At 55.3% G+C, this 83,824-nt stretch carries 66 protein-coding genes and 1 tRNA gene (1 of these 67 only partly in view); 34 read left to right on the top strand and 33 right to left on the bottom strand.

Going from position 1 to position 83,824, the window contains the following annotated elements:
* Window positions 1-615: 615 nt before the first annotated feature.
* The 6 genes from GGR27_RS14195 to GGR27_RS14170 all read right to left on the bottom strand — a co-directional run bounded on the left by GGR27_RS14195 (window position 616) and on the right by GGR27_RS14170 (window position 6,501).
* The gene (locus tag GGR27_RS14195; RefSeq protein ID WP_168038420.1) at window positions 616-1,752 is read right to left on the bottom strand and encodes a lycopene cyclase family protein; all 1,137 of its coding nucleotides are present in this window, start codon (window positions 1,750-1,752) and stop codon (window positions 616-618) included.
* On the bottom strand, window positions 1,749-2,348 hold the full coding sequence (locus tag GGR27_RS14190) for a carotenoid biosynthesis protein (protein ID WP_245184666.1): 600 nt from the start codon (window positions 2,346-2,348) through the stop codon (window positions 1,749-1,751). The genes GGR27_RS14195 and GGR27_RS14190 overlap by 4 nt, the downstream gene beginning before the upstream one ends.
* A 118-nt stretch (window positions 2,349-2,466) precedes the next feature.
* Window positions 2,467-3,303 (bottom strand): phytoene/squalene synthase family protein, encoded by an 837-nt coding sequence (locus GGR27_RS14185; protein WP_168038416.1) that lies wholly within the window; start codon window positions 3,301-3,303, stop codon window positions 2,467-2,469.
* Window positions 3,296-4,819 carry a phytoene desaturase family protein gene (locus tag GGR27_RS14180; RefSeq protein WP_168038414.1) on the bottom strand — a complete coding sequence of 508 codons (1,524 nt, stop codon included), beginning with the start codon at window positions 4,817-4,819 and terminating at the stop codon, window positions 3,296-3,298. The genes GGR27_RS14185 and GGR27_RS14180 overlap by 8 nt, the downstream gene beginning before the upstream one ends.
* Window positions 4,820-4,953: 134 nt before the next feature.
* Window positions 4,954-5,571: an aminoacyl-tRNA hydrolase gene (gene pth, locus GGR27_RS14175; RefSeq protein WP_168038455.1), complete on the bottom strand. Its 618-nt coding sequence runs from the start codon at window positions 5,569-5,571 to the stop codon at window positions 4,954-4,956.
* A 198-nt stretch (window positions 5,572-5,769) separates the two neighbouring features.
* Window positions 5,770-6,501 carry a phenylalanine 4-monooxygenase gene (locus GGR27_RS14170; RefSeq protein ID WP_168038412.1) on the bottom strand — a complete coding sequence of 244 codons (732 nt, stop codon included), beginning with the start codon at window positions 6,499-6,501 and terminating at the stop codon, window positions 5,770-5,772.
* A 166-nt stretch (window positions 6,502-6,667) separates the two neighbouring features.
* Here GGR27_RS14170 and GGR27_RS14165 point away from each other — a divergent pair, with 166 nt between their 5' ends.
* Window positions 6,668-7,447: a hypothetical protein gene (locus GGR27_RS14165; RefSeq protein WP_168038410.1), complete on the top strand. Its 780-nt coding sequence runs from the start codon at window positions 6,668-6,670 to the stop codon at window positions 7,445-7,447.
* 23 nt (window positions 7,448-7,470) lie between these two features.
* Here GGR27_RS14165 and pyrH read toward each other — a convergent pair whose 3' ends face one another.
* Window positions 7,471-8,184 carry a UMP kinase gene (gene pyrH / locus GGR27_RS14160; RefSeq protein ID WP_209037948.1) on the bottom strand — a complete coding sequence of 238 codons (714 nt, stop codon included), beginning with the start codon at window positions 8,182-8,184 and terminating at the stop codon, window positions 7,471-7,473.
* Between the two features lie 206 nt (window positions 8,185-8,390).
* On the opposite strand from pyrH, the gene GGR27_RS14155 reads away from it, so the two are divergent.
* Entirely contained in the window at window positions 8,391-8,936 is a 546-nt protein-coding gene (locus tag GGR27_RS14155) for a hypothetical protein (RefSeq protein WP_168038408.1), read from the top strand.
* Window positions 8,937-8,980: 44 nt separating this feature from the next.
* The gene (locus GGR27_RS14150) at window positions 8,981-10,063 is read left to right on the top strand and encodes an alpha/beta hydrolase (RefSeq protein WP_168038406.1); all 1,083 of its coding nucleotides are present in this window, start codon (window positions 8,981-8,983) and stop codon (window positions 10,061-10,063) included.
* A gap of 243 nt (window positions 10,064-10,306) precedes the next feature.
* Here GGR27_RS14150 and GGR27_RS14145 read toward each other — a convergent pair whose 3' ends face one another.
* The 3 genes from GGR27_RS14145 to GGR27_RS14135 form a co-directional block, all read right to left on the bottom strand.
* Window positions 10,307-10,618, bottom strand: a complete 312-nt coding sequence (locus tag GGR27_RS14145) for a DUF721 domain-containing protein (protein WP_168038404.1) — start codon at window positions 10,616-10,618, stop codon at window positions 10,307-10,309.
* On the bottom strand, window positions 10,615-11,736 hold the full coding sequence (recF, locus tag GGR27_RS14140) for a DNA replication/repair protein RecF (RefSeq protein ID WP_168038451.1): 1,122 nt from the start codon (window positions 11,734-11,736) through the stop codon (window positions 10,615-10,617). Before recF ends, GGR27_RS14145 begins: the two co-directional genes overlap by 4 nt.
* A 217-nt stretch (window positions 11,737-11,953) precedes the next feature.
* The gene (locus GGR27_RS14135) at window positions 11,954-12,772 is read right to left on the bottom strand and encodes a 2,3,4,5-tetrahydropyridine-2,6-dicarboxylate N-succinyltransferase (protein WP_168038402.1); all 819 of its coding nucleotides are present in this window, start codon (window positions 12,770-12,772) and stop codon (window positions 11,954-11,956) included.
* 152 nt (window positions 12,773-12,924) lie between these two features.
* Between GGR27_RS14135 and GGR27_RS14130 the strand changes: the two genes are divergently transcribed.
* The 10 genes from GGR27_RS14130 (at window position 12,925) to GGR27_RS14090 (ending at window position 22,613) form a co-directional block, all read left to right on the top strand.
* Window positions 12,925-13,374, top strand: coding sequence for a cupin domain-containing protein (locus GGR27_RS14130; protein ID WP_168038400.1), 450 nt, complete (start codon window positions 12,925-12,927; stop codon window positions 13,372-13,374).
* A gap of 182 nt (window positions 13,375-13,556) precedes the next feature.
* Complete coding sequence (locus GGR27_RS14125; protein WP_168038398.1) at window positions 13,557-14,012, top strand: hypothetical protein; 456 nt, start codon at window positions 13,557-13,559, stop codon at window positions 14,010-14,012.
* A 48-nt stretch (window positions 14,013-14,060) separates the two neighbouring features.
* Window positions 14,061-15,068, top strand: coding sequence for a M28 family peptidase (locus GGR27_RS14120; RefSeq protein WP_245184662.1), 1,008 nt, complete (start codon window positions 14,061-14,063; stop codon window positions 15,066-15,068).
* Between the two features lie 258 nt (window positions 15,069-15,326).
* Window positions 15,327-17,171: a stage II sporulation protein M gene (locus GGR27_RS14115; RefSeq protein ID WP_168038396.1), complete on the top strand. Its 1,845-nt coding sequence runs from the start codon at window positions 15,327-15,329 to the stop codon at window positions 17,169-17,171.
* A 150-nt stretch (window positions 17,172-17,321) separates the two neighbouring features.
* Window positions 17,322-17,447: a hypothetical protein gene (locus tag GGR27_RS20305; RefSeq protein WP_262887738.1), complete on the top strand. Its 126-nt coding sequence runs from the start codon at window positions 17,322-17,324 to the stop codon at window positions 17,445-17,447.
* Window positions 17,447-18,748 carry a citrate (Si)-synthase gene (locus tag GGR27_RS14110; RefSeq protein ID WP_168038394.1) on the top strand — a complete coding sequence of 434 codons (1,302 nt, stop codon included), beginning with the start codon at window positions 17,447-17,449 and terminating at the stop codon, window positions 18,746-18,748. Before GGR27_RS20305 ends, GGR27_RS14110 begins: the two co-directional genes overlap by 1 nt.
* Before the next feature lie 97 nt (window positions 18,749-18,845).
* Window positions 18,846-19,235, top strand: coding sequence for a glycine cleavage system protein GcvH (gcvH, locus tag GGR27_RS14105; protein WP_168038392.1), 390 nt, complete (start codon window positions 18,846-18,848; stop codon window positions 19,233-19,235).
* Between the two features lie 3 nt (window positions 19,236-19,238).
* Window positions 19,239-19,679: a VanZ family protein gene (locus GGR27_RS14100; protein ID WP_168038390.1), complete on the top strand. Its 441-nt coding sequence runs from the start codon at window positions 19,239-19,241 to the stop codon at window positions 19,677-19,679.
* Window positions 19,680-19,706: 27 nt separating this feature from the next.
* Window positions 19,707-20,639: an energy transducer TonB gene (locus GGR27_RS14095; protein ID WP_168038388.1), complete on the top strand. Its 933-nt coding sequence runs from the start codon at window positions 19,707-19,709 to the stop codon at window positions 20,637-20,639.
* Between the two features lie 174 nt (window positions 20,640-20,813).
* A complete protein-coding gene (locus GGR27_RS14090) occupies window positions 20,814-22,613 on the top strand; it encodes a tetratricopeptide repeat protein (RefSeq protein ID WP_168038386.1) in 1,800 nt (599 codons plus the stop codon).
* 160 nt (window positions 22,614-22,773) lie between these two features.
* Here the strand turns inward: GGR27_RS14090 and fumC are convergent, their stop codons facing one another.
* A complete protein-coding gene (gene fumC / locus GGR27_RS14085; protein ID WP_168038384.1) occupies window positions 22,774-24,159 on the bottom strand; it encodes a class II fumarate hydratase in 1,386 nt (461 codons plus the stop codon).
* A gap of 260 nt (window positions 24,160-24,419) precedes the next feature.
* Between fumC and GGR27_RS14080 the strand changes: the two genes are divergently transcribed.
* Both GGR27_RS14080 and GGR27_RS14075 read left to right on the top strand, forming a co-directional pair.
* Window positions 24,420-25,007: an RNA polymerase sigma factor gene (locus tag GGR27_RS14080; RefSeq protein ID WP_168038382.1), complete on the top strand. Its 588-nt coding sequence runs from the start codon at window positions 24,420-24,422 to the stop codon at window positions 25,005-25,007.
* A 9-nt stretch (window positions 25,008-25,016) separates the two neighbouring features.
* Complete coding sequence (locus GGR27_RS14075; protein ID WP_168038380.1) at window positions 25,017-25,790, top strand: tetratricopeptide repeat protein; 774 nt, start codon at window positions 25,017-25,019, stop codon at window positions 25,788-25,790.
* Between the two features lies 1 nt (window position 25,791).
* Here the strand turns inward: GGR27_RS14075 and GGR27_RS14070 are convergent, their stop codons facing one another.
* Both GGR27_RS14070 and GGR27_RS14065 read right to left on the bottom strand, forming a co-directional pair.
* On the bottom strand, window positions 25,792-26,292 hold the full coding sequence (locus GGR27_RS14070) for a hypothetical protein (protein WP_168038378.1): 501 nt from the start codon (window positions 26,290-26,292) through the stop codon (window positions 25,792-25,794).
* A 14-nt stretch (window positions 26,293-26,306) separates the two neighbouring features.
* A complete protein-coding gene (locus GGR27_RS14065) occupies window positions 26,307-27,104 on the bottom strand; it encodes a ParA family protein (protein WP_168038376.1) in 798 nt (265 codons plus the stop codon).
* A gap of 439 nt (window positions 27,105-27,543) precedes the next feature.
* Between GGR27_RS14065 and GGR27_RS14060 the strand changes: the two genes are divergently transcribed.
* Window positions 27,544-30,132 carry a TonB-dependent receptor gene (locus GGR27_RS14060; RefSeq protein WP_168038374.1) on the top strand — a complete coding sequence of 863 codons (2,589 nt, stop codon included), beginning with the start codon at window positions 27,544-27,546 and terminating at the stop codon, window positions 30,130-30,132.
* A gap of 125 nt (window positions 30,133-30,257) precedes the next feature.
* Window positions 30,258-31,703: a hypothetical protein gene (locus GGR27_RS14055; protein WP_168038372.1), complete on the top strand. Its 1,446-nt coding sequence runs from the start codon at window positions 30,258-30,260 to the stop codon at window positions 31,701-31,703.
* 318 nt (window positions 31,704-32,021) lie between these two features.
* On the opposite strand, the gene GGR27_RS14050 is transcribed toward GGR27_RS14055, so the two are convergent.
* The 5 genes from GGR27_RS14050 to GGR27_RS14030 all read right to left on the bottom strand — a co-directional run bounded on the left by GGR27_RS14050 (window position 32,022) and on the right by GGR27_RS14030 (window position 43,259).
* Window positions 32,022-35,768: a T9SS type A sorting domain-containing protein gene (locus tag GGR27_RS14050; protein WP_168038370.1), complete on the bottom strand. Its 3,747-nt coding sequence runs from the start codon at window positions 35,766-35,768 to the stop codon at window positions 32,022-32,024.
* A 567-nt stretch (window positions 35,769-36,335) separates the two neighbouring features.
* Complete coding sequence (locus GGR27_RS14045) at window positions 36,336-39,938, bottom strand: T9SS type A sorting domain-containing protein (protein WP_168038368.1); 3,603 nt, start codon at window positions 39,936-39,938, stop codon at window positions 36,336-36,338.
* A gap of 928 nt (window positions 39,939-40,866) precedes the next feature.
* On the bottom strand, window positions 40,867-41,502 hold the full coding sequence (locus GGR27_RS14040; protein WP_168038366.1) for a peroxiredoxin: 636 nt from the start codon (window positions 41,500-41,502) through the stop codon (window positions 40,867-40,869).
* A 166-nt stretch (window positions 41,503-41,668) separates the two neighbouring features.
* Entirely contained in the window at window positions 41,669-42,625 is a 957-nt protein-coding gene (locus tag GGR27_RS14035) for an alpha/beta fold hydrolase (protein ID WP_168038364.1), read from the bottom strand.
* Window positions 42,626-42,647: 22 nt separating this feature from the next.
* Complete coding sequence (locus GGR27_RS14030; RefSeq protein ID WP_168038362.1) at window positions 42,648-43,259, bottom strand: TetR/AcrR family transcriptional regulator; 612 nt, start codon at window positions 43,257-43,259, stop codon at window positions 42,648-42,650.
* Window positions 43,260-43,448: 189 nt separating this feature from the next.
* Between GGR27_RS14030 and tgt the strand changes: the two genes are divergently transcribed.
* Window positions 43,449-44,582: a tRNA guanosine(34) transglycosylase Tgt gene (gene tgt, locus GGR27_RS14025; RefSeq protein ID WP_168038360.1), complete on the top strand. Its 1,134-nt coding sequence runs from the start codon at window positions 43,449-43,451 to the stop codon at window positions 44,580-44,582.
* A gap of 210 nt (window positions 44,583-44,792) precedes the next feature.
* On the opposite strand, the gene asd is transcribed toward tgt, so the two are convergent.
* The 6 genes from asd to GGR27_RS13995 form a co-directional block, all read right to left on the bottom strand.
* Entirely contained in the window at window positions 44,793-45,677 is an 885-nt protein-coding gene (gene asd, locus GGR27_RS14020; protein WP_168038358.1) for an archaetidylserine decarboxylase, read from the bottom strand.
* Window positions 45,678-45,848: 171 nt separating this feature from the next.
* A complete protein-coding gene (locus GGR27_RS14015) occupies window positions 45,849-46,235 on the bottom strand; it encodes a DUF6122 family protein (protein ID WP_168038356.1) in 387 nt (128 codons plus the stop codon).
* 42 nt (window positions 46,236-46,277) lie between these two features.
* Window positions 46,278-48,761: a T9SS type B sorting domain-containing protein gene (locus GGR27_RS14010; RefSeq protein WP_168038354.1), complete on the bottom strand. Its 2,484-nt coding sequence runs from the start codon at window positions 48,759-48,761 to the stop codon at window positions 46,278-46,280.
* 259 nt (window positions 48,762-49,020) lie between these two features.
* Complete coding sequence (locus tag GGR27_RS14005) at window positions 49,021-50,901, bottom strand: ABC-F family ATP-binding cassette domain-containing protein (protein WP_168038352.1); 1,881 nt, start codon at window positions 50,899-50,901, stop codon at window positions 49,021-49,023.
* Window positions 50,902-51,306: 405 nt separating this feature from the next.
* The gene (locus tag GGR27_RS14000; protein ID WP_168038350.1) at window positions 51,307-52,113 is read right to left on the bottom strand and encodes a geranylgeranylglyceryl/heptaprenylglyceryl phosphate synthase; all 807 of its coding nucleotides are present in this window, start codon (window positions 52,111-52,113) and stop codon (window positions 51,307-51,309) included.
* 224 nt (window positions 52,114-52,337) lie between these two features.
* Window positions 52,338-52,422: transfer RNA gene (locus GGR27_RS13995), tRNA-Leu, on the bottom strand.
* Window positions 52,423-52,726: 304 nt separating this feature from the next.
* On the opposite strand from GGR27_RS13995, the gene GGR27_RS13990 reads away from it, so the two are divergent.
* On the top strand, window positions 52,727-54,109 hold the full coding sequence (locus GGR27_RS13990) for an alkaline phosphatase D family protein (protein WP_168038348.1): 1,383 nt from the start codon (window positions 52,727-52,729) through the stop codon (window positions 54,107-54,109).
* Between the two features lie 116 nt (window positions 54,110-54,225).
* On the opposite strand, the gene GGR27_RS13985 is transcribed toward GGR27_RS13990, so the two are convergent.
* Window positions 54,226-54,663: an LNS2 domain-containing protein gene (locus GGR27_RS13985; RefSeq protein ID WP_168038346.1), complete on the bottom strand. Its 438-nt coding sequence runs from the start codon at window positions 54,661-54,663 to the stop codon at window positions 54,226-54,228.
* A 266-nt stretch (window positions 54,664-54,929) separates the two neighbouring features.
* Here GGR27_RS13985 and GGR27_RS13980 point away from each other — a divergent pair, with 266 nt between their 5' ends.
* A complete protein-coding gene (locus GGR27_RS13980) occupies window positions 54,930-55,727 on the top strand; it encodes an SDR family oxidoreductase (RefSeq protein WP_168038344.1) in 798 nt (265 codons plus the stop codon).
* A gap of 185 nt (window positions 55,728-55,912) precedes the next feature.
* Here the strand turns inward: GGR27_RS13980 and GGR27_RS13975 are convergent, their stop codons facing one another.
* Both GGR27_RS13975 and GGR27_RS13970 read right to left on the bottom strand, forming a co-directional pair.
* The gene (locus tag GGR27_RS13975) at window positions 55,913-57,637 is read right to left on the bottom strand and encodes a hypothetical protein (RefSeq protein WP_168038342.1); all 1,725 of its coding nucleotides are present in this window, start codon (window positions 57,635-57,637) and stop codon (window positions 55,913-55,915) included.
* Window positions 57,638-58,025: 388 nt separating this feature from the next.
* On the bottom strand, window positions 58,026-60,494 hold the full coding sequence (locus tag GGR27_RS13970) for a zinc-dependent metalloprotease (protein WP_168038340.1): 2,469 nt from the start codon (window positions 60,492-60,494) through the stop codon (window positions 58,026-58,028).
* Between the two features lie 361 nt (window positions 60,495-60,855).
* Between GGR27_RS13970 and GGR27_RS13965 the strand changes: the two genes are divergently transcribed.
* A complete protein-coding gene (locus tag GGR27_RS13965; RefSeq protein ID WP_168038338.1) occupies window positions 60,856-62,244 on the top strand; it encodes a dipeptidase in 1,389 nt (462 codons plus the stop codon).
* Window positions 62,245-62,387: 143 nt separating this feature from the next.
* On the opposite strand, the gene GGR27_RS13960 is transcribed toward GGR27_RS13965, so the two are convergent.
* Together GGR27_RS13960 and GGR27_RS13955 are read right to left on the bottom strand one after the other, a co-directional pair.
* Window positions 62,388-62,912 carry an FKBP-type peptidyl-prolyl cis-trans isomerase gene (locus GGR27_RS13960; RefSeq protein ID WP_168038336.1) on the bottom strand — a complete coding sequence of 175 codons (525 nt, stop codon included), beginning with the start codon at window positions 62,910-62,912 and terminating at the stop codon, window positions 62,388-62,390.
* A 238-nt stretch (window positions 62,913-63,150) separates the two neighbouring features.
* Complete coding sequence (locus GGR27_RS13955) at window positions 63,151-63,417, bottom strand: anti-sigma factor (RefSeq protein ID WP_168038334.1); 267 nt, start codon at window positions 63,415-63,417, stop codon at window positions 63,151-63,153.
* Window positions 63,418-63,682: 265 nt separating this feature from the next.
* On the opposite strand from GGR27_RS13955, the gene folB reads away from it, so the two are divergent.
* The 3 genes from folB to ypfJ all read left to right on the top strand — a co-directional run bounded on the left by folB (window position 63,683) and on the right by ypfJ (window position 66,402).
* Window positions 63,683-64,441, top strand: a complete 759-nt coding sequence (gene folB, locus GGR27_RS13950) for a dihydroneopterin aldolase (protein WP_168038332.1) — start codon at window positions 63,683-63,685, stop codon at window positions 64,439-64,441.
* A gap of 222 nt (window positions 64,442-64,663) precedes the next feature.
* Entirely contained in the window at window positions 64,664-65,389 is a 726-nt protein-coding gene (locus GGR27_RS13945) for a DUF4197 domain-containing protein (RefSeq protein WP_168038330.1), read from the top strand.
* Between the two features lie 113 nt (window positions 65,390-65,502).
* Window positions 65,503-66,402, top strand: coding sequence for a KPN_02809 family neutral zinc metallopeptidase (gene ypfJ, locus GGR27_RS13940; protein WP_168038328.1), 900 nt, complete (start codon window positions 65,503-65,505; stop codon window positions 66,400-66,402).
* Window positions 66,403-66,484: 82 nt separating this feature from the next.
* On the opposite strand, the gene GGR27_RS13935 is transcribed toward ypfJ, so the two are convergent.
* The gene (locus GGR27_RS13935; protein ID WP_168038326.1) at window positions 66,485-67,240 is read right to left on the bottom strand and encodes an acyl-[acyl-carrier-protein] thioesterase; all 756 of its coding nucleotides are present in this window, start codon (window positions 67,238-67,240) and stop codon (window positions 66,485-66,487) included.
* A 40-nt stretch (window positions 67,241-67,280) separates the two neighbouring features.
* Between GGR27_RS13935 and GGR27_RS13930 the strand changes: the two genes are divergently transcribed.
* The 9 genes from GGR27_RS13930 to GGR27_RS13890 all read left to right on the top strand — a co-directional run bounded on the left by GGR27_RS13930 (window position 67,281) and on the right by GGR27_RS13890 (window position 78,823).
* Window positions 67,281-67,820, top strand: a complete 540-nt coding sequence (locus GGR27_RS13930) for a hypothetical protein (protein ID WP_168038324.1) — start codon at window positions 67,281-67,283, stop codon at window positions 67,818-67,820.
* A 209-nt stretch (window positions 67,821-68,029) separates the two neighbouring features.
* Entirely contained in the window at window positions 68,030-69,664 is a 1,635-nt protein-coding gene (locus tag GGR27_RS13925; RefSeq protein WP_168038322.1) for a DUF6089 family protein, read from the top strand.
* A 534-nt stretch (window positions 69,665-70,198) separates the two neighbouring features.
* Window positions 70,199-71,227, top strand: a complete 1,029-nt coding sequence (locus tag GGR27_RS13920) for a tetratricopeptide repeat protein (protein ID WP_168038320.1) — start codon at window positions 70,199-70,201, stop codon at window positions 71,225-71,227.
* Between the two features lie 161 nt (window positions 71,228-71,388).
* The gene (locus GGR27_RS13915) at window positions 71,389-73,335 is read left to right on the top strand and encodes an OmpA family protein (protein WP_168038318.1); all 1,947 of its coding nucleotides are present in this window, start codon (window positions 71,389-71,391) and stop codon (window positions 73,333-73,335) included.
* Window positions 73,336-73,420: 85 nt separating this feature from the next.
* A complete protein-coding gene (locus GGR27_RS13910) occupies window positions 73,421-74,107 on the top strand; it encodes a hypothetical protein (RefSeq protein WP_168038316.1) in 687 nt (228 codons plus the stop codon).
* A gap of 27 nt (window positions 74,108-74,134) precedes the next feature.
* Complete coding sequence (locus GGR27_RS13905; RefSeq protein WP_168038314.1) at window positions 74,135-75,085, top strand: M14 family metallopeptidase; 951 nt, start codon at window positions 74,135-74,137, stop codon at window positions 75,083-75,085.
* Window positions 75,086-75,087: 2 nt separating this feature from the next.
* Window positions 75,088-75,669, top strand: a complete 582-nt coding sequence (nadD, locus tag GGR27_RS13900; protein WP_168038312.1) for a nicotinate (nicotinamide) nucleotide adenylyltransferase — start codon at window positions 75,088-75,090, stop codon at window positions 75,667-75,669.
* 107 nt (window positions 75,670-75,776) lie between these two features.
* On the top strand, window positions 75,777-78,299 hold the full coding sequence (locus tag GGR27_RS13895; RefSeq protein WP_168038310.1) for a M14 family metallopeptidase: 2,523 nt from the start codon (window positions 75,777-75,779) through the stop codon (window positions 78,297-78,299).
* Window positions 78,300-78,307: 8 nt separating this feature from the next.
* Window positions 78,308-78,823, top strand: coding sequence for a GNAT family N-acetyltransferase (locus GGR27_RS13890; protein WP_168038308.1), 516 nt, complete (start codon window positions 78,308-78,310; stop codon window positions 78,821-78,823).
* A gap of 3 nt (window positions 78,824-78,826) precedes the next feature.
* Here the strand turns inward: GGR27_RS13890 and GGR27_RS13885 are convergent, their stop codons facing one another.
* The 3 genes from GGR27_RS13885 to GGR27_RS13875 form a co-directional block, all read right to left on the bottom strand.
* The gene (locus GGR27_RS13885) at window positions 78,827-79,237 is read right to left on the bottom strand and encodes a secondary thiamine-phosphate synthase enzyme YjbQ (protein ID WP_168038306.1); all 411 of its coding nucleotides are present in this window, start codon (window positions 79,235-79,237) and stop codon (window positions 78,827-78,829) included.
* Between the two features lie 59 nt (window positions 79,238-79,296).
* Window positions 79,297-80,154 carry a type IX secretion system protein PorG gene (gene porG, locus GGR27_RS13880; protein WP_168038304.1) on the bottom strand — a complete coding sequence of 286 codons (858 nt, stop codon included), beginning with the start codon at window positions 80,152-80,154 and terminating at the stop codon, window positions 79,297-79,299.
* A 207-nt stretch (window positions 80,155-80,361) separates the two neighbouring features.
* Window positions 80,362-82,989, bottom strand: a complete 2,628-nt coding sequence (locus GGR27_RS13875) for a M1 family metallopeptidase (protein ID WP_168038302.1) — start codon at window positions 82,987-82,989, stop codon at window positions 80,362-80,364.
* 270 nt (window positions 82,990-83,259) lie between these two features.
* Between GGR27_RS13875 and GGR27_RS13870 the strand changes: the two genes are divergently transcribed.
* Window positions 83,260-83,824, top strand: the 5' portion of a protein-coding gene (locus GGR27_RS13870; RefSeq protein WP_168038300.1) for an HAD family hydrolase. 116 nt of this gene lie beyond the right edge of the window; the window shows 565 of its 681 coding nt (coding positions 1-565); it begins with the start codon at window positions 83,260-83,262; the stop codon falls past the right edge of the window.

The raw sequence follows: 83,824 nt of genomic DNA, 5'->3' as shown, positions 1-83,824 counted from the left end.
TGTAACCGTCAAGGTTATTTAAGCAGCTTGTTTCGTTCGCCTTGCTTTCAAAGCGGGTGCAAAATTACAACCCGTTCTCTTCTTGTGCAACACTTGAGGGAAAGTATTTCAAAACTTATTGCCGAAGCAGTTTGAAGTAGCTTTCTTTCTCCTCCCCTTCGTTAAGGAGCCGCAAAGATACGTTGAAGAAGAGAAGCCGTGCAAGTGATTTGAAAGTTAATTTCGAAATCTTTTCGCGTAAAGTGAAGATGATAAATCAACCTCGCTTCGTCTCTTTCTTCCGCGTTTCTACCGAGGCATTCCTCGTTGCGGGCCGCAAAGGTACGATGAAGAACTTCAGTTAAACAAGCGATTTAGAAAGTTATTTCTAAATCTTTTTGCTTGTCTGAGAAGCAGCTCAAAAGATGCTTTTCGACCTTGTTTTCACCGTTCTACCACGAGACGTTTCTCACGGAGCGGACGACAAAGATAAGGTACTCCGCATGACGTGCGCAAGCGTTTCGATACTTGTTTTCCCTAATCAGCATTATCAGTTTAAATGCTTAACCCCCGACACCCCGCATCTGGCTTATCTTCTCTGCACTCCCGATAGCTATCGGGATCGCGCAAAAAATTTTAATTAAAAATCTCACTAACGAAGGAGCGCCCGAATTGAGCGATGTTCGTTGTGGACATTAGCGCCAATTCCTGACCTACGGTACTCTCCCCATTGAGAAAACTGAGCAGCCTGGGCGTAGGATTCCGCTGAAAAAGATCAGTAAAGACCTGATCGCCGGGTAAGCGATTGTCCTGGAGGATTCTGAGAATGGTCGCATCGTACATTATATCACGATTGCGCCACGGTTTCGGAGGGGTGGCGGGGAATGAATCGGCCAGCTCAACAAGTTGCCGTTGCAGACCATAAAAGGTATAGCCCGTACTCGGCCGCGCCGCACCCCCGCGCAGACCTATGTATATAAGGTTACCATCCCACCGCGGAAAAGGGTAGGTCGTCATGGGGATGTTCCCATTTTCGTAGTGCTCGATCGTGTAAGGTTGCACCGTCCAGTGCTCCTTGATGTAATTACCAATCAGCCGATCGTACTCTTCCATCTTTAGGTGGACATTACTGAAGATCGCGATCTCTACTACTGCTTCCGTCTTACTGAAAGGCAAGACGTACAGGAAACGGGTTTCATTCTCCTGGGGTGTGCGGAAATCCATCAGGGCGGCAACACCTGGGTCAAAGATCTCTTCTTCCGTCTTCACGTACCAGCCCCGGAAGTGCTGGTCGAGATAAGGTTCCTTGATTTGGCGCGGACGCAGGTGCAAGGGAATGGAGGAAAAAGCATGGTTTACTTGGTAGGCTTCCTCCCCTACCCTGAACGTTACTTTGTCGGAGTGACCCTCTACGTCACTGGCTACCTGCTCAATTCTGGTTACCGCACCAGAATCGTCAATGACCATGTTTACGTGTGCGTAAAATTCGCTGCTGCGTATGAGCTTATATACGTAAGGATGCAACTTACAATTCAGATCACGGTCCCGATCGTGCACCGTCACCTCGTGCCAGCGGTGGAAAACCTGCGCCTCGAAGGGACCGGGCTCCGTTTCCCAGAAAGACCAGGTACGGTCGTGAGCAGACTTGCGTCCTTCGGGGTCAACCAGCAACGCCTTCTTCCCTTCTAGCTTTCCCGCTTTGATGAGGTGATACAATACACTCAGTCCGGCAAGTCCTCCACCCAGGACGGCGATATCGTATTCCTTATTCATAACAGGATATTGAGGACGACAAAGAAGAAAAGCTGTGCGAAGAAGTAGATTAATAGTAGCGGACTACGGAAGCGGATCTTAAGTAAATGTAAGGGTAGGGAGATCATGAAGGCGACCAGCGCCCAGGCAAAGTAATTCTGAAGTGGGATGTCAACCGCGGCCCAATTCCAATAGTCAAGCTTAATGGCGACCGGTTCGATAACTACATCGTACAAGGCAGTCAGCGTTCCAGCAACTAAGGATACGATAACGGAGCGTAGAAGGAAACTCTTATTATTCTTGGCGGGGTCTCCGAATATTCTCACCGCTAATTCATTACAGGCGAGGGTGAGTGCGCACCAGTTCAGCGCGATGACGAAGGGAACGTCGAGCCACTGTGCCCACATGGTTGGTCCGTAGGCATACTCCCCAAAGATGGCACCGGTTGCTACCCCAATGGCTTCCGTAGCGAAGGTGAATACGTAAGCAACGACTAACCACCAGAGCAATGCGTCATCTCGATTACGCACGTAGATGGTATACAGCAGTACACCGTTCAGCACTAGCAGTAAGCCGTCCGTAGTGTAGCGAGTGATGGGCAATACGGCGGGGAGCAAATGTGCTAGCGTGCCCGAGGCAAAAGCAAATAACAGAAAAGCGCCGAAATAGCGCTCAAATGTCGACAGTACAGTCGGGGAAACAAGTTTGGAGTCAGTACTCAAGCCGGACGAAGATTTACAGTAAGTTGAAGCGATGCTTTACGGCACTGCTGGCCAGCAGGTAGACCTTACGGCTATCCGGGACGCGAATACGCTCGTCGGCGATTTGCGTAGCGGGAGAGTTTTTAATCTTCTGAAAAAGCTTGGTGTAGTACACGTAGGCTAGGTAGACACCGAGGCGGGCGGAATGCGGCAGTTGCTTTATCCCCGTATAGGCAAAATCGAAATCAGCTTTGATGTCCGCTTCGATCTCTTTCTTAACCTCATTCGTGAATTTATTGTAGTCCACGCCTGGGAAGTAGACCCGGCCGCGCTCTTCGTAGTCGCTCTTGATGTCCCGGAGGAAGTTAATCTTCTGGAAGGCTGAGCCCAGCGCGCAGGCCGGTGCTTTCAGTCTTTCGTACTCCGCCACGTCGCCATCGAGGAAAACCTTGAGGCACATCAAGCCAACGACTTCGGCGCTACCGTAAATGTATTCCTTATAGAGCCCATCGTGATAACGGCTTACTTCGAGATCCATCGCCATGCTATCCAGAAACGGATCGATCAGATCGCGGCCGATGCTGTAACGGTTGGCTACTTCCTGGAAAGCCTGAAGTACGGGATTCAGACTGATGCCTTCTTCGATGGCTTGATAAGTATCGCGCCGGAAGCGAGCTAGTAACTGTTCCTTGTTATGTCCGTGAAAAGTATCCACGATCTCATCGGCAAAACGCACGAAGCCGTAGATGCCATAGATCGGGGCACGCAAAGGCTGGTCGAACACACGGATACCCATGCTAAAGCTGGTGCTGTAGCGGCGGGTAATCAGGGATGCGCACTCCCTACAGGTTTTTTTATAAAGATCAAGCATGCTGAACGACTGGCTGGGGGTAAGGGGTAAGATCTTTCTTGCCGGTGATGTCTGTATGAACGTCGCGAGCGGCTACTTCGCCCGAGATGATGCTGGGGGGCATTCCGGGGCCGGGGGTAGTGAGTTGGCCGGTGTACCATAGATTTTTCAGCTTTTTACTGCGAAGTTTCGGTTTGAGGAAGGCAGTTTGGGTCAGGGTATTAGCCAAACCATAGGCATTACCCCGGTAGGCGTTGTAGTCTTCCTTAAATTCTTTGTGGGCGAACCCTCGTTTGTAAACAACGTGAGGACGAATGTCTACACCAGTTCTTCCCTCAAAACGATCACACATCAAGTTCCAGTACTTCTCGCGCTGCTCTGGCGTGTCTTCAATCTCGGAGGCAAGGGGTAAGAGGAAAAATAAATTCTCTTTGCCTTCCGGGCCGACGCTAGGGTCGGTGATGGAAGGGGCGCAGACGTAGAAGAGGGGATCTTCCGGCCAGGCCGGTTCGGTATAAATTTCGTGGGCGTGCCGATCGAAATCCGCATCAAAGAACAGCGTGTGGTGGTGGAGGTCGGGAATTTTCCGATCTATCCCTACGTAGAAGAGCAGACTCGAAGGTGCCATCACGCGCTTTTTCCAGTAAGCTTCGTTGTAGACTCTGTCTACTGGATCAAGGACCTGCTGCTCGAAATGGTGGTAATCAGCTCCGCAAATGAGTACGTCCGTTTGGTAGACAGAGCCGTTGGCAACCGTAACGGTTTCGACCTTGCCTTTCTTAGTTTGTACACTCGCGACGGGGGAACCAGCAATAATCTCGACTCCCAAGCCTTCCGCCACGGAAACCATACCTTCGATGATCTTGTGCATGCCGCCCATCGGGTACCAGGTGCCTAACTCCAGGTCAGCGTAGTTCATCAGACTGTAGAGCGCAGGCGTATCGGCGGGCGTTGCCCCGAGAAACAGGACGGGGAATTCCAGCAGCTCGCGCAATTGCGGATGCTTAAAGAGTTTGCGGACATAGGTAGACATATCGGTCAACATCTGCAGCTTCATCGCGGCTTTAACGACGCGGAAATCCGCAAAGTCCAGGATGCTGTGCCCAGGTTTCTGGACAAACTCACCTAGACCCACACGGTATTTGTACTCCGCTTCGGAAAGAAATTTTTTGAGGTTGGTGGAGCTACCTGGCTCGAGTCTTTCGAAAAGCGCGTACAGTTCTTCCGTAGAGGCGGGGACGTCCATGCGGTCACCTTTGCCGAAGTAGATCTCGTAGCTCGGGTCGAGCCGGATAAGGTCGTAGTGCTCCGCGGCGGAAGAACCAAAATCGTTGAAGAAGTCTTCGAAGACCTGCGGCATCCAGTACCAACTGGGCCCCATATCGAACTGAAACCCTTCGGCGGAGAAGGTCCGGGCACGACCACCCAGTCCTTCGTTTTTCTCGAGGATGCGCACCTGATAACCTTCGCGAGCGAGGTAGCAGGCGGCGGAAAGGCCGGAGAAACCGGCGCCGATAACGGTGATTTGTGTCTTCAAAAGAGGTTAGTTAATCCCCGGTGTAACCGCAAAGTACCAGACTAGTTTTGGGGGGAGGCTCCTTTGGAAGTAATCTAGCGATTGAGAAGTAAGAGCTCTAAGCGACAGTAACAGTCACAATTAACCACAAAGCATTATTCCGCTTTTGGCGTGCCTACTTCTTTATTGCCATCCGAAGGTTTCGCCTCCTTCTCCTTTTTCGGCTTGTTGTTGAACTTGCTCATTGTGTTTTGCAGTCCGTGGCCGCAGAAACTCAGTACCATCTCGCCGGCGGTTTTGACCAAGTCGGGTAAGCCTTTACGTTCTGTCTCCGTCCATTCACTCAGGACGTAGTTAGCTTGCTCACCGGGGTGGAAATCGCGCCCGATGCCGCAGCGGAGGCGGGCATACTTATTGCCATCGTTTAGTTGGTCGATGGATTTCAACCCGTTATGACCGGCATCAGCGCCTTTACCTCGTAGACGGATGTTGGCAAAATCCAGGTGGAGGTCGTCGACAACGACGAGTAGGTTTTCTTTGGGGATACCTTCCTTTTGGAGCCAGTAACGAACGGCCTTACCACTCAGGTTCATAAAGGTGTCCGGCTTAAGTAGTAGCACTTGTTTACCCCGGTGCTTGATCCGCGCCAGTTGACCGTGGCTGACATTTTGCCAGTCGCCGGCTAAAGATTCGATGACTTTGAAGCCAATGTTGTGGCGGGTTTCGGCGTATTTATCTCCGGGGTTGCCGAGGCCGACGACTAGGAACTTCATGGGGTTGGGGGTTGCTTCCGCAGTTGGCTCTGACAACAGGTTGAATAGCCGGCGGAGAAAGGTGCGCATGGGACAAAGGTAGCTGTTCTGCGCGTTGCGGAAACGGCACCGTCGCTACTCAGCTCACCCCACCGGGGTAAGATAGGTGGTACGTTGAATCGTTGCCTACCCACAAACCTAGCACCTGCGTCCGCGCCCTTAGCTCCAGCGTGCCCCCAACTCGTCAACGACGGCCCAGAGCTCGGAAAAGTCGTTGATGGCAAAATACTTGTTTTGAACTTCGGAAATAATGAAATCCTGTTGGAGCACCGCATCGAGATCGAAGGGAACCACTTCTACTTTCGAATCGTTAAACACGTGTAATACCTCACCGTAGCTGCTACAAATGCCCGCGCCGTACACCTTCAACTCGCCGTGCTGGCGGATGACGCCGAACTCGATCGTGAACCAGTAAAGGCGTTGCAGCTGGGTAATTTTCTCCTCGTCGTCGTGGTATTTGACGCCGAGCGCTCCGAGTTTCTGGGCGAAACTGGCGTAGTCGGCATTCAGGTAGAGCGGGATGTGGCCGAAGATGTCGTGGAACATGTCGGGCTCTTCGATGTAGTCGAGCTGCTTTTCGGTGCGCAGCCAGGTGCTGGAGCAGAAGCGCTTATTCGCCAGTAAACCGAAGAACTCATCGACGGGTAAAAATCCGGGGACCACCTTGATCGACCAGCCGTAAGCGGCTTTGAGTTGCTCGTTCAGTTCGTCGAAGCGGGGCGGTTGCTCCGGAGAAATGACCGGGTGAAGGGCTTTGACACAGTCATTGTACTCTTCACAGGCGTAATCGCTCAGCGTAGTTAGTTGCCGGGCGGTTAATTTTTGCCAGACGGCATAATCGGCTGGCGTGTAGGCGGAGTAGTCTTGAAAAGGGCTGAAGGTGGCGGTCATGGTGGTGGCTTTATTATAGAATAAAGATAGCGTGGCAAATGTTGTTCGAGCAACTTAATTTTGACATCGATGAAGTTTCACTTTTTCCGCACCCCCGGGATGTTTTAACACGTCCAGTACCAACGATTCATAATCACACCGACGTCTACTAGCAAAATAGCTAAGAATGAAATATTGTCTCTTGTTTCTGCTGGTACTCAGTTCAGTAGCCAGCACGCTCTCCGCTCAGTACACGGGCTTTAGTCTCGGTCTAGAGGCAGGTAAAAATGCCGCCGAGGTTAGTCATGAATTCGCGTACGGTATCCGCCTAGATTACCGGGTTCCCATTAACCCCGCTTATACGTGGGTAATCAGTGCCGGCGTAGAAAGAACAAATATGGACTGGGAAATCGCGGCACCCCGTCCGGAGATGCCTTCACGAATTTATGTTTCGGACTATTCAACCCTGCCCGTTCTGGTGACTGGCCAGGATGATCGGTTGACTTTCGCAACTGGCGTAGAACGGAAAATAGGCGACTTACGACTAGGCTTACAATTGAGGGGTGCGCGGCGCTTAGGTAACGGGTCGGCAATCGTGGTGAGTATCCCCACCCAGCCATACGAACGGCTTCCCGGCCCTTACAAAACTTTCGACGCTAAGTTTGATGAAGCGATCGTCTACGATGCCCGAGTTGCCGACGATGCGGATTACGCGGTGACGTCCGGAAAATTCAGGCTACAAACGGTAATTACTACCTATTTCGATATCACCTCAAAACTATCGATTGGACTCCGGTATGGTTTTGACGCTTTTATTAAATCCGAGGCTAAAGTCCTCTATTTCGACTGCTTTTGTAGTTTCCCCGACTCACCCAATATCACCTTTCAAGGGCAGCCAGCCGGCGTTGCCTACAGAAGTAGTACCCGCGAACACCAACTAATGGGCTCCATCAACTATGCGTTCTAGTACAGGCCTAAGCAAGAACTTCCTCAATTCGTCACCAGCGTCCCCACCTGCTCCCCAAACATAATCTTGCGGAGGTTAGACGGCTCGTTGATGTCGAATACTATGATGGGCAGGTCATTTTCGCCGCAGAGCGCAAAGGCGGCCTGGTCCATGACCTGCAAGCCTTTTTGCATCACTTCCTTATACGTAATGTGGTCGTACTTCACCGCGTCCGGGTCTTTTTCTGGGTCGGCGGAGTAGATACCGTCGACGCGGGTACCCTTGAGGATGACGTCGGCTTTAATCTCGTTGGCGCGCAGGGCGGCGGCGCTGTCGGTGGTGAAGTAGGGATTACCCGTGCCGCCGGAAAAGATCACGACGCGGCCTTTTTCGAGGTGGCGCATGGCGCGGCGGCGAATGTAGGGCTCGGCGATCTGCTCCATCTTGATGGCGGAAATGAGGCGGGTGTACACGCCGTGGGTTTCCATCATACTCTGGAGGGCCATACCGTTGATGACCGTGGCGAGCATCCCCATGTAGTCGCCCTGGGTCCGTTCGACGCCGGATTCCGCGGCGCTCAGGCCCCGGAAGATATTCCCGCCACCAATGACCACGGCGACCTCCACGCCGATGTCGATGAGGTCCTTAATCTGCTTGGTGTAATAAACCAGCATTTTGGAGTCGATTCCGTATTGTTGGTCACCCATCAGGGTTTCGCCACTCAGTTTCAACATTACTCGACGGTACTTCAGGGCCATGGCGGGGGTTGGTTTGTTCGATGGACAAAGGTAGATATTCGGGCGCGGTTACACGATTAAATCGGGATTAACTGTCGCGTCGCGCAGGTGCAAAGGGCGAGTTTTTCTGAGCAATGTTTGAGGGGCAAATTCAGTATACCTTTACGGGAATTACGGGCGTTATCTACTCTCCACCGCTCTTCCCCCACCAACCTTGCACTCGCCGTATGGCCAAATTCTTCTACTTCTCCGCCGCGTTTTCGCTGTTAACTATTCTGGGCTGCTTGGGTAATGCTGAAGGTGAGCGCTTGTTTGAAGTACAATACCCGGTTCATGACTTCGTCATCCCGGCCGGCCAGCAGAGCAACAGCACGATAGTGGCTCCACAAGCATCGCTGCCGACTAGGTTTGCCGAGGAAATCGCCCGAGCGAACGTTACGGCTGATGACATTGATCTAATCGGTGGTTTTCGCGCCCGTGTAGTGTCCCTGACCGGCGACAATTTTAATGAGATCAGGCGCATCGAACTACGCGCCTGCCCCCTGGGCCAGCGGACTGGCTGCGACCCAGCCCAACTCATTTTTACCGTGGACGACCTCGTCAATCGCAACTTGAGAACCGTCAACCTTAACCCCAGCCTCGTCAACGCCCGGGAGACCTTTCTCGGCGAACAGATGCGGGTAGAAGTCGTGCTTTTCCCCGTAAACGTCACCACAATATCATTTGACGCCCGCCTCGAATGGTCCGTACAGGCCGTCGGCGACCTAGATTAGCGTAGCCTCAATTACCTACCTTCGCGCCAGAATTACCTGGCCTTATGCCCCGCAAGACTTTACACCTAGTTACCGATACCGACGACGACCGCCCCATTTTTGTGGCCGGTACGTTCAATAGCTGGTCCGTGGCCAAAGAGGCTTACCGCCTCCTTCCCTCCGGCCAGCCCAACGAATACTCCGTCGACGTTGACCTGCCGGAAGGTACGGACCGCGTCGAGTACAAGTACACCCGGGGCGGTTGGGAAGCCGTCGAGCTGGGCCCCTACGGCGCAAGCACCTTCAACCACACGCGGTTCGTGGCCGAAGACTGGTCCGTCCCCGACCTGGTCGTCACTTGGGCCAACAAAGGCCTGAACTACCGCGACGAGTTGCTACCGAAGATCGAGGTCCTCAGCGAAAAGTTTGAGATTCCCACCCTGATCCGCACCCGCCGGATCGCCGCCCTCCTCCCCCACGACTACTACGAAACCGACAAACATTACCCCGTACTTTACCTACAGGACGGACAAAACCTACTGGAGGAGCACGCCCCCTACGGCTCCTGGGGCGTCGATAAGCGCTTGGCTAGCATGGCCGCTAAAGGGCAGGGTGACCTGATCGTCATCGCCATCGACCACGCCGCCGATAAGCGGGTGAGTGAATTCACGCCCTCATTTAATACGCGCCTGGGCAAAGGAGATGGCCGTGGATTTGTAGACTTCCTCGTCAAGCACCTCAAACCCTACGTCGACCAGCAGTTCCGGACGCTCACCGGACCGGAACACACCGGCGTCGGAGGTAGTTCCATGGGTGGCCTGCTGAGTATTTACGCCGGCATTCTTTACCCCCGGGTGTACGAACGCCTGATGATCTTTAGCCCTTCCCTGTGGGTGACGCCAAAAATTCCTTTTCACCTGATGAAAATGTCGGACAAATTTCGCGGCAAAATATACCTCTACGGCGGAGAAGCGGAAAGTAAGACGATGGTCAGCAACATGCGACGCTTTCGTCGGGAGTTGGAGAAGCAAACGGAAAGCGACCAGGTGGACTTCCGGGTGGAGGTTGACGAGCACGGGCAGCATAATGAGGCTCGGTGGGGGGTGGAGTTTCCTAAGGCGGTGGAGTGGCTCTTTTTTAACAGCTAGTAATGATAGTAGCGCTATGCGCAGTATGATATAGTATTAATTCTTACTTGACTGATCTTTCGCACGGAAATTTTTAGCGCAAAGGCTAGCTTAGAAAGACGAACACAAAAGTCACAAAAGAAGAAAGCGAAGCACACAAAAATGGTCCGCTCTGCTTGAATTCTGTTTTGTGTTTTTTTCCTTTTGTGTTTGTGTGGTAAAAATCATTTTGGGCCTCATGCAGTGCTCAATACGTAAGGTCAGTTACTTGATGATTACTTCTTCCAGATAATCCTCCCCGAATTCCTTATTCAGCCGGTCACGAATCCCCTGACGCACGGTCATCATTTGGGCGCGGAGCGGCGCATTTTTGACGTACACGTAAAGCCGGCGGTTACGAACCATAATGTTATTAGTATTCTCGGCAACGTGCTTCCCAAAAAAGGGTTCCCAAACCAGCCTGATGCGGGCCTTGAAGTAGCCGGCCTCGTTCTCTTTGTTAGCGCGGAGCATGCGTAGAAAAGCATCCTTAACGGTGAGGGTCTCTTCGGAGCGTTGGTTTCTCTTACTTTTCATGCTTCTTCGGCTGCTGCGGTTACTTGCCCGTCCCGGACCAGAAATCGTTTCCAAGCCGTTTCTTCGCCACCTTCGATGAGCGCGGTGACGCGTTCCGGATCGGTGTCGGAGAGGAAGACCTGTCCGAAGCCGGCGCTGAGGACGAGGCCGAGGAGTTGGCGGACGCGGTCGCGGTCGAGCTTATCGAAAATATCGTCGAGCAGTAAGATAGGGGTTCTGCCGGTGTTGGTTTCTAGGAGGCGGTACTGGGCGAGTTTTAGGGAGAGAACGAAAGATTTTAGCTGGCCCTGGCTGGCGACGCGGCGTAAGGGGTGGCCGCCCTGGGTGAAGACCAGGTCGTCACGGTGCACGCCGCCGGTGGTGCGTTGGAGGAGGCGGTCTTTTTCCCGGCGCTGCTGCGTCACTTCCGCCCAGGTAGTATCGTTGAGGTGACTTCGGTACGTGATGCCTACTTCTTCCTGCTGGCCGGAGATGACGGCGTAGGTGTCGGTTAAGATGTCCGTAAAGGGCGTGATGAACTCCCGACGTTTCTCGTGGAGGTAGGCGGCGGGCTCGGCCATTTGTTGGTCGTAGACGTCGAGCAAGCCGGTGGGGTCTTTGCGGCCTTCGAGTTCCTTGAGCAGGGCGTTCCGGTTAGTTAGCAGCTTGTTGTAGGTGATGAGTTGGTTGAGGTAGGTCGGGTTGGACTGGCTCAGACTATTGTCCAGCAACCGGCGGCGGAGTTCGCTGCCTTCCAGGACGAGGTTCGTATCGTCCGGCGTAATTACGACGACGGGGTAGCGGCCCACGTGCTCGGCGAGGCGCTCGTAGGCCGTGCCGTTGCGCTCGATGATCTTCCGTTTTCGCTTCTGGACTTTGACGACAATTTTGTCGCTGGCCCCCGTTTCGCCACTCGTGAACTGCCCCTCAAGGCGGGTACCCTGGTCGCCGTGGCGGATGGCGTAGGCGTCGGGGCTGGTGCTGAATGATTTGCCCATGCAGAGGAAGTAGATGGCTTCGAGGAGGTTTGTTTTACCGGCACCGTTTGGGCCTACGAAGCAGTTCAGCCCCGTGCTCAAGTCCAGTTTTTGGGACTCGTAGTTTTTGAATTGGGTTAGTTTTAGGGATTTTAGTTGGATGGGGTGGTTTTTTAGCTTCGCTGCTGCCTGCGGCGGTGGCGCGGTCGCTGGTGCAAGGTTTTTTTTGGAGGAACGGGGTTTTGCCTCTGGCAGCGCTCCGCGGGTTTCCAGAGGAAGTGGAGGAAGAAAAAGAGGAAGAGGGAGGAAGAAGTGTTGCAGCTGTCCTATCTTGATGCTGGTACTATTGTTCTGTGCGCACAGTAAAGTTGTCAGTAGTTTACACCGCCACATCATGCTCCCGCAGCGCCTGGTTCAAGCTCGTTTTCTTATCCGTACTCTCTTTTCGCTCGCCGATGATTAGCGCGCAAGAAACCTGGTAGTCACCGGCGGGGAAGGACTTCGTGTAGCTACCGGGGATGACGACCGAGCGGGGGGGTACGTAACCCCGGTGGGTCACCGGCTCGCTACCCGTCACGTCGATGATGCGGGTGGATTTGGTGAGGACTACGTTGGCACCGAGGACGGCTTCTTTACCGACGCGGACGCCTTCGACGACGATGGAACGGGAACCGATAAAAGCATCGTCTTCGATAATCGTGGGCGTAGCTTGGAGGGGTTCGAGGACACCGCCGATGCCGACGCCGCCGGAAAGGTGAACGTTGCGGCCGATCTGAGCGCAGCTTCCTACCGTGGCCCAGGTGTCGACCATGGTGCCGGAACCAACCCGGGCACCGATGTTGACGTAACTAGGCATCAGGATGACGCCCTTTTCCAGGTAGGCGCCGTAGCGGGCTACGGCGTGGGGTACGACGCGGACGCCCTGACTGGCGTAATCTTTTTTGAGCGCCATTTTATCGTGGAACTCGAAGGGGCCGACTTCGATTGTTTCCATCTCCCGGATGGGAAAGTACAGCACGACGGCTTTTTTGATCCACTCGTTCGCTTTCCATTCTCCTCCATCGGCGGGCTCGGCGACGCGTAGGCGGCCTTTATCGAGCTCTTCGATTACGTAGTTGATCGCCTCCTGGGTAGTGGTTTCTTTGAGGAGTTCGCGCTCGTTCCAAGCGGATTCGATGATGTTCCGTACGTCCTGCATCTTGTTGTTTTGGGGATATTTTAATGGGAGGCCAAAGATGAGAAACTTTGGGGAATACGTGCGGATAGACGGTGACCCACTTATGCTTAACGGACATACCTCGGAAACACTCTTTGGCCGGCACTGTTCCCCAAACTAAAAGCTCCTAAATCATGGCCAACAAAACCAACCCCAGCATTCCCTACTGGCACGTTTACACCGACGAAAAAGGCATAAGCCGCCAAAAACTACGCCACCTCACCAACTTCGAACTCGAAAGCATGGGCGGCGGCTCCGGCGAACAGTGGAACAACAAACTGATGAAGGGCGCTACTCAGATCATCTTTAGTGAACTCCCCGCCGATTTCGACGGCGATTGGCACGAGAATCCGCAACCTCAGTGGATCATCCCGCTCACCGGCGGCTGGTGGGTTGAAACGATGGATGGCCAACGGGTGGAGATGCGCGTCGGCGAACTCTCCTTCGGCGCGGACCAGGGCACTACGGACGAGCAAGGACACAAGTCGGGCGTACTCGATAATAAGCCCTGCACAATGATGATCGTCCAGTTTACGGATCGGGAAGAATTGAAGGGTGGTAAGGTTGCACCGGATGAAATTTGAAGTCTGAAGTCTGTGGTCTGTGGTCTAGAGTCTGTGGTCTGTAGTCTGCGGTCTGTACTAGAGACTACAGACCTTAGACCACAGACCCTGGACCACAGACCCTAGACCTTTTTTACCATTCCCTTCACATCCGCCACCCCGGTAAATACGTTCCTTATCTTTGACCGCCCAAACCATCGACCATGAAACAAGTCCTACTTTTTGCACTCGCCGTTTTATTCCTGACGCCGAATGCCCGGGCGCAGGAGGTTAATCTTTGGAAGACGCTTTCCAAGATCACCTACGAAAAGAAGTACGACGACCTGCTCGGGTTTAAGGTCGACGTGCCGGTGTTCAGCAAGGACATTGAGAAAATGGAGGGTCAAGTAGTCGAGGTAAGTGGGTACATCGTGCCGGTTGAGGGGTACAAGAGTCACTCGGAATTCGTCTTCAGTGCCTATCCTTATAATATGTGTTTTTTCTGTGGCGGCGCTGGCCCGGAGACGGTCATGGAAGTTACCAGCACGGAACCGGTGAAGTACACTACGGATAAAGTCCGGCTGAGAGGTAAATTAGTCCTCAACAACGATGACATTAATCGCCTGATGTACGTACTCGAAGAAGCTGAACTGATAAAGGAAGGCGCGGGCAGCCGGTAATACTTTTACGACCTTTGCGTTTTCGTTTATCTAAAACGCCCGTTCGCTTTGCTCCTACCCCATCTTCCCAGGTTTGTCGTATTGTTATTCGTGGCTACGCTACTTTATGGTTGCGGTCCCGACACCACCGATCCCATCCTCCCTGCACCCGCGACCGCGCAACCGCACAACCTGCCGGATGTTCCCGTGCCTAGCTTTTCCGCCGATAGCGCCTACGCCTATGTTGCCCGCCAAGTCGGTTTCGGCCCACGCGTAATGAATACCCCCGCGCACGACCGGACCCGAGAATGGCTCGTGGCCAAACTAAAAGCCTTCGGCGCCGAAATTACCGAGCAGAAATTTACCGCCACCGCCTACGACGGCACTACGCTGAACAGCACCAACATCATCGCCCGCTACAATCCGGAAATGACCGACCGGGTCCTCCTGGCCGCGCACTGGGATACGCGCCACGTGGCCGATAGCCCGCTCGAAGACGACCCCAAAGCGATCGTTAATGGCGCGGACGATGGTGCGAGTGGCGTCGGCGTCCTCCTGGAAATCGCCCGCCAGTTAAACATTGCGCCACCCAACATTGGCGTTGACATCGTTCTCTTCGACGCCGAAGACTACGGCGATTCCGGCGCCGTGGAAAGCTGGGGACTAGGCGCGCAGCACTACAGTAAAAACCTGACTGGCACTCGCCCCCGCTACGGCATCCTCCTGGACATGGTCGGCGCGAAGGACGCTCGTTTCGCCATCGAAGGCGTCAGCCAACGCTTCGCCCCGGCGGTCGTCGACAAAGTCTGGAACCTGGCCGGAACCATCAAAAAATTCGCGCCCTATTTCCCGAAAGAAGAAGGCAAAGCCGTCACCGACGACCACTACTTCGTCAACACCATCGCCCGCATCCCGATGATTGACATCATCAACTTTCGCAAAGACACCGAGACTGGCTTCGTTAGCCACTGGCACACCGACGATGACGATATGGACAAGATCGACCGGGAGACGCTTAAGGCGGTTGGCCAGGTGGTTACGGCCGTGGTTTATCGGGAGGGGAATGGGAGTTTGTAGGCTTGTAGGCTTGTAGGCGGTAGGCGGTAGGCGGTAGGCGGTAGGCGGTAGGCGGTAGGCGGTAGGCGGTAGGCGGTAGGCGGTAGGCGGTAGGCGGTAGGCGGTAGATAATGAAGTCCGCCAAATACTCTACGGCTTCTAAAGCATAATTCGAGAATTATCTACCTTGCTGAACACCAAGCCTAACGCGGGCAACACCTACCGCCTAATTCTTCCTACCACCTACCGCCTACCGCCTAATCTTCCTACCGCCTAAAAATGCGCGAGACCGACTTCATCAACAAAAACCAAGAAAAGTGGAAGCGCTACGAACGCGCCCTCGAAGGAACCGACCAGGACCCGGACCTCCTCACCGAGCTCTACATCCACACGACGGATGACCTTTCCTACTCCCGCACCTTCTACCCCAACCGGTCCGTCCGTGTCTACCTCAATAACTTGGCGCAGCGGACTTTCTTGCAAGTCTACAAAGGCCGTAAGGGCGAGACGAGCCGCTTTTTTTCCTTCTGGTCGGACGAACTCCCCCGCACGGTTCACGCCAGCCGCAAGCCGTTGCTGATCTCCCTGATCATCTTCCTGCTCGCCATGCTGATCGGCGTGGTTAGCTACCGGATCGACAGCTCTTTCGCCGAAACGATCATGGGCCAGCAGTATATGGACATGACGCAGGCCAACATTGCCGGTGGTGACCCGATGGCGGTGTACAAGGAAACTTCGCCCTACAAAATGGCACTGTCCATTACCGTCAATAATATTTACGTAGCGCTGATGACCTTTGTGTCCGGTGCTTTCTTTGCCGTTGGGTCCGTAGTCCAATTGTTGCGCAACGGAATCATGGTCGGCGTTTTTCAGTATTTCTTTTACGACCAGGGCGTTTTTCAGGAGAGCTTCCTGACGATCTGGATCCACGGCGCACTGGAGATCAGTAGTATCGTGATTGCCGGAGGGGCTGGCCTGACGATGGGCATGGGCCTGCTTTTTCCAGGGACGCTCTCGCGCTTCGAATCCTTCAAACGCTCGGCTCGCGATGGTTTGAAAATCATGCTGGGGCTAATCCCGATTTTTATTGCCGCCGGCTTCCTGGAAAGTTATTTGACGCGACACACGGAGCTACCGGATGCGATTCGGGCGCTTTTCATTCTGCTCTGCTTCGCTTTCATTTTCTGGTACTATTACTGGTACCCCAAAAAAGTGGCGGCCTACCCCGCCGAGCGGGAGTACGCATTACCCCGTAAAGCGACGGAGAAAGACAAGGTGGTCAGCCGGCGGCGCATCCGCGGGGCGGGAGAGAACATGGAGGCGAGTCTTTCCATTGCCCGGCAGTCGGCGGGGCTGCTGTTTGGCGGGTCGGCGGCGATCGCGCTTGTTTTTACCGCGCTGTCGCTCTACTTTTTTGGTGACGAAGCTTATGCGCGGTACGCTTTCAGTAGCGAGTTCTTGCTCGGTGACTTGCGTAATTACCACGAACTTTTCACGACTTGGTCGCGCGACCGCAACGTCACCTACCTACTGTTGGTCGCCGCCTATTTTTACGGTGTATTCCGCCTATCGTCCCAAATCTTTTGGCGCGCGACGGACATCAAAATCCTGCCGGCCAGTTGGCGGTCGGAAGCCTACCTGTTTTTAGTTGGATTATGCGCCGCGTGCGTGCTTTCTTTTGGGTACATAACGACGGCCCTTGCCACGCTTTTCCTACTACCGTTTGTCTTCATCCTGGCCTACGCGGGCTATTCTGGTCTGTCGGGCGTGAAGGAGACGTTGGGAAATACCCTGCGTAATTTTGGTGCCGTCATTCCGAATTTTTACCTCATTCTGGTCATGGTGGTGCCGCTGATGTGGCTGATCGATACGGCTCTTGGTGGTCTGCTATTCTCCTTCCTCGACTGGGTCATCTACGCTGACGCGGCGGAACTCGACAACCTGAACGCAGTCCTCCAGACGGCTCTCTACGCGTACATTTTTACGCTCATGTTCGCCCTCCTCGCCGTCTCTTTTGCGCTTATTGCTTACAAATTGCGGGAGATCAACCACGCCGACGCGCTGCTACGGGAGATCGAATCGGTGGGGACGCGACGCAAGTTGCGGGGTTTGGAGATGGAATAATGAGCTACTTATTCTGGGTATTAGGGCGCGGTCGCGGGTGCAAAGGTGACGAGTAGAGGAGCAGAGAGATTTGGGTACGCCGATAAATATTTCGCCCCGGGCTACATTGTTACCCGAAAATTACGTGAAGACGATTGGAAATCACGTAATTTGCCCGCCACGTCGGCCGACTCGAATTACCCCGCCGAACTGATCGCCAAGCGCTACGTTGTCAACGTACACCGCGCGGCTTTCCGCCCGAATTTGACCAAACAACCAAAAACTTTAAACGCCTAATGGATACCCTCAAACAGAAATTTGCCGACAAGGCCCTCTCCCTTTATACAGAAATGCGCGCGATCAGCAAGGAAAGCGGCGACAAAGTAGTTGCGGAGGTGACCTTGGGGCAAATCATGAGCGGCGCCCGGGGCATCAAAATGATGCAGTGGGAAACGAGCGAACTGGACGCCAACGTTGGTATCCGCTTTCGTGGCCGTTCCATTCCCGAGATTAAGCAACTCCTCCCCTCCGGCCCCCAGGGCGAGCCAAAACCTGAAGGTCTTTTCTGGCTGATGCTCACGGGCGAAGTCCCCACCAAAGAAGAAGTAGACCAGCTCACCGCCGATTGGCACGGCCGGTCTGAAGTCCCGCAGCAGTGCTACACCGTCCTCGATAGTCTCCCCGCCGATACCCACCCGATGACGCAGTTCACGATCGGTATCATGGCCATGCAAGGCGATAGCATCTTCGATAAGCGCTACGCTGAAGGTCTTTCCAAGTCTGATTACTGGGATGCCGTCTATGAAGACAGCATGAACCTCATTGCCCGCCTCCCGCGCGTAGCCGCTTATATCTACCGCCGTGCCTTCAAAGATGGTAAGCACATCGAGCCGGACACGAGCCTGGATTACAGTGCCAACTTCGCGCATATGCTGGGTTCGGATGACAAGGACTTCCGTAGCCTAATGCGCCTTTACCTCACCATCCACGCCGACCATGAGGGTGGTAACGCTTCGGCGCACACGGTTCACCTCGTCGCCTCTACCCTCGCCGACCCCTACCGCTCCCTCGCCGCCGGCATGAACGCGCTGGCCGGACCGTTACACGGGCTCGCCAACCAGGAAGTAATTAAGTGGATCTTCGAAATGATCGACTCGCTAGGAACAAAGACACCCTCCAAAGAACAGATCGCCACGTACGTGCAGCAAACGCTGGACGAAGGGAAGGTAATCCCGGGCTACGGCCACGCCGTTCTCCGCGAGCCCGACCCCCGCTTTACTTCCCAACGCCGTTTTGCCGAGCAGTACATCAAGGATAGTGACCTGATCGATACGGTTTGGAAAATCTTTGACGTAGTTCCCCCCGCACTGCAGGCGCTCGGAAAGGTAAAGAACCCCTGGCCGAACGTCGACGCACACTCCGGTGCGCTACTCGTTCATTACGGTTTTCCGGAATTCAGTTTCTACACCGTGCTCTTCGGCGTCAGCCGTGGCCTCGGCGTACTGGCCGCCGGTATCTGGAGCCGTGCTTTGGGCATGCCGCTCGAACGGCCGAAATCCGTCACGTCCGACTGGATCAAGGCACAGGCCAAGAAATAAGTATCTACCTGCGTCGCAATTATGCGCGTAGACCTGCGTCAGTTCGAAAAGAAATCGGACTGATCCCACCAAACTAAGACAATTAAAACGCTCCCCCATGAACGTACCCGCTAACCTTTTCTACACCGAAGAGCACGAATGGGTGTTGATCGAAGGCAACATCGCCACCGTCGGTATTACTGATTTTGCCCAGGAAGCCCTGGACGAACTCGTGTACGTAGAGGTTGAAACCGTAGGTGAAGATTTAGATCGCCACGAAGTATTCGGTACCGTTGAGGCGGTAAAGACGACTAGCGATCTTTTCCTGCCCATGGCCGGTAAGATTATCGAGTTCAACAAGGAGCTCGACGAAAACGATGGTGACAATCCGACGATGGTCAATGAAGATCCCTACGGAAAGGGCTGGATCATTAAAATTGAGCTCACCGACCCCACAAACAGGGAAGGATTACTCAGCCCGGAGGCGTACACGGAACTAATTTCGTAAAATTTGGTCCCTCACCCACCAAAAGATGACCGGTCGTCATCTTACCCCCAACTGAGGCGCTGGCAACGGCTGGCGCTTATCCTTTATACTATTCTTTTGGCGGCGGTCAGTTTGCTCCCGAGCAGCGGCCTCCCCAAAATTCCGGACTGGACAGAGCTGTTTTCGCCGGATAAAGTCGCGCATTTTGGGGCTTACGCCATTTTTGCGCTATTATTGTCTTTGGAATTATACCAAATCTACTCACGTAGAGGTATTGCTTACTCCATTTTTGTCGCCGCTGCTTTTGGTGCGCTGATGGAAGTGCTACAGGGGCTAACCGGTTTAGGCCGGGAAGCAGACTACGTTGATATGGTCGCCAACCTGATTGGTGCCGTCGTCGGTGGCCTGGTTTTTTGGCTCGCCCTCTTACTTTACACTAAGGCCTACTCCGCGGAGCGGGCTTAACGAATAACTTTTTTTAACCCAACAGTCATGAATGTCGAACTCCCCGGAGGTACACTGGCGATTACTTTGGTGTTAATTTTCGCCGCGCTGGTTGGTCTGATCATCTTTATGAAGTCAGTCTACACCAAGCGTACCGAAAAAGCACTCCAAGGTGATTATAAAGACCCTGATAACGCTAACAAATCGTACATCGCTAACCGCGCTAAGTACGAGGCCTTAGATGTATTCGGTCTCAGCCCTACCTTCTTTAATTTTGGCCTGGCGCTTGCCGTCGGTGTCTCACTTCTGGCCTTTGGTTGGACGCAGTACACCGATGCCATCATCATCCCCGCCGGAGCGCTTGAGCTCGACGAGGAAATCGAGATGGAGCCACCGCGGACCGCCGAGCCACCACCACCGCCCCCACCACCACCGCCGCCCGTCATCGAGGAAGTACCGGAGGAAGATATGATCGAAGAAGAGCCACCGCCCTTCGAGGACATGTCCGTCGACGAAGAAACCGTCATGGAAGAGGTCGTGAAGGAAGTCGTGAAGGACGAAGGTCCCCCACCCCCGCCACCACCACCGCCGCCACCACCCGCACCAAAAGAAGAAGAGATCTTCAAAGTAGTGGAGCAGATGCCACTCTTCCCCGGCTGTGACGTTTCGGCCGCTTACGCCGAGCAGAAGGCCTGCGCGGATAAGAAGATGTTGGAATTTATCTACGGTAACATCAAGTATCCCGCCATCGCCCGTGAGAACGGTGTTGAAGGAATGGCCGTTGTTGCTTTCGTAGTCGAGAAGGACGGTACGGTAACCGACGCCAAAGTCGTCCGTAACCCCGGTGCCAAGACCGGTGAAGAAGCTCTTCGCGTTGTCGAATTGATGAATTCAGAAGGTAAAAAATGGGTACCGGGTAAGCAGGGTGGACGTAACGTTCGCGTGCAGTTTAACCTTCCCGTTAAGTTTAAGCTCGAGTAAGCGTTCCGCGTTACTTTAAGCTTCATTTTCGGCAAAGCCGGCAGTCCCTTCGGGTGCTGTCGGCTTTGTCCGTTTGAGGCTCTTTCTAAGGGCACTTACTTTACACCTAAAGCCGTCTTTACGACGTTAGCTTTACCTTAGCCGTAACGGTTTTCGCGCTCACAACCCTGCCCCATGCGTACTTGGATTTTCGTCTTCGCTTCCCTGTTCTTCACTACCCTTTCCGCTCAGAACAACCAACTGGCACAACAGTACTACAATGATGGAGAATACGAGAAGTCTGCGCAGCTCTTCTTGGAACTCGCAAAAGCTAAACCCGGCAATAGCTACTACTTCGATCGCTACGTTACCAGCCTCATCAAACTCGAACGCTACAAAGAAGCCGAGGGAGCGCTCAAGAAGCAGTTGAGAAAACAGCCACAGGCCGTTGCCCTCTACGTCAAGTATGGGCAGATGCTGGAGCAACAATTCGATGAAAACGGTGCCAAGAAACAGTACGAACGTGCCATCGAGTACCTCCCGGCCGATCAGTACCAAATTACCCAACTTGGCAATGCGTTCATCGGGCTAACGAAGTATGACTACGCGATTCGGGCGTACGAACGGGGCGGGGAGCTCCTCAAAAAGGTCTCTTTCAGTAGCAACTTAGGAGACCTCTACCGGCGGAAGGGCGACATGCCCAGGATGATCGGTAGTTACCTCGATTTAGCACAACAGCAGCCCAACCGGACCCGACAGATTCAAACCTACTTTCAGCGCTTCCTGGACGAAGAACACTTACTGGAAGCTCAGAAACAGATCTACGCCCGCATTCAGGAAGCGGACGAAAACGACACCACCTTCCCCGAAATGCTCGCCTGGGTCTTTATTCAGCGTAAAGACTTCAAATCGGCCCTCCGCCAGGCGCGCGCACTCGATAAGCGACTTAGTGAGAACGGCGAGCGCGTACTTCGGATCGGACAAATGGCCGCAAACGCTAAAGATTACGCATCCGCCATTACCGCTTACGATTATATCACGGATAATAAGGGCAGCGCCTCCGGTATTTACCTCGAAGCTAAGCGGGAAGGACTCATCACCCGCCGCCGGGCCATTACCGATGGTTACGATTATACGGTGGAAGACCTCAAGATTCTAGAAACCGCGTACGTAGAGTTTCTCGATGAGTTCGGCATCAACCCCGCTTCCGCCCGCATTGCCATTCAGTTGGCTGAATTGGAAGCCCTTTACCTCGTTGACTTACCCAAAGCAATCGACGTTCTCGACCAGGTCATTAATGCCCCCGGTGTCAGCGGCCCCGTCCAGGCCAACGCAAAGCTCGCGCTCGCGGATTATTACTTAATGTCGGGAGAGGTGTGGGAGTCAACTTTGCTTTACTCGCAAGTGGATAAAGCCTTTAAAGAAGACCTGTTGGGGCACGAAGCCCGCTTCCGCAACGCTCGCCTGAGTTATTTCCGGGGAGACTTCGAGTGGGCCCAATCGCAATTCGACGTACTCAAAGCCTCTACCTCCCGCCTGATCGCCAACGATGCGCTCGACCTCTCCGTATTCATCATGGACAACCTCGGGCTGGACACCAGTGCTCTCGCGCTACAAACCTACGCGGACGCAGAGTTACTCGTTTTTCAGAATCGCTTCGATGATGCCTTCGCGACGCTCGACGGTTTGAAGAAAGAGTTTCCTAATCACGATCTGGAGGACGACATCGTCTATCTGGAAGGAAAAATATACCTGAAACTCCGCAAGTACGACGAAGCGGCGGCGGCCTACCAGAACATCATCGACAACTACCGGGAAAGCATTCGTCTGGACAACAGCCTGTGGGCCCTCGGCAACCTCTACGAGAACCAGCTCGCAGATAAAGCCAGGGCGCAAAAATTATACGAAACGCTGTTCATCGATTACAGCAACAGTATCCTGGCGGTGGAGGCGCGGAAACGGTACCGGGCGCTACGCGGCGATTCCGTACAGTAAGGTTTGGACGGCTGCGCCTTTTAGTACGGTTCGCGGTTAGACGCTGCCGCTTTTAGGCTACCGCACTTTGGAGACGTTACATCACGTATGGGGAGCTAAAGGCGCAGCATCTAAAAGGCGAAGCCGTCTACAGGCGCAAGGTCCGAAGAGCCGCAGCTCCCTAAATCATCGACTCCGGGCGAACCCAAGCGTCAAAATCATCCGCCGAGACGTAGCCAAGCTCCAGGGCCGCGGATTTCAGCGTGGTGTCTTCTTTGTAGGCCTTCTTAGCAATTTCGCTTGCCTTATCGTAACCGATCTTAGTGTTCAGCGCCGTTACCAGCATCAGGCTGTTGTTGAGGTGCTCCTTGATCTTCTTTTTGTTGGGTTCGATTCCTGCCGCGCAGTTGATCTCAAAACTCCGGGCCGCGTCACCGATCAGGCGCGCTGACATCAGGAAGTTGAAGATCATCAAGGGTTTAAAGACGTTCAGCTGGAAGTGGCCGGTGCAGCCACCGATGTTGATGGCTACGTCGTTACCCATTACTTGCGCCATGGCCATCGTGAGGGCTTCTGACTGGGTTGGATTTACCTTCCCGGGCATGATCGAGCTACCCGGCTCGTTGGCGGGGATGGTGATTTCGCCGATGCCGGACCGCGGACCGCTGGAAAGCATCCGTACGTCGTTACCGATTTTCATCAGACTTACGGCGAGCGTCTTTAACGCGCCGTGGGCTTCCACGATCGCGTCGTGGGCGGCGAGGGCCTCGAACTTGTTTTCTGCGGTGCGAAACGGAAGGCCAGTGAGCTTGGCAATCTGCTGGGCAACGTTGACGTCGTAACCGTCCGGGGTATTCAGACCAGTTCCGACCGCCGTACCGCCGAGCGCGAGTTCGGCGAGGTGATCCAGGGTGTTATTAACCGCACGCAAACCGTGGTCGAGCTGGCTGACGTAGCCGCTGAACTCCTGACCGAGCGTTAGGGGAGTCGCGTCCATAAAGTGCGTCCGGCCGATTTTGACGACGTCTTTCATTTCCGCGGACTTTCTGCGCAGCGTATCCCGCAGCTGCGTGACGCCGGGGATGGTATTTTCCATCAGCATTTTGTAAGCCGCAATGTGCATGGCCGTGGGGAAGGTGTCATTACTGGACTGACTTTTGTTGACGTCGTCGTTGGGGTGTAGCGCTTTATCAGCATCCGTCAAGGTTCCGCCAGTAATGACGTGACCGCGGTTAGCGATCACTTCGTTGACGTTCATGTTCGACTGCGTACCGGAGCCGGTTTGCCAAACGACCAGCGGGAACTCCGCGTCCAGATCTCCGGCCAGAATTTCGTCGGCAACTTTACCGATCAGGTCGGATTTAGCTTGGTCCAGTACTCCCAACTCGGCATTCGTGCGGGCGGCCGCTTTTTTGAGAATGGCGAAGGCGCGGACGATCTCGAGTGGCATTTGCTGGCCACCGATGTCGAAATTCGTAAAACTGCGCTGGGTCTGGGCACCCCAGTAGCGGGCTGCGGGTACGTCGATGGTTCCAATGCTATCTTTTTCCTGGCGGGTATTGCTCATGAGCGTGCGTGGGTTTTGTTGGGTGGTACGAAAGTAACCGTAACGGTTTGAACGAAGGGAGGTTTGCCGCGTAGCCCCACTACTCCGCTCCCCCTAAATTTCTGACACCCGCCCCGATAGCTATCGGGCCGCGCCTTAATTTTTACCCCTGAGTGTAACGCCGGAAAGATTGGCGGCATTAATCAATATCAATACAAGGGTATCGACCTTGCGAGCAAACCCCCAAATTTTGTACTTTTGGGCACAACAGCTCGTAAATTTTGGAAATTAAGAATAAGCCCACCGACGACGCGACGCTTTTTGCGGCGATCAAAGCGGGGCGGCACGAACTACTCAGTGAGTTATACGTGGCGCACCGGGCCGCCTTCGTGAGTTACGCCCAAAGGCAACTGTACGCTACGGAAACGGATGCGGCCGATTGCTTTCAGGACGCCGTGATTGCCTTCTACAAGAACGTTAAGAGCGGGCGGATGACCGAACTCACCTGCACGATGCGCACTTATCTATTCGGCATCGGCAGGCGACTCGTCTACCGGCGTAACAAGTTGCGCATGCGGGAAGTACCTACCGACCCCGACGAGGGAATCGGGCTGGGTAACGACCCGACGACCGACCACGACTTGAGCCTACTCAACCGCTTTGAGGACGACCACCGTAAAGCTTTGCTGGCAAAAGCGTTGCCGCTACTTGGTAAAAAGTGTCAACAAGTCCTCACCTTATTCTATTACCATCGCTACCCCATTGAATCCGTCCAAGAATCTCTTGGCTTCAGCTCGCCCGGCGCCGTGCGCATCAAAAAAATGCGCTGCCTCGACAAGTTGAAAAAGTTATTAGTCCCCCCCGTTTAATTCAGTGCAATGAGTAGCGAAGACCAACAAGAACGCATCGATAATTACCTCCTCGGGCTGGGTAGCCCGGAGGAACGGCTTGAATTGGCCGAAGAAATTTCCCAAAATTCGGACCTGAAAACCCAGTTAGTGGACACCCAGTCGGCCATGGATGCCGTGGAATTTTTTGAGGACGATCAACTGAAGCAACGGTTGCGTGCGGCAGAAGCTCGATTTCAAAGCGACCGGGTAACTGATGGGGCGAACGCGCCGGAAGCAAAAGTCCGACCATTGCCTCCCCGGCGAAACAGCACTTCCCGGTGGCTGGCCATCGCGGCTTCGGTACTGCTCCTGCTGGCGGCCGGTTGGTTCATATTTGAGTACAACTCGCCCCAGTCCCCCGCACAGCTAGCCCAGGCCAATTTCACCCCCTACGAAAACATCGCTTTTGATTTCGTGCGTGGCGCTGACGACTCCATCGAGGCGGATGCCTTCAGGGCGTACGAGCGTGGCAATTACGCGAGAGCGGCCGATAATTTAGCCCTGTTACCAGCCTCCGCGCAACGATCCTTCTACCGGGGCCAAGCTTTGCTAGCCCAAGGAAAATTTGCCGAAGCGGAGCCCATTTTTCTGGAACTGAGCCAGTCCACCTTCGGGTTGAATCGCCACAGCGAGTACTACCGTGCGGTAGCGCAGTTGGGCCTGGGCAACGTGGAGAGGGCGGAAGCAATGCTGGGGGCCATTGACGAGCAGCCCGACCACCCGTTGCGGGCGGAGGCAGAGAATCTACTCGGTAAGCTTTGATTTACTCCTGGTCGGTCAAATAGTTGGCGACCATCTCCTGCACCACGTCTTTTAGGTACATTTTCCGGCCCTTAGCCTGCTCTTTCAGCGTCACCAGATGCTCCTTATTGAACACGAGCGTGACGCGCTTGGTATCGGGGGCGCGGGGCTCGTTACGTTCGGCCATCTCCTCCTTGCTGATGGTGGAGCGGATGAGGAGATCGAGACCCGTTTTCCGACGACGGCGGGGCGCGGTCGCGGGTGCCGAGTTTTTCTTGCTGGGAGCGGTGGAGTTACCGGAAGCGCGCTTACTATCCTGGCTCAGGAAAGCATCCAGATTAGCGGTAAACTTCTTACTGGACAGCTTGCGCTTGGCCTGGGAGGTTTTCACCGGGACTTCCACCTCCACGCTCTCCTCACCACTTTCCGTTGCACCCGCGTCCACGCCGTAGTCTAGCTCGGCACCGGGGTAGGGGTTCTCGAAAAGGTCGGAAAGATCTTGTTTGAAGCGTTTCTTAGCCATGGTCGGGGTGGGCGTTACTTGGTGGGGACGGCTTTCTTAGAACGCGGCCGGGAATGGATTGGGTTCTCCGTACGTTCGATTATTTCTTTGGCGACGGCCAGGTAGTCTTTGGCGCCGTTGGATCTTTTTGAGTACTGAAAGATATCCTGGCGGGCGGCGGGCGCTTCGGCCAAACTGACGTTATCCCGAATGTAAGTTTCGAACAGTAAGGGCCCGAAGTACTTCTGGATGGTCTCGACCACGTCGCGGTTCAGCACCTTCCGGCTGTCGTACATCGTGGCCAGAACGCCGCTGATGTGTAAATCCTTGTTCAGCCGCAGCTTTACTTTCTGGATGACCTGCTTGATCTTGGCCAGGCCCTGGAGGGCAAGGAACTGCGTTTGCAGCGGAATGATCACCTGCGAGCTGGAGGTGAGCGCGTTGAGCGTCAGCAAACCAAGACTCGGCGGGCAATCGATAATGATGAAGTCGTAATCCTCGTCCACCCCGGCGAAAAGCTCCCGGAGGATGAACTCACGGCCGGCTTCGTTGACGAGCTCCATTTCGGCGCTGGACAAATCCAGGCTGGACGTGATCACGTGCAGATTTTCGCGGGCTTCGTAAGGCGAAAGGTCGCTCTCCCCCATGATGGATTCGTAAATCGTGATCGGTTGGCGGGGAATGCCGAGGGAAAGAGACAAATTCGCCTGGGGGTCGAGGTCGACGAGAAGGACTCTTTTGCCGAGTTCGACTAATCCGGCGCCGATGTTGATTGCGGACGTGGTCTTGCCGACGCCGCCTTTGTGGTTCAGTAGGCTAATGATGGTGGCCATATAATGCAAGGCTTAATGTGCGGCCGCAAGGTAGGGAATCAAGGGTGGTTGAGGGGGTTTTTAACTTTAAAATTATGGAAGTCGTGACAATCATGGATTACGAATTTTGGAAGCTTAATTAACCTCTATCGTACGTATTTGGCTTAATTAACCGTCGAACCGTGTCGTGGGGGCAACGGGTGAAAATGGTAATTTACCTACGATCGCGCTCGGACGATGCGCCGCCCCGGGGTGAGTAAGTACAGTGTAACCCATAATGGATTTTTTCGCGCCGGGACGGCGCATCGTCCGGGAAATTATCAGGGCCTACGCTAATGGGAGCGTCATGGGAACCGTCAAGAGCCCCCAACCATACAATACCGTTGGCTACCTTTACCTTTAAAGGTAGCCACCAACTTCGATTCCACGCAAGAAGTCATTAGGCACCATCCCTACTTCTATGCTTGCCAAATTTACCCTGCTCCTTTCCCGCAAACGCTGCACCCGCGACCACGCCTTAATAATCTTGCTAGCCCTCTTCTGCTCCGTAGGCCTGAGCGCGCAGGTAAGTACCGCTACCCTATCCGGAAAAGTAACCGATGGCGTCAATGCCCGGCCGGTAGAGTTCGGAACGGTCTACATTCAAGGGACCACCAAAGCCGTAGAAACCGGGCAGACCGGGCGCTACCTGATCAGCGTGCCTTCCGGCGAGAATTTCACCCTCGTTTTCAACCGCCTCGGCTACCGGCAATTCACGGTCAACGTAAGTAGCCTGCCCGAGGGGAGTAACAAGCAAATCGACGTGGCCATGGTGCCGCTGGAAAGCGACCTGGAAGTCGTGGTGCGGGAAAGCAAAATCGAGGAAGGCGGCATGATCCGCGAGCAACCCGAAGCGCTGCGTCTGCTACCGTCCACGACGGGTAACCTGGAAAGTCTGCTGCCCAGTATCGCCCTCGGCGTGAGTAGCGGCTCCGGCGGTGAATTAACCAGCCAGTACAACGTCCGCGGCGGTAACTACGACGAGAACCTGGTGTACGTCAATGGCTTCGAGATCTACCGACCACAGCTCATCCGTGCCGGGCAGCAGGAGGGCCTGACGTTCGCTAACCTGGACATGATCCGCTCACTGAGCTTTAGCTCGGGCGGTTTCGACGCGCGCTACGGAGACAAACTGAGCTCCGTACTCGACATCAAGTACAAGCGGCCGGATAGCCTGCGGGCCAGCCTGCAAGCCAGCTTTCTGGGCGGTTCGGCGCACGTCGAGGGCAGCTCGAAGGCAAATAAAGAAGGCCTGAAGAAATTCCGTTTCCTGGCCGGCGCCCGGTACAAAACAACCCGCTATCTACTCGGCAGCCTGGAAACGACGGGAGAATACCTACCTAATTTCGTCGACATTCAGACCTACCTCACGTACGACTTCAACCCACAGGTGCAGCTGGCGCTTCTGGCGAACTACAACCGGAGTGTTTACAACTTTACCCCGGTGGACCGCAGCACGGCGTTCGGTGGTTTCTTCGAAACGCTCCAACTCTTCACCTCCTTCGAGGGCGGGGAAAAAGATGACTTCTTGACCCAGATGGGCGGCTTGTCGCTGAGCTTTATTCCGCAGCGGGACGAAAATCCACTCTTCTTTAAACTCCTCACCTCGGCTTTTCGGAGTGACGAGAACGAAGCCATCGCCATCGGGGGCGACTACAGTCTGGGGCAGCTCGATACGGACCTGGGCAGCAGTACGTTCGGCGAAGTCATCAACGAGCTCGGCTCCGGGACGCAACAGGACTTTGTGCGCAATTTCCTGGATATTCAGGTGTACAACGCGGAATTACAGGGCGGTCTGGAGTTGGACGTGAGCAGCGAAACGGTTAACCGCTCGCATTTTCTGCAGTGGTCGGGTAAAGTGCAGCACGAGATCGTCGAAGATTACATCAACGAGTGGGAGCGGTTAGATTCGGCCGGATACAGTTTACCCTTCGATCAGGACGCCGTGCGGCTGTTCAGCGTCCTCAAAACCCAGAACGAGCTCAACAGTACGCGCTTCAGTGGTTTCCTGCAGGACACCTGGACACTCCGCAAGCCGGACGAATACGACCTCCGCATCAGCGCCGGCGTGCGGGCCACGTACTGGGATCTGAACGAAGAGTTTAACGTGAGCCCGCGCGGGCAAATTCTCTACAAGCCGCTCGGTGGGACGGCCGACATCAGCTACAAACTCGCCGGCGGCCTCTACCAACAGCCTCCTTTTTACCGGGAGTTGCGCCGGCCGGACGGGTCGGTCAACCGGGATTTGCGGGCGCAGAAATCGGCGCACCTCGTCACGGGCGTCACGTCGGACTTTTACTACGGCAAGCGCAACCCGAAAAAATTCCGGTTCATCGCCGAGGCTTACTACAAATCGCTGTGGGACCTGGTCAGTTACGAGATCGAAAACGTGCGCATTCAGTATTCCGGAGAGAACGACGCGTCAGGCTACGTAACGGGGCTAGATTTGCGCCTGAACGGAGAGTTCGTGCCGGGGGCGGATTCCTGGCTGAACATCAGCATTTTGCAGGCGCGGGAACAGCTACGAGGGGTGCAGCATCGCAGAGTCGAAGGCCGGGACGTGGATGCGGATTCGACCTTATTCTCCGTCACGGAGACGGTGCCGCGGCCAACGGACCAGCTTTTTCAGGTCAGTCTTTTCTTTCAGGATTACCTACGCAACAACCCCAACTTCCGGACGCACGTGAATTTGACGGTCGGTGGTGGCCTGCCGTTTGGTATTCTGAACAACAACCAAATTTACCGGAACGCGCTGCGTTTCGACACGTACCACCGGATCGACATTGGCTTTAGCTGGCGCCTGTACGACCGGTTAGAATCGAGGCGGGGGCGGAAGCATTTGCTCGGTTTCACGCGGGCGACTTTCCTTAGCCTGGAAGTCTTCAATCTCATGCAGGTGAGCAATCAGGCGGGTAACACGTGGATCAAGACGATCGGGGAGCAACAGTACGCGGTGCCGAACCGACTAACGGGAAGGCGGATTAATTTGCGGCTGGTGATGGATTTTTAGGGCGCGGTCGCGGGTGCCGGGTTTACTCCGTGGGGTAAACCAGCGGGCAAATACGCAATTGGCGGGTGGGTGTCACAACTACAAGTCAGGCTTCGTCGTCTTAAAGGGACGTAACTTATTCCATCATGCGCCAATCCCCTTATCTCCTCGCTCTTTTGTGTTTACTCTGCACCGGCGTCCGCGCCCAGGTGCTGACGGTGAGCGACGAATTGACGATGCGGAACGATACCGAGTACAGCTTGCTCGGGAAACTAGGGGGGCAGACCTTGCTGTTTCAGGACCGGGACACCAAACACTTTCTAACCGCCTTCGACCGCACGATGGGGGAAAGCTGGGAAAAAGAACTGGAACTACGCGGCCGCAACGTCCGCTTAATCGATGCGGTAGCTAAGCAAGACGGCTCCGGATTCAACCTCGTTTATTTCTACCGCGATGGTGGCAAAAATCACCTGCAAATAGACCTCTACAATCCGGCGGGTAACCTACGGGACAGCGTTACGGTTATAGACTTCAGCCTGTTCGTGGCCTCGCCCGACGATGAAGTTTACCTCTCGGAAGACGAATCGAAACTGGTCATGATGATCACCGACCAGTCGACGAAGCCACGCATCATCGGCGTCGACCTGGCGGAACTATCGCTGCTTTACGACCGGGTAATCGAGCCGGATAAGTTTTACTTTGGCGAAGACTTTTTGCAGGCGGAAGTCTCGAACGCGGGGGAGCTTTTTTTCATCATCGAACGGGATAATTTTAAAAGCAAGCGTAAAAAGCACCGGTTTGAGGTCCACACGGTTTCGCCAACAAAAGACAACAAGTCGTTTGACGTCACGATGGGAGATAGCCTGACGTACGATATGTATTTTCGTTACGACAACAGGAACGAGCGGCTCGTCGGTGGCGGGCTGTACACGACACGGGATTTCACCAAGGCGGAGGGGTACTTCTGGGTGGCCGTCGACCCCGCTGCGTCGGGTCCGCTGCTACCAAAATTTACCCCCTTCCCCCTTCCGCTAATCAAGAACATCCAGGGCAAAAAGTACAGTAAGAAACACCCGGGCATCGATGAGCTCTCCGTTCGCGACCTGGTTCTTCGTCACGACGGCGGCGCGCTACTCATCACCGAGCGCAACCGCCAACTCGAGCGCCGCAGCGCCGCCAGCCGGACGCAGATGATCGCCGATTACGGCACCCGCCCGTTGGTGGATTACCACTACGATGAGATGATCGTTTTCAGCGTCCACCCCGACGGGAAACCGCACTGGAGCAACATCCTCCACAAGAAGCAGTACAGCCAGGATGACGGTGGCGTCTACTCCGGCTATTTTATGATGGAAAACCCCCGGAGCCTCCGTTTTCTGTTCAACGACGAGATTCGTTTCGAAAACACCGTCAGTGAATACGTCGTGAACGGCCGGGGAGAGTTTGACCGCAACAGCCTTTTTAATACGCGTGACTTAAATCTGCGCCTGCGGTTCCGCGACGGCGTCCAGGTGGCGGGTAACGAAGTCATCATGCCGAGCGAGCACCGGAATAAGCTGCGGCTGGTGAAGATGACTTATGCGGGGAAGTAGGCGCCGATTAGTGGTGCCCTCCGGGTCGGTAGGCGTACGTCGTGCGCGCCTGGCTTACTTAGATTGGTGACTCCGTTCCGCGGCTCAACGCGAACCATATTGTGACTGGGGTTTGACTTTGGCAAATGCACATCCAGTGTTACGTCTGCCGTTTTGTGGCAGCTTAGGGCGGCAGACAAAATTGGCGCGGTAAAGCACCACCCGTGCAAACAAAAAGGTGCCAGCAGCTTAAAGTAGCTACTGGCACCAACGTGATGCTCTGATAACAGGCGAAGCCTTCTAAAGCGCACAGCGTACCTAATCCGGCAAATTCAGTTGCTATTTTTTCACGACCTTTCTCGTAGTCACGCTTCCGGTTTTACCGTCGGTAATCACTACGCTGTAGAACCCTGCCGGCAAGTTAGTAACGTTGATCTGACGCGCGCCGTTGGTCAGGTTATGCGACAGCAAGCGCTTACCGTCCACACTGTAAAAGGATACGTTCAACAGACTGGCCTTACTGGCGTCATAGGCTACGGTCAACTCATTCGTGACGGGGCTGGGGTAGACGTCTACCCGCACCCAGTCCGCGCGACTGAGGTTAATGACATTACTATAGGAAAAGGTGCCATCGAAGTCAACGTCCTTCAGTCGGTAGTAAGCTTCGCGAAGTGGTTGACGGTCGACGAGCTGATAATCGAGCAAAGCTGAACTGTAGCCCGCTGCCCCAACCCGGCCAATTTCCACAAAATCCGCTCCGGTACTACTGCGCTCGACCACGAAGTAGTCAGTGTCGTACTCGGAGGCCGTCCGCCAGTTCAAGTTCACGGTGTTCTCTTCGTAGGCACCCGAGAAAGATACCAGTGTCACCGGTAAAGATGCGCTCGTGAATGCCATGGTTACAGTACTTCTGGTGCTGGCGGATCGAGCACGGTCCCGGGCTTCGTAGGTGAATGAAATCGTTACGTCTCCGTCAACGGGGTCGAACGTGAGCAGCGCTGGTTGAAAATTGTCGATATTCTGGCGTTCCGTCACGGCCACATCGTCGTAGTAAAGTATTCCTTCGGTCGCAGCGTCGGGAAGGTTTCTGATGCGAATAGTGGTGGGGACCCCATCTTCGGCGTCCGTGCGGGGCAGATTGGGTATCTCCACACGGTCGGTTCCGCCCGGGTTTTCAAACGATGCGTTCACCGCACTGACGAGCGGACGGGTGTTGATCCCGAAATTGATGTTGGACAGGCTATTTCCGTCAATTAAACTAAACCTTAACCTCCCGTTACGCCCGCCGGAGCCCGTTTCGACGCCGGTACCGAACCCGATGAACTCACTGATAAAGCGGTGTGTATTGGGGAGCCCCTGGCTGGGTGGGCTTGCGCCAACTTGACCATCGTTGGTGCCTAGCCGAACTTCATAATCTCCGTCGGCAAAATCTCCCTCGAAGGCGTAGGTACCGTCGCTGGCCACTGGCTTGCTCGCTTCAACTACCGGGAGGGGACTATTCCTATTGATTAAAACGGCGAACAGTTGTGCACCCGCGACCGTGTTCGTAGGCGTGCCACTGACGCGCCGGTCCGTCCGCCCGTTAGCATCGACGAAGACGTTGCCCGACAGGATCGCCGGCGCGTAGCAACCGGAGGCGGCATCGGCGTTCCCCGTCCGCAAATCGTCGGCGGTAGTTAGAGAATCGAAGGCACCAGTCTCAATGTTGACGGCGTAGATAACTCCGTCCGTGGCAATTGCCCGAACGTCACCGTCACGATTTTTGTAGGTACCCAGAATAGCCTCCGTTACGGATGATGCCCCGATTGGCGTGATCACTCCGGTAGTATCATTAATGACGTAGAGGTTATTGGTCTGATTGTTACTACCAATCAGCCGGCCACTCGCTTCATCGAATATTATATCGTTTATCTGAACTTTAGTCGTCGTAGTACAGCTCGGGCAGGTTAGGGTCTGGGTGCTGACGACGGTAGCCACGTTATTACTCAAGTTGATCTTCTGAATTTCGTTACGAAACCCATCGGAGCCGACGAGTGCGAAGGACGTATTGACGTAATAGTTATTATCCAAATCGAAGGTGCCAGAACCGATGACACCACCACTGGCGTCCACGGTAGTTGCGTTGTTAGTATTGTATCTTTTGATTCCGCCACTAACGGAAATAGCTTCTTTTTGGCAGTTACTTCCCAGCCGGAACAGTTTACCCGAAAACTCATTAGCGTCGAACACCGACACCGCATAGAGAAAGTTATCGTTGGGGTTGAAGGCCAGGGCGTTGAGCGATACGCCAACCTCCGCCGCGGAACACAGGAGGGTACGCTCACCATCACGAGTCCTGAGCCTACTCAGTCGGGAACTGGAATTGACCTGGACGGTAGTCGTAGCGTCGAAAGTACCCGGGGCGGAAGAGATAAAGTAGCCGAACCCATCATTACCGGAACAGAGAAAGGGCGTGGGCTCGGCAAGTGGCGACGAACTGCTAAAGGCCAGGTTGATGGTGGCCGCATCACTGGTTACGCTGGCGCGATCCCTCGTGTTGTACAGGAAGCTGACCGACACGAAGCCGTCGACGGGGTCGAACTCGAACAGGGCGGGGTTAAAGTTGCTGATGCGGCTGGTAGTGGTAAGGGCCGTACCGTTGTAGTACAGGGTCCCTTCGAAATTCGGATCGGGAGCGTTGAAAGTAAGGGTCGTCGGGGTACCGTCTTCCGTATCCGCTACGGAAACGGGGACGTTAACCCGTGCGTTGCCCTGGGGGTTGACCTGCAACGGCACGGTCACGTCGGCCGCGGTGGGTTTGTCGTTAATGCCAAAATTCACGTTTGCGATGCTCTCACCATCCACCACGCTAAAGAGCAGCCTGCCGCTGGGAAAGCCATCGTCGCCGGATCCGGTACCAACGTTATCCCCCACGAATTGGTAAGTCCCCGGAAGGGCCGGGGGAGGGGGGAATTGCCCCTCGGTGCCCCGAATGGTCGTTAGCCGAACTTCAAAGTTGGTGCCGTCGAAGTCGCCCGTAAAGACATAAGTACCGTCGGTTCCGATGGCTACTGATTCCAGGACGATACTGTCCCGCAGGAGGCTAACGAACACAGGGTCCGTGCCGGCCGTGCCGGAAGGGGTGCCATTGACCGTAGCGTCGGTAAGGCCGTTGGCGTCGATGAACAGCGTTCCGGAAATCGTAGCGGGTGCGTAACAGCCGGAGGCAGCGTCCGCGTTTCCGGCGCGAATATCTCCGTCCGCGACGAGCAGGGTGAAATTACCGGTTACCGTACTGACCGAATAGATATTTCCTTCCGTATCGATTGCCCGAATGTCTCCATCGCGGTTTTTGTAAATTCCAAGAATGGGAAAGAGCACTGAACTCGCCCCGACCGGCTCCAACACCCCGGTCATTGCGTCGATGGTGTAGAGGATATCCGTTAAATTATCGTGGCCGAACAGCTCCCCGCTATTTTCATCGAAGATGATGTCGGCAATTCGATATACGGTATCGGTGCCGGTAGCGACGCAAGTCGGGCAGGTCATCACCTGAGAACTGACTACGGTAGCAGAGTCACCGGTTAGATTAATTTTCTGGACCAAATTACCCGCGCTTCTGCCTTCCTCCCCGACGAATATCGTGTTGACGTAATAATTATTATCCAGGTCAAAGGTACCGGAACCAATAATGCCGCCCCCCGCGTTCGCGGTAGCACCGACGTTATCACCATACCGTACAACGGCACCGCCGACCGGGATGCGTGTTTTCTCGCAATTCGCACCGAGCCGGTAAAATACACCCGAAAAGTCAGTGTCGTCAAACGCCGACGTAGCGTAGAGGTATCTGTCGTTCGGGTTAAAGGCCAGCGCGTTGAGCGACACGTCGATGTCCGTAGCCGCGCACAGCTCCGTCCGTACACCGTCCCGCGTTCTCAGCCTGCTCAGTCGGGAATTTGCGGATGTGTAGGTATCGTTGGCGTTAGTAAGATTACCGGCCGAGATATAGTAGCCGAAGCCATCGTTACTGGTACAGTTAAAGGGGGTTGGCTGAGCCATCGCCGCAAAGGACAATAGGCAGAGCAGCGACGTAATCGCAGTCTTCATATGACAAATGTGTTAATTCATGAGAGTAAACAAAACGCTAACCGGCTAAGCAAAAAGAAGTAACCCGTTAGCTGCTCTTACGGAATCGAGTGATGCCGTGATTAGCCCGCAAGGTATGCCACGTAACTCGTTGCTCGTTACTATTACAAAGCATTAGTTTACTAAACGGCAAATATGGCACCCGTAATGAATTAAATTCGGGATTAAGTAATTCACCAAAATAAGGGTAGTCATACAGAATCATTGCGGTATTTCGCCTTTGCCGCAGGGCGGTGTTCATACGGAGCGATTAAATTCACGATGCGCACCCAAAAAAATGGTGCCAGCAGCTTAGGAACGCCAATTCAATAACTGTCCGATTTGCAGCTTGCTATCGTGGCGGTATTCTTCACCATTTGAAAACCACCGTCCCGACTAAGTACGGGATGCTGGTCTTCAAATCGCTCGAATACCACCACGCTAGCGGCGCTTCAATCAGGACAGTTATTAAATCGGTGTTCCTTAATAGCTACTGGCACCAGTATGACGATCCGCCGCGGGGAAGCGCTCATTAAATAACCGAGGCGGTTATTTCTTCACGACCTTTTTCGTAGTAACTCTTCCGGTATCACCGTTGGTGATCACTACACTGTAGAACCCGGCGGGCAGGGCGGCGACGTCGATCTGGCGGGCACCGTTTTCCAGGGTCCGTGAAAGCAAGCGCTGACCACTCACGTTGTAGAAGGAAACGTGCAGTTGGCTGGCCTGGCTAGCGTCGTAGGCTACGGTCAACTCATCCGTGACGGGGCTAGGGTATACATCCACCTGCACCCAATCCTCGCGACTAAGATTGATGACGTTGCTGTAAGAGAAGGTGCCGTCGAAGTCAACATCCTTCAGTCGGTAGTAAGCTATCCGAAGTGGTTGGGGATCGACGAGGCCATAGTCCCGTAATGCTGAGCTGTTGCCCGTTGCCGCTACCCGACCGACTTCCGCAAATTCCGTTCCGGTGCTACTGCGCTCAACGATGAAGTAATCAGTGTTACGTTCCGAGGCCGTCCGCCAGCTGAGGCTTACGCCGCTTCCTTCGTATTCCCCCGCAAAGTATACCAGATCAATCGGCAAAGTGGCGCTGGTGAATACCATGTTTACGGTACGCTCGCCACTAAAGGTAAGAGCGGAGTCTCTAGCCTCGTAGGTGAAGGTTACGGTGACGTCTCCGTCGATGGGGTCGACCGTCAACAACGCTGGATCAAAGTCGGTGATGTTCTCTACCCCCGTGATGGCAACGCCGTCGTAGAAGAGCACGCCCTGGGTGGTACTATTCGGTACGGAGTTAATGCGAACGATGTTGGGTACTCCGTCTTCGGCGTCCGTGCGGGATAAATCGGGCACTTCGACCCGGTTGACTCCGCCCGGATTCTCGTACGTAGCGGTTACCGAACTTGCCAGTGGCTTGGTGTTGATACCAAAGTCGATGTTGATCAGGCTTTCCGCGTCGACCAGGGTGAAAGTCTGCCTGCCGTCGGTTGCGGCTTCTGTATCGACTCCGGTACCGAAGCCAATAAACTCACTAATGAAGACGTGAGTATCGGGAAGGTCCTGGCTTGGGGGGGCGGATCCTTCCGTACCGGGGTTGAGGCCGATCTGAATTTCGTAGTCTCCGTCATCAAAGTCACCTTCAAAAGCGTACGTACCGTCGGTCGCAACCGGCTGACTCGCTACGACTACCGGGAGTGGGCCGCGTCTACTAATGAGAATAGCGTAAAGCTGTCCACCCGCGACTGCGTTTATCGGTGTACCGCTGACGCGATTGTCCGAGCGGCCATTACCGTCGGCAAAGACGTTGCCGGATAAGATGGCCGGTGCGTAACAGCCGGAAGCAGCGTCTGCGTTTCCGGTCCGGAGATCGGCGGCGCCAATAATGAACGTAAAGTTACCGTTGGTGATGTTGACGCGGTAGATTCCTCCGTCAGCGGCGATGGCCCGGATATCTCCGTCCCGGTTCTTGTAGAGCCCCAGGACGGATTCTACGCCGGAAGGCGGACCCAGGGGCGTAATTACTCCCGTCGCATCATTGATTACGTAGAATCGGTTCGTCACTCCGTTGTGGCCCAGCAGCTGGTTGGTAGCCTCGTCAAAGATGATGTCGGTGATGCGTAGACTATTCGTCCCGTCGCAGCTGGCACCGAAGCAAGTTAAAGTCTGGGTGCTGACAACGGTGGCCGAGTTACCCGTGAGATTAATTTTTTGGATCTGGTTACGAAATCCGGTAGAGCCAGCGAGTGCGTAGGACGTGTTCACGTAGTAATTGTTATCCAGGTCGAAGGTACCCGAGCTGATGGCACCGCCGCCGCCATCCACGATGCTTCGATCGTTCGTGCCGTATCTTTTGATACCATTTGTGCCACCGGGAACGGAAATGGCCGTCTTCTCACAGTTGGCGCCGAGGCGATAAAACTTACCCGAGAAATCGGTAGTATCGTAGCGCGATACGGCGTACAAAAAGCGGTCGTTCGGGTTGAAGGCCAGCGCGTTGAGCGACACTCCGATCTTCGAAGCGGTACACAAACCAGTCCGCGAACCGTCCGCGGTTTTGATTCTACTCAGGCGCGAGCTAGGTATAATGAGTTCCGTACCGGTAATGACCGACGGGCCGGAGGAGATAAAGTAACCGAACCCGTCATTGCCGGAACAGGCAAAGGGTGTTGGTTGACCGGTCTGGGTAGCACTGCTAAACTCCATGGTAACGGTGGCCGCGTCACTGATGACGTCCGCGGCGTCCTCCGAGACGTAACTGAACACGACCGATACGAACCCGTCGACGGGGTCGAATTCAAACAAAGCGGGGTTGAAATTACGAATACGCACGTTGGTGGTAATACGTATATTAGCGTAGTACAGGCTACCCTCGAAATTTGGGTCGGGGATATTAAAAATAATGATGGTGGTCGGGGTACCGTCTTCCGTGTCCGCCACGGACAAGGCCGGAACGAGTACCCGGTCGGTTCCTTCGGGATTAACCTGAATCGGCTCGCGTACGTCGTCCGCCGTCGGTTTATCGTCCACACCGAAATTCACGTCCGCGACGTTCGCGCCATCCTGTACGTTCGGGAACACCCGGCCGCTCGGAAAGCCGTCGTTACCGGGGCCGGTGCCGACGTTATCCCCCACAAATTGGTACTCTCCCGGAATCGACGGGGCGGGGGAAGCCTGACCTACAGTGGCTAATGTTGAGGTTAATCGCACTTCATAAGTACCGTCAAAGTCCCCCGTAAAGGTGTAAGTACCGTCGGCGTTGATTTGCGTAGATTGTAGTACCACGCCACCCTGGATGAGGGCAACGAACACGGGTGCGCCGCCGGCCGAACCGGGAAGAGTGCCGGCGGGGGTGCCGTTGACCGTGTTATCGGTAAGTCCGTTGGCGTCGACGAAGAGTGTTCCGGAAATGGTACCGGGTGCGTAGCAGCCGGAGGCGGCGTCCGCGTTGTTACCACTGATGTCCGTAGCGTTGACAAGTGGAGTAAAGGCGCCGGTCCCGACGTTGACCGAGTAGATAGTACCATTGTTACCAATCGCCCGTACGTCTCCGTCACGGTTCTTATATATTCCAACAATGGGCGAAGCCACCGAACTCGCACCCACCGCCGTGAGGACTCCGTCGGCGGGGTTAATGGAGTACAGGGAGTCCGTAGCATTGTTGTGCCCAAATATCTCCCCACTGTTTTCGTCAAAAATAATGTCGGCGATTAAAAAATCAGGCTCGTTGGCGGGGCAGGCCGGGCACGTCATGATTTGCGAACTGACGACGGTTGCGGCATCGCCCGAAACGTTGATTTTTTGGATTAGATTACTTGACCCGTCGGGGCTACCGCCCACGAATAGCGTAGTTGCGTAATAATTATTATCCAAATCAAAAGTACCGGAACCGATAAACCCGCCCCCCGCGTTTACGGTAGCGGAACTATTATCACCGTAACGCGCTACGTTACCGCTCACAGGAATTTCTAGTTTCTCGCAATCGCTTCCGAGGCGGTAGAATTTGCCCGAAAAATCAGCGTCGTCGAACAACGTCATGGCGTAAAGAAACTGATCGTTTGGATTGAAGGCCAGCGCATTGAGGGACACGTCAATTGCCGAAGTGGCGCAGAGGGGCGTCCGGGCACCGTCCCGCGTTCTGAGCCTACTCAAACGAGAGTTGGTAGCAGCAAGCGTATCGTTAGTGTTAGTTATATTATCCGAGGAAATATAGTACCCAAAGCCGTCGTTACTAGTACAGTCAAAGGGGGTGGGCTGAGCCATTGCCACACAGGACAATAGACAGAGCAGCGAGGTAATCGCAGTCTTCATAAGACAAGTTTATTAATTCATGAGAGCATCCTAAAACGCTAGTCGACTAACTATAACTTAGCTCGCTAGCTATCCGCACACTACTTAATACAAGCGTACAATGGCCGCAAGGTAGGTCACGGAAACACTTGCTAGTGAGGTCATAAAAGTATGGGTTTACTAACCGTACTTTATGCCCCTTGCACTGCCTTAAAGGCTGGACTAAATAATCATACTACGCGTCGACTTACAGTAAAAGCAACAATTGATTACACTTTTGGCGCAGGCGCGGGTGCAGGGTAAGTCCGCCCGACAGCCGGCATTTATCCGACTTGGTCGGCCCGTACCGCAGTGAATTACACTCGATTAGTAGCGGCTCGTCGGAAGCCGTTGCGCGAAGTACCCTAATGCATAGGTGCGAAAAGGATTAGTACCGTAATTACGAATGCGTACCGATCCGCCCGGGAAAATAGAAGATGGATCAAGTAATCGCTAAACCGGCGCGATATCCCATCCCGTACTCAGATCGCAGCACCTAAATGAGTTAGTGAGATTCGTAGACGTCCCCCACGTGCGGCGCCCAAAAACAAGGCACCCGCGGCCGCGCCCGGAATTATCGGCTTATTATGTACTAGTGACGGCCAACTAAAGTGTGCCTAACGCACGGCCGAAAATCCAGCACAGCCCGCAGCAAAAAGAATAAACCGTCCATTAAGTGGTTTAAAAAAACGACCGCCGGCCCCACCAGTACTGTAATCCAGAAAAAGGGGGGAGCCGACGATCAGTGTGCTTAGCGGTTAGGCTGTGGCGTAGTCCGCAGGTAAGGCTTAATGACCTTGTGGCCTTTTGGAAACTTGTCCGGAATATCTTCCGTCTTGATACTCGGGCTGATGACGACATCATCACCTTCTTTCCAATCTACGGGGGTGGCAACCGAGTAATTATCGGTTAACTGGAGGCTGTCGAGGACGCGAAGGATCTCCGTGAAATTACGTCCCGTGGAGGGTGGGTAGGTCAACGTGAGGCGAACCTTCCGCTGGGGGTCGATGATGTACACGGAGCGGACGGTAAACTTGGCATCCGCTTCGGGGTGCATCATGTCGTACGCGACGGCAATCTTCTTGTCGGCGTCGGCGATGATGGGGAAATTCATCTTGACGTCCTGCGTCTCTTCGATGTCCTTGACCCAGCCCATATGGCTATCGAGGTCGTCGACGCTGAGGGCGATGACCTTTGCGGAGCGCTGTTCGAAATCTTCCTTGAGGGCGGCGGTGCGGCCGAGCTCGGTGGTGCAGACGGGGGTGTAATCGGAGGGGTGAGAGTAGAGAACGACCCAACTGTCGCCGGCCCAATCGTAGAAATTAATGTCACCCATGGTGGTCTGGGCGTCGAAATTGGGGGCGGTTTCTCCTAAGCGAATGGGCATGGTTATGTTGTTTTAATTAGGTGGTTATAACGATGCCATCGGGTGAAAAGTTAGGGAAGACCATCCGGGCGCCTGGCGATCATCGAAAACTTACTTGGCTTGCTCTCTCCGGCAGCGCTCCAGAACCGTTCGAGCGTCTCCGGATAACCGGCCCCGAGTCAAACTTTCAGGTATAATAATCACTAACCCCGCCACTCACTATCAAATCTTCTTGGGTCACTATGGCCGGCAGCGGTTGCAGGTCCCCCCTATTGACCGTGACGCCTTCGGGCAGGGTTCCGTTGAGAAGAAAGTCAAGCACATTGTGTGTTATTTCGGGGGTACCGAGATTATGACCGCCACCGTTGGATCGGTACAGGGCGCTACCGGGCCAATAGCTGTGGTTTCGTTCCGAATTCCGGAAGGTCGTTACGGTATCTTTGGGGTCATGAATGATGAGTGCTTGTACGTGCGCCAGCTGTTGGGTACTGGCTGCTATGTCAAAATCTTCGAGTCGACGGCCGGTTAGGCCTTTAATGTGATTTTCAAGCTCGCGGAAAACAACCGGCCGCAAGCCCAGCGTCTTAGCAAAAACTAGGAATAGCCACTTTACTTCAGACAGGACGGCCAGGACGCACATCCGTTTGGGGTGATACTTTTGGGGCAAACCGATCAGGGCTTCCACCAGGCAGCCACCGCCAAAACTATGCACTAACGCCAGTTCACAGCCGTCGGTCATTTTCAGAATTGCCCGTTCGATACCGACCATCGCCGGAAAATGTAAGGTTCCTTTGTCCGCGTTTCCGTGGCCGATGGGGTCAAAGGCTACCACCCGCTTTCCGGCCTCCACCAACGCCGGCACGTAGTGACGCCAGCGGCCGGCGTTGTAGCCCCAGCCGTACGCACAAAAGACAACCGGCCCATCAGCCGGGCCCCAGGCGTATACGGGAATATTTTTCCCTTCGTACTTGAAGTCCAGCCGTTCGGCGGTGTCGAGAAAGTCTTTTTCTTTGGGTCTGATTCTGGGCGTCGGCGGTGATGCGAAGACTTTGAAAGTGAGGTCGCCGGCTTTTTTGGGGCTGAGGTAAGAATAGGCGTTGAGGCCGGTACCGAGGGATTTGAAAAGGAGCTTGCGGAGGTTCATTTTTGGGCTGGGTCTTTGGTCTTTAGTCTTTAGTCTTTAGTCTAGGGTCTGAGGTGTTAATTAGGCCAGAATAAATAGGTAGCTTCAGGGCGTTCAGCGCGCGAACCCTGAAGCGTTCGAGGTGGGAAGCATCTTGGTAGAGTTTGAAGAGGATTACGCTGCCTTGGTACTCGGCGAAGAGTCGGTAAGTACGTTCCGTAGCTTCGGCGGGGGCGAACCGCTCGGTCAGTAGTTTTTCTACCGCCGCTTTCCAGGCCGTATGAAATTGGATCAGCCCTTCGGCGAACTCACCGGTAATGCCCGTTTCAAGGATGGAATTGGCGAAAAAACAACCGCTGCCGCCGTTCATTTGACAGAAGCGAAAGTGTGCGCTCATGAAAGCACTTAATCTTTCTTCGACCGTCCCCTCCCCTTCCAGTAAAACCAGTACCCGCCGGGCGTACCAATCAATAGCGAATTCGATAACGGCACTCATGAGGCCGCGCTTGCTTCCGAAGTGATGCAACAAACCTGCCTTACCTAAGCCGGCAGCCGTGGCCAACCGCTGCAACGAGGCGTCGTGATAGCCGTACTCGTGGAACACACCCCAGGTGGCTCTCAAGATCTCTTCCTTCGATGTTTTGGTTACTGGCATAATTATACTTACCGACCGATCGGTTAGCAAATATAAGAAGTTTTTATGAATCACTGCAGAGTACCGCGAACCGAGAGCGTTCCAAAACTTTGTGCAGATTAGCTTCTTCCCCAATACATCCCTTCTGTTTCCGTAATCCCGACCGCTCGTTGCCCACGCGAAAGCCGGCGAAAATTATCTTTGCCCCCCATGACTTTCGAGCTCCAACAAACCGACAAAAACACCGACGCCCGCGCCGGTCTTCTCACTACCGACCACGGCCAGATCCCGACGCCCATTTTCATGCCCGTTGGCACTATTGGTACCGTCAAGGGTATCCACCAAAAGGAGCTTAAAGAGCAGGTGCAGGCCAAGATTATTCTCGGCAACACGTACCACCTGTTCCTCCGCCCCGGCATGGAAACGATGGACGCTGCCGGTGGTCTACATAAATTTATGAATTGGGGCGGGCCGATTCTCACCGACAGCGGCGGCTACCAAGTGTACAGCCTCGCTCACCGGCGCAAGATCACGGAAGAAGGCGCTACGTTTGCGAACCACATCGACGGTTCCAAGCACCTTTTCAGTCCCGAATCCAGCCTCGGCATCCAGCGGGACATTGGCGCGGACATCGTGATGGCCTTCGACGAATGCCCACCCTACCCGAGCGAGAAAACCTACGCCGAAACGAGCATGCACCTGACCCACCGGTGGCTCGAACGTTGCGTGCAGTTCATGAAAGATTCGGCACCTAAGTACGGTCATACGCAGGCGCTCTTCCCGATCGTTCAGGGTAGTTCCTTTGACGACCTGCGCAAGCAGTCCTGTGAATTCATTGCCGGCACCGACCAGCCCGGCAACGCCATCGGTGGCCTTTCCGTCGGTGAGCCGATCGCGGATATGTACCGCATCGCGCAGCTCTGTTGTGACATCCTCCCCCGGGAAAAGCCCCGCTACCTGATGGGCGTCGGCACTCCGGCCAATATCCTCGAATGCATTAGTCGCGGCGTGGACATGTTCGACTGCGTACTCCCCTCCCGCAACGCCCGCCACGGCATGGTCTACACGCGCGACGGCATCATCAACATCAAAAATGCCCGGTGGCGCAACGATTTTTCGGCTATCGACGCGCGGCCGGACGGGGCGCCTACTTCTCAGGTGCACACGAAGGCTTACCTCCACCACTTATTTCGGGTGAACGAGTTACTCGGTCCGCAGATCGCCACGCTGCACAATCTCCGGTTCTATTTGGCTTTGGTGGAAGAGGCGCGGTCGCGGGTGCTGGGTGGTGACTTTCGGCGGTGGAAGGAGGCGTTGGTCCCGAACTTGGAAAAAAGGCTCTGATTAGGGTATTGACCCTGCGCGAAGGACTCTATGGTACAAGCCCGGCTATTGGAAGGGGAACACAAGAGGCACGAATGCAAAGCACCTAAAAGCTGTGCGCAGGTTAACGTTTCGTTTTGTGCCTTTTTCTCCTTTTGTGTTTTATGTGTTGAAAATCCGCCTTAGGTGCTTCGGGCCAGCTTCAGTAGGTAACTATTTGATACCATATTACTATTTCGCGGTCGCCACCCGATCCCCCATCTTTATGGAAGTCTCCAACTCATTCTGGGTGTTCCGAACGAGATCTTCGTCGAGCTCGAAATAGTCAGCGTCAAATAGTAAGACAACGGACGAGCCACCGAACGAAAAGTACCCCATCTCTTGCCCTTTTTCTATATTTTTATTCGCCTCGTAAGTCGAAGTCAGGCTACCGACCATCGTTGCGCCGACGGGGATGATAAGAATCTCCCCGTTTTGCTCGGTGGTTAGTTTACAGATCTCTTTTTTATTGTCGGTAAATACTTTGGTGAAGTGCTTATCCAGACTAATTGGGGATACGGATAAATAATCTCCGTCAATCTCCTTCGATTCGGATGGAGTTCCACCGTACGGAAAATGATACCGGTGGTAATCCTCCGGGGCCAGTCGCAAAATGACCATCGAGCAGCCGTTGTACTGTTCGGCTAGTTCGTCACTTCCTAAGAATTGCGTTAGGGTAAACTTCTTTCCTTTTACGTAAAAAGAGTTGACTTGCGATACTTTTTTGAACGCCAGCATTTTTCCGTCGCCGGGGGATACCAGGCCTTGCTTAATTTCCCGGGCGCCCGGCTTTAATTTTCTACTGAAGAAGTCGTTGAAGGTCTTGAATTCACCTACGTTTCTGCGGGAGTCCGTCATGTCAATCCCGAGAGAATCAATGAAGGGCTGAATCCTCTTTACGGAGGACGAGCTATCCATCATCTTACCGTACCACTTACTGATGAACTCCTGCTTGACGACCGGCAGCAGCAGTTTTTCGCCGAACGGATTGTGGTACAGGAAATTCAGCACTTCTTCGGCGGGTGGGTGCTCGGTTACCATTTTGCCCGTGTACCGGTTGACGTACTGAATACTCATTCCAAGATTAATTTAGCGTAGGCCACGCGGCCATTATTATCGTTGGTCGGAACGAGCTACCGGTTCTATTGTTCCACCAGGCTACGGGGTTGCCGCGCGGAAGTGCGCCGGAGCCTAACCTCGCCAATCAATTATAATTGGTGATAAATGTTGCCGGCTGACGACGTGTCATCAATTTTCAAACACCCTAGCGATTACCTCCAGCAGCCCGACCACCGGAGAATTTTCCAGGCACGCCTCACAATTAGCGTAAGTCAGCGAGCAGTCGATCAAGTCCGTGAGCAGGTGGAACAGCAGGCCGATTCCGATTACGTTGAAGGGTTTACGCAGCAACAATAAACCCGCGTAAAGAACCATCGCGTAGTGCGTATGGAGCGGGTGGAAATTGATACTGCACCGATCCGCCTGAAAAATTGGACTGGCCAGTAGGTGGTCCGCATCGATGAACATGGTGGCGATCAGGATCAGGTAAACTTTTTTCCAGTCTTTTCTGAAACACAAATAAGCAATCAGCAGCGGGCAACCCAGGTGCAAAAAATAGTGAAGAAAGGTTTGCATCTTTTCGGGTATGATTTATCCAGCAGAATTATCCTGATCAGATTAGCGAACCAAACTAATCGCCTGACTTCTCGTTAGCCGCCGCCCGCCGTTCAGGTACGTAACGACCACCAGGTATTCCCCCAAACCGGCCCGCCGGCCGGCGATCATCCCGTCCCAAGTTGTGCCTGCGGAACTAGCGAAAATCGTCGACCCCCAGCGGTCGTACACGACGAAGGTCAGTTCTTCTAAGCCACCACAGCCTTCCCCCGCCGGTAGCACTTCGTACGCGTCGTTGACCCCGTCTTCGTTCGGGGAGAATGCCGTCGGGAGGTAAATTTGGCAACAATCCGTGAGGTTTACCCGGACTTCCGTCGTCGCTACGGAACAACCGTCGTTGCGCGTCAGCACGTACGTGCCGTTTTCGGTAAAGGTGCGGCCGGGTTCCGGGTAGCCATCCAACCAGGTTTGGGTAACGTTCGGTGTTGCGGTGGGGTAGGAGAATATTTCTCCGTAGCAGAGGTCGATCCGCTCAGTGTCAGTGGCCAGGGGTTCGTTATCGTAATTCGCCGTAACCACGAAACTACGTTCCGACACGCCACAATTGTTCGTCACCGTTACGCGGTAAGCGCCGGGGGTGGTGACGGTGCGCGGGTTCTCCGTGCTGCCATCCGCCCATTCAACGGTGCCGGCCGCGTCCGTCGGGATGGCTAGCCAGACGGTATCCGACGGATTACACTGCGTTAGCTCAGTGGGCAAAATTTCCGTGCCGGGGGCGGGTAGTTGTACTATACGAAAAATTCGGTCGCGTATTCCGCAGCGGCTCATTAATACTAGCGTATCCACGGCCGATTCGGACCAGGTACGAACTAGCTCTCTCCCCCCGTCTTTCCACTGCACCTGCGACAGCGCCCAAATATCCGGATCGGGAGATTGATCGTACCGCGCCGCCGACCCGGGGCAGAAGTAGATGACGGTATCCGCCTTAGTTAACGGGGCGGTGCCGTCGATGAGGATGAAGTTTATGGTGTCGCTCTGGCACTCATTAGTCCGCGCCGCCGTGTAGGAGCCGAATTCCGAAACGGAGATGCTTTCTCCCGTCTCCCCGGTCGACCAACGGTAAGCAGACGCGGCCAAATTATGCACCCGCAACTCAAACGTCCCACTGGAGCAAAGCGTGTAAGTGATGGTTGAATTACTTGATTCAGGTTCCTTTTCATTCGGTGCGAGGCAGTCCACGGGCTGCCGGGTGACGGTGGCGGGGCCAAGATTCAGCGCAGGGCTCGTCACGATCGGCACGTCCTCTAGCTCGAAAACCACCGGCAACACCTCCACGTCGATGCGCTGACGAGCGTAAGAAACCAGCTCCGAATTACACACATCCGTCCCAAAGTACAGCCCGTCGACGTGCAGCTCCGTTAGGTAAGTCGCGCGCGCTTCGGTGTCGCAGTCCAGAGTCGTGCCGGTGATTAAAAACGACTCCGCGCCGGGGGTAGGTGCGATGCCGCTGACGTCGAAAACCGTGCCGTTGATTCGGGAGGCTTGGATCGGCGTGCCGTCCGCCGCGAGTAAGAGCGCCGTCAGGCTGTGATTTTCCTTGTCGGTGATGGTTTCGAAAGCGAGCATAACCTGCCCGTCCGCCAGCACCGACACGGCGCCCTGCCCGGCAAATTGATCGCTGGTGACGTAGGCCGTGGAGTGAATCAGTTCGCCGTCGGAAGACAGCTTAATCAGGTGCGTCCGCCAGGTTCCGCCGCCGGCACCGAGATAAGTGATGAGGTGAATATTTTCCGCTGCGTCCAGGTGGATCCGGGTCGGTGAGCGCAAAAACATAGACAGACCATCGTCGCTAAAGAATTTGCCCCGGGTAATCTTCTTGGACCACAACAAGTCCCCGGCAGGAGTAAAGCGCAGGAGGGTAATTTCCGGTTGCGGGACGCCTCCGATGGAAGTGGTAATAAAACCAAAGGCTAAAAGATCCCCGTTAGCGAGCGTAACGACGTCCAGCAAACCCGCCGGGCGCGGGGTCATGGGACCGAGTGCGCGCATAAATTCTACCTCACCGTCGCTACTGAATTTGGTAAACAGGCCGCGCCGGCTATTCTGCTGCCCTACCCCGAACGTTGCCCCCTCGCGCCCCCGGGTGATGCCTTTCAGGTTTCCAAACCAGGAGCGCGTCGCTATCTGCGTACCATCCGGTGCTCGCTCGATCATCCCGAAGCGGTCCTTAAAATCATTCAAGTCGAGCCAGGAAATAAGTACTTCCGTGCGCCCGTCGTTATCAACCAGCACGTCTTTGACTTGTCCGAACCCATCCACGATTCGCGCTGCCTGGCCGACACTTTGCCCCCGTTGATCCAAAGTCAGCAGTCTTCCACCGCGCTCAAGCGCGTCCCCCCCGGCAAAATTATGGCCAAACATCAGTACGTTTCCGTTCGGCAAAGGCGTAAGCTCGTACAAACCTTGTCGGTCACTTCCCGGATACCCGAATAATTCAACATTGAGGCCCTGCGCGGTTGCGAGGTTGCTACCGAGAAAAGATGCCAAGACCGAGAAAATAATCCACCTCATAGGACTGCACTAATGCTAATTCCCAAGATATTGATCGGTGGGTTGGTAAGCAAATGGTGGATGTCCGGTGGCGGGCATTTAGGAAGATTAGGCGGTAGGCTGGTAGGCGGTAGGCTGGTAGGCGGTAGGCGGTAGGCTGGTAGGCGGTAGGCTGGTAGGCGGTAGGCTGGTAGGCGGTAGGGCGTTGTATGCGTAGTGAGGCACTACCGCCTACCGACTAAAGTCCTACCGCCTACTACCCTACCAATTCCATCCACTCCAGCTCCCGTTCCTCGATCTCCTCATTCAGTTCACTAAGCTTCCTGCCTAGTTCGGCGATCTTGCCCGGTTCGAGGTTGGCGGCATCGGCGAACTGTTTGTTGATCTTTACTTTAGCCTTTTCGAGTTTATCGATCTGGCCCTCGACGCGGCGGATGGCTTTGCGTTCGTCCTGACTGAGTTGTTTTTCGGGCTCTGACTTAGTCGAAACGGGTGCGGGGCTGGGGGAAGAAGCCTTGCTTTTGTTGCGCTCCGCGTTCAGTTCGGAGAGCTCTTCTTTCCGTTTCTCGCGGTATTCTGTGTACAGGCCGTTCCAGTCGCGAATGTTGCCTTCTTCTTCGAAGATGAACAGGTGGTCGGCGATCTTATCGAGGAAGAAGCGGTCGTGGGAGACGATAAGGACGCAACCGGGGAATTCTAGCAGGAAGTCCTCCAGGATGTTGAGCGTCATGATGTCCAGATCGTTTGTCGGCTCATCAAGGATGAGGAAGTTGGGGTTCTGCATCAGGATCGTGAGCAGGTAGAGCCGGCGCTTCTCCCCGCCCGACAGCTGACTGACGTAGACCTGCTGTTGCTTATCCGGAAACATGAAGCGGTTGAGTAGCCCACGCGCGGTTAATTTCAGACCTTTTTCTAGCGGGATGAACTCGGCGATCTCCCGGATGGCTTCGATGACGCGTTTGTCGTTGTCGAGGTTGATGCCGTCCTGCGTGTAATAACCGAAGTGGGTGTTGACGCCGTGGGTAACTTTTCCGGTATCCGGCTCCAGTTCCTTCGTCAGCATGTGCAGCAGGGTGGATTTACCGGCTCCATTCTTACCGACGATCCCGACGCGCTCGTTCTTCTTGAATTTGTAAGTGAATCCTTTTACCAACTCGCGCCCGTCGTAAGATTTTCCGACGTTGTAAGCTTCCAAAATCTTACCGCCGAGGCGCTGTCCTTTAATTTCGATGGTGAGTTCACCCTCGGTGCGGTGGCCCGTTACTTTGGATTTTAGATCGGCAAAGTCTTTTAAACGAGATTTAGCCTTCGTACCCCGGCCGGACGGCATCCGCCGGACCCATTCCAGCTCCTTCTTCATCCGTTTCTTATCCTTATCCAGTTCGGCCGAAGAGGTTTCTTCGCGCGTCGCTTTCTTTTCCAGGAATTCAGAATAGTTGCCGGTGTAGTGAAAGATTTCACCACCGTCCAGTTCGATAATGCGGTTGCAGACGCGCTCCAGGAAGTAACGGTCGTGCGTCACCATGACCACGGTCAGGTTTGGCGACTGGAGCCATTCTTCGAGCCATTCGATCATGTCGAGGTCGAGATGGTTAGTCGGCTCATCCATGATGATGAGATCCGGCTCGTCGATGATCAGTTTGGCGAGGGCGACGCGCTTGCGTTGGCCGCCGGAAAGGGTGCTTACTTTTTGGTCGTACTTGTCGACGTTGAGTTTGGATAGGACTTCTTTGATGCGGCTTTCGATGTCCCAGGCGCGTAATTCGTCCATCTTTGCCGAGGCTTTCAGGAGGCGGGGGACGTCGTCCGTGTGGGACAGGGCTTCTTCGTAATCCCGCACGGCGCGCACGACCGGGTTTTCGCTATCGAAAACGGCGTCCATCACGGTTGCGCCTTCGCCGAAGTCCGGGTCCTGCGAGAGGTAGGCCATCCGGGCGTCCTTATGTAGGTACATTTCCGAGCCGATGCCTTCGGGTGCGTCGATGCCGGCGGCTACGCGGAGGAGAGTTGATTTTCCGGTGCCGTTCTTAGCGACCAATGCGACTTTGGTGTTCTTGGCTACCTGGAGGGAAACCTTGTCGAAAAGGACTTTGTCGCCGTAGATCTTGGTGACGTCGGTTAATTCTAGGTAGACCATTTTTGCTGGAGATTAGCCGGCGAAGGTACGCTTTTTTGCTGCGGGTGATCACCGGAAGGGGGCGAACGAAAAGGTCCAACTACTTATGCAGGAAGTCTAAAAATTATGCGCGGTCGCGGGTGCCGGGAAAAATACCGTGAGCGCAGGGTTTGTTGGGTAAGCGAGCTACGAATCAATCACCAACGGTTCATCAATTCCCGCTTTAAAGCCAAAACCCAGTGACCCTCTAAGCAAGCATCGACTGTCCTCACGCCATCAAATATTATCGCGTAGCAAGCAGTACTGCGTAGCAAATCGTGAAAGTGTAGAGACAAGGCGCTGTGGCGTAGCCGAAAGCGTCTTTTCGTGCTTTTGCGTTTTATATTTTGTGGCTACAAAATCCGCGTAAAGTCAGTTTATCGATACTTACCCCTCCGATGACTCTCCCCGCACGCCCGCGGCGACCGGTGGCGTTTCAACTAAATCAAACCGGTGAGACACCCCCCGCACGGCAGCAGCCAGTTCCGGGAGCCAGTCGGAATTTCTTTCCAGACCGTTACCAACGACAATCATGTCCGCACCGGCTTCCAGCGCGGCGGCGGCCCGCTCCGGCGTCCGGATACCGCCACCAATGATGAGGGGTAGGTCGATCTCGTTACGAACGCTGGCGATGAGGTCCGGTGAAATGGGGTTGAGGGCACCACTACCGGCGTCCATGTAGATCAGTTTCATCCCTAATTGCTGGCCGGCCAGGGCAGTGGCCGCGGCGATGCCGTACTTGTCAGCGGGGATTGGGGTGGTATTACTCATGTAGGAAACAGAAGTCGGGCGGCCACCGTCGATGAGTAGGTAGCCGGTCGGCATAATCTCGAGTTGCATTTGCTTTAAACGGCCGGCGACCTGGACGTGGCGGCCAATCAGCAGATCCGAATTGCGACCGGAGAGGAGGGAAAGTAAAAATATGGCGTCCGCTTCCGGGTCGAGCTGGTAGGTGGAACCGGGGAAGAGAACGACGGGTACGCTATCGAGGTGCGCCCGGAGTAGTTTGAGGTAGTAGGCGGACTGCGGCGCATTTACTAAGGAACCGCCCCAGAGAAAAACGTCTACGTGGCCGTCGTTAGCGTACTGCGCTAGTTGCTGCAGATTATCCCTCCTAGCCTTATCCGGGTCGATGAGGACGGCCAGCATTTTGTTGCCGGTGGCCCGGGCGTTCGCGAGAGTAGGATAGACCATTGGGTGTGGTTGGGAGACGGTAAGGAATGGCTAAGGTACGGCGTTTTTGACTGCACCTCACCTTACCTACGTTCTGGCTACGCAATGGTATTAGCTAACGGGAAGCATTTATTATTACCGTAACACCCACTGGAAAAGCTGAAAGTGAACACGCTTTAAATGGATAAGTCTACTCCGAAACAAAAATAGCCCCACCTCGGAAAAGAGATGGAGCTATTCGCAAGTGACCAAAACAGGAGTCGAACCTGCACGCTCGCAATGAGCACCAGCCCCTCAAGCTGGCGTGTCTACCAATTCCACCACTTGGCCGTGGGGTTTCCCGGGTTTGATAATCATCAGATTCCGGGTGAGCGGCTGCAAAAGTAAGTCGCTCCGGGGAAGTGAACAAGCGTTTGGTGAAAATTAGTTGCGAGCGGGTGTTTTCAAACTAACTTTCGTCTTAATAACGTGAAGCGTTCAGCATCTACGGCAACCATTGACCGAAATTCATCCTGCGGTTCCGGAGTGAAAACACCGCAAAGTCGGTAAGGTAACACGACTTGGCGCGAAGCCGTAGGTTGAGGCATCCGCTAATCAGTACATACCTTGCGCTAATCCAGCTTAAAGACCATATATGCGCTACTTCCTACCCCTGCTCCTACTGCCCTTTCTTTGCACCTGCGCCAGCGCCCCCTCTGCATCTAACGCGGAAGTAGCGGACAGGACCACCGGCTATTCCGACACCACGGCGGTCGCGAACATCCAGTCCGGCCCCATGCTCGGCTACAACGAACTGCGGGAAGTACTAATCTGGGTCCAATTAACGGCACCGGCAGAAGTAAAAATCGCCTACACAAACGACGCCGGCCAGCGCTACGAAACCGAGACCACCACAACCGAACGCAGCGCTGCCCACACGGCCAAACTCGTAGCCGACCAAGTCCAACCCGGGGAGCATTACACCTACGAAGTCGTGATCGACGGCGTCGCCCAAGCCCTCCCCTACCCCACCGAGTTCACCACCCAGTCCCTCTGGCGCTACCGCGGCGACGCGCCCGATTTCACCGTCGCCATCGGCAGCTGCACCTACGTCAACGAAGCGCGCTACGACCGCCCCGGCAAAGGCTACGGCAACAGCTACGACATCTTCACCGCCATCGACCAAAAGAACCCCGACCTGATGCTCTGGCTAGGCGATAATATGTACCTCCGCGAGCCCGACTGGTCAACCCGCACCGGCTACCAACACCGCTACACCCACACCCGCTCCCTCCCGGAAATGCAGCCCCTCCTGGCCCGCACCCACCACTACGCGATCTGGGACGACCACGACTACGGCCCCAACAACTCCGACCGCAGCTGGCGCCACCGCGACCTTGCCAAAGAAACCTTCGATCAATTCTGGGGCAACCCCACGAGCGGCCTCGTGGAGAGCGAACGCAACACCGGCGCGGCCGGCATCACGACCAAGTTCCGCTATAACGACGTAGATTTTTTCCTGCTCGACAACCGCTCCTTCCGCACCCCGAACGACCAGGTGCGCGGCGACAATAAAACCCTGCTCGGCCGCGCCCAGCTCGACTGGCTCATCGAAAGTCTCGTGTTCAGCGACGCGCCCTGGAAGATGGTTTGTGTCGGCGGTCAGGTACTCAACACCGCGGCGGTCTTTGAGAACTACGTCAACCTCGCGCCGGAAGAACTGTGGTACTTACTAGCCCGCATCAGCGAGGAAAATATTTCGGGCGTCGTCTTTCTCACCGGCGATCGCCACCACACGGAACTTTCCGAATTCAAACTCGCGAACGGAGAGATGGTCTACGACGTGACGATTTCCCCACTAACGGCCGGCGTAGCAGGAAACGAAACGGAAGACAATAAAGACAGGGTGGAGGGGACTTTTTTGGCTAAGAACAACTTCGGCCTCCTCAGCTTCACCGGCCCGGAGTCAGCGCGGCGGCTGGTCGTGGAGACCTTCGGGACGGACGGAGAGCTTGCCTGGCGACGAGAATTACGTTAGACGCGCTGCGCGCTTTTAGAAGAGCTTCGCTCTATTAGACGCTACGCTTTTAGGCTGCCGCAAGTGATGGCCGTACAGCCGAGACGTGCGGCAGCCTAAAAGCGTAGCGTCTAACATCAGTCTTTGAACACTTCCACATCATGGTTCTTCACCACTAAATCGGTAAACTTCCCCTTAAAGCGAGTAGCCTTCACGATGTGGTTATCAATCCAATGGTAATTACCGCCACGGGGCTTACCCATGAGCATGGCGTGCCACTTGAAATCATGCTTCTTGAGCCACATTTCGGTCACTTCGCGGTGGGATTCGGTACGGCTGGTAAAGAAGGTAATGATGTGGCCTTCGGCGTGCCACTTGTTGACGATGCGAAGGGCGTCGGGGTAAGGCATACAGGTACCCATGCGCTCGGGTTCCTCGTTGGGGATGTCGTCACAGATGGTGCCATCAATGTCGATGAGAAAGTTTTTGACGCCTTCGGCCAGGACGGGGCTGATCAGTTCACCTTTTTCGTTGAAGGTGGTTTCGAGGTCCTTTTCGCTAGTATCCGTTTTCATTGAAATGTCGTTTTGGGAGAGTGGGGGTGGGATAGTTTGAATATAACGCAAAGGTAAGTGTTTGATTGGGTAGGGAAGTAGATGGTAATAAATAGGCGGTAGGCTGGTAGGCGGTAGGCTGGTAGGCGGTAGGACGAGGCTTCTGAGGCAAACCTTCCCCTTCCGGCTTGTGAGTTTATTCCAAAGTAACTTTGCCCAATAATCATTTTGGTAAGTAAAAATGTCGGTCGCCCTACCGCCTACCACCTACCACCTACCACCTAAAGATGACTGAAGTTGTCCTAGTAACCGGAGCCTCCAGCGGCGTCGGAGAAGCCCTCGCCCCCCTCCTCGCCGCCCGTGGGTACCGCGTGTATGGCATGAGCCGCCGGGCCGTCGACCTGAAAGGCGTCATTAGTTTGCCGGCTGACGTTACGGATGCGCGGTCGCTGGTGCAAAGCGTGGACCGGATAATAGCGGAGACCGGACGGCTCGACGCCGTGCTTCATTGCGCCGGAATCGGTGGGGCCGGGCCGGTCGAGCAAATGCCGACCGAGCGGGCACGGCAGATCATGGAGACTAATTTCTGGGGCAGCTGGAATCTTTGTCAAGCGACAATCCCTCACCTCCGTAAATCCCCCCGGGGCCGGCTCGTTCTCGTCGGTAGCATTGCTGGGTTCATGGGTATTCCCTTCCGCAGTGCCTACTGCGCCAGCAAAGCCGCCCTGAAAACGATGACCGATAGCCTCCGTATGGAGCTCAAAGGCACCAACCTACAAGCTACCATGGTTGCCCCCGGAGACATCGCCACCAACTCCATCGCCACCCAGTACCGCCAACCCGCCGAAGACCTCGACCCCGTTTACCAAGCCCGCTACCGTAAAGCCGACGACGGCATGGCAGCTAACGTGAACCACGGGATGGACGCCGGCTACGTCGCCGAAGAAATCTACAAAATTATGAATAAGGACACGCTCGATCCTTACTATGTGGTGGGGGAGTTCTTACAGAGGGCGAGCACGGTGGCTAGCCGATGGTTGCCGGGGCGGGTTTGGGAGCGGGTGTTGGGGCGGTATTATTCTTGAGCGCGGTTATTAGGTTTAGCCTTCCCGGAAGAAAAGTCGTCGCACCCCGGGTACACAGTTATAAAAGTGAGGCATGAGCCACACAAAGGCGTCAGCGAAGTAGCCCCGTCACCACGATTTGGCGACGGGGCGGTTCCGTTTACTAATTTTTTGTCTTGGACAATCTTGGTTTGCGACTACCCCCCTTAATACGACAAGCTCATCAGCCTCGGACCTAGTTCTTCCGTGGGAAAGAGAAGGCCAAACAACACCTTGCGACCTTGGTCGTACAGCATGTATTCATTTTGGGGCAGCACGTCGATGGGCGCAGCTACACGCCTAACCGTGCCAGCAGCAAGGTCAAGAAATAGAAACTGATTCGTTATTTTCTTTCGTCCATCCTCACCGACAGCCTGAGTGGTTAAACTAGTAGACAGTAAAACTACGTCTCCCTCCCTTGCGAAAGTCCGTAAACGATCTCCCTTGGCCAGTGATACAAAACGTTCCGGACGACCATCCGCACCGACCAGTTCAGCCAAATAACCATAGATAGTCTCTTCCGTGACCAGACTGTATTGCTCACGATCCACCCGGGCGAGCGCGTGAAAACGGACCATTTGACCGGTACTACTTACCGTATTCCCGAGCGAGAAAAGTTCTAGCTTTTCCGGGTTAATGCCGGCCAACAACTCGCTGTTTTCCCTGAAGAGTGGTTCACTCAGTTCGAGGCCTTTCTCCGTGAGTCGAATGGTTTGTATCTGCCCGGTCGCCGCGTTGTAGTTCAGCATCTCCACGTCTCCACTCGGAAGGATGTCGGTAGCGATCGTGGTGTTAGAGCCTTCCGGAAGGTTAATATCGCTCTGGCTGATTATTTTGCCCGTATTAATGTCAATGACCAAAGCCCGACGCAGCGTACCGTCAACGTCCTCCATGTTCGCTTTGCCACCACCACGTAGAATGATCGCTACTTTATTCGTCAGGCGCAGATGTTGACTAAGTCGTTCACCACCCAAGTGAAAGAATTGAGCTACTTGAAGCGGTTCGTCAGATTCGTAGATGTCCGAACTCGTGACGTTGCCCGCTGCATCAATGGCCAGGGTCAGGAACTCCGTAAAGTGGCTATTTTTTTTGTCTGGTCTCTTCTTATATTTAATGGCGTTGAAAACCACCATGTTAGCCGTGCGAGGGTCGGCGGCTTGCGCCAGAGAACCCGAATATCCACTGATTACCTTAAAGCTATAGTCCTTGTCTTTGAAAAATTTCTTTGCCGGTCCTTTCAGGAAGGATGCTTTCATCTTATAATCAGACACCTCAATTGCTCCAGTACTCCACTTCTCCTCCGGCTTAAGTGTGTAAGTAGCACTGGTCAGGGCCTGAATGCCCCCACCCAGGCCTAGATTAACGTAGGTCGTCTTGTATTCATCGACGTGCGTGGTTTCCTTCTTGCTAATGGTGTCGTCAGCTAACGTGAACCACGCTGCCTTTTCCTGGATCCCGAGGCCAAATTCCGCTAACGCACCGTAGCCCTTTACCTCCCCGCGCTTCGCCAGCAACGTATTATCCGCCATCGTCAGGATGTCGATGGGGTTAGCATAAATATTAACTTTCTCACTGGCGCTCGGCGGGCTATACCACTGGAGGGTGGTTCCACCAGTAGGAGCGCCTGTTTCGTCAATCGGAATACTCCCCGTGGCGTACACGGTTTGAGGTTCTTTACCGCCCATTTTTAGCGGGCCATTTTCAGATTGAACACCCGCACCGAAGTGGGAAAAGGAGAAATTGAGGCTGGTGCTTTCCTTAGAAAGCCCATCGAATTGTAGGTTAACGATGCGGTAAGGCCCTTCGAGCGGCAACACTTCCCGAACCTCAATCGTCTGGGCGGGGAGGAGTAAGGGTAAAAATAGGTAACCGAGAAAGAGATAATATTTCATAGTGTTGGTTTGTCGCGCTTACTATCTCCTTCCGGGTAGACTAGAGCCTAGTTAGTAGGTCTAATGCAGTAATCTTGAAGACTGTGTTTTACGCGCATAATAGGGAAGGATGTAAAAGTACAACACATGGCTTCTTTCTAATTACCTGGTGCCGCGCCAGAGCTTCAGTTGGCGTGAGGCAAGGCATTGAGCGATAGGTGATTAACTTTCCACCGCATTACTTTTAGTATCCCGGGCACAGTCGCCTAAACTAAGTCGAGACCTAGAAACTGGAGGAGTGGAGTCTATCACATAACCCCCTTGCACCCGCGACCGCGCATAATAGTTGGGCGCGGTCGCGGGTGCCAAGTTATCGGACGGGCCACGTTTGCAACACAGGGTGAAAAATCTACTTCCCAACCGGATCCAACATCGCCGCCGTCATGGCCGCAACGTCTTCTAAATGATACCGAACGATACCGGGGCCGTAGCGCCGGGCTGAACCAGCCGCCAGCTTATTGATGGCCGTCAACTCCGCCCGCGCCAAAGTGCCAACGTCCGAATGCTTCTTCGCATCGTCCACTAGTAGTTTGCCCAGTCGTTCAACGTGGGCGCGTTGTAAATTTCTCCGGTAAGCATCCACCGGGGCGCGGCGGCTTACTTCGGACCAGATGCTCTTACGTAAGGCGTCCATCATTTCCGCGGCGGTGTAGGCGTCCCGGCCGTTGCGGGCTTCGTTGTCCACCATCCGCATGAGCCGATCGCTGCGTAGTAAGTTACCGAGCTGGCGGGATTGAAGGTCCCGAATGCGGGTTACGAAGCCGTCGGGGCCGACGTTGTTGGCTACCGCCTCGGGTAATAACCAGCCGGGGAACTGGAAGACGTTCTCGTTTAAGAATTCCAACGCCGCCTTTTGCTCGCCCCTATTCAGGAATGTGTAGGATTGTCCGGGCTCGTCAACCGTCCGCAGGTGCTCGTAAATACCGCCGATGTTACCGGTGACGTGGCCGGCGTAACGGGACCAGACGCTCAGCATTTCACCATATAGTTCGGATAAGTCGTCGTAGTTCTCGCCGTCCTTCGTCGTCCAGTCCGCCAGGTTGTTGGCGACGATCTCCAGGTTTTTCATGCCGTAGGTACTGGCCTTGATGGGGTCGTCACCGACGGATTCGGTCTGGCTACTGGGGTCGAACCGGCCGGAACCGCCGAAACGGTATACCGGGTCATCCGCCTTATTAGTGATCCACTTGTTGAGGGTGGACTTCTCTGCCGCGGCGCTTTCGGCACCGGGGATGACGCGATAGCCCCAGTTGATGGCGTAAGTATCGTAGGGGCCGAGCATGCGCACGAAACGAACGCCCTCGTCACCGGGCTGGGCGACGTAGTTGTAGCGGGTATAGTCCATAATGGTGGAGGCCAGTCCCCATTTCTGGGTGAAGGTGGCCGACCGCAAACTATCCGTGGGGTAAGCGTAGCTGGCCTTCATGTTGTGGGGTAGGCCCAGCGCGTGACCTACTTCGTGGCTGATCACCCGGCGCATCATTTCTCCGATTTCCTCTTCTGGGGTGTCGAGCGTGCGGGCGCTCGGGTTGGCGGCACCGGTCTCCAGTAGATAGCGGTTGCGGTAGGAACGCAAGTGATTGTGGTACCAGATGATGTCGGATTCGATGATTTCGCCGGAGCGGGGGTCGGACACACTCGGTCCGACGGCGTTACGGGTGGTAGAGGCGACGTAGCGGACGGTGGAATAGCGAGCGTCCTCGGCGCTCCAGTCGGGGTCTTCCTCCGGGGTCGGGGCGTCTTTGGCGACGATGGCGTTTTTAAAACCGGCGGCTTCGAAAGCGACTTGCCAGTCCTCGATACCCTGGCGAAAGTACTTACGGAATTTCTCCGGCGTGGCCGGGTCGAGGTAGTAGACAATTGGCTTTTTAGGCTCTACGAGTTCACCGCGGGCGTAGGCGGCGGCGTCGGTCGGCTCCATACGCCAGCGGCGGATGTACCGTTTTTCGTCTGCCTTGAGGGCTTCCGAGCTGAAGTCGACTTGCCGCACGGTGAACCAGCCCACGCGCTCGTCGTACTGGCGGGGCTGCATCGGAATTTCGGGCAGGCGGTAGAAGGACTGGCTCAGTTGCATGCTGATGGTACCGGTCCGGTTGCCGGCGGGAGGTTTACCCGCCGTATAGGTCATGTCGTGACGAACCTCCACGTTCTCCGGAAAGCTGGACATGCGGCTGATGAAGCTCCGGTCCTTGTCCAGGCTACGCACCTCGTATTCTTTGCGTAGCCGCTTGGAAATGCCGCTCAGCGCCGGCACGTCCGTCACGAAGAGGTCATTCACCTTGATGACCGCCGTCGTCGAGTCCTTACCGAACGCTTCGATCTTGAAACTGGCGATGACCGGCGCGTAGTTGTTGTCCTGCACCGAGAGGTTGATGGGCAGGGCTTCGTCGGCAACGTTGCTGTAGCTGACCGACCGCAGAAGCAGGTTGTTGTTGCTCCGTTCCCAGTGAATGACTTGCTCGTTGGTTTTCGAGCCGGCGTTTACGTAACCGCCGCCGAATTCGCTGGGGATCTTGGCGATGCGGCTGACGAGTAGCACATCCGTGTCCAGCTCGGAAAAGGGGATTTCGAAGTAATAATCATCGTCGACGCGGTGGACGGCGAACATGCCGGCCTGGGAAATGGCGTCTTTGGTGATGACCTTATCGTAGTCTTTGTAGGGCGGTTCTTTCTTGTCGGCTTTTTCGTCTTTTCCCGGTGGGATGGTGTCGGTAGTGGTACTAGTGACCTCCGCGGCGGTGGCGAGTGGTGACTTGGTCGACCCACAGGCGCCCAGCGTCAGGATGGCTAGGAAAAGAAGGAGCGAGATTACTTTCATCGGGTGAGGCTGATTTTTTGTTTGGGGTGGGTAAAATACGACGGCGCGGTAACAAGGTCACGTCGGTTTGACAATCTAACTTGGCACCAATTCCGGTTTGGCGAGAATAGTGACTGTTTTAATGCTTGTTATCGTTAGTCTTCTAGTAGTATCCAAGACCGATTTTTGCGCGGTCGCCCCGAATAAGTACGGGACTAGCTAACGCGTCGCAGGTGCAGGGTTTTAGTGAAAGAACCCTGCTACCGTATCGTATCGAGCTCAGTTTCCGTCCTACTAAACCTTGCACCCGCGACCGCGCCCCCGCGCTAATTCCGAACGCAACCCGCCCGTTCGCGTTACCCAACCAAATAGATCAAGCCAAATGACCACGACCCAGTACATCGACGCCAACCGCGACCGCTTTCTCGACGAACTTTTTACCCTCCTCCGCATCCCCAGCGTGAGCACGACCACCGAACACGACGACGACACGCACCAGTGCGCCGTCCACGTGCAGGAATACCTCGTCCGCGCCGGCCTGGATAAGGCGGCGCTCTACCCCACCGACGGCCACCCGATCGTCTACGCCGAAAAAATCATCGACGAAAAACTACCGACGATCCTCGTTTACGGCCACTACGACGTGCAGCCCGCCGACCCGCTCGATGAGTGGAATTCGGACCCCTTCGAACCCGTCATCAAAAAAACCGATCTCCACCCCGACGGCGCCATTTTCGGACGGGGCACGACGGACGATAAAGGACAAATGTTCCTCCACGTGAAGGCCGTCGAGGCAATGATCCAGACGGACAACTTGCCCTGCAACGTCAAATTCATGATTGAAGGCGAGGAAGAAATTGGCAGCGCGCACCTGGAGCCGTTCATCCGCAAGCACAAGGAAATGCTAAAATCGGACGTCATTTTGGTCTCCGATACGAGTTTGCTGAGCAAAAAAGTACCGAGCATCACCGTCGGCCTCCGTGGACTGGCCTACATGGACGTCAGCGTCCAGACCGCCCGCGCCGACATGCATTCCGGCCTATTCGGCGGTGCCGTCGCCAACCCCATCAACACCCTGGCCAAGATGATCGCCAGCCTGAAGGACGACGACAACAAGATCACCATCCCCGGCTTCTACGACGACGTCCACTTCCCCTCCGACCGCGACCGGAAGATGATGCGCAACGCGCCGTTCGATGAGCAGGAATACATGGATAGCCCCGGTGTTTACGGCCTCGAAGGCCGCGAGGGTTTTCACACTTATGAGCGCACCGGCATCCTCCCGACGCTGGATTGCAACGGCATCTGGGGTGGCTTCATGGGGGAAGGTTCCAAGACGATCATCCCGGCCAAGGCCAGCGCGAAGATCAGTATGCGGCTAGTGAGTACGCAGGATTGGCACAAAATTGCTGACCAGTTTACGGAGCATTTCAAGTCACTTGCGCCGGAGTACGCAAAGGTGACCGTCACGGCCCACCACGGCGGTAATCCTTACGTCACGCCGACCGACACGGTAGAATACCGCGCGGCGGCGGCGGCCATGAAAGATTCCTTTGGTGTGGAGCCGGTACCGATGTATGAAGGTGGTTCGATTCCGATCATTGCCAAGTTCAAGGAGATTTTGGAGGTCGAGACGATCCTGATGGGCTTCGGCTTCGATACGGACGGGCTGCACTCTCCTAATGAGCACTTTGGGCTTTGGAATTTTTATAAGGGGATTGAGACGGTGCCTGGGTTTTACAAGCATTACGTGGCGATGAAGCAGGCTTAGTGTTTGTTTCCGGAAGAAGAAGAGAAGAGAGAATAGGAGGAGGAAAGAAAAGTAGCCGTACGGCCTTCTTTTCTCCTCTTTTTACGTCTTTGATCTTTTTCGGTGCACGAAGTACTGGTCAGCCAAGGTGCCGGAGCTATATACTACTCCCGCCGAACCCCACCCAGATCAATGTACCGCTTCTGAATCAGCTCATCCACCGTAGCCTTCCGCACGTTCAGCACGGCCCCGGAGAAGAAGAGTGACTTACCAGCTAACGCATGATTACCATCCAGCGTAACTTCTGCATCGTCCCACTTCAAGATTTTGGCATTAACGGCCTTACCTTCCGTATCGGTCAGCGTAACAAATTGTCCCTCGACCAACAGGCCTGGCTCGATCTGTTCGCGCTCGTTCTTAAACAAGTCGAGCGGCATCTTGATTACCTGCGCTTTTTCGGGGACACCATAGGCATCCTGTGGCGCAAGTTGGAAGGTGAACCCCATCCCGGACTTGAGTCCATAAATACGCCGTTCCCAAGCCGGTAGCATTTTACCGATGCCGAACATGAAAACGAAGGGGTAATTTGCGTCCATACGCTCCAGCAAGGGGCCGGTGGGGCCGCCGTCGCGGACTTCGTAAGTTAGGGTTACGATGGTGTGGTCGTCGATGGTTAGTGGGGTCTGCATGTTACTTGGCCTTTTCGGCTTTTCTGCGAAAGTAGTAATTGAGTACGAGGGTTGTAGCTAGCGTAAATTATACTACGCCCGTGTACCTCGGACATTCCGGAATATATTCTAATTAGAACGCCACAAAGAGAAGCAGTAATAAGGGGCCGATGGCACTATTGATGGTTCTCGGCATAGCATCCGTGTTGTAAGTAGTCACGGTAAAGTAGGTTTAGGTGGACCGGGCCGAATATAGCTTTTAGTACCGCCGGCTGATCAGCGGGTCCGCCGCCCCCGGCCCGGCGTTCGTTTTGCGCATTTCGTCCAGCCGGTCGCGACATGCTTCGCAGGTAGCGAGGTGCTCGGTGGCACGGCGGAAGGCTTTTGATTCGGTGCGTTTGAGCTCACCGTTCCAAAACCGGACGAGGGTTTTGTCCGGCACGTGGGCAAAAGAGCCGACGACTTCCTTGCCGATGTAGTAAACGATGGCGGCCACGACCGCCCCGACGAGATACGTTGTAGTCATGTGGGAATTGGTTTCGGGGTTTTCTAACGTAAAGGGGCGAAGGTAGTTGAGTGTCACTAATTAGGGCAATAAATGAAACATCTGCTGGCAGTGCGTTAATACGGCGCGGGCGCAGGCTGGCCACCAGCTAGTCCCGTACTTTGTCGGGATGCCAGATTTTAGGGGCAAAGCAGGGGCAGTCTCCCACCGGCTGAGTTGTCCGCCCCGGCCCGTCGGTCTACCTTTGTGGCTACCGTCGTTCTCCACCCAGAAAAGCTTTTTCCCCATGACCGCCAAGATCGGCCTTAAAGACGTCCGTATCCACGCCCCCCACGGCTACTTCGAGGAGGAGCACCTGATGGGTAATGAATTCAGCATCGACGTGGAAGTCGACGCCCAGATCGGTGGTGCGGCCAGCGAGGACGACCTTGGCCAGACGGTCAACTACGCCACCATCCACTACCTCCTCAAGGTGGAGATGAAGCGCCCCACCCAACTGCTCGAAGCCCTCGCCTACCGCATGGCCGCGCGGATCGCCGACCAGTTCGATAACGTGTCCAACGTAAAGATCCGGTTGCACAAACTCAACCCACCCCTCGGGGGGAAAGTAGCTTCTTCCTGGGTGGAGGTAAGCGTCGCTGCGTCCGGTGGCAGCGGCGGCGGCCGGGGCGGTTACGATGACTACGGCAGCAGCTACGCCGGGGGAAGGACCTTTGAAGATTACGTGCCTCACTTCGACGTCGACGGCCCCTTCGCCGGCCCGGGCGGCGGGGGTGGTGGAATGACGGGCGCGCCCAGCCGCCCCCGACCGGTGACACCACAAATTTCGCCGCCAACCGCCGCACCACCGCCACCACTCGTTTTTGACGAAGCTGCTTTCGAGCTAGCCGGCGACGGGGACGAAGAATTCTACGACGGGGCGGGAGAGGAAGAAATGATGGACGACGGCGATTTTGATATGGGTGATTTCGAACTGCCGGAGGGTTTCGACCCGGGGGATTTGGAAGGGTTTGATTTTGATGGGTTTGACTTTGAAAAGGAGTAGGCGGTAGAAAGAAAGGCGGTAGGCGGTAGATTCCGGGAGTCTATCGCCTACCGCCTAATTCTGCCTACCGCCTACCAACCTACCGCCTGAAAAACCCTGCATCCCGACAAAGTACGGGACTAGCTGGTGGCCAGCCCGCGACCGCGCCCACCACTTTAAATAAAACTTATCAATACAACATCCCCGCGTCCGAAGGGCTTCTAGGAAACAAACCAACGCGCCATGTTCCGTAAGCTCCTACTCTTCAGCCTCCCCTTCCTGTTCTTCGGCTGCACCTCTCAGCAGATTAACCAAACGCTAAATACCGTCCTGAGTGGCGGGCTAAGTTCCGACGACATTGGGAGCGGCCTGAAGGAAGCACTCCGCAACGGTGTTCAGCGCGGCGCTTCCGAACTGAGTGCGGAAGGTGGCTACTTCGACGACCTCGCGTACCGGATTTTGTTACCCGACGAGGTTCGCCAAGTAACCGATAAGCTTCAGGGCATCCCGGGCTTTAGTAACCTGGAAGACGTCATCATCAAGAAGATCAACCAGGGCGCGGAGGACGCGGCGAGTAAGGCTGGTCCGATTTTCGTCGACGCCATCCGCCAAATGACGATTCAGGATGCCATGTCCATTCTCAAGGGGGATGACAACGCGGCGACCTCCTTTTTGCAGCGGGCGACTTACAAATCACTCTTCAACGAATTCGAGCCGGTCATCAATACCAGCCTCGATAAGTACGACGCCAACAAAGTCTGGCTCGACGCGGCAACAGCCTACAACAACTTCCCCCTGACCCGCCAGGAGGTCAACACCAACCTCGGTGATTACGTGACGGAACGCGCGCTGGAAGGCCTGTTCAAAAAAGTCGCGCTGGAAGAGATCAACATCCGCCAAAACATCGGTGCGCGCACGAGTGATCTGCTCCGCCGCGTTTTTGCCCTGCAGGACCCGGGCGCGAAGTAATTTTACCGTTGCGTCGAACCATCCGACGCCACAACTTGCTTTATAAGTTAGCGGGAGCGGTCCATAAATAAACGTCCGTTCTCTTTGACCTATAGACAAATAATAAGCGCATCATGAGACTAGACGGTAGGGAGAGCAGCAGAAATATCGACGACCGCCGCGGCCGCCGTGGCGGAGGAATGAGCACCGGCAAAAAAACTGCCGGTGGCCTCGGGATCGGCGGTATCCTGATCGCCCTCGTAGTGATGTTCCTCGGTGGTGACCCGGGTGAGTTTCTGGGCGTCAGCAATAACGGCGGTGGCCTTTCCGCCCCCGCACCTTCCGGCCCCAGCACGGGCGGCTTAGTGGACGACAGCGACCCGAACGCCAAGATTGTCGGTATCACCCTCCGCGAGACGGAAAAGGTGTGGAGCCAGATTTTCCCGCAGGAGTACAACAAACGCTACGTGGAGCCGACTTTGGTGTTGTTCACCGGTCAGGATCGCTCCGCCTGTGGTTTTGCCAGCGCGGCCACCGGCCCCTTCTACTGCCCGGCCGATCAGCAGGTGTACATCGACTTGTCATTCGCCGACCAACTTCGCCAGCGTTTCCGTGCACCCGGCGACTTTGCGCTGGCGTACGTCGTGGCCCACGAAGTCGGTCACCACATTCAAAACCAGCTCGGCTACAGCCAGCAGGTTAGCCAGGCCCGGCGGCGGGCGAGCGAAACAGACGCAAACGCCATGTCCGTTCGCCTGGAGTTACAGGCCGACTACCTCGCCGGTGTTTGGGCGCACCACGCCAACAAACAGTCTCAGTTACTCAGCGAAGGTGACATTCAGGAAGCCATCACGGCCGCTTCGGCAATCGGCGACGATAACATTCAGAAGCAGAGCCAGGGCTACGTCGTGCCGGACAGCTTTACGCACGGCACGTCCGAGCAACGCGTCAAATCGTTTTACGCCGGTTACGAAAGTGGCGATGGTTCCAAAGTGGCGCTGGATTACTTTTTTGGCCGGAACTTTGCGCTGTAAGCACACAGTATTTTTCCTGCCACAAAAGCACGGAAACACAAAGTGTACAATTCCCGCGTCTTGTGTTTCCGTGCTTTTGTGGCTAAAGACTTTTCCACTCCGTCCGCATGACGGCCAGCAACTCTTCGCCCCGATAAAACCCGTGGTCGCGCCCCGAACCCTCCCCGCCCACCGTGGCGCGGAGGGTTTCGCCGTAGCGGGCCTCCGCCCGAAAAGAAATATCGATCAGGGTGGGCTGGTTTTCGTCCAGGAAAGCTTTGCCGAGGGGTTCGAGCATTAGTTCCGGGAAAACGGGGTTCGTGAGGTGATCGTTGAAGTCGAGCATACCGTAGCGGACTTCGGTGGTGATTTCGTTAGTGATTTCCTCGGGCGGAAGCAGCTTCGATTTTGCGCGGTCCAGGTGCGCGGTCGCGGGTGCCAGGTCTTTTTCCAACGCAGCTACGTGTGGAGGGATGTTCCGGATGCGACGGGCGGCGAGGTCCATTAATAACCATTCTGACGTAGCGGAGATAATGGGTTGGTCGTTTGCGTCGAGGAGGTGAAAATCCCGGTAGGTTAGCAAGCCCCGGTAGAACCCGGTTGGTGCCGTCAGGATGGCAACCTCTTCACTCATTTTCGGCCAGCGGTGGCAAGTAATTCGCTGGCGCCGCACGACCCAGGTAAGTCCGTGGGAGGCCATCAATTCGGGAGAACTGACCTTGAGCGTCAGGGTATTGAGCATGGCCGCCTCCTGAAAAAGCCGGACTAGATACGGCACAGTGAGCAGGCCCGTCGGGCCGGTCGCGTAGGCGGGGATGATGGTTTTTATGTATTCGTGGAGGGGAGATTGGCGCAGCAAACTTATCTTTGTTTTAAATTTCACTCAAAAAATACAATTCGTGGGTTATCAGCCAGGTTCGTCCGCCCGCAAGCGGCCCGTGTTTATTGCTAATTTTCGTTCGTCGACTCGCACGCTATCCGGGGGTGACGATTTGGGCATTAATGATGCCGACGTTTATGACCTGGACGCACGGCCGGAGGACGGGGCGCCGGCAGCCGGAAAACTACGAATCGTTAGGAATGGCCTAAGGTACAACTTCCCCCCCGCCGGACCGGTGGCCGAGGGGGGCACGTCGGACGGCTATTGCTACCGCATCACCTTTGCTGCCGGAAAAACGGAACAGACGTACGCCCTGATTGTCGCCTACCTCACCGAGCAGGGCTACGGCAACGTACCGATCCCCGTCGACGTCACTGAACTAAAGCAATTTCGCCTCCCCCCCAAAATGCGGCACCAACTTTCCCTATTCGGGGCGGATGGTTACGTACACAACCCCGTCAAGATTCTCTTCCCTACCCCGGCAAGTCGGGGGGCCTTGATTCTCGAACTTTACGACGAGCGAGCCGAGCGACATTTGCTTAAATTCCACCGTCGGTAGCCTTCTTTTGTGCCTTAAAGTAAAAATCTTGGCCTTAAATCAATATTAGTTGGCTCAGCATGGGGTTCCGTATGCCCATAAACCCCTACAATTGCACTCGAGTATCGAAAGTAAGCGAACAATGCCACGCTTACTACGATATAAACAATTGCTAATCGGTGAGATTCCGACACACTCTAAACCAAAATTTTCGTTCAAACCTAGCGCATATGTTTAAGCACTTACTACTTGCTATTGCTATGCTGGCCTGCTTCTCTCTCTCAGCCCAGAACAGCAACCCTTACCCGTGGGAATTCGGTATTAAACTCGGAACCGCCTCCATGGGGGGTGACTTAATCGACCAAGACGTACCCGTCTTCACTCAGCCAAGTTTCGGTGGAGCCGTCCACCTTCGTCGCCGCCTCGGCAATATTCTTGCGCTAAAACTTCACTTAGTTTACGCTAGCCTGGAAGGAGACGAGACGGAAGGTGATAATTCCAACCGCGGATTTACCTCCAACACCAGTGTATTTGAGCCAGGCTTGATGCTTGAGTTGGAACCCTTTGCCTCCAAGCGTTTTGGCGACGACGGTACCTTCAAGAGAATTCTCTCTCCCTACATTGGCGCGGGTATTGCCTACGGTATTTGGGGCGACGTAGATAATAACTTTAATGGCCGTGACAACCAGCCACTCGTTATGCAAGACATTCGAGATGATGAGGACGAAACCGGTGGATTAGTCTTCCCAGTCGGAGCGGGTGTCAAGTTCTACATCTCGGAAAGGTCCTCCATTGGCCTTGACGTGAATTACCGTATTACTAGTTCCGATCTTATCGACGGCGTGAGTGCTTCTGGCGACCCAACCGATGATGACACGTACGTACTCACTGGCCTAACCTTCTCTACCGGCTTCGGTAAGAAGGACACCGATAAAGACGGAATCGCCGATGATGACGATCTCTGCCCCACCGAACCTGGCCCCGCGTCCACCATGGGTTGCCCCGATACGGATGGTGACGGTATTGCGGACAAAGATGATCGTTGCCCCGACGTAGCCGGACTAGCGGCGCTGAAAGGTTGCCCCGATGGCGACGGTGATGGTGTTGCTGATATTGACGACGACTGCCCGACTGAAGTTGGCTTAGCCGCCCTCAACGGCTGCCCCGACGGTGACGGTGACGGTGTTGCTGACAAAGATGACGAATGCCCCGATGAAGCTGGTTTGGCCGCCCTTAACGGTTGCCCCGACGGTGATGGTGACGGTATCGCTGACAAAGACGATGACTGCCCCGCAGAAGCCGGCCCCCGCAGCACTAATGGTTGCCCCGACCGCGACGGTGACGGCATCGCCGACAAAGACGATGAATGCCCTGACGAAGCCGGTACCGCCGCCCGCAATGGTTGCCCCGAGCCAAGTGCTCGCCCCGAAAACCTGAACGAGCGCCTGACGCGCTATAATCAGTTACTCGACGGCCAGGACTTCCAGCACATCCGCGTTAATTCGATTACGGGTACAATCGAGATAGACCGCCTTTACTTCTCCACCGATCAGTCTAACCTCAACCGCCCTGACCGTGTAATCATCGAGGAGCTCGATCGTTTCCTCGCACTACCCGGCGCTAGCGACTTCAACATTCGCTTCGAAGGCCACGCTGACCGCCGTGCATCCGATGAGTATAACCAGGGCCTCTCCGAGCGTCGTGCAGGTTCCGCACAGAACTACGCTCAGGACAAAGGTGCTTCCGCCAGTAGCCTCAGCATGATCGGCTTCGGTGAAAACCGCCCCGTTGGGGAGTCACTCCGGGAAAACCGGGTCGTCATCCCAGTAGCTTTCGAGCCAACACGAATGATGCAGAACAACTAAGCACTAGCTTAGCCTTAAGGTCTTAAAGGGCTGCTTCCTCGGTAACGGGGGGGCAGCCCTTTTTCATTGTGGGGGATGTACGAGTTTTGATTGAAGCACCCAGTTAGGCTTTTTGGCGCGGTCGTGGATGCCGGGTGTATAGGACAGGCACGGGTGCGGCGTGTAAGCGCAACCACACACCTCTGCTTTTTGGTGATCAAAGGGGGCAGCCACCCGAAATCGAATCACCGCCACGGTGGCTAAATTTCCGAATAACGGCGGTGCGGGCAAATACCCTTCTCCTTTCTTGGAAATACCGCTATTTTATACGCACTTTTGTAATCCTGCGTAAGTCGTGTTTCGGTACCGCAGATAATTGGCTTTTTCTACACGCGCAAATTTTCCGAGTCGGCTCACTTGTATGGGTTAGTTCGGTTTTCTGTATTCCTGGCACGCCACTCAATATTTTGGTGGTTCTTGCGCCGGGGGTTCTTCTGTGTGGATGGTTGGTATGTTTTTATTATTCACTTAGAAGAAAAGCAAGCACTTAGAGGTATGTCAGAATACAAAATCATTATCGCGGGCCAGCTCGAGTTTGGAAACCAACGCGTTTATACGCAAGTCTACGAGCAGTACCTGCACCGCATGGAACATTACTACAAAGATGATATTCTGTTGAAGCCAGAGGGGTACTTCAAGGAAGAAGAGCTCTCGCTCGTTGTTCCACGCACCGTCCTGACCGGTTCGGAGCGTCACTGGATGAATACCCTTAATCTCCTGCAGCGAGTGGTGGACTTCAGCATCGCCGGCAGCCTCAACTTGTGGCGCCTCGATGCTGGCAAAATGATCGACCACCACCTCCTCGAACCCAAAAGCGAACGCACGACCGTCCAGATCTTTAATAAAGGTCGCGAGTTGATCGAGCAGTCCGACCAGGAGTCAAAGGCAAGCGAATTAATGACCAAAGTCGTTAAGCGTTTTGCCCGCCACAGCCAGGCCTACGAGCGACGTGGGTTCATCAATTTGAAGTTAGGTAATATTGACGACGCACTTTACGACTATAACAAGAGCCTGAGCATCAACCCCGCCATGCCGGAAGCACATTACGGCCGGGGCATTATTTATAGCCGCCGCGAAAGTTGGGAAGAAGCCGCTACGGACTACGAAGCGGTCACCAAGAACACCATCCCTTACCAGCCCCTTTACTGGATGGCCCAGGTCGCCCTCGGTGACGCCTACCTGGAACTAGGCCGCCCGAACGACGCCCTACGGGTCTACAATATGTTCTTCAAGCGCAAGCAGCGTCTTTCCACGCTTGATCGCTATACCCGCCGGGTAAATTTTGAATACGCGAAGCTTTTGGCGAACGCCAAACGCTTCGACGAGGCTTATGGAGGTTTTAAACAAGCGCTGGAGGCGCAGGAAGACCCCAAAGCACCAACGACTGAGGAGATTCACTTCCACTACGGAAAGGCCCTGGAGGAAGGGGGAAAGAAAACGGAGGCCGCCAAGCAATTCAAACTCGCCGGAAAGGATTTTCCCCAGGCGGTGGAAACAACTAAAGCTCTCGAGCTTAGCGCCTAAGTTTCACCGCCAGCATTACCCGGGCTAATCTCGTTCCAGCGCCCCATCTACGGATTACCTCCGTAGATGGGGCGTTTTCGTTTTGGGGAAAGCCCGATAACATCACCCCGCGCCCTGCGTTAATCTGGCAGTTGTACTTCATTGTCAAACTCTCTCCCCGGATGCGCTTCTGTATTTACGTTGCCTCGCTAATCCTACTGTTCCCCACCGGCTGCGCCACCGCACAAAATGGCGGGGGGAAGATGGGTAAAAAAGAAACCAAGCAGCTAAGTATGGTGAATTCCGCCATCGAAGAGCATCGCTACTCAGCAGCAGCGCTGGGGCTCGCAACGCTGATCGAAAATAACCCCGGCGGCAAAGAACTCTATTTCCTCCGTTCTACCGTATTCAGTAGAATGTCAGACTTCCCCGCCGCCGCACGCGACATCGAACGGGGCATCGCGCTAGCTAAAAAACCCAGCGCCCGCCCTTTCCGTGAACTGGGTGAGGCCCTGAGTAAAGCGGGGGATTTCGCCGGCGCAAAAGCGGCCTACGGAAGATACCTGGAACTCGTCCCTCCGTCTACCCGCACGGACCGTCGCGCCACCGCCCAAAGTCTCTACCGCCAAGCCGCCGTCGCCGACAGCCTGGCCAGCAACCCGGTTCCCTTCGCTCCCATCCCCGTACCCGGGCTCATCAACACCAAGGAGAGCTATGAATACCACCCCACCGTCAGCATCGACGGTGAAAAACTCATCTTTACCCGTAGAGTCAATCGGGAGCAGGAAGATTTTTACTTTAGCGAGCGAAGTGCTGATGGCACCTGGTCCGCGGCACGCCCCCTGCCGGGCATCAACTCTCCGTACGACGAGGGTGCCCAGACCATTACCGCCGACGGTAGCTACCTCGTCTACACCTCCTGCAATACCCCGGGCGTCAACCGGGGCTGCGACCTCTACGCAGCGGAGTGGGACGGCGAACGGTGGACACCCGGCAAACCACTGGGCAGTAGCATCAATACCGAGTATTACGAGTCACAACCCACGCTCTCGCAGGATGGGCGCTTTCTTATTTTTTCCAGTAAAAGACCCGGAGGGAGAGGGGGCGCGGACCTCTACATTGCCGCGCGCTTGGTGGACGGTGGCTGGTCGGCGCCGGGTCAACTTTCCGCCATCAACACGACCGGAGACGAGCAGTATCCCTACTGGGCGGCCGACGGACGGACGCTCTATTTCACCAGCAACGGCTTGCCCGGCCTCGGTGGTGACGATCTCTTCGTCACCCGGCTCCAAAGTGACAATACCTGGTCGTCTCCGCGGAACCTCGGCTACCCAATCAACACTGCCGAAAATGAAACGAACATGTTCGTACCGCTCGACGGCAAATTAGCGTACTACAGCAAGCGCTACTTTGACGCGGGCACCGACCGTACGCAGATCGACCTGTTTCAATTCACCCTGCCCGCAGACATCGGTCCCGCACCGGCTACCTACGTCAGGGCGAAGGTGATGGATGCGGAAACGGGGGAAGCTTTACGGGCCGGGGTCACGTTACAGGCGCTCACCGCTGCGCTCCCCTCCGTGCGCACCAGAACGGACAAAAATGGTAAGTACTTAACCACCCTGCCCGTCGGGGAAGATTACGCATTCACCGTGGATGAGGAGGGTTATCTTTTTCAATCCAGGCGGTTTACGCTCACCGGCGGAACACTCGCCGAACCCTTCTTAGTGGACATTGAGCTTGAGCGAATTGGTAGCGACGCCGGGGTGTCCACTTCGGAGGCCGATGGCTCCACTGCTTTTACCAACGTACTCTTCACCAGCGGCAGCGCCCAGCTCCTCCCCGTTTCCTACACGGAACTCGGTCGCCTCACCGATCTACTCAAGCAACAGCCTGACCAGCGCGTGCTGATTACCGGCCACACGGATGACGTAGGCAATGATTCGGACAACCTCGACCTTTCCCGCCGCCGTGCCGCCGCCGTTAAGACCTACCTTAGCGACCAGGGCATCGACGCCACCCGGATCGAAACGGAAGGCTACGGCGAAGCAAAACCCCTCGCTACTAACGACACCGAAACCGGCCGTGCCACGAACCGGCGGACAACCTTTAAGCTGCTCCGACCTTAAACATTATTCCGCCCCCCCCCCGCAAGCCCGGTGAACTAGTCAGGATGGCTAACAACTAGGCGGCACGCACTTAAACCGCACTACTTTGACCGCGACCGCGCCTTCGACCAGCAAGATGCCCACCCCGTTCTGGGCGCTACTCCTCAGTGGTGTTTTCCACCCCCTGTTGGTGCCTACCTACATGTTTTTGCTCCTGATGCTGATCAACCCTTACCTCTTCGGGAGTAATGAGTTTGGCAACCAGCAATCCATGCAATTACTGATCATGATGGTCTTGTACACGGCGGTGATCCCGGTCATCTCCGTCATCATCATGCGCATGCTGAACATGGTGAGTAGCGTGATGATGGAAGATAAAATGGAGCGGATCGGACCGCTGCTGATGGTAATGATCATTTATTTCTGGATCTACTACAACCTCAGCCAGGACCCTTCGACACCCACGATTTTTTCCGCCTTTTTGCTGGGCGTGGTCATTGCCCTGGCGGTTGCGTTCGTGATTAACGTGATGGATAAGATCAGCCTGCACGCCCTCGGCATGGGTGGTTTAGCGGGCATGACCATGATCTCCGCGTGGGTCTTTCGGGGGGAAGGGATTGATTTTGGCGGCTTTAGCCTGAGCGTCGGGGTACTCGCCCTGGTGGTCGTCTTGCTGGCGGGATTGATTGGAACAGCTAGATTAGCGCTCGGCGCGCACGATCATTTTCAAGTGTACGCCGGTTATGCAGTTGGCTTTTTGAGTCAATTTCTGGCGCTAGCTTTTTACTTTTAAGGGCTAAGCAAATAAGTTATCGTATTCATGGAAGGAGAATCATCGGGTAGAGTAATCGGTCATTACCGCGGCTCGGAAGCGGGGCCGCTGGTCGTTGCAATTGGTGGCATCCACGGTAACGAGCCGGCGGGGGTGCGGGCACTCGAAAAACTATTCGAACTCCTGGACGAAGAGCCCGAACTCAACCCGGGTTTCACCTTTCGGGGCGAGTTGCTGGCCCTGCGCGGAAACTTAGAGGGGCTCTCCCAGGGAAAACGCTACATCGACGCCGACTTAAACCGCATCTGGCGGCCGTTCATCGGCAAAAAGCCGGTTTTTCAGACGTCCGAAGATCGAGAACTGTACGAGCTCCTAGCTTGCATCGAGCACGCCGTAGAGGAAGCCCCCCTGAGTGAATTGGTCTTTTTGGACATACACACGACTACGGCGGACGGGGGCATTTTCGCCGTCACCGGCGACGACACGCCGAGTCTTTCCCTAGCCGCCGAGATGACCGTCCCGGTCGTAAAAGGCATGTTGAGCAGTTTTCAGGGGACGACTCTGCACTACTTTCGGGGGGATCATTTTACGACTGACTTCCCCGTGCGGGCGGTGACGTTCGAGGCAGGATCGCACAACGATCCTAACTCAGTCGAACTGGCGCTCGCGGCTACGATCAACCTGATCAGAGCATTAGGCTGCGTGCGGGACGAAGACGTGAACACCTACCACGACGAGTTGCTGCGCGGCGCGGCTACGCACCTGCCGGCACTGACGGATTTAGTTTATATCCACCGAATTACCGAAGCGGACAAGTTCGTGATGAGCCCTGGGTTCGTAAACTTCCAGGCCGTGCGTAAAGGAGACGTGGTTGGTCGCGATCGCAACGGTGACGTAGCCGTTCCGGACGCTGGTTATTTACTGATGCCCCTCTATCAGGAGCAAGGTGACGAGGGGTTTTTCTTACTGCAGGACTACAAAATGCCCGACGGCTATTAGGAATGGACAAGCGTAAAACCGGGCTGTTTTTCGGCTCTTTCAATCCCGTGCACGTCGGGCACATGATCCTGGCCAACTTTATGGCGACCAGCACCGATCTACGCGAGGTCTGGATGGTTGTAAGTCCCCAGAATCCATTTAAAGAGCGAGCCTCGCTAGCGCGTGATCACGACCGGTTGCACCTCGTTGAATTGGCTATCGGCGACACACCGAATCTAAAAGCGAGCAACGTCGAGTTTTCGATGTCCAAACCTTCCTACACCATCGACACGCTGGCCGTGCTGCGCGATAAGCATCCGCAACGCGAGTTCGCCCTTATCATGGGGACGGACAATTTGGCGAGCCTGCGCAAGTGGAAAAATGCCGACATCATCCTCCGGGATTACAACATCCACGTTTACAACCGGCCCGGCTATCCGGCGGGAGAACTAGCCGATCACGAACGAGTCACGATCTACGACGCGCCGTTAATGCACCTCTCGGCGACTTACGTGCGCAAGGCCATCAAGGCGGGTAAAAGTGTCCGGTATTTAGTCCCTGAAGCAGCGGCACGGGAGATCGAAATCACGGGCTTGTATCAATAATTAGGGGCGCGGTCGTGGATGCAGGGTAGGTTAGAAAAAGCCGGGGATATACGTACGGGATAGCGAGGCTGAATTATCTTGCGTGCATAATCCCCCCCTCCAAGCTAATGCGCTCCATCCCCACCCTGCTTCTCTTTTTGCTATCGATTGGTCTCTTTGCCCAGATTACGCACCCCAGCGATTTCCTTCCCCACCGGCTCGGCGAAGCGTTCACGGCACACCACCAACTAGTCGATTATTTCGAATACGTAGCGGAAGCCAGCCCCCGGGTCAAACTGGAAGAGTACGGCCGGACGAACGAACGGCGGCCCCTCGTCCTGGCCTACGTGAGTAGCCCGGAAAATATTGCGCGGCTGGAGGCTATCCGGGAAAACAACTTGCGGGCGGCCGGCATGCTGAGCGGCGATTCGGATCCGGCCCTCGAGGAGGTGGCTATCGTTTGGCTTTCCTACAGCGTCCACGGCAACGAATCGGCCGGTTCCGAGGCGAGCATGGAGGTATTATCCCGGTTAACCAACACGGATGATGCTCAAGTCTCTAGCTGGCTGGAGAACACGGTCGTCATCATGGACCCCAGCCTGAACCCGGATGGTTATAACCGCTACACCAACTGGTACGGCCAAATCAGCGGACGCTTTCCGGACACCAGCCCGGAAGCCCGCGAACACCAGGAGCCCTGGCCCGGTGGCCGGACGAACCACTACCTGTTCGACCTCAACCGCGACTGGGCCTGGCAAACGCAGGTAGAATCCCAGCAACGAATGGTCAAGTACAAGCAGTGGATGCCCCACGTGCACGCCGACATCCACGAACAAGGCTACACCTCGCCGTATTACTTTGCACCCGCGGCCGCGCCCTTCCACGAATACATCACCGACTGGCAGGGAGACTTCCAAACCGAGATCGGCAAGAACCACGCCCGCTACTTCGACGCTGAGGGCTGGCTCTACTTCACCCGCGAGCGCTTTGACTTGCTCTACCCCAGCTACGGCGATACCTACGCCACCTTCAACGGTGCCATCGGTATGACCTACGAACAGGGCGGCAGCGGCCGGGCCGGGCGGGGCATCGACCTTCCGAACGGCGACACCCTCAAACTCAGCGACCGCATCGCCCACCACGCGATGACCTCCATGAGTACCGTCGAAATTGCCAGCAAAGAAAGCGACCGACTCACCGAGAACTTCCGGAAGTACTTCACCGACTCCGCCAATAAACCACAGGGAGCGTACTCGACCTACGTCGTTTCCGGCAAAACACCTCCGGGCAAAATGCGTCGCCTACGGACGCTGCTCGACCGCAACGGCATCGAGTACGGCCGGGCGACTTCTACCCAATCCGGCAGCATGTACGCCTACCGCTCGGGAGAAGTAGGGGACGCGAAAGTCAACGCTGGCGACCTCGTAATTTCCGCCTTTCAACCCCGTTCCGTGCTCACGCAGGTCCTCTTTGATCCCTCCGCCGTCGTGGAAGACTCCGTGACTTACGACATCACGAGCTGGTCAATCCCACTCGCTTACGGGCTAGAAGCTTACGCAAGCACGGCACGGCTGGACGTTGGGGCTGCTCCTTTCGCCGAGGAAACTCCGCAGGATCCCTTCGGCGAGCAACGTACGGGCAACGCCTACGCGCTTGTCATTCCGTGGACGGACGTTAGCTCCGTCGCCACCCTCGCCCAGCTCGTCAAGGCGGGCGTGCGGGTGCGTACGGCGGACAAAGATTTTACCTTCGGCCAGCAGCGTTTTCCGGCCGGTTCGCTCGTAGTGACCAAAGCGGACAACGAAAAGAATACGCCCGATTACGTGGAGCTCGTCAAGCAAACTGCCTCACGCCAGGGCGCTTCCGTACAAATATTACAGACTGGTTTCAGCACGACCGGCGGCGACCTTGGCAACGGCAGTTATGCATTGGTTGACGACCTGAAGATTGCCGTCCTCGGGGGGGAGGGCGTTAATTCCAATGCGTTCGGCCAGGTCTGGTGGTACTTCGAACGGGAGTTAGAATACCCCGTGAGTGTTTTCTGGCCCGAAGACCTCGATGACCTGCTGGCGGGCGATTACGACGTAATTATCATGCCCGACGGCAGTTACGAACTGGAAGGACGGGAAGAAGCCCTGGTCGCCTGGATTCGTAGCGGCGGCAAACTCATCGCGCTGGGGGATGCCAATACCAGCCTGAGCGGGTTAGAAGATTTCAACTTAAAGGAAAAGGAAGTAGCTGAGGAAGCGACTAAAAAAGATACGACCGTCGACGAGCGTTTGCTCCCCTACGCCGGGCGCGAACGACGCTTTATTTCCACGTACAACCCCGGTGCAGTCGTGAAGGTAGAACTGGACGCTACGTACCCGCTGAGTTTTGGGATTGGTAAGAACTACTTCAGCCTGAAGACGGGTGCGGATACCTATGATTACCTCGATGAAGGAATTAACGCTGGCCGAGTACGGACCGCGCCGAACATTTCCGGTTTCGTGGGCGTGGAGGCGAAAGACGCTATCCAGGAAACCCTTATTTTTGGGGTGCAGGAGCTGGGCCGGGGGCAGGTTGTTTACTTAATCGACAATCCCCTTTACCGGGGTTTTTGGGAGGAAGGGAAGGTCTTGTTCGGAAACGTGCTTTGGCAAATTAAATAGCTCGGCTCATGAATTTTCAACCAACGCTCGTCGGGGAACGCATTCGCTTACGGCCCCTACAGCGGGAAGATTTTGCGGATTTTTACGCTGCTGTCTCCGATCCGTTGATCTGGGATCAGCATCCGGCTAAACGCTACCAACCCGAAATTTTCGAAGCGTTTTTTGCGGACTCCTTAGCGTCCGGTGGTTGCCTCGTCGTAGAGACGCACGACGAGAATAAGATTATCGGCTCATCCAGATTCCAGTCGATACCCGGGCATCCGGACGTAGTAGAAATCGGCTGGACGGTTCTGGGCAGACCGTACTGGGGTGGTGCCTATAACCGGGAAATGAAACAACTGATGGTTGCCCACCTGACCGCCTTGAAGCAAACTGCCCTGCTCAACATCGCACCGGGAAACCACCGCTCGGTCGGGGCGGCGGAAAAAGTTGGAGGCCGGCTCGTCGACGCAACCTTCTTTCCCGAACTGATCGACCCCAGGCCGGGGTACCGGACTTACGTGCTACCGTCCATTATTGAATAATACTCAACCGTAAATAGTCCCCACCAGCCGCCGCCCACCGGCCCGGTTACGGAACTCACACAAATAAAGCCCCTGCCACGTCCCCAAATTCAACCGACCACCAGTGATCGGAACCGTTATGCTGTGCCCGATCATTGCCGCCTTGATGTGGGCGGGCATATCGTCGGGGCCTTCCATGGTGTGGACGAGAAAGGGCAGATTTTCCGGCACTACGTGATTGAAAACCGATTCAAAATCTAACAACACGTCCGGGTCGGCGGCCTCGTTGATGGTGATGGCGGCGGAGGTGTGCTGGATGAACAGGTGGAGGAAGCCGACGTTAGGTAAGTCACCCAACTGTGTGAGCACTTCGCGGGTGATGATGTGGTAGCCGCGGGGGCGGGGGGCTAGGGTAAAGGTTTTTTGTTCGATCACTGAACTGAGGCTGAGATGAAAATTGACAATTTTTAATATTGTAGAAAGATACTTCTTCCCTACCGCCGCCGAGCTTTAGCGTGCCCGAGCTTGGGGCACCGCACGTCCCCAAAATAGTAATTGAGACCAATGCCGAGAAAAAGGTAAGTGTCCTTTACGGTGTCGTCCCCTCGCTGCTGCCCCTCCCGGTCGATGCGGTTGCCCTCCGTGTTCAACATGAGACCACGGTCGTACAGCGCGAAGGCTTCCGGACCACGGGACCGCAGGAGTTCGGAGGCGTCCGGGTAAACAGTGCTTACGTCGTCGAGGTAGTCCGTGCCGCCGGAACGGACGCCGAGGTTGACGTCGAGACTGAGTTCGTAGGTCAGGTCCCACTTGAAGCCAATGCCGTAGGCGACCGCCAGATTGATGATGCCGTACTCGTCGCCACTCAGCTGGCCTTCCGTACCGAGTTCACGGAGGTTGACCAGCTCACCGGCGTCGTTTTCCGTTTTCGGGGCGTGGTTGAAGACCGACACGCCCGCAAAGGCGTAGGGCGTAAACCAGTACTCGCTGTGGCCGTGGATGTAGGGCAGGAAGTTGAACTCGAACTGGAGCGTCCCGTCGTAGATATCATTCTGAAAACTCAGGTTTCGGTTCAACTCGAACGGGTTATCGCTGTCGCTATCAAAGGCTTCGATTCGCCCGTAGTTAAAGCTGGCCCGCGCGGAAAGTCGGTGATTAAAATTATACCGCGCCGCAAATCCGCCCGCGATGCTCGCCCGGTTGAGCTTGAAGTCCGTGTTCAAATCACCAAAGTAGACGGCCGTACCCACCCAGGGGCCGATTTCCAGGCCCCGCATCTGTAATTGCCCCTGCACCCGCGGCAGCGCAAAAAAAGCAAAAAACAGCGCGAGTAAAGTGATCTTCTGCGGCATAGTGTTGGGGTGAGGAAAGGACCCTTGTTTAACGGCTTAATTTCTAAGGTAGTATGGTAGTAGCCTGCTGCGTTTTTAGTATGGTAGTAGCGTGCTGCGTTTTTTAGTATGATAGTAGCGTGCTGCGCACTAAGTATGATAGTATGGTAGTCGACTGCTCTGTACTACCATACTATAATACTGGGCGAAGCCCTACTACCATACTACTTACTGCCCGAACCGGCCGTAAATCTGCTGCAATTGCGGCTCCGTTTCCGCAGCCTTGATCTCGTCGAGTATTGTCCCTAGCTCCTCGACCATGGCGGCTTTAGTGGCCACTTCCTTACTGCTTTCGCGCAAATCATTGATGGCGGCCGTGGCGGCAAGGCGCTTCCACGGGCTCCCCTCCTGAAGGAGGGCCTGTGCCTTCATTTTGGCCACGCCTTCGTTGATTTTAGCGTCGTCCGCCTGACCCAGTAGTTCCTGGTAAGCGGTCATCATGTTGATGGCGCCGTAACCGTCGACCTTATCCATCCGATCCTCGAAGTAGCTCAGTTTGCTCAGGTCGCCCGACTTGCTGTAAAGCACGGCGATGGCGGAAGCAATGTCGTCGTTATCGACGCTCTCCAGCTCAGCGGCGGTTTGCGCGGCGGCGGCGGGGTCGATTCCGGCGAGGGTAGCCAGGCCAGCGGCGACCACGGGGTAAGGTTGAGCCTGCATGGCTTGCGTGGCGATGGACTTCAATTGTGTTTCATCGACATCAGCCACCTCGCTCAGCATAGCGATGGCGGCGGCGCGCGTTCCACTGTGGGCATCGTTGCCGGCGATCTGCTGAATCAAGCGCGTCTGCTCGGCGTCGGGTGTTTCGATGGCTTCCATGGCCAGTGCGCGAATGCCGTGGTACGGGTCGCTCAGGCCAGCCGTCAACGTGGCCGTTTTCATCGCATCGTCGTCCTTGAGCGCGAGGCGCTGCATGACGAGGGCGCGGTCGACGTAGCTCTGGGCACCTTTGAACTGCGCGGCCAGTTCTTCGCTCGATTTGATGTAATTGTAGTTCGCCAGTAGGACGTGCTGTGGATCGAGGATCACTACGTCCGGCGCAACGCTGGAGGGAAAGGTAAAAGACTGCTTGCGCTGGTCGATGACGATGTCGTGCAGCTCCGGGATCGTGCTGCCATTCGTCAGGATCGCCACCTGCGTGGGTAAACGGAAAACGCCCGGCACGTTGTTCTCGGTGCCGTGCTCCTGCTCGACGGTTAGCGTAACAACGCCGTCGCTGTGGTCCGTATCCAGTTTGAGCGCAGGGTGTCCGGCGGAGAGAAACCACTGGTCGAAAAACCAGTTCAGGTCTTCGCCGGTCGTGTCTTCAAAAGCCATCCGTAGTTCGTCTACTTCCACGGCGGAAAGTGCGTTATCGGTCAAGTATTTTTTGAGGCTGGCGAAGAAAGCGTCGTCGCCCACGTAAGCGCGGAGCATGTGTAGGACGGCCCCGCCCTTGTTGTAGCTGTGGGCGTCAAACATGTCTTCTTTGTCGTCGTACCCGAACCGGATCAGCTCTTTCGGACCGCCGCGCTGAAGGCTACCGAAGTAACCGCTGCGCTCTTCGAGCATGTGGGCTTCGGCGGCGTCCTTGCCGTGCTTTTCTTCCATCCACAAGTACTCGCTATAGTTCGCAAAACCTTCGTTGAGCGTCAGGTTGGCCCAGCTTTCGCAGGTCACGTAGTCGCCGAACCAGTGGTGGAACATCTCGTGGGCGACGATCTTTTCGTTGCGGTCCACGTCGATCAGGCTGCGCTCGGTGCCGTGCATAAACTCACCGAAGATGACGGCGGTCGTGTTTTCCATCGCGCCGGACACGTAGTCGCGCACGGCTACCTGGCTGTACTTCGGCCAGGGGTAGCTGACACCGGTAATATCACTGAAAAACGTTAGCATTTCTCGGGTGTAGGGGTAGATGGCTTTGGCGTGGTCCTTCCAGCCGTCTTCCATGTAGTAGTTCACCGGTTTGCCATTCCAGGCTTCGTCTTCGACTACGTCGAATTCACCGACGGTGAGCATGAAAAGGTAGGGGGCGTGGGGCTGGTCCATCTGCCAGGTATCCGTCCGGGTGCCGTCGGCGTTGGTGACGCTGCCGGTCATGGTACCGTTGGAGAGCGTTTTGTAGTTATCCGCTACGGTAATGACCATCGTCTGCGTCGTCCGCTCGTTCGGCTTGTCGATGGTGGGGAACCAACGGGAGTTGTTTTCGGTCTCGCCCTGGGTCCAGATCTGGCGGGGCTTATCGTCACCTTCTTCGCCGCGGGGGTTGATAAAAAATAGGCCTTTATCGGAAGTGATCGCCGCGCTGCCGCCGGACTGGGCGGGGATGGCGGTGTAGTCAAAAATTAGGGTAAATTCTTCGCCCCGGCGGTATTCGCGGCCGAGGTCGATGGTGACGTGCTGGCGGGCTTCGTCATAGCTGAACTCATACGTCGTGCCGGTCTCGGATTTTACTGACATGATGTCCAGGTTTTTGGCGTCCAGCGTCACGTCACTTCCTGGGTTGAAGAGTGGCGTGAGCTTCAGCGTTGCTTCGCCGATAACCATTTCTTGTTCCCAGTCGAAGCTCAAGACGAGACGGGTGTCGAGCAGGTCGTGCGTCCGCGTGGCGCTGGGGTTATAGTTGGGGCGCTCATTGGGGATTTCGGCGACGACGGCGGTGTTTTCCGTATCGATCACGCCGTTGGCTTCGGGCGTGACGGTCATGGTGTCCAGGTCGCGCGTTTCCATTGGGGGTGCCGTGACTACCTTCTGGGAGTTACAACCGAACGTGAGTAACGTGGCCAGGAGGGCCGCTGCGGGGAGAAATTTCATCATCGGGGTCAGGGGTTGGAGATTAGCTGAATTTCAAGGACGCAAAGATAGGCGGATTTGTTGTGATAGAAATGGGCGCGGCCGCAGGTGCTAGGTTTAGATTTGATGGAGCAATGATTTCTCACCTATCAACTCTATTTCCCGGAGGGGAATGCTAAATAGCCTGGGGTTCGGCTAGTCCGCAGGACCGACGACCCCAGGTTTTCGTTGTTCCCAAATTCACCTTCATCAAATTGCCCCGCCAACTATCTTCGCCCAAAATCTCCCCAAGTTATGCCCCTAACCTTCCAAGCCCTCCTCTTCGACATCGACGGCACCCTCGTCAACAACATGATGGTCCACCACCGCGCCTGGCAACGTAAGCTAAAGGAGCTCGGACTTGATTATTCGCTGGAGCGCGTCAAGGAAGAAATCCACGGCGTCAACCTGGAAATCTTGGAACGGCTGTTTGGTGACCGGTTCACCCACGAAGAGCGCGTCCAGATCGCCTGGGATAAAGAAGCCGCCTACCGGGAAATCTTTGCGGAGGAACTTGCCGAAAACATTGTCCCCGGCACCCTCGAATTTATCGAACGAGCTAGCGAATTAGGTATTCCCATGGCCGTCGGCACGGCGGGCCCCGAGGAGAATGCTTTCTTCATCGTAGATGCTTTGCACCTGCGGCCGCGCCTCGGCCACGTGGTCCACTCCGGCATGGTCTCGAAGGGTAAACCCGACCCGGAAGTCTTCCAGCAAGCCGCCGACGGCATCAACGTCAAGCTTCAGGATTGCATCATTTTTGAGGACAGCGTGACCGGTGCCAAAGCCGCCAACAACGCCGGCTGCCCCGTCGTCGTCC

This window comes from Neolewinella antarctica, assembly GCF_011927835.1.
GTDB classification, from domain to species: Bacteria; Bacteroidota; Bacteroidia; order Chitinophagales; family Saprospiraceae; genus Neolewinella; species Neolewinella antarctica.
The sequence above is the reverse complement of the archived record's forward strand: the minus strand, read 5'-3'. Positions and strand labels throughout refer to the sequence as shown.

Bases quoted from the DNA above. Each gene is read 5' to 3' on its own strand.
- GGR27_RS14115 (WP_168038396.1), top strand. From the start codon at position 15,327: ATGCGCGAGACCGACTTCATCAACAAAAACCAAGAAAAGTGGAAGCGC.
- GGR27_RS14065 (WP_168038376.1), bottom strand. From the start codon at position 27,104: ATGGCCACCATCATTAGCCTACTGAACCACAAAGGCGGCGTCGGCAAG.
- GGR27_RS14000 (WP_168038350.1), bottom strand. From the start codon at position 52,113: ATGGTCTATCCTACTCTCGCGAACGCCCGGGCCACCGGCAACAAAATG.
- GGR27_RS13975 (WP_168038342.1), bottom strand. From the start codon at position 57,637: ATGAAATATTATCTCTTTCTCGGTTACCTATTTTTACCCTTACTCCTC.
- GGR27_RS13890 (WP_168038308.1), top strand. From the start codon at position 78,308: ATGAATTTTCAACCAACGCTCGTCGGGGAACGCATTCGCTTACGGCCC.
- GGR27_RS13920 (WP_168038320.1), top strand. From the start codon at position 70,199: ATGTCAGAATACAAAATCATTATCGCGGGCCAGCTCGAGTTTGGAAAC.
- GGR27_RS14165 (WP_168038410.1), top strand. From the start codon at position 6,668: ATGAAATATTGTCTCTTGTTTCTGCTGGTACTCAGTTCAGTAGCCAGC.
- GGR27_RS13960 (WP_168038336.1), bottom strand. From the start codon at position 62,912: ATGCAGACCCCACTAACCATCGACGACCACACCATCGTAACCCTAACT.
- GGR27_RS14185 (WP_168038416.1), bottom strand. From the start codon at position 3,303: ATGCTTGATCTTTATAAAAAAACCTGTAGGGAGTGCGCATCCCTGATT.
- nadD (WP_168038312.1), top strand. From the start codon at position 75,088: ATGGACAAGCGTAAAACCGGGCTGTTTTTCGGCTCTTTCAATCCCGTG.
- GGR27_RS14060 (WP_168038374.1), top strand. From the start codon at position 27,544: ATGCTTGCCAAATTTACCCTGCTCCTTTCCCGCAAACGCTGCACCCGC.
- GGR27_RS13955 (WP_168038334.1), bottom strand. From the start codon at position 63,417: ATGACTACAACGTATCTCGTCGGGGCGGTCGTGGCCGCCATCGTTTAC.
- GGR27_RS14150 (WP_168038406.1), top strand. From the start codon at position 8,981: ATGCCCCGCAAGACTTTACACCTAGTTACCGATACCGACGACGACCGC.
- ypfJ (WP_168038328.1), top strand. From the start codon at position 65,503: ATGAGACTAGACGGTAGGGAGAGCAGCAGAAATATCGACGACCGCCGC.
- GGR27_RS14145 (WP_168038404.1), bottom strand. From the start codon at position 10,618: ATGAAAAGTAAGAGAAACCAACGCTCCGAAGAGACCCTCACCGTTAAG.
- gcvH (WP_168038392.1), top strand. From the start codon at position 18,846: ATGAACGTACCCGCTAACCTTTTCTACACCGAAGAGCACGAATGGGTG.
- GGR27_RS13945 (WP_168038330.1), top strand. From the start codon at position 64,664: ATGTTCCGTAAGCTCCTACTCTTCAGCCTCCCCTTCCTGTTCTTCGGC.
- GGR27_RS14135 (WP_168038402.1), bottom strand. From the start codon at position 12,772: ATGCAGGACGTACGGAACATCATCGAATCCGCTTGGAACGAGCGCGAA.
- GGR27_RS13925 (WP_168038322.1), top strand. From the start codon at position 68,030: ATGTTTAAGCACTTACTACTTGCTATTGCTATGCTGGCCTGCTTCTCT.
- porG (WP_168038304.1), bottom strand. From the start codon at position 80,154: ATGCCGCAGAAGATCACTTTACTCGCGCTGTTTTTTGCTTTTTTTGCG.
- GGR27_RS13915 (WP_168038318.1), top strand. From the start codon at position 71,389: ATGCGCTTCTGTATTTACGTTGCCTCGCTAATCCTACTGTTCCCCACC.
- GGR27_RS13990 (WP_168038348.1), top strand. From the start codon at position 52,727: ATGCGCTACTTCCTACCCCTGCTCCTACTGCCCTTTCTTTGCACCTGC.
- GGR27_RS13895 (WP_168038310.1), top strand. From the start codon at position 75,777: ATGCGCTCCATCCCCACCCTGCTTCTCTTTTTGCTATCGATTGGTCTC.
- GGR27_RS14050 (WP_168038370.1), bottom strand. From the start codon at position 35,768: ATGAAGACTGCGATTACGTCGCTGCTCTGCCTATTGTCCTTTGCGGCG.
- GGR27_RS14035 (WP_168038364.1), bottom strand. From the start codon at position 42,625: ATGAACCTCCGCAAGCTCCTTTTCAAATCCCTCGGTACCGGCCTCAAC.
- GGR27_RS14095 (WP_168038388.1), top strand. From the start codon at position 19,707: ATGAATGTCGAACTCCCCGGAGGTACACTGGCGATTACTTTGGTGTTA.
- GGR27_RS14155 (WP_168038408.1), top strand. From the start codon at position 8,391: ATGGCCAAATTCTTCTACTTCTCCGCCGCGTTTTCGCTGTTAACTATT.
- GGR27_RS14110 (WP_168038394.1), top strand. From the start codon at position 17,447: ATGGATACCCTCAAACAGAAATTTGCCGACAAGGCCCTCTCCCTTTAT.
- GGR27_RS14125 (WP_168038398.1), top strand. From the start codon at position 13,557: ATGAAACAAGTCCTACTTTTTGCACTCGCCGTTTTATTCCTGACGCCG.
- tgt (WP_168038360.1), top strand. From the start codon at position 43,449: ATGACTTTCGAGCTCCAACAAACCGACAAAAACACCGACGCCCGCGCC.
- folB (WP_168038332.1), top strand. From the start codon at position 63,683: ATGACCGCCAAGATCGGCCTTAAAGACGTCCGTATCCACGCCCCCCAC.
- GGR27_RS14040 (WP_168038366.1), bottom strand. From the start codon at position 41,502: ATGCCCATTCGCTTAGGAGAAACCGCCCCCAATTTCGACGCCCAGACC.
- pth (WP_168038455.1), bottom strand. From the start codon at position 5,571: ATGAAGTTCCTAGTCGTCGGCCTCGGCAACCCCGGAGATAAATACGCC.
- GGR27_RS13905 (WP_168038314.1), top strand. From the start codon at position 74,135: ATGGAAGGAGAATCATCGGGTAGAGTAATCGGTCATTACCGCGGCTCG.
- GGR27_RS13965 (WP_168038338.1), top strand. From the start codon at position 60,856: ATGACCACGACCCAGTACATCGACGCCAACCGCGACCGCTTTCTCGAC.
- GGR27_RS13970 (WP_168038340.1), bottom strand. From the start codon at position 60,494: ATGAAAGTAATCTCGCTCCTTCTTTTCCTAGCCATCCTGACGCTGGGC.
- GGR27_RS13980 (WP_168038344.1), top strand. From the start codon at position 54,930: ATGACTGAAGTTGTCCTAGTAACCGGAGCCTCCAGCGGCGTCGGAGAA.
- fumC (WP_168038384.1), bottom strand. From the start codon at position 24,159: ATGAGCAATACCCGCCAGGAAAAAGATAGCATTGGAACCATCGACGTA.
- asd (WP_168038358.1), bottom strand. From the start codon at position 45,677: ATGAGTATTCAGTACGTCAACCGGTACACGGGCAAAATGGTAACCGAG.
- GGR27_RS14090 (WP_168038386.1), top strand. From the start codon at position 20,814: ATGCGTACTTGGATTTTCGTCTTCGCTTCCCTGTTCTTCACTACCCTT.
- GGR27_RS14015 (WP_168038356.1), bottom strand. From the start codon at position 46,235: ATGCAAACCTTTCTTCACTATTTTTTGCACCTGGGTTGCCCGCTGCTG.
- GGR27_RS13875 (WP_168038302.1), bottom strand. From the start codon at position 82,989: ATGATGAAATTTCTCCCCGCAGCGGCCCTCCTGGCCACGTTACTCACG.
- GGR27_RS14195 (WP_168038420.1), bottom strand. From the start codon at position 1,752: ATGAATAAGGAATACGATATCGCCGTCCTGGGTGGAGGACTTGCCGGA.
- GGR27_RS14170 (WP_168038412.1), bottom strand. From the start codon at position 6,501: ATGACCGCCACCTTCAGCCCTTTTCAAGACTACTCCGCCTACACGCCA.
- GGR27_RS14070 (WP_168038378.1), bottom strand. From the start codon at position 26,292: ATGGCTAAGAAACGCTTCAAACAAGATCTTTCCGACCTTTTCGAGAAC.
- GGR27_RS14055 (WP_168038372.1), top strand. From the start codon at position 30,258: ATGCGCCAATCCCCTTATCTCCTCGCTCTTTTGTGTTTACTCTGCACC.
- GGR27_RS14005 (WP_168038352.1), bottom strand. From the start codon at position 50,901: ATGGTCTACCTAGAATTAACCGACGTCACCAAGATCTACGGCGACAAA.
- GGR27_RS14130 (WP_168038400.1), top strand. From the start codon at position 12,925: ATGGCCAACAAAACCAACCCCAGCATTCCCTACTGGCACGTTTACACC.
- GGR27_RS14075 (WP_168038380.1), top strand. From the start codon at position 25,017: ATGAGTAGCGAAGACCAACAAGAACGCATCGATAATTACCTCCTCGGG.
- GGR27_RS13985 (WP_168038346.1), bottom strand. From the start codon at position 54,663: ATGAAAACGGATACTAGCGAAAAGGACCTCGAAACCACCTTCAACGAA.
- GGR27_RS14030 (WP_168038362.1), bottom strand. From the start codon at position 43,259: ATGCCAGTAACCAAAACATCGAAGGAAGAGATCTTGAGAGCCACCTGG.
- pyrH (WP_209037948.1), bottom strand. From the start codon at position 8,184: ATGGCCCTGAAGTACCGTCGAGTAATGTTGAAACTGAGTGGCGAAACC.